General features: G+C 47.8%; 86 protein-coding genes, 2 tRNA genes and 6 pseudogenes (1 of these 94 running past the window's edge). 50 read left to right on the top strand and 44 right to left on the bottom strand.

The window, feature by feature from the left end:
* Positions 1-520 carry the 5' portion of a VCBS repeat-containing protein gene (locus tag BWI93_RS24540; protein WP_094816304.1) on the bottom strand. It extends 194 nt beyond the left edge of the window, so 520 of the gene's 714 nt are visible here — the first part of the coding sequence; the start codon lies at positions 518-520; its stop codon lies beyond the left edge, outside the window.
* A gap of 86 nt (positions 521-606) precedes the next feature.
* On the opposite strand from BWI93_RS24540, the gene BWI93_RS24535 reads away from it, so the two are divergent.
* The 3 genes from BWI93_RS24535 to BWI93_RS24525 all read left to right on the top strand — a co-directional run bounded on the left by BWI93_RS24535 (position 607) and on the right by BWI93_RS24525 (position 4,127).
* The gene (locus BWI93_RS24535; RefSeq protein WP_255158053.1) at positions 607-1,818 is read left to right on the top strand and encodes a glycerate kinase; all 1,212 of its coding nucleotides are present in this window, start codon (positions 607-609) and stop codon (positions 1,816-1,818) included.
* Positions 1,819-1,821: 3 nt separating this feature from the next.
* Positions 1,822-3,630 carry an excinuclease ABC subunit UvrC gene (gene uvrC, locus BWI93_RS24530; protein WP_094816303.1) on the top strand — a complete coding sequence of 603 codons (1,809 nt, stop codon included), beginning with the start codon at positions 1,822-1,824 and terminating at the stop codon, positions 3,628-3,630.
* A 134-nt stretch (positions 3,631-3,764) separates the two neighbouring features.
* The gene (locus BWI93_RS24525) at positions 3,765-4,127 is read left to right on the top strand and encodes a hypothetical protein (protein WP_094816302.1); all 363 of its coding nucleotides are present in this window, start codon (positions 3,765-3,767) and stop codon (positions 4,125-4,127) included.
* 111 nt (positions 4,128-4,238) lie between these two features.
* Here the strand turns inward: BWI93_RS24525 and BWI93_RS24520 are convergent, their stop codons facing one another.
* Positions 4,239-6,926, bottom strand: coding sequence for a TonB-dependent receptor (locus tag BWI93_RS24520; protein WP_233207757.1), 2,688 nt, complete (start codon positions 6,924-6,926; stop codon positions 4,239-4,241).
* A 386-nt stretch (positions 6,927-7,312) separates the two neighbouring features.
* Between BWI93_RS24520 and BWI93_RS24510 the strand changes: the two genes are divergently transcribed.
* A complete protein-coding gene (locus BWI93_RS24510; protein WP_176454326.1) occupies positions 7,313-8,329 on the top strand; it encodes a type IX secretion system membrane protein PorP/SprF in 1,017 nt (338 codons plus the stop codon).
* A gap of 56 nt (positions 8,330-8,385) precedes the next feature.
* Here the strand turns inward: BWI93_RS24510 and gldN are convergent, their stop codons facing one another.
* The 8 genes and pseudogenes from gldN to sucD form a co-directional block, all read right to left on the bottom strand.
* A complete protein-coding gene (gldN, locus tag BWI93_RS24505; RefSeq protein WP_158242689.1) occupies positions 8,386-9,462 on the bottom strand; it encodes a gliding motility protein GldN in 1,077 nt (358 codons plus the stop codon).
* A 20-nt stretch (positions 9,463-9,482) separates the two neighbouring features.
* Positions 9,483-11,057, bottom strand: coding sequence for a gliding motility protein GldM (gene gldM, locus BWI93_RS24500; RefSeq protein WP_094816298.1), 1,575 nt, complete (start codon positions 11,055-11,057; stop codon positions 9,483-9,485).
* Between the two features lie 63 nt (positions 11,058-11,120).
* Positions 11,121-11,941, bottom strand: a pseudogene (gene gldL / locus BWI93_RS24495) (gliding motility protein GldL).
* Positions 11,942-12,085: 144 nt separating this feature from the next.
* Positions 12,086-13,173 (bottom strand): annotated as a pseudogene (locus tag BWI93_RS24490) (SUMF1/EgtB/PvdO family nonheme iron enzyme).
* Positions 13,174-13,480: 307 nt separating this feature from the next.
* Positions 13,481-14,440, bottom strand: coding sequence for a type IX secretion system membrane protein PorP/SprF (locus BWI93_RS24485; RefSeq protein ID WP_094816297.1), 960 nt, complete (start codon positions 14,438-14,440; stop codon positions 13,481-13,483).
* Positions 14,441-14,602: 162 nt separating this feature from the next.
* The gene (locus BWI93_RS24480; protein WP_094816296.1) at positions 14,603-15,388 is read right to left on the bottom strand and encodes a uroporphyrinogen-III synthase; all 786 of its coding nucleotides are present in this window, start codon (positions 15,386-15,388) and stop codon (positions 14,603-14,605) included.
* Positions 15,389-15,505: 117 nt separating this feature from the next.
* Positions 15,506-16,651 carry a DUF4271 domain-containing protein gene (locus BWI93_RS24475; RefSeq protein WP_176454324.1) on the bottom strand — a complete coding sequence of 382 codons (1,146 nt, stop codon included), beginning with the start codon at positions 16,649-16,651 and terminating at the stop codon, positions 15,506-15,508.
* Positions 16,652-16,805: 154 nt separating this feature from the next.
* Positions 16,806-17,696: a succinate--CoA ligase subunit alpha gene (gene sucD / locus BWI93_RS24470; RefSeq protein WP_094816294.1), complete on the bottom strand. Its 891-nt coding sequence runs from the start codon at positions 17,694-17,696 to the stop codon at positions 16,806-16,808.
* Positions 17,697-17,944: 248 nt separating this feature from the next.
* Here sucD and BWI93_RS24465 point away from each other — a divergent pair, with 248 nt between their 5' ends.
* Positions 17,945-18,604: an oxidoreductase gene (locus BWI93_RS24465; RefSeq protein ID WP_094816293.1), complete on the top strand. Its 660-nt coding sequence runs from the start codon at positions 17,945-17,947 to the stop codon at positions 18,602-18,604.
* On the opposite strand, the gene BWI93_RS24460 is transcribed toward BWI93_RS24465, so the two are convergent.
* A complete protein-coding gene (locus BWI93_RS24460; RefSeq protein WP_094816292.1) occupies positions 18,605-19,822 on the bottom strand; it encodes a GlmU family protein in 1,218 nt (405 codons plus the stop codon).
* A gap of 235 nt (positions 19,823-20,057) precedes the next feature.
* On the opposite strand from BWI93_RS24460, the gene BWI93_RS27980 reads away from it, so the two are divergent.
* A complete protein-coding gene (locus BWI93_RS27980) occupies positions 20,058-20,219 on the top strand; it encodes a hypothetical protein (protein ID WP_158242757.1) in 162 nt (53 codons plus the stop codon).
* A gap of 74 nt (positions 20,220-20,293) precedes the next feature.
* Here BWI93_RS27980 and BWI93_RS24455 read toward each other — a convergent pair whose 3' ends face one another.
* Positions 20,294-21,523 carry an NADP-dependent isocitrate dehydrogenase gene (locus BWI93_RS24455; protein WP_094816291.1) on the bottom strand — a complete coding sequence of 410 codons (1,230 nt, stop codon included), beginning with the start codon at positions 21,521-21,523 and terminating at the stop codon, positions 20,294-20,296.
* 231 nt (positions 21,524-21,754) lie between these two features.
* On the opposite strand from BWI93_RS24455, the pseudogene ffh reads away from it, so the two are divergent.
* Positions 21,755-23,079: pseudogene (gene ffh, locus BWI93_RS24445) on the top strand (signal recognition particle protein).
* A 158-nt stretch (positions 23,080-23,237) separates the two neighbouring features.
* Here ffh and BWI93_RS24440 read toward each other — a convergent pair.
* Positions 23,238-23,693, bottom strand: a complete 456-nt coding sequence (locus tag BWI93_RS24440; protein WP_255158052.1) for a sterol desaturase family protein — start codon at positions 23,691-23,693, stop codon at positions 23,238-23,240.
* A 165-nt stretch (positions 23,694-23,858) separates the two neighbouring features.
* Here BWI93_RS24440 and BWI93_RS24435 point away from each other — a divergent pair, with 165 nt between their 5' ends.
* Complete coding sequence (locus tag BWI93_RS24435; RefSeq protein ID WP_233207847.1) at positions 23,859-24,563, top strand: helix-turn-helix domain-containing protein; 705 nt, start codon at positions 23,859-23,861, stop codon at positions 24,561-24,563.
* Positions 24,564-24,708: 145 nt separating this feature from the next.
* Positions 24,709-25,200: a dihydrofolate reductase gene (locus tag BWI93_RS24430; RefSeq protein ID WP_094816289.1), complete on the top strand. Its 492-nt coding sequence runs from the start codon at positions 24,709-24,711 to the stop codon at positions 25,198-25,200.
* A gap of 422 nt (positions 25,201-25,622) precedes the next feature.
* Here the strand turns inward: BWI93_RS24430 and secDF are convergent, their stop codons facing one another.
* The 3 genes from secDF to BWI93_RS24415 form a co-directional block, all read right to left on the bottom strand.
* Positions 25,623-28,700, bottom strand: coding sequence for a protein translocase subunit SecDF (gene secDF / locus BWI93_RS24425; RefSeq protein WP_094816288.1), 3,078 nt, complete (start codon positions 28,698-28,700; stop codon positions 25,623-25,625).
* Between the two features lie 110 nt (positions 28,701-28,810).
* Positions 28,811-29,167, bottom strand: coding sequence for a hypothetical protein (locus BWI93_RS24420; RefSeq protein ID WP_104709439.1), 357 nt, complete (start codon positions 29,165-29,167; stop codon positions 28,811-28,813).
* An 84-nt stretch (positions 29,168-29,251) separates the two neighbouring features.
* Entirely contained in the window at positions 29,252-30,157 is a 906-nt protein-coding gene (locus BWI93_RS24415) for a hypothetical protein (protein WP_176454323.1), read from the bottom strand.
* A 234-nt stretch (positions 30,158-30,391) separates the two neighbouring features.
* Here BWI93_RS24415 and nadC point away from each other — a divergent pair.
* Positions 30,392-31,242, top strand: a pseudogene (nadC, locus tag BWI93_RS24410) (carboxylating nicotinate-nucleotide diphosphorylase).
* Positions 31,243-31,363: 121 nt separating this feature from the next.
* A complete protein-coding gene (gene nadA / locus BWI93_RS24405; protein ID WP_094816285.1) occupies positions 31,364-32,350 on the top strand; it encodes a quinolinate synthase NadA in 987 nt (328 codons plus the stop codon).
* Between the two features lie 116 nt (positions 32,351-32,466).
* Here the strand turns inward: nadA and BWI93_RS24400 are convergent, their stop codons facing one another.
* The 4 genes from BWI93_RS24400 to BWI93_RS24385 all read right to left on the bottom strand — a co-directional run bounded on the left by BWI93_RS24400 (position 32,467) and on the right by BWI93_RS24385 (position 35,289).
* Positions 32,467-33,435, bottom strand: a complete 969-nt coding sequence (locus tag BWI93_RS24400) for a MoxR family ATPase (protein WP_176454322.1) — start codon at positions 33,433-33,435, stop codon at positions 32,467-32,469.
* Between the two features lie 126 nt (positions 33,436-33,561).
* Positions 33,562-34,401, bottom strand: a complete 840-nt coding sequence (gene prmC / locus BWI93_RS24395; RefSeq protein ID WP_094816283.1) for a peptide chain release factor N(5)-glutamine methyltransferase — start codon at positions 34,399-34,401, stop codon at positions 33,562-33,564.
* Between the two features lie 5 nt (positions 34,402-34,406).
* Positions 34,407-34,643 carry a DUF4834 domain-containing protein gene (locus tag BWI93_RS24390; protein WP_141217590.1) on the bottom strand — a complete coding sequence of 79 codons (237 nt, stop codon included), beginning with the start codon at positions 34,641-34,643 and terminating at the stop codon, positions 34,407-34,409.
* 13 nt (positions 34,644-34,656) lie between these two features.
* On the bottom strand, positions 34,657-35,289 hold the full coding sequence (locus BWI93_RS24385) for an NUDIX hydrolase N-terminal domain-containing protein (RefSeq protein ID WP_094816281.1): 633 nt from the start codon (positions 35,287-35,289) through the stop codon (positions 34,657-34,659).
* Between the two features lie 147 nt (positions 35,290-35,436).
* Between BWI93_RS24385 and BWI93_RS24380 the strand changes: the two genes are divergently transcribed.
* The 3 genes from BWI93_RS24380 to BWI93_RS24370 all read left to right on the top strand — a co-directional run bounded on the left by BWI93_RS24380 (position 35,437) and on the right by BWI93_RS24370 (position 38,878).
* Positions 35,437-36,960 (top strand): capsule assembly Wzi family protein, encoded by a 1,524-nt coding sequence (locus BWI93_RS24380; RefSeq protein ID WP_094816280.1) that lies wholly within the window; start codon positions 35,437-35,439, stop codon positions 36,958-36,960.
* A gap of 388 nt (positions 36,961-37,348) precedes the next feature.
* Positions 37,349-38,095, top strand: a complete 747-nt coding sequence (locus BWI93_RS24375) for a ferritin-like domain-containing protein (RefSeq protein WP_094816279.1) — start codon at positions 37,349-37,351, stop codon at positions 38,093-38,095.
* 24 nt (positions 38,096-38,119) lie between these two features.
* Positions 38,120-38,878, top strand: coding sequence for a ferritin-like domain-containing protein (locus BWI93_RS24370; protein WP_094816278.1), 759 nt, complete (start codon positions 38,120-38,122; stop codon positions 38,876-38,878).
* A 125-nt stretch (positions 38,879-39,003) separates the two neighbouring features.
* On the opposite strand, the gene BWI93_RS24365 is transcribed toward BWI93_RS24370, so the two are convergent.
* The gene (locus BWI93_RS24365) at positions 39,004-39,864 is read right to left on the bottom strand and encodes an alpha/beta fold hydrolase (protein ID WP_094816277.1); all 861 of its coding nucleotides are present in this window, start codon (positions 39,862-39,864) and stop codon (positions 39,004-39,006) included.
* 236 nt (positions 39,865-40,100) lie between these two features.
* Entirely contained in the window at positions 40,101-42,929 is a 2,829-nt protein-coding gene (gene carB / locus BWI93_RS24360; protein WP_094816276.1) for a carbamoyl-phosphate synthase large subunit, read from the bottom strand.
* A gap of 281 nt (positions 42,930-43,210) precedes the next feature.
* Between carB and BWI93_RS24355 the strand changes: the two genes are divergently transcribed.
* Together BWI93_RS24355 and BWI93_RS24350 are read left to right on the top strand one after the other, a co-directional pair.
* Positions 43,211-44,095: a hypothetical protein gene (locus BWI93_RS24355; RefSeq protein WP_094816275.1), complete on the top strand. Its 885-nt coding sequence runs from the start codon at positions 43,211-43,213 to the stop codon at positions 44,093-44,095.
* 46 nt (positions 44,096-44,141) lie between these two features.
* A complete protein-coding gene (locus tag BWI93_RS24350; protein WP_094816273.1) occupies positions 44,142-45,605 on the top strand; it encodes a hypothetical protein in 1,464 nt (487 codons plus the stop codon).
* Positions 45,606-45,657: 52 nt separating this feature from the next.
* Here the strand turns inward: BWI93_RS24350 and BWI93_RS24345 are convergent, their stop codons facing one another.
* From BWI93_RS24345 to BWI93_RS24335, 3 genes and pseudogenes are all read right to left on the bottom strand, one after another.
* Positions 45,658-46,650, bottom strand: a complete 993-nt coding sequence (locus BWI93_RS24345; protein ID WP_094816271.1) for a hypothetical protein — start codon at positions 46,648-46,650, stop codon at positions 45,658-45,660.
* A complete protein-coding gene (locus tag BWI93_RS24340) occupies positions 46,638-47,258 on the bottom strand; it encodes a hypothetical protein (RefSeq protein WP_094816269.1) in 621 nt (206 codons plus the stop codon). The genes BWI93_RS24345 and BWI93_RS24340 overlap by 13 nt, the downstream gene beginning before the upstream one ends.
* A 170-nt stretch (positions 47,259-47,428) precedes the next feature.
* Positions 47,429-48,438 (bottom strand): annotated as a pseudogene (locus BWI93_RS24335) (NAD(P)H-dependent glycerol-3-phosphate dehydrogenase).
* A gap of 312 nt (positions 48,439-48,750) precedes the next feature.
* Here BWI93_RS24335 and BWI93_RS24330 point away from each other — a divergent pair.
* From BWI93_RS24330 to BWI93_RS24320, 3 genes are all read left to right on the top strand, one after another.
* Positions 48,751-50,874, top strand: a complete 2,124-nt coding sequence (locus BWI93_RS24330; protein ID WP_094816267.1) for a SurA N-terminal domain-containing protein — start codon at positions 48,751-48,753, stop codon at positions 50,872-50,874.
* A gap of 141 nt (positions 50,875-51,015) precedes the next feature.
* Positions 51,016-52,108, top strand: a protein-coding gene (gene prfB, locus BWI93_RS24325) for a peptide chain release factor 2 (protein WP_141217589.1) whose coding sequence is annotated in 2 segments (ribosomal slippage) — positions 51,016-51,075 and positions 51,077-52,108 — 1,092 coding nt in all. Because the reading frame shifts where the segments join, the coding sequence is not laid out codon by codon here.
* A 93-nt stretch (positions 52,109-52,201) separates the two neighbouring features.
* A complete protein-coding gene (locus BWI93_RS24320) occupies positions 52,202-52,984 on the top strand; it encodes an alpha/beta fold hydrolase (protein WP_094816265.1) in 783 nt (260 codons plus the stop codon).
* Positions 52,985-53,433: 449 nt separating this feature from the next.
* Here the strand turns inward: BWI93_RS24320 and ruvB are convergent, their stop codons facing one another.
* The 3 genes from ruvB to BWI93_RS24305 all read right to left on the bottom strand — a co-directional run bounded on the left by ruvB (position 53,434) and on the right by BWI93_RS24305 (position 56,125).
* Positions 53,434-54,459, bottom strand: a complete 1,026-nt coding sequence (gene ruvB / locus BWI93_RS24315; RefSeq protein ID WP_094816263.1) for a Holliday junction branch migration DNA helicase RuvB — start codon at positions 54,457-54,459, stop codon at positions 53,434-53,436.
* A gap of 114 nt (positions 54,460-54,573) precedes the next feature.
* Positions 54,574-55,092: an HNH endonuclease gene (locus tag BWI93_RS24310; RefSeq protein WP_094816261.1), complete on the bottom strand. Its 519-nt coding sequence runs from the start codon at positions 55,090-55,092 to the stop codon at positions 54,574-54,576.
* Between the two features lie 103 nt (positions 55,093-55,195).
* Positions 55,196-56,125 (bottom strand): ATP-binding protein, encoded by a 930-nt coding sequence (locus BWI93_RS24305; RefSeq protein WP_176454321.1) that lies wholly within the window; start codon positions 56,123-56,125, stop codon positions 55,196-55,198.
* A 386-nt stretch (positions 56,126-56,511) separates the two neighbouring features.
* Here BWI93_RS24305 and BWI93_RS24300 point away from each other — a divergent pair, with 386 nt between their 5' ends.
* Together BWI93_RS24300 and BWI93_RS24295 are read left to right on the top strand one after the other, a co-directional pair.
* Positions 56,512-58,740: an ATP-binding protein gene (locus BWI93_RS24300; RefSeq protein ID WP_094816257.1), complete on the top strand. Its 2,229-nt coding sequence runs from the start codon at positions 56,512-56,514 to the stop codon at positions 58,738-58,740.
* A gap of 11 nt (positions 58,741-58,751) precedes the next feature.
* Positions 58,752-59,174 (top strand): response regulator, encoded by a 423-nt coding sequence (locus BWI93_RS24295; protein WP_094816255.1) that lies wholly within the window; start codon positions 58,752-58,754, stop codon positions 59,172-59,174.
* 419 nt (positions 59,175-59,593) lie between these two features.
* Here the strand turns inward: BWI93_RS24295 and BWI93_RS24290 are convergent.
* Both BWI93_RS24290 and BWI93_RS24285 read right to left on the bottom strand, forming a co-directional pair.
* Positions 59,594-59,678: transfer RNA gene (locus BWI93_RS24290), tRNA-Leu, on the bottom strand.
* Positions 59,679-59,719: 41 nt separating this feature from the next.
* A tRNA-Gly gene (locus BWI93_RS24285) sits at positions 59,720-59,792 on the bottom strand.
* 327 nt (positions 59,793-60,119) lie between these two features.
* On the opposite strand from BWI93_RS24285, the gene BWI93_RS24280 reads away from it, so the two are divergent.
* From BWI93_RS24280 to BWI93_RS24250, 7 genes are all read left to right on the top strand, one after another.
* Entirely contained in the window at positions 60,120-60,590 is a 471-nt protein-coding gene (locus BWI93_RS24280; protein WP_141217588.1) for a DUF4293 domain-containing protein, read from the top strand.
* Positions 60,591-60,799: 209 nt separating this feature from the next.
* A complete protein-coding gene (locus BWI93_RS24275; RefSeq protein WP_094816457.1) occupies positions 60,800-62,725 on the top strand; it encodes an ATP-dependent DNA helicase RecQ in 1,926 nt (641 codons plus the stop codon).
* On the top strand, positions 62,617-63,111 hold the full coding sequence (locus tag BWI93_RS24270; protein WP_369679216.1) for an HRDC domain-containing protein: 495 nt from the start codon (positions 62,617-62,619) through the stop codon (positions 63,109-63,111). The genes BWI93_RS24275 and BWI93_RS24270 overlap by 109 nt, the downstream gene beginning before the upstream one ends.
* A 137-nt stretch (positions 63,112-63,248) precedes the next feature.
* Complete coding sequence (gene purD, locus BWI93_RS24265; RefSeq protein ID WP_094816249.1) at positions 63,249-64,526, top strand: phosphoribosylamine--glycine ligase; 1,278 nt, start codon at positions 63,249-63,251, stop codon at positions 64,524-64,526.
* Positions 64,527-64,615: 89 nt separating this feature from the next.
* Positions 64,616-65,809 carry a regulatory iron-sulfur-containing complex subunit RicT gene (locus tag BWI93_RS24260; protein ID WP_094816247.1) on the top strand — a complete coding sequence of 398 codons (1,194 nt, stop codon included), beginning with the start codon at positions 64,616-64,618 and terminating at the stop codon, positions 65,807-65,809.
* A 43-nt stretch (positions 65,810-65,852) separates the two neighbouring features.
* Entirely contained in the window at positions 65,853-66,314 is a 462-nt protein-coding gene (locus BWI93_RS24255; RefSeq protein WP_094816245.1) for a gliding motility lipoprotein GldH, read from the top strand.
* Between the two features lie 76 nt (positions 66,315-66,390).
* Positions 66,391-67,014, top strand: coding sequence for an LON peptidase substrate-binding domain-containing protein (locus tag BWI93_RS24250; protein WP_094816243.1), 624 nt, complete (start codon positions 66,391-66,393; stop codon positions 67,012-67,014).
* Here BWI93_RS24250 and BWI93_RS24245 read toward each other — a convergent pair.
* Positions 66,986-68,188, bottom strand: a complete 1,203-nt coding sequence (locus BWI93_RS24245; RefSeq protein WP_094816241.1) for an AI-2E family transporter — start codon at positions 68,186-68,188, stop codon at positions 66,986-66,988. The two genes, BWI93_RS24250 and BWI93_RS24245, sit on opposite strands and share 29 nt — an antisense overlap.
* 145 nt (positions 68,189-68,333) lie before the next feature.
* On the opposite strand from BWI93_RS24245, the gene BWI93_RS24240 reads away from it, so the two are divergent.
* The 8 genes from BWI93_RS24240 to ftsZ all read left to right on the top strand — a co-directional run bounded on the left by BWI93_RS24240 (position 68,334) and on the right by ftsZ (position 78,509).
* Positions 68,334-69,140 (top strand): hypothetical protein, encoded by an 807-nt coding sequence (locus tag BWI93_RS24240; RefSeq protein WP_094816239.1) that lies wholly within the window; start codon positions 68,334-68,336, stop codon positions 69,138-69,140.
* Positions 69,141-69,250: 110 nt separating this feature from the next.
* A complete protein-coding gene (gene epsC / locus BWI93_RS24235; protein ID WP_141217586.1) occupies positions 69,251-70,051 on the top strand; it encodes a serine O-acetyltransferase EpsC in 801 nt (266 codons plus the stop codon).
* 130 nt (positions 70,052-70,181) lie between these two features.
* Positions 70,182-71,411 (top strand): FtsW/RodA/SpoVE family cell cycle protein, encoded by a 1,230-nt coding sequence (locus BWI93_RS24230; RefSeq protein ID WP_094816237.1) that lies wholly within the window; start codon positions 70,182-70,184, stop codon positions 71,409-71,411.
* Positions 71,412-71,523: 112 nt separating this feature from the next.
* Entirely contained in the window at positions 71,524-72,624 is a 1,101-nt protein-coding gene (gene murG / locus BWI93_RS24225) for an undecaprenyldiphospho-muramoylpentapeptide beta-N-acetylglucosaminyltransferase (RefSeq protein ID WP_094816453.1), read from the top strand.
* 119 nt (positions 72,625-72,743) lie between these two features.
* On the top strand, positions 72,744-74,153 hold the full coding sequence (murC, locus tag BWI93_RS24220; protein WP_094816234.1) for a UDP-N-acetylmuramate--L-alanine ligase: 1,410 nt from the start codon (positions 72,744-72,746) through the stop codon (positions 74,151-74,153).
* Positions 74,154-74,239: 86 nt separating this feature from the next.
* Complete coding sequence (locus tag BWI93_RS24215; protein WP_094816231.1) at positions 74,240-75,046, top strand: cell division protein FtsQ/DivIB; 807 nt, start codon at positions 74,240-74,242, stop codon at positions 75,044-75,046.
* Positions 75,047-75,300: 254 nt separating this feature from the next.
* Positions 75,301-76,857, top strand: a complete 1,557-nt coding sequence (gene ftsA, locus BWI93_RS24210; protein ID WP_094816229.1) for a cell division protein FtsA — start codon at positions 75,301-75,303, stop codon at positions 76,855-76,857.
* A gap of 134 nt (positions 76,858-76,991) precedes the next feature.
* The gene (gene ftsZ, locus BWI93_RS24205) at positions 76,992-78,509 is read left to right on the top strand and encodes a cell division protein FtsZ (protein WP_094816227.1); all 1,518 of its coding nucleotides are present in this window, start codon (positions 76,992-76,994) and stop codon (positions 78,507-78,509) included.
* An 80-nt stretch (positions 78,510-78,589) separates the two neighbouring features.
* Here ftsZ and BWI93_RS24200 read toward each other — a convergent pair whose 3' ends face one another.
* The 4 genes from BWI93_RS24200 to mutL form a co-directional block, all read right to left on the bottom strand.
* Positions 78,590-79,369 carry a porin family protein gene (locus tag BWI93_RS24200; RefSeq protein WP_233207845.1) on the bottom strand — a complete coding sequence of 260 codons (780 nt, stop codon included), beginning with the start codon at positions 79,367-79,369 and terminating at the stop codon, positions 78,590-78,592.
* 6 nt (positions 79,370-79,375) lie between these two features.
* Positions 79,376-80,098 carry a bifunctional demethylmenaquinone methyltransferase/2-methoxy-6-polyprenyl-1,4-benzoquinol methylase UbiE gene (gene ubiE / locus BWI93_RS24195; RefSeq protein ID WP_255158050.1) on the bottom strand — a complete coding sequence of 241 codons (723 nt, stop codon included), beginning with the start codon at positions 80,096-80,098 and terminating at the stop codon, positions 79,376-79,378.
* Positions 80,099-80,308: 210 nt separating this feature from the next.
* Positions 80,309-80,845 (bottom strand): hypothetical protein, encoded by a 537-nt coding sequence (locus BWI93_RS24190; protein WP_094816225.1) that lies wholly within the window; start codon positions 80,843-80,845, stop codon positions 80,309-80,311.
* Between the two features lie 181 nt (positions 80,846-81,026).
* On the bottom strand, positions 81,027-83,093 hold the full coding sequence (gene mutL / locus BWI93_RS24185; protein ID WP_094816223.1) for a DNA mismatch repair endonuclease MutL: 2,067 nt from the start codon (positions 83,091-83,093) through the stop codon (positions 81,027-81,029).
* Between the two features lie 217 nt (positions 83,094-83,310).
* Between mutL and BWI93_RS24180 the strand changes: the two genes are divergently transcribed.
* Complete coding sequence (locus BWI93_RS24180; RefSeq protein WP_176454320.1) at positions 83,311-86,337, top strand: glycoside hydrolase family 3 N-terminal domain-containing protein; 3,027 nt, start codon at positions 83,311-83,313, stop codon at positions 86,335-86,337.
* Between the two features lie 4 nt (positions 86,338-86,341).
* Entirely contained in the window at positions 86,342-87,061 is a 720-nt protein-coding gene (locus tag BWI93_RS24175; protein WP_094816219.1) for a phytanoyl-CoA dioxygenase family protein, read from the top strand.
* 58 nt (positions 87,062-87,119) lie between these two features.
* Here BWI93_RS24175 and BWI93_RS24170 read toward each other — a convergent pair whose 3' ends face one another.
* Complete coding sequence (locus BWI93_RS24170) at positions 87,120-90,695, bottom strand: DUF4450 domain-containing protein (RefSeq protein ID WP_094816217.1); 3,576 nt, start codon at positions 90,693-90,695, stop codon at positions 87,120-87,122.
* 204 nt (positions 90,696-90,899) lie between these two features.
* Between BWI93_RS24170 and BWI93_RS24165 the strand changes: the two genes are divergently transcribed.
* Positions 90,900-91,508, top strand: coding sequence for a hypothetical protein (locus BWI93_RS24165; protein ID WP_094816215.1), 609 nt, complete (start codon positions 90,900-90,902; stop codon positions 91,506-91,508).
* A 57-nt stretch (positions 91,509-91,565) separates the two neighbouring features.
* Here the strand turns inward: BWI93_RS24165 and tnpA are convergent, their stop codons facing one another.
* From tnpA to BWI93_RS24150, 3 genes are all read right to left on the bottom strand, one after another.
* A complete protein-coding gene (tnpA, locus tag BWI93_RS24160; RefSeq protein ID WP_094816213.1) occupies positions 91,566-92,012 on the bottom strand; it encodes an IS200/IS605 family transposase in 447 nt (148 codons plus the stop codon).
* 273 nt (positions 92,013-92,285) lie between these two features.
* Positions 92,286-93,701 (bottom strand): glycoside hydrolase family 125 protein, encoded by a 1,416-nt coding sequence (locus BWI93_RS24155; protein WP_094816211.1) that lies wholly within the window; start codon positions 93,699-93,701, stop codon positions 92,286-92,288.
* 96 nt (positions 93,702-93,797) lie between these two features.
* Positions 93,798-95,876, bottom strand: a complete 2,079-nt coding sequence (locus tag BWI93_RS24150) for an alpha-L-fucosidase (RefSeq protein ID WP_094816208.1) — start codon at positions 95,874-95,876, stop codon at positions 93,798-93,800.
* A gap of 205 nt (positions 95,877-96,081) precedes the next feature.
* Here BWI93_RS24150 and uvrA point away from each other — a divergent pair.
* Positions 96,082-98,930: pseudogene (uvrA, locus tag BWI93_RS24145) on the top strand (excinuclease ABC subunit UvrA).
* A gap of 123 nt (positions 98,931-99,053) precedes the next feature.
* On the opposite strand, the gene BWI93_RS24140 reads toward uvrA, so the two are convergent.
* Positions 99,054-99,443 carry a hypothetical protein gene (locus BWI93_RS24140; protein ID WP_141217585.1) on the bottom strand — a complete coding sequence of 130 codons (390 nt, stop codon included), beginning with the start codon at positions 99,441-99,443 and terminating at the stop codon, positions 99,054-99,056.
* Positions 99,444-100,020: 577 nt separating this feature from the next.
* Between BWI93_RS24140 and BWI93_RS24135 the strand changes: the two genes are divergently transcribed.
* Positions 100,021-100,809, top strand: coding sequence for an SDR family NAD(P)-dependent oxidoreductase (locus tag BWI93_RS24135; protein ID WP_176454319.1), 789 nt, complete (start codon positions 100,021-100,023; stop codon positions 100,807-100,809).
* Positions 100,810-101,147: 338 nt separating this feature from the next.
* Here the strand turns inward: BWI93_RS24135 and BWI93_RS24130 are convergent, their stop codons facing one another.
* Together BWI93_RS24130 and BWI93_RS24125 are read right to left on the bottom strand one after the other, a co-directional pair.
* Positions 101,148-101,675 (bottom strand): YfiT family bacillithiol transferase, encoded by a 528-nt coding sequence (locus BWI93_RS24130; RefSeq protein ID WP_094816202.1) that lies wholly within the window; start codon positions 101,673-101,675, stop codon positions 101,148-101,150.
* A gap of 168 nt (positions 101,676-101,843) precedes the next feature.
* Positions 101,844-102,074, bottom strand: a complete 231-nt coding sequence (locus tag BWI93_RS24125; protein WP_094816200.1) for a hypothetical protein — start codon at positions 102,072-102,074, stop codon at positions 101,844-101,846.
* A 254-nt stretch (positions 102,075-102,328) separates the two neighbouring features.
* On the opposite strand from BWI93_RS24125, the gene BWI93_RS24120 reads away from it, so the two are divergent.
* From BWI93_RS24120 to BWI93_RS24105, 4 genes are all read left to right on the top strand, one after another.
* A complete protein-coding gene (locus BWI93_RS24120; protein ID WP_094816198.1) occupies positions 102,329-103,933 on the top strand; it encodes a tetratricopeptide repeat protein in 1,605 nt (534 codons plus the stop codon).
* A 281-nt stretch (positions 103,934-104,214) separates the two neighbouring features.
* Positions 104,215-106,956, top strand: a complete 2,742-nt coding sequence (locus BWI93_RS24115; protein ID WP_094816447.1) for a TonB-dependent receptor — start codon at positions 104,215-104,217, stop codon at positions 106,954-106,956.
* 38 nt (positions 106,957-106,994) lie between these two features.
* Positions 106,995-108,251, top strand: coding sequence for a right-handed parallel beta-helix repeat-containing protein (locus tag BWI93_RS24110; protein ID WP_094816197.1), 1,257 nt, complete (start codon positions 106,995-106,997; stop codon positions 108,249-108,251).
* Between the two features lie 64 nt (positions 108,252-108,315).
* Positions 108,316-109,374: a phytase gene (locus BWI93_RS24105; RefSeq protein WP_094816195.1), complete on the top strand. Its 1,059-nt coding sequence runs from the start codon at positions 108,316-108,318 to the stop codon at positions 109,372-109,374.
* 43 nt (positions 109,375-109,417) lie between these two features.
* On the opposite strand, the gene BWI93_RS24100 is transcribed toward BWI93_RS24105, so the two are convergent.
* Positions 109,418-110,290, bottom strand: a complete 873-nt coding sequence (locus tag BWI93_RS24100) for an aldose 1-epimerase family protein (RefSeq protein ID WP_094816193.1) — start codon at positions 110,288-110,290, stop codon at positions 109,418-109,420.
* Positions 110,291-110,596: 306 nt separating this feature from the next.
* On the opposite strand from BWI93_RS24100, the gene BWI93_RS29190 reads away from it, so the two are divergent.
* The 5 genes from BWI93_RS29190 to rpsG all read left to right on the top strand — a co-directional run bounded on the left by BWI93_RS29190 (position 110,597) and on the right by rpsG (position 113,837).
* Positions 110,597-110,770 carry a hypothetical protein gene (locus tag BWI93_RS29190; RefSeq protein ID WP_255158049.1) on the top strand — a complete coding sequence of 58 codons (174 nt, stop codon included), beginning with the start codon at positions 110,597-110,599 and terminating at the stop codon, positions 110,768-110,770.
* 32 nt (positions 110,771-110,802) lie between these two features.
* Complete coding sequence (locus BWI93_RS29185) at positions 110,803-111,354, top strand: PQQ-binding-like beta-propeller repeat protein (protein ID WP_255158048.1); 552 nt, start codon at positions 110,803-110,805, stop codon at positions 111,352-111,354.
* A complete protein-coding gene (locus BWI93_RS29180) occupies positions 111,351-112,700 on the top strand; it encodes a PQQ-binding-like beta-propeller repeat protein (protein WP_255158047.1) in 1,350 nt (449 codons plus the stop codon). The genes BWI93_RS29185 and BWI93_RS29180 overlap by 4 nt, the downstream gene beginning before the upstream one ends.
* Before the next feature lie 138 nt (positions 112,701-112,838).
* On the top strand, positions 112,839-113,252 hold the full coding sequence (gene rpsL, locus BWI93_RS24090) for a 30S ribosomal protein S12 (RefSeq protein ID WP_094816445.1): 414 nt from the start codon (positions 112,839-112,841) through the stop codon (positions 113,250-113,252).
* Positions 113,253-113,369: 117 nt separating this feature from the next.
* A complete protein-coding gene (gene rpsG, locus BWI93_RS24085; protein ID WP_094816191.1) occupies positions 113,370-113,837 on the top strand; it encodes a 30S ribosomal protein S7 in 468 nt (155 codons plus the stop codon).
* Positions 113,838-114,265: 428 nt separating this feature from the next.
* On the opposite strand, the gene gldJ is transcribed toward rpsG, so the two are convergent.
* Positions 114,266-115,343 (bottom strand): gliding motility lipoprotein GldJ (gene gldJ, locus BWI93_RS24080; protein WP_141217584.1); only part of this gene is annotated, 1,078 nt, incomplete at its 5' end.

Genomic DNA, 115,343 nt, shown 5'->3' with positions numbered 1-115,343 from the left:
TGGGGACCCCCTGCTCGTTCAACGTTCCAGAATGGATGAACAATTCGTTCCGGGCATTCGCTCCAAAATGACAGACGTACAAGTCAAGCCAGCCGTCGGCGTTCACATCCGCCAGCGATACGCCCGCACTCCACTGCCCATTACCGCCAAGCCCTGCTGCTTTGGTTACGTCTTCAAACCGCCAGCCACCTCGGTTGAGATACAGGCGATTTTCACCGTTGCTGGAAGTAAAGAAAAGATCGGGCAAGCCATCATTATTCAAATCTCCGGCTCCTACGCCACCCGCTCCCAACAGGCGTTCGGCCAGACGCAGGAAGTTTTCCTGACGGGCCGAATCAGCGGGAAAATTCAGATACAAGCTATCCAGCCGGGGAAGTTGATCCCGAAAATCAAGCCCCGTAGCCGCGGTAGAAAGATGAACAAATACGGGATTTTCGGGAGCAACGTACGCCGGCTTCCGTTCCGAGCGTTGACAGCCCATAAGGAACACCAGCAAACATCCGAAAATCCAGTACTTCATGCGTAATTGGGGGAGAAAGGTTAGAAACGGCAATTTACCATTCGCCGCTCAATAAGACATAAAAAATCAGAGGTCATCCTTTAGAAATGCCGGAAACCGCTACCGGGGCCCGTACCTTCGTAGATGAACCTCTGCTTACGTATTTCATTCCACAGCGTATGAACATTTTACTCGCCCCTGATAAGTTTCGCGGTTCTTTAACGGCTACTGAAGTCTGTCAGGCGATGACGGAAGGCATTAAGGAAGCGTATCCTGAAGCCCAGATCGTAGCTCTTCCACTCTCGGATGGCGGGGAAGGCTTTCTGGAAACCCTGGTCGAAGCTACGCAGGGAACGTACCATGAAGTAAGCTGCCATGATCCGCTCATGCGACCGATTACGGCCCGCTGGGGGAAATCGGGTGATGGAACGACGGCTTTCATTGAAATGGCTACGGCGTCTGGACTAGCCTTACTACAACCCGAGGAGTATCAGGCTAGCCAGACCACCACTTACGGTACTGGTGAGCTAATGCAGGCCGCCATGGCTTCGGGTATCAAAAAGCTGGTACTGGGCATTGGCGGCTCGGCTACCACCGATGGCGGCATCGGTATGGCTCAGGCCCTGGGCTGGAACTTTTGCGATTCCGAGGGTCGGACACTGCCACCCGTGGGAGCTTCCTTATCCGGTATCCATAGCATTCACCCACCCGAACAGCCCGCGTATACAGGCGTGGAAATTGTTGTAGCTTCAGACGTTACAGCTGCACTTTTTGGTCCCGAAGGAGCGGCCTTCGTATACAGTCCGCAAAAGGGAGCCAGTCCCCAGGAAGTTGAAAATCTGGATGCCGGCTTGCAGCATCTTGCCGGGGTAGTTTCCCGTACCAACGTTGGCATAAGTTCTTTAGAAAAGAAGCCGGGAGCGGGTGCCGCGGGTGGTCTGGGCTTTGGATTGATGACTTTTTGCGGAGCCCACTTACGTCCCGGTGCGGAACTGGTGATGGAACTTGTGGGCCTGGATTTACTGTTACAAAAGGCTGAGCTAATCCTTACTGGCGAGGGAAAACTGGATACCCAAAGTCTCCAGGGTAAACTCATCGGGCGGCTTTGCGAGAAGGCCAAACCCCGAAAGATTCCCGTACTCGCTTTGTGTGGAACGCTGGCCGCTCCACCCACGGAATTACGGAAACTTGGCCTTAGTTATGCAACGTCCATCTTAACCGGACCCGTTGATTTACCCACGGCTTTGCATACGGCGTATGAACGATTGCGGGAAGCGAGTTTCTGGGCCATTCACTGGTATGTGACTCAAAAAAAATGAAGCATTATGGCATTTGATTATAAACAGGAATTAACGAGAATCCCGCACCAGCCGGGTGTATATCGCTATTTCGATGAGGAAGGAACCGTGATCTACGTGGGTAAAGCCAAAGATTTGCGGAACCGGGTAAGCAGTTATTTCCAGAATTCCCGTGATCACGACCGGAAAACCAAACGGCTGGTTTCATATATCCGCAAGATTGAGTTTACGATTGTTCCTACGGAATTCGACGCCCTGCTGCTCGAAAACTCCCTGATTAAGCAGTATCAGCCCCGCTTCAATATTCTGTTGCGGGATGATAAAATGTATCCCTTCATCTGTATTACCAACGAACGTTTTCCGCGTGTGATTACCATGCGGCGGGTGGATCGTAAGCTGGGCACGTTCTTCGGACCCTACGCCAACGTGAAGGCCATGCATAGTTTGCTGGAAATGTTCGGACAGTTGTATCCCATTCGTACCTGTAGCTATGCTCTTACGCAGCCCAATATTGACAATCGGAAGTTTAAAGTTTGTCTGGAGTACCACATTGGCCGTTGTAAAGGTCCCTGTGAGGGACTGGAAACGGAAGAGGCCTACAATCGCAAAATTGAGCAGATCAAGCAGATTCTAAAGGGTAATCTACAGATTCCCCGGCAGTTTCTTCAGGAACAGATGACCGATGCCGCCCAGCGACTGGACTTTGAGGAGGCTCAGGAGTGGAAAGAAAAACTGGAACTATTTGAGAACTTCCAGAGTCGGAGTACAGTCGTAAACCCCAACATTGGTAACGTAGACGTTTGTACCATCGTTTCGGATGAGACGACGGCTTTCCTCAATTTCATGCGGGTGGTTAGTGGTTTCATCAGTCAGACGCATACGTTCGAAGTCAAGAAGAAACTCGACGAAACCGACGAGGACATTATGACCATGTGGGCCTGGGAATTACGGACGCAATACGGTTCGGAAGCGAAGGAAATCATTACCAATCTGCCCTTATCGCTTGAACTAAAAGGACTGACCAACACCGTACCTCAGATCGGCGATAAGCGAAAGCTCATGGAAGTTTCGCTAAAAAATGTGCTGTTCTTCCGCAAAGAAAAGTCTGATCGGAAGGTAGCCGAAGACACCGCAGGCAATCCCAAGATGCGGGTACTGATGACGCTGAAAAATGATTTACAGCTCAAAACCATACCCCGGCACATTGAATGTTTCGATAACTCCAACATTCAGGGTACCAATCCGGTATCGGCTATGGTGTGTTTTATGGATGGGTTAGCTTCCAAGAAAGACTACCGCCACTTTATTCCCAAAACGGTAGAAGGGCCGAATGATTTTGCCACGATGAAAGAAGTGGTAGGTCGTCGCTATGCCCGTTTACTGGAAGAGGGCTTGTCCTTACCGGATCTGATTATCGTCGATGGTGGTAAGGGGCAATTATCGGCCGCGTGCGAGGCCCTGAAAGAGCTTAAACTTTACGGCCAAGTACCCATTGTAGGCATTGCCAAACGGCTGGAAGAAATTTATTTCCCCGAAGACCCAATCCCGCTTTACATCGACAAGCGTTCCGAAAGTCTCAAGCTCATTCAGCGACTCCGGGATGAGGCTCACCGCTTTGGTATCACCCATCACCGCGATCGCCGTAGCAAAGCCTTTTTGGTCAGTGAGCTGGAAGAAATCGAGGGAATTGGCAAGATAACGGCCGCCAAACTACTCAAGTATTTTAAAACCATGAAAGCCGTACGGGAGGCTTCGTTTGAAGAGATTGAAAAAGTGATGGGAAAAGACAAGGCTCAGAAAATCAGAAGCTACTTTGAAACGGCAAAAGCGTAAGTAGAAGGGCGTATCGACTCGAAAACAAGTAATCTAAAGCTTAAAGCTTTCGAAACTCATTTTTCGAATTGACTTTCGTCATATCTGGCGGAGATACCTGTGTGTAATTTTGGTGTATCAAATTGATAATCACTATGGTACGCACAGAAATCAACTCGCAATATCAGCACTCTTCCGCTACGCTCAGCCAACCCGCTGGCTCTTCGCTCTGGAACCGTTTTATGGCTTTCTGCGAAGGTCAGGAAGCTGAAAACCACTGGCTCTGGGCCGGAGCCACCATTGGTATCCAAGGCTGTATTTTAACGCCCCTACTGCTCTGGACGATCAGTCATTTCGGGCTCAATGATGCTTATTTGTTCGTCGCCGTAACCTCCATTTTCGGCGTCGTTGTTCCTAATCTTTCGGCATTATCGACCAAGGTTATTCTGCCAATCTTTTTAACCAGTCTGCTCGTTCACGTAACGATTATTCTCGGTACGCTTGCAACCTATTTATAATCCATTCCGTAGGTAAAAAATCCACCGCTGATTGGCGGTGGATTTTTTTATGACTTAAGAAAAAGCCCCTTCGCTGAGCAAAGGGGCTAACTAGTTTAGAGAAAAGCAGGATTAGTTGCGTTGTCCACCCGGACGACCTCCGCCCGGACGATTACCTCCCGGCGTACCATTTTGCGGCTGTTGGTTCTGGGGCTGACCGCCACCTTCTCCTTCGCCACCGCTCTTGATATCGTCGTTGTTTACACCCTTACCCCGACGGCGTTGCGGCTGATCGAAGCTCATCTTACCGATCCGGTAGCTGAACGTCACCCGTACCCCAGTGTTATAAAGCGTATTCACGCTCCGTTGACTAAAGGCCGGCGAATCGAAGCTGTTGCGTACCTTGAAACCATTGAAGTTGAGGAAGTTTTCCAATCCCAAACCCAAACTGGCCTTTTTATCCTTGAATTCTTTCCGTACACCCAAATTGTAGAAGGCCATTCCGCCCTGCGTTCCCTGTAGCTGAATCTGACGACCCCGAATAAAGCCAAAGCCCTGTACTGCCCAGCTATTTTTAAGGCTAATCGAGAGGTTGAAGCGACCACTTACGTTGAAACCTGAATTGGACGCCCGTAACGTAGTATTGCTACCGTTGCTCAGCATCGAGTACATAATGTCTGTACCACCGCCGACTGAAATCTTGGGTGTAATACTAACGTTTCCGAATACGTTAACTCCAACGACTTCCTGCTTTCCAATGTTACTCGAAGTAGTTACAATGGCATCGGCAGCCACACCTTCAAGCACTGAGTTCAGCACCGTTCCGTACGCAGTTCCTTCGAAGATTTGTTTGATGTCCCGCACATTGGAACGTACCTGCTCAATCGAATTACCGGTGTGACGGTAGAAACCCGTAAAGTTCAGGTACGTTTTGTTAATGGAAGTACTATAGGACATTTCCACATTGTCGGTCAACTCCGGACGCAGGTAGGGATTCCCTAAACTGACGTTAGCCGGATTGGCAATGTTTACGTTCGGGTTCAGGGACTGAATACCGGGCCGTTGCAAACGCAGGTTGTATCCCCACTTCAGTGTACCCGAACCAAGCGATTTAGAAATGTTAAAGCTGGGCACCAGGTTGTTATAATCCGGAATATCCAGTGAACTGAAGCCTACTTTGAAATCGGCATTGATAAACGTGCGTTCGTACCGGGCACCTGCCTTGAAGTACCATTTGTTTTTGGTGGAAAGCTGGTACGTTAAATAACCCGCCATTACATTCTGATCGTAATTCAGCTGGTTATTCGTCCGGGTCGTATCGGTGATGAAAGCTCCATTTTCGCCAGGGGCAACGAAGTATTTGTAATCACTTTGTACCTGACGGAAAATGCTCTTCCCTCCAAATTCCACAATTTGGGTTTTTCCGATCGGGGTTTGGTAATCGACCTGTATAGTCGTTTCCTGATTGTAGCTTTCGTTATCGTTTCGCTGACGGCTTCCAATGGTTCCTTCACCGTTCATCAATTCAGCCAGGTAATTATTCGTACGATTATTCCGGCTAAACTGACCCGAAATACTCAGTTCCTGCTGAGGCTTAAAGGTCTTGGTATAGTCAATATTGGCATCTACGGTATTAGAAAAATCCTTGGTATCAATATGTCGGGCATCAGTACTCGTCATTACACCACCCCGGTAGCGACCGGTTACCAGATCCTGCGTATTGTTTCCGTTTCGGGTTCCGAAGCTAATGTTTCCGTTTAATGAAGCCGTTTTGGAAATGTCGTAATCCATACCCAGCGAGTAGCGACCGAATAAATTCTGGTTCATCCCGGTCGACGTCTGATTCGTCAGCGTTTCAATACCTTCAACGATACTTGTCTGATCGTTGACATTTTTATTCTTCACGTTATAGCTGGCCCGGCCAAAACCATTGAGCGAAAAGCCAAGTTTTCCCCGACGGTAGTTTCCGTTCAGGCCCAAATTAGCTCCGCGGTTACCCACGCCCGAGTCAATGTTCAGGGTAAGTCCCTGAAGCGTATTTTTCTTCGTAATAATATTGATGATCCCACCGGAACCCTCCGCATCATATTTAGCCGAAGGTGACGTGATGACTTCAACGCTCTTAATCATTTCGGAAGGAATCAGCTTAAGTGCATCCGCTACACTTTGAGCGACAATCGTCGAAGGTTTGCCGTTGATCAGTACGCGTACGTTTGAACTTCCCCGCAATTGAACGTTTCCGTCCAGATCCACAGATAGCATGGGGACTTTCCGTAAGATGTCGCCCGCATCGCCCCCTTTCGCCGTAATATCTTTTTCTGCGTTATAGACCATGCGATCGACTTTCTCTTCAATCAATTCCCGCTGTCCAGTTACGGTTACTTCCTGAAGGGTACGGGTGGAACCTGAAAGCTTGATTACGCCGAGATCCAGGTCTTCTCCTTTTTTTACAGTTACATTGTCAACCGTTTTAGTCGTATAGCCAATGAAGGTGATCAACAGTTTGTAGTTTCCTTCCGCTACGCGATTCAGGGTAAATTTTCCCTTATCATCGGCCACCGTACCATCGACGGGTTTATTGGTTGCTTTATTATACAGGGCTACGCTGGCAAATTCTACGGCTTTTGTTAAAGCTGAATCCACCACAAATCCCGTAACCCTGGAATTACCCTTTGGATTTACGTCGGTATCAGTACCTGGGATAGCCGTCGGCTGGCCTCCTGGGGGAGCAGGAAACTGAGCAAAGGCCGTTCCGCAGGAAAGGATGGCAAAAAGGAAAAATAGATATTTAATCATGGCTCGTTTGAAGAACAGATTCATGCGTGTGGACCCCCAAATGGGAAAATAGGTTTGCGTTGTAACGAACTGGAAAGAGTAACCAGGTGCTAGAGATTCGTATAGATACTATTATTCAAAATTGAATGAAACATTCGAACTCAAGAGGGAAATTCGACGAAAGCGGTTTCTTTGGAGATCAAGGTTTTTGACTTATTTCAAGAAAGACCCTTGACTATCAAATCTTAACATATGTTTCAATTGTACAAAAGCAAAAAGTGTATCGACGTATGGCAAAAATGTATCGGCATCCGGGAAATGACTTAAAACTTTGACTTCGAAATACCGTATTACTATTTTATTTATTGGAAAGGTTTGTACTTCATCTTTGTATCTGGGCGTTTTCAAAAACGAAATCACCAATGGATGGAATGCGTATTCGTTACTTGCTAATTAGTTTTGTTCTTTCACTGCCCGTCGCCCAGGCTCAACAACGAGCTCAGTATAGTCAATACATGCTAAATCCGCTGGTGTTGAATCCCGCCGTTAGCGGGCTTGAGGATTTTATCGACGTTAAGGCGGGTTACCGTAATCAGTGGGCGGGTTGGCAGGGAGCACCTAAGACCTTTTATTTGACCGCTCACGGGGCCCTTAACAAGGCAGATCGCACCAGTACGTTGCCCGTTCGCGATCCTTATGGTCGCCCGTATCAACGAAGTCGTGTTTTCCCTTCACAGCCCGCCGCACCTTCCCATCATGGCGTGGGAGTTACCTTACTTCGCGATGAAACGGGACCTAGTTCACGTACTACGCTGCAAGTGAGCTATGCTTTACATTTACCAATTACGAACCGGATAAAAGTAGCCACCGGCGTCGGTATGGGTTTTACGCAACATACGCTGGATTTTGATTTGCTTCACGTACTTGAGCCGAATGACCCCGTCATTCAGCAGGGAAAGCTGAACACGTTTGTACCCGAACTAAATGCGGGTGTGCTTCTATACGATCCTAATTTTTACGTTGGATTTTCTGCCAGTCAGCTTTTTTTCAAAAAACTGGATTATGGACAAACTGGAACTGCTAATTACGAATGGCTGGGACGCCTGTATAACCATTATTTCCTGACGGCTGGCTATCGTTTCGAAGTAGATCCAGACTGGGCGATATTCCCTTCAGTACTGGTTAAATCCGTACGACCCCTGCCCCTTTCTTTCGACATCAACGCCAAGGTTGCATATCAGGATCGAATCTGGATGGGGCTTTCCTATCGGCATCAGGATGCAATTGTTGGTTTACTCGGCTTCAATGTTAACTACAAACTCAACATTGGCTATTCATATGATTTCACCCAGTCTTCGGTACGAATGGTATCTCGCGGAACGCATGAGATTGTCGTTGGGCTGATGTTCAATAACCGCCAACGTCTGGTTTGCCCCCGTATCTTCTAAACGTAAAAAGTCCGCCGGTTTCCCAGCGGACTTTTCCGTAAGCGTTTGACTCTATCCTAGTATTCCCACAAGTTGTGTTCCCACTCCATGAGTTTGTACTCCAACTGCTGAGCCTTAACCAGACCTTCTTTTTCGCCTCCATAAATCTGAGACAAGTAGGCATTTTTGGAATTTGATTGCTTCAGAATCCGAGAAGAGAACAACCGCAAATCAAAGGCATCCGCCATATTGAGGTGTTTCGCATTATTCTGATTGTTATACCAGATAAACTTCTTCGGATTACTACGGAAATATTGATCTACATCTCTGTACCGGAACGAAGCCACTTCACGATCCAGACCTGTAGACGTCTTAGCTGCGGGAATAATCAGTGTAATGGACTTCATATCGTAGTACTGGCGTGAACGACGCTTATCAAATACGTAGTCCTCTTTCAGTTCCAGTACGGTGATATCGGTAGGAAAATACTCGTAAGCTGAATTATCATCAGCGTATGAGGGCTGATCGAAACCACTGGTATCTTTTTTAGCACCCGTAGTACCTCCCCAGCCGTCATCTACGCCACCCGCTGCTGGAGCAGCAGGCTTCTTGGCATCTTTTTTCTTCGCACTATCGCCCCAGCCATCATCGCCAGCGGGAGCTGGATCACCAAATCCGGCCGCTTTTTCTTCATCCGAAAGCCCGGCACCCGTGCCTTCCATACGAAGGTTCGTCTGGAATTGTTCAGGGGTTAGTTCAGTAACCAGCGAATCATTTTTATACGCCTTCAGTACACCCGCTTTCATACCATCGATCAAATAGCGAGTAATCTCATTATTGGTCGAAAAGAAAGGCTGATTCTGGGTTTCCTGCAGGTCCATGCGACGCCAAAGCGTCGTTTTATACATAATATCTTCCTCATCAATGGGTCGCAAAGATTCAGAAGCACGGTTCCGTTCCGCCATTGCCGTCCGCTGATCGTTCATCGGAGCACGTTGCTCAGCTCCCAGTACCCGGGGTTGGGTATTGGTCGGAGCTGCCTGCAAGTTGGCTGGGGGAGCCTGCTCGGGCATCGGTGTTGGCTCCTGAGCATAGACCGATCCTGCCACTACCAGTGACAAGGTTAGTCCCGCAAATCCTCTCAATTTCGTCATGGCAAAATGTGTTTTTTCCATTAGTTCAACGGCACAGTAATAGGTTCGTTAATCGTAGTGCTTGAAACTTTTCCTTGGAAATTCTGACGTTGGTACCCTTTTACTTCAATTACGTAACGATCGCCTGCTTGAGCAGCAGCTGCCAAGGAAGCAATATTTCCCTGACTCACTGGACCAGCTACTCGTTTTGATCCACGGGCTAGTGAAATTTGTACATCATTCACCCGGAACTTGGCATCTTCAGGATTTGAAGCAGCGAAATCTTCATCCGCAATAGCCCGAACTTCCAATACCCGAAGCTGGCTGGCTGGAACACCTTTCCGTACATCCAACTTCTGTCCATTACCAAACGGAACTAATTGCGGAGCTGGTACACGACGAACATTAAATTTTTCAACGCCGAGCGTAGTACCCATGTTATTCACGTTCAGACTTACTTGGCGATTGTTGGGTACAATCGTTACTTTACCTTGGCTACCTGCAATCGTTTCAGCTCCTTCAGCACTGAAAGAAGGATTCCACATGGCTCCCATCTGCGGACTTACGAATTGCAAACGGTTGGCACAACCCAGATATAACGGAGGCAAAGAAGCCGATTGGATACTGTACGAAGGCTTCGCTACAAAATATTCACCCGTTACGGTAAACGTTTTCATAGCTCCCGTCGGATCCGGATAATTTACCGTGGCCGTATAGGATTTCTTAGCCAAACCGTCCGGACCATACGCACCACCCTGAGCCGTAAACTGAATCTGACCACGACCATCTTTCATGGGTACAGCCGCTCCGTTAAAGCTCATACGAGGCGTAATGGCACTAGAAGTAGCTGCTACGTACATCTCTGCTTCGTACTTCATGCCGGCTACAACCGTGCTGGATTTTGCCGAGATTACCGGAAAAATCTTGTCAAACTTGATCTCTTTCAAACCTACTTTGGCAGCCAGTTGATCGAGTACCGTGTTTTCGTAACGCAAAACTTCAGCCTGCTTCTGGCTCAGTACTGCCAAAGCAGCAGGAACCGGCGTTTGAGCGAAGTTCATTTCAGCAAAATCCTTATTGCGTTGCTCTGCACTTTTACTCGCGATCGGATCATCCTTCGCGTCTACAGCTAGCGGAGAAAACTGAGTACCTTTATCTGCATAGGCCTGTAAGTCCGTTACGTACTTGTTAAGCTGATTTTTGAGATTATAGGCTTTACCGCTTCCACCCGTTCCGACCATCAACATGGCCACCTGCTCTTCTTCTTTCGCGTTCTTCAGGTTACCCTGTTCGTCAAATCCACCGCTTTTGTCAATGATCTGCGATTTCAACGCATCTAGTTCATTGTACATTGCTGTAGAAAGTTTCCGAACCGCATCCGCTTTCTGAATAACATCTGCGTAAAGACTCCCACTTTCTGCTGCTTTATCTTTAATTCCTTTTACTGACTGTTGGTTTGTGATACTTGCGGTACTGTTAGCCGTTTCAAGGCTACGGTTCAACAAAATGAATTTATCAATCAAAGCCGAACTCACCTGCAAGGCCAGCATTGCTGTCAGTACCAGGTACATCATCCCGATCATTCGCTGCCGGGGTGTTTCATTGGCACCTGCCATATGTTTTTATTAGTTTTTCAGTGTCAGAAAAAAATGAGTAACCAGGGTTGGTTCATGAACTGGTTATTGTACGCCTTTCATAGCCGACAACATACCGCCGTAAATGTTATTGAGCGACTGTAAGTTGTTCGTCAGGCGTCCCATTTCACTCTTGAATTGCTGAGCATCTTTGGAAGCTTCCTGCATATTATCCATAGCGGAAGCCAGATTACCGTAGAAAGCATTCATCGCTTTCAGGTGTTTCTGGGTGTCCTGCAATTCCAGTTCGTATACCGCATTCAGAGCACCCATCGTTTGTGTAATCTGCTGGAACTTCACGCGGTATTCTTTCGCATCCATCGTTGCACTAGCCATATCAGACATGGCTGAGACAGCCGTTCCGTAGGTTTATTCATTTCCTGCAAAGAGCCCGCAGCGATTTTTACGTTTTTAGCGTATTCGTTCGTAGCTACGGTAGCGTCCGTAATCTGACCCAGTTTGCCAACGGTATCCGTCAGGCTACGTAAGCCGGTACCCAGACTATTGAATACGTCAGGTGATACCTTTGCATTCGCCAGCATATCGTCCATCTTGGCCATCAGACCCAGGTTAGGAGACGCAGCTACCGCAGGAGCGGCACTACGCGTAGGTAATTCACCTTTATAACTATCATCTAATTCAGGATATACTTTTTCCCACTGGTAATCAGCCGTAGGTGCTACGAATTGCTGTAAAGCAAACAGAAGGAAAATAACGGCTTCCGTACCCATACCGATGGTCAGCATTTCATCGGCACCGGGGCGGTGCTGAATTTTAAAAAGAGCCCCCAAGATTACAACAGCGGCCCCAACACTATAAACTACAGGAAGAATTTTGTCGAAGAAGACGTTACGTTTCGCCGCCATGAGTAAATAAAAAGGTTAAAACGTGAAAAGGACTGGATTAGATGATAAGGAATGTAATGATATGCCTGGGTTATCCGGAATGAATTCGTTGGTACATAAAAACACCTGTCAGGACAAACTGACCTAACAGGTGTTTGGAATTTTCTAACGGAACTCGCGTCCAGAAGACATACCTAAGTGTTGCATAACGCAACGGAAGCCAATATATGAACGACGAGCATCTTTGTATTCCCAGGAACGCGTACCTGTTTCCAGGAAGTAAGCTACATCTTTCCATGAACCTCCGCGAATCACTTTACGAGGTTCATCGTCATTAATATTATCTGAGTTCAAATCCCAGGTTACGACGGCGGCATTATCAGCCAGGCATCTAAACACCATTCGGCTACGTTACCGGCCATATTATATAAACCGTACTCATTGGGGTTGTACATATTGGCAGGAGCGGTGTATGCATAACCATCCGCATCGTAGTTTCCACGTTGAGGTTTGAAGTTAGCGAGCATACAACCTTTGCCATTGGCTACATAAGGGTTACCCCAGGGATATTTCGCACCGGATTTACCACCCCGGGCCGCCCATTCCCACTGCGATTCGGTAGGCAATTCGAAACGGGGCATAGCGGCCTGATTTTCATTCGTGCGGTAATCGTTCAATACCGACGTCCGCCAACGGCAGAAATCACGAGCGGCATCCCAGCTTACACCTACGACAGGATAACGGTCGAACGCCGGACTTGAATAATAATATTCCGTCATGGGGTCACCATTATGGTAAGTAAAGTCTTTCTTCCAAACTGTAGTATCCGGGTAAACTTTACTCATGATGTATTCTTCACCCAAAACCGAAACCGAATCCGTCAGCATAGCATTTACATACTGACGGTACTCATTATTGGTAATTTCGGTATCATCCATGAAAAACTGGCTGATCGTAACCCGTTTGTTGAAGTTTACCTGAGCCGTAGCCACATCCTCATCGGCCTGACCCATCAGGTAAGAACCCGAAGGAATCAGAACCATCCCATACGGAGTCGGTTGTTTCCAGCCTTTACGGGCGTCGGCAACAATTTCCCCGTTGTAGACACCTACTTCCCCTTTGCGACTTCCCTTTCCACCTTTGCCTCCGTTGCTGGCATTGTTACCTTTTTTACCGCAACTCTGTACCACCAACATGGGAACAAGAATCAGAAGACTCCAAATGAGGCGTTTACTCATATACCGCTCATTCATGATCATATAGTTGTTTTTCTTATCAATATCGTTTAGATACTACTTCTTTAACACAAGACTTGTTTATTGCTCGTAGTGATTACGCGGCAAAAAAACGATGAATACACAGCTATCGTATTTAACTCAGCCAGCAAAAATAAAAAAAATATGCTTGGTACTAAGTTCCGCTCGCTAAACTTACGAGAATCAAGGCTTAAACAGTCTTAGCAGATTGCTTTAAAGCGTAAGATAAAGCAGTATGCACGTGCAAATGCGATTTCTTCGGGCTTTGAAGATGTATAAATTTCATAGTCGGATAACTGTCATTTTAGAAACGGAAACGTGGAGTCCGTACGGGAATTCGCTTGTTGGGTTTGGGTGCTGGTAAGCCATAACTCAGTAGTATGGAATAAGATCCGGGTGATTTAGCACTTACTCCGCCTAAAATTATATCATACGAAGCTCCAATCCTAAATCTGTTCCAGTTCACTCCTGCAAAAACAGGTATACCATCTCCCTGCCGCCAACCTGCTCCAACCCAGACAAAGTTACGCCACATCGCTAACAACGAAGCTTCGATTGAAAACGTATTTATATCTGACTTAAAAATTGCAGAAGGATTGATTTCTACTTCTTCGTTTACATAATAACGGTAACCACCATTTACGAAAAAGGTTTGTTGAGCTGCGTTGATAGCTCCCTCCTGACCGAACGCATACCGAGCCCGGTTCAGGTGAATCATGGAGGCTCCTACGTAGTACGTCGGTGTGGAATAATGAGCACCTACGGCTAGGTCAGGATTGGATTCATTTACTTTTCCTGTACCAATCAATGGATCATCGGGGTCACGAGCCCGGAGTTTATCAAAATCAATCGTACGGATCAGCAAACCACCCTGAGCTCCGAAAGCTAACGTCCGTTCACCTCCCAGGGGTATACGATAAGCATAGGCTAACTGAACTTCCTGATTTCGTTGCGGTCCGGCCTGGTCGTTAAGCACATTTAAACCCACGGCTGATTTAATGCCAGGCAAGGGCAACTGAAAGGTAAACAGCTGCGTAGTAGGAGCTCCGCCATCGTCGGAAAAGCTGCTTTGATAGCCCAGGTACTGCTGCCGGTGAATCAACTGAAAACGCGTCATCCCTTCGTAGCCAACGGCAGCCGGGTTGAAAAACGACTGGTTGTACATGTACTGGCTAAACTGTGGATCCTGCTGAGCCCACAGCCCTCCCGAAGAAACCAACAATAAAATTATAAATAGGTATAGCGTTTTTGCATGGCGAGACAGACACGTTCACAGTCCTAAAACTAGAAAGTATTTCGGTAAATTCAGTACTCTCCGGCTGCATTTAGCCGGCATACTACCAAACGATGGAATTTTCAGATTGTTACAGGAATATAAAAAAAACCTCCGATCAGTAAAATCGGAGGTTTTTCAGGTCAAGTATTTTTATTTCAAGCCGTTTGCTTTTTTGATGTACAGGTCCAAAGCCCCGGTCATCGAAGGAGCATTGGGCATAGGAGCTTCAATATCCAAAATCAGATTAGCCTCAATTACAGCCTTGGCTGTAGTGGGCCCTAACGCAGCGATCCGGGTCTTGTTCTGTTTGAAATCCGGGAAATTATCGAACAGTGATTTCACCCCGGATGGACTGAAGAAACAGATAATGTCGTAGAAAACTTCTTCCAGATCCGATAAATCCGCTGATCCCGTTTCGTACATCACGGCTTCGGTCAGGTGAATATCATTGGACACCATGAAGCCGGGAATGTCATTCCGACGCTTGTCGGAACAGGGGAACAGAAATTTCTCCGTTTTGTGCTTTTTGATCAAATCCAGCAGATCAGCAGCCGTTTTCTGGCCAACGAAAATCTTACGCTTCCGGATTACAATGTATTTCTGCAGATAGTTAGCCGTTTGCTCAGTCACGCAGAAGTACTTCATTTCGGGCGGCATTTCCATTTTCGCTTCCTTGCAAATGCGGAAGAAATGATCCACAGCATTACGGCTCGTAAAGATAATAGCCGTGTGAGCCAGAATATCAATCTTCTGCTTGCGGAAGTCCTTGTAGGACACTCCGTTTACCTCAATGAAAGGCCGAAAGTCAACTTTGATGTCGTAATCCCGGGCTAAGTCAAAGTAGGGGGATTTCTCGTCGGCAGGACGAGCTTGCGTCACTAGAATGCTGGAAACTTTCGTGAGCCGTTCGTCCGTCTTGTTCGTCGTTTCACTCATTCAGATTCAAAAAATAAGTAGAAGATTCGATGGCAATAAAGCGTTTATTCAATAACATGAGAACTACCTTAATGTTTCCGACAGCTCCTGATTAAACACGTAGGAACGCATATCCATTCAAAGAGCAAACTTGAGCCCAATGATGAAAGGAACCAATTCAACGATGCAAAGGTAAGAAAATAAGTAGAGATTTTTAGCATCAGACAATTTATTAATGGAAAAGTACAATAACAATAAACGCCCAATGTAGAAGCCTGTAATAGGTATAACCAGTAACGTATCCCAGTGAAAAGTAAGAGATGGAAAGCTATTCAACATGAGTAACATAACGATTCCCAGGAAGGTATAAAAGATCGCTGATGCCTGAATAGACTTGAAAAAGTGGATATTAACAATCTTATCAAAACGGTAAATATGACCTAAGACATTGATCATTAAATACTTAAAGATAAAGACAATGAAGACTAAAATACCAATAATAAAGAAATACAGGAAGAGCTTGCCCAGACTTTCCTCGTACGAAAAGAAGTCCTGCGACTGGAATAAATCGATGCCTCGATGCCGAACTAGCTGGTAGAGGTAGGAGAGCAGAAAACTGATCAGGAGTAGAAATAACAGGTTGGCTACTTCAAATAATCCACGTGTTACCAGAGCTGCCCCTTCCCGCGTTTGGATGGTAAGTAAGTCCTTGATGCTCAAATACCGGATGAATCCCCGGGGGAAGACCCGGTACAGAGCCGCGTAGGCAACCAGCAGCAACAAAGCTGTTAGTACGTAAAAATTCTCGAACGGTGAGGTATCACGAGGGCGGGCCTGTAAAAACGATTCCGATACGTAAATGGGTTTCTGGCCCGCTACTACCTTATGTCCAATCTGTAAGGTCTTTTGTTCGATACCCGGTTGGGATCCGTACAGCGTTAGTAGCACGCGGTGATCAGGATACGCTTTGTACAGACTATCGAGCTTGAAAACGGTCCATTTACCAATGGGCAACTGTTTTTGCAACGAGCCATTGATGAATAAATAATTTTCCTGATTGGATCGATAAAGCAGGTAATAATGCCGGTTCTGGGCTAAATCAAGAATAACGCTATACGAACCATAATCCTGGTGAATTTCGCGAATGTAGGGAACGTACGCCTTGCTTCCTTCATCGTACACCCGCCAGTCATTGCGAAAATCGTGTACAAGGAAATAGCCTTCCTCAGGCCCCGTCGTCTGAGCAAACGTCGAACCCGCCAGAAAACACAGGAAGAAAAGCAAAAAACAGTGAAGCCTGTGGGTTAGAAAACTACCCACAGGCTTTCGTACGCTCGAAAAAGTGAAATCACTACCCACCACTCTCGCTTTCAGTACGTCCGTTTCGCTAGCATCGCTGTTTCACAAAACGGATTCATTACAGAATCGTATTCTTAACTTATGCGTTTACTTTCTGATCAGCCAGTGCTTTCAGCATCGTCTCGCCAATGACGGCAGGCGATTCCGCTACGTACAGACCGCATTCACGCATGATTCGCATTTTTGCTTCAGCCGTATCATCCGCACCACCAACGATGGCACCTGCGTGACCCATCCGGCGACCTTTCGGAGCCGTTTGACCCGCGATGAAACCAACTACGGGCTTTTTATTACCCGTTTCTTTGATCCAGTAAGCAGCTTCTGCTTCCATACCACCACCGATTTCACCGATCATAACGATGGCTTCGGTTTCGGGATCGTTCATCAACAACTCAACGGCTTCTTTCGTCGTCGTACCGATGATGGGGTCACCACCGATTCCGATGGCCGTTGTCTGGCCCAAACCTGCTTTCGTCAATTGATCGACGGCTTCGTACGTCAGCGTACCTGATTTTGATACCAGACCGATCGTTCCTTTTTTGAAGATAAAGCCAGGCATGATCCCTACTTTACATTCATCCGCCGTGATAACGCCGGGGCAGTTAGGTCCGATCAGACGCAGATCTTTGCCTTGTACGTATTCTTTTACGGCAACCATATCTTTCACGGGGATACCCTCCGTGATCGTTACGATTACTTTGATGCCTGCGTCAGCCGCTTCCATAATGGCGTCAGCTGCGAAAGCCGGGGGTACAAAGATGATGGATACGTCAGCACCCGTTTCTTTTACCGCATCAGCAACCGTGTTGAATACGGGACGGTCCAGGTGTTTCTGGCCTCCTTTGCCGGGCGTTACACCGCCAACAACCTGAGTACCATATTCAATCATTTGCTGGGCATGGAAGGTACCTTCCGAACCCGTAAAGCCTTGTACAATGATTTTTGAATCTTTGTTAACTAATACACTCATAGAGATGGGATTTGCAGTGGCCAGTTCGGAAAGAATGTGGCTGTTCCCCACAAGGAACAGAAAAATCCGGCGTAAAAGTAGAAAGCTAAGACCAGTTGGGCAATTTCCCCGGAAATAAATTTGGGTGAATAGGTATAGGTACACTAATTATTTTCCGGGAATAGGAATTTTATACCCTTGGTTCAATCTAAACCCAACGTAAGGTTTAGGCATTTTTTTCAGCATAAATTCCCCAAAATTTGTTAAGCATGGACCCGAAAACAGCCCTCCTTATCGGAGCCACCGGCCTGGTAGGCAACTATCTAATTTTTAAGCTTTTACAATCCGATCGATATGAAAAAGTTATTACGCTGGTACGCCGGCCAATGCATCTGAAACATCCTAAACTTGAGGAGCGGATCGTTGACTTCGATCAGCTCACCTCGCAGGAAGTGTCCGGTGCTGACGATGTTTTCTGCTGTTTAGGCACGACTATTCGTCAGGCAGGTTCGCAGGAAGCGTTTCGGAAAGTTGATTTTAAATATCCTGTAGAGGTGGGTAAACTGGCCCTTCAGGCCGGAGCAACGCAGTATTTACTGGTATCTTCTATCGGAGCGAACGCCCAGTCTTCGATTTTTTACAGCCGAACCAAAGGGCAGGTGGAGGCGGCCATTGGCGAAATAGGGTATCGTAGCTATACCGTTTTCCGCCCCGCTACCCTACTCGGTAAACGAAAGCAATTTCGTCTGGGTGAAGAGGTTGGAAAAGTACTCGACTTTGTACTTTCGCCCCTTACGCTGCTCATTCCGCCCTTACGCAAGTATAAAGGCATTCAGGCCAGCAAAGTGGCATCGGCCATGCTGAATATAGCTGGCCAGGACGTTCCCGGCCAGCATATTCTTGAATCCGATGCTTTGCAGCGATTTTGATTAGTCTTCGTCCAGATCTGGTACGTGTGGGATTTCGTTCTGTTCGAGAGCATAGACGGCTCTCCAGATGTCTTCTTCCTCTTCGGTAAACAGACGACCTCGGCGGTCCATCGTGTTACGAGCCACGTCTACGGCCTTCGAGAAGCGGTAGGGTTCAAATCCGGTATCAGCCCCGCCCCAACTAAAGGAAGGTATATGCTTGGGAGGAAAACCTGCTCCGAAGAGATTGACATTGATACCAACCACGGTTCCGGTATTGAACATGGTCGAAATGCCCGCCTTCGAGTAATCGCCCATGAACAGACCCACGAATTGCCGACCCGTATCTTCTAATTGTTTGGTGGTGTAGTCGTACAGCTTTACGTTGCCGTAATCATTCTTCAGATTCGAGTTATTAGTATTGGCTCCCAGGTTACACCATTCGGCGAGGTATGAATTCCCAAGAAAACCGTCGTGTCCTTTGTTGGAGTGGCCCATCAGAATACTCATACTGACTTCACCTCCTACCTTACAATGGGGACCAATGGTGGTACTCTTCCGCATTTTTCCACCCAGATTAATTACAGCTCCTTCCAGAGCCGCGAAAGGCCCCTGAATAATTACACCATCCTGAACCTGAACGTCTTTTCCCAGATAAATCGGACCATTTTCGGCATTCAGTATAGCCGAGTGAATTTGTACACCTTCTTCAATAAAGATTTGTTCTTCGTTGTAATATGCCGTGAATCGATCCGTAATCGGCTGGCTGGTACGACCCGCCGTGATCCGATCAAAATCCGTCTTGATTTGCTCGCCGTTGTGTACGACCAAATCCGGCAGTCGCTGAATGACGGTTACCTTATCCCAATAGTACTGTTTCTGAAAATTGGGGTTGTCGTGTACGAGATCTTCCAGGGCCAGATGTTTAGCCCGAACGGCCAGCAGGATAGGTCCCTGTAATAAAGCTTCACCGGGTTTGAGCTGTTCCAACGAGCGTACCAGCCGTTCGTTCGGACAAAGTCCACCGTGTAGATAAATCGTGTCCGAGCTTTTTTTGTAGGGATACTTTCCCTGCAAATACGGTTGAGTATAGTGGGTGGGTTTTACTCCTAACCAGTCAGTCCATTTTTCCGTGATGGTCCGAATACCGACCCGCAACTCAGCCATAGGCCGGGTGAATACCAGCGGTAACAAATGAGGGCGAATTTTCGGGCCGTCAAAGAGTACGTAATTGATCATAAGACAGAATCAGAGGATTTGCCGCCAAAGTAAAGCAAAAAATAATCGCAGGTACAGGCTTATTACTGGATTATACGAAGACAAAAAATAACTTAATTAATCTTTTTAGTACATTTTCCATTCGTTAAGGTGGTATGCATGAAATTTCACAAAACAATAAAGCTGAATTTGTGTCTTTAGCCGCTGAACGTAAGTACGTTTGCGTTCCATACAATCTAATCTACTACCTAAACTTATGAACATTCCAGAAGACGATTTCGAATTTTACGACGAACCCATGGATGAAAGTGGTGATACCATGGACCCAGCGGAAGAAATGGACGAGTTTACCGCTGAACAGGATGACGAAGATGAAGATACCGAAGACTTTGAAGAAGAAGAGTTAGACGATATGTAAACTTAGTTTTCCTTCAAGCAAAAAGGCACTTACCCTCGCGGATAAGTGCCTTTTTCTTGGGTCAGTCCCGACGATTACTTCGCCAGTTTCGCCTGTAAGCCTTTGTCGAGCTCGTCCAGGAATTCTTCCGTGTACAGGTAATGCTCGCCGTGGTTTACTTTGTTACCGTGGATAGTGATGGCCAAATCCTTGGTCATTTTACCCGCTTCTACGGTTTCTACGCAAACTTCTTCCAGAGCCGTAGCAAAACGGATCAGTTCTTCGTTACCGTCGAGCTTACCACGGAAGGCCAGACCACGCGTCCAGGCGTAGATCGAAGCAATCGGGTTCGTTGACGTACGGTTTCCTTTCTGGTGTTCGCGGTAGTGACGCGTTACGGTACCGTGAGCCGCCTCAGCTTCCATCACGGAGCCATCGGGCGTCAGCAGTACAGAAGTCATCAGACCGAGTGAGCCAAAGCCCTGAGCAACGGTATCCGACTGAACGTCGCCGTCGTAGTTCTTACAAGCCCATACGTAGCTGCCACTCCATTTCAGAGCTGCGGCTACCATGTCATCGATCAGACGGTGTTCGTACGTAATACCGGCTTCTTTGAATTTCTCAGCAAATTCTGCATCGAAAACCGCCTGGAATACGTCACGGAAACGACCATCGTATTTCTTCAGGATCGTGTTCTTCGTAGACAGGTATACGGGCCAGCCTTTTTGCAGACCTACCTGGAAGCAGGAACGGGCGAAACCAGCGATGGATTCATCGAGGTTGTACATACCCATGGCTACGCCAGCTCCGGGGAAGTTGAAAACATCGTATTCCTGTACCGTTCCGTCTTCACCTTCGAATTTCATCGTCAGTTTACCTTTACCAGGTACGATGAAATCCGTTGCCCGGTACTGATCACCGAACGCGTGACGGCCAACGATGATGGGAGACGTCCAGGTGGTTACCAGGCGAGGAACGTTCTGCATTACGATCGGCTCCCGGAATACCGTACCATCGAGGATGTTACGGATCGTTCCGTTGGGCGACTTCCACATTTGCTTGAGGTTGAATTCCTTCACGCGGTCCTCGTCGGGCGTAATCGTGGCACATTTGATACCAACACCGTATTGTTTAATGGCGTTAGCGGCATCTACCGTCACTTGATCATTCGTTTCGTCACGGTATTCGATACCTAAATCGTAGTATTTAATATCGACATCAACGTAGGGAAGAATCAGCTTTTCTTTGATAAACTTCCAGATGATTCGGGTCATTTCGTCCCCGTCGAGTTCGACGACTGGGTTCGCTACTTTAATTTTCTGCATGATTAGACGTCGGAAAGAGTCAGGTAATGAATTGAACCCCAAAGGTAAGCAGGACGGTGAAATCAAGCCAAAAAAAACCATTTATGGGATTTTATCTATTCAAATAGTCGTTTGTGAATGGTACCTTTGCCAAAAAAATTCGAAGTCATACGCTGAATATGAATTTTTTGAAGGTTTAGCCAAAGCCTTTTCCAATCTACAGACCTTACGCTTTAGTATTCTTTACTAACCATGTTTGATAATTTACAGGACAAGCTCAATAAAGCCATCCGTACCCTCAAAGGCAGCGGAAAGATTACCGATGTAAACGTGGCCTCCACGGTGAAGGAAATTCGCCGGGCTCTTACCGATGCGACGTTAACTTTAAAGTAGCCAAAGATATTACGGATCAGATCCGGGAAGAAGCCATTGGTCAGAAGATCATGATTGCGGTGGAGCCCGGCCAGATGCTGGTAAAAATTGTACACGACAAGCTGACCGAACTCATGGGTGGTCAGGCGGAAAGTGTCAACCTCAAAGGTTCTCCTGCGATCGTCCTGATTGCCGGTCTGCAAGGATCGGGTAAAACGACGTTTACGGGTAAACTGGCCCATAACATTAAGAAGCAAGGTCGGCAGGTGATTGTAGCCGCCTGTGACATCTATCGCCCGGCCGCTATTGCCCAGCTTCAAACCCTGGGTGAGCAGATCGGCGTTGAAGTTTACGCGGAACCTGATAATAAGAACGCCGTTGAAATTGCCCGCAACGCCGTTGAGTACGCGAAGAAAAACTCCAAGAACGTAGTCATCATTGATACCGCGGGTCGTCTGGCGATTGATGAGGCCATGATGCAGGAAGTAGAAAACGTGAAGAAGGCCATTGAGCCGACGGAAACGCTTTTCGTCGTGGATTCGATGACGGGTCAGGATGCAGTAAATACGGCCAAGACGTTCAACGATCGTCTGAACTTCGACGGAGTTGTACTGACCAAACTCGACGGGGATTCTCGCGGGGGTGCAGCCCTTTCGATTCGTCAGGTGGTGAGCAAGCCCATCAAGTACATGTCGACGGGTGAGAAAATGGAAGATCTCGACATTTTCTACCCCGATCGGATGGCCAGCCGGATTCTCGGTATGGGTGACGTTCTCTCGCTGGTTGAACGGGCTCAGCAGGCTTTCGACGAAGAAGAAGCGAACCGGATCAATAAACAGATTCGTCAGAACCAGTTCAACTTCGAGGATTTCTACTCGCAGCTTCAGCAAATCAAGAAGATGGGTAACATCAAGGATTTGATGGGCATGATTCCCGGTCTGGGGGGTGCGATTAAAGACGTAGACATCAGCAACGACTCGTTTAAACCCATTGAAGCCATCATCAGCTCCATGACGCTGAAAGAACGCAAAAACCCGGATCTGATCGACGGTTCACGCCGCCGCCGGATTGCGGCCGGTTCGGGCACGAGCATTCAGCAGGTAAACAACCTGATGAAACAGTTCGAGGAAATGCGGAAGATGATGAAAACGATGAATAAAGTACAGGACGGTAAAATCAAACTGCCGAATATGTTGAAGAAATAAGTTGCGTTTTCAATTTGCGGTTTTCTGTTTTCAGTTGTTTGGAATCCATGTTAAACTGTAATTACAAAGCTTGTTTCAGTTAAAAAGCGAGGGCCTTCCAGATTTTGGAAGGCCCTCGCTTTTTAACTGAAAACAGAAAACCGCAAACTGTAAACTATCTACATTTTCTCCTGCTCAAACTTCTTCGGAGCGTATAGAAAGCCGAAGGCCTGGGCACCTTGTTTGGTGTGTACTTTATGGTGGATATAATGGGCCCGCATGATTCGTTTCATGTAGCGGGAACGGGCTACAAACTTAATCTTCACTCGCCGGTGCACGATGATGTCGTGGAAGATGAAATAGAAAAGTCCGTATGCCGTTACGCCAATGCCTACCCACAATAAAAACCGCACGGAAGGCACTTCGCTACCGATTAGAATTAAAGAAATAGCTACCGTGGCAAACACTACGGCGAAATAATCGTTCTTCTCAAAAAAGCCAGCATGGGGATGATGATGGTCCTCATGCCAGGACCATAACCAGCCGTGCATAACGTACTTATGCGTCGACCAGGCTACTGCTTCCATTAGTAAAAACGTCCCTAGAACAATCAGGATATTCCAAACCCATTCCATTGGATAAAAGAGTGATGCTGTGAGTGGTAACGGCAAAATAGAGTAAAATGTTTGGAATTTTCCCGGAAGGAAAAGCATTTTATACGTATAAAAATAATTTCCTCTGAACCCTTTTTTCTTTTAGAGGATTGGTTAAATTTGGGAAACCCTCTAACTACGATGGTCATGAAGGATGGCTGGTCGGGAATGGCGGAAAAAACTGCCACCCGCAGTGTACGAGGCACGATGGATCTTCGAGCCTTGAAAGAACTGGTGAAGAAAGGAGAAAATGAGCGGCTGGAATTTAAGCTAAAAGCGAACCATCCTGAGAAGATTATCCGCGAGGTGGTGGCTTTTGCGAATACCCAGGGTGGCATTCTGTTAGTAGGCGTCGGTGATGATAAGTCGATACCGGGTTTGAAGTTCGCCGACGATGATGAATTCATTTTGTGCCGAGCCCTCGAAAAATATTGCTTTCCTGCAATTGAATATACCCTTGAACGTGTCTACGTAGAAAATGAACGCGAAGTGCTTGTGTTCCGCATTCCGCGTAGCCAGCAACGCCCTCACTACGTTAGCCTGGATCCAGCTCAGCAGGAAAAGAAGACGTACGTACGCGTTAATGATCGTTCCATTCAGGCCAGCAAAGAAGTACGGCAAATTTTGAAATGGGAGGATCGGGTGCAGGACGTAAAATTCAAATATGGTCACAAAGAAGAAGTACTGATGAAATACCTCGGTGATCATCCGGGCATTACAGTACAGCTTTTCTCGCAAATCGCTCATATTCCCATGTGGATGGCTTCCAAAACCTTGATTACGCTGACCTTAGCCAATGTACTACGGATTCGTCCCGATGAAAATGCGGATCAGTTCATTATGGCGGCGTAAGTACCAAAGGAACGTCAATGCATATATCATTTAAACTGCCGACTCTTGTGAGTCGGCAGTTTCATTTTAGAGCGAAAAATAACAAGTATAGAGACTCTTGTTATTTTTGGCGATCAATCGTCTTTTCCAGTAACGAACTGCCCACATGAAAATTACTCTCGTAGCCGCCATGGATGAGCATCGCCTCATCGGTAATCATGGAATTCTCCCCTGGCCTTTTTTACCCAATGATCACGCCCACGTAGAACGACTGATTGCGGGTAAGAAAACCATCATGGGCAGGAAAAGCTACGATACGCCGGACCGCATTTGGTCGAAAGCCGGGAATATCGTTGTAACCAGCCAGCCCAATTATCAGGTTGATCCTGGGTTTCTGGTGATGAACAGTATTGACGAAGCTCTGGACTATTACAAAAATGAAGAAGAAGTGATGGTACTGGGCGGTGCTCAGATTTACTCGGAAACGCTTCCCAAAGCCCATGTGCTGGAACTTACTCTCATTCATGGCCAATTCAAAGGAGACGCGTATTTTCCTGAATTTAGCACGGATGTCTTCGAACTAATCCACCGTCAGGATCATCCGCAAGACGATAAACATTCCGTTGCCTACTCTTTTCTTACCTATCAGCGTAGATAACTCAATAAAAATTTTGACTTTTTCTGTAAAATCAAAATACTATTTGCCTTTTCAATAAACTTACCTAATATTTACAATCAATTCATGTCATTTGAACCAATGATTTCATTTGGCATGGATACCAATTCCTTCCGGTACCGCCCGTAATGGCTTTCTTGCCGCATCGCTATTACGCCCAATAGAGTAGTAAGAATCCCTGCATACGTACACGCTATTGACAAGTTTCTATTTGTCAGAGCGAATGGTTTTGTCTCTAATCAACCCGAGCTAAACAAGCGTATTACCCGATTACGATTTGTTCATGTAAAGCAAACAGGCCTACCGATGTTCGGCAGGCCTGTTTTATGCATAACTCGTAAGATAGTCAATCGTTGATTGGAAGCATGGCTTCTGTTACGGCTTAACTACCCACAAATCGCTTCTTAAAGTTTCGGCTTGATGATCCGATCTTTCTTCTCCTTTTTAGCTTTTTCAGCCGCAGCTTGTGGTTCTTCACCTTCGATCAGGAAATCTTCGGGTGAAGGAACTGCAAATTTATCCGCAGGCTTATTCACTTTAGCTACTTCCAGAGCTGCTCCTTTTTGCTCCTGATCTTTCGTCAGGAAGTCAACCACGATTGGCGTAGCTACGAACAGCGAAGAGTACGTACCTACGATGACCCCGATCAACATGGCGAACGAGAAACCACGAATCGTTTCACCGCCGAAGAAGAACAGTACGATCAGTACCAGCATCGTTGAAAGACCCGTTACGGCCGTACGGCTTAGCGTCGAGTTCAAGGCGTTGTTGATAATCGTCGGAATACTTTCGTTTTTCGCACTACCCTCCCGCAGGTATTCCCGAACGCGGTCAAAGACGACGACCGTATCGTTCATCGAATAACCCATGATCGTCAGCAAGGCACCTACGAAGGACTGATCTACATCGAGTGAGAAGGGCAGAATGCCGTTGAAAATCGAGAAGATAGCCAGGATAATCAGTACGTCGTGCGATACCGCCACCATTGCTCCGTAACCGAACGCCAGTTTCTTAAAGCGAAGCAGGATGTAACCAAACACAACCGCAATACCCGCCAGAATGGAGTACAGCGACGAGAAAATCATGTCATTCGCGATCGTAGGTCCTACTTTCGACGAACTCAGAATTTCAGCTTTACCGATTTTGCTCACGCCCTGAATAATCTTGTTCTGAGCTTCGCGATCGGCTTCTACCGTCGTTTGGTCTACCAGGTAATCCGTCGTGATTTGTACCTGATCACCACCGATACCGCTACCACCGTAGGTTTTTACTTCAGGTGAGCCGTCCAAAGGTCCTTCCAGAGCCGTACGAACATCGTCGGTACTGATGCTCTTGTCAAAACGTACAACGTAGGTACGACCACCTTTGAAATCAACGCCCAATCCGAATCCTTTGATTACTACCGAAAGGATACCGGCCGCAATGATTACGGAAGAAATGGTATAATACAGACGACGTTTCGATACGAAATCGAAGTCCGAATCTTTGAACCAGTTTTTGGTCAGACCCGAAACAAAGTTGATTTTCCAGCCTTTTTCTACCCAGATATCCATTAACGCCCGGCTTACGAAGAATACCGCAAATAGCGAAGTGAAAATACCGATGACCAGCGTTACGGCGAAGCCCAGGATCAGACCCGTTCCGAAGAACAACAGGATCAGACCAGACAGCAGCGTAGTAGCATTGGAGTCAATGATCGAAGAAGTCGCATTTTTGAAACCGTCACTCACGGCCAGCTTCATCGGCTTTCCTAGAGCTAACTCTTCCTTGATCCGTTCAAAGACCAGTACGTTCGCATCCACGGCCATACCAATCGAAAGTACGATACCGGCGATACCAGGCAAGGTCAATACTGAACCCAGTGACGCCATGATACCCATCAGGAAGAACAAGTTGATCAGCAGGGCGATGTCGGCAATGAAACCAGAGCGGTTATAGTACGCCAGCATAAACATCAGTACGACGAACAGACCTACTACCGAAGACAGAATACCCGCGTTAACTGCTTCTGAACCCAGCGTTGAACCTACGACGGCTTCTTCTACGATCGTCGTCGGAGCGGGCAGTTTACCTGCTTTCAGTACCGTGGCTAAATCTTTGCCTTCTTCAAGCGTAAAGTTTCCGGAGATACTAGAGTTACCATTCGGAATTTCACCGTTTACTACCGGAGCTGATTGTACATAACCATCCAGCAAAATGGCAATCCGGCGACCGATGTTTGCAGCCGTCAGGTTTCTCCACTTACGGGCACCTTCGGGATTCATTTGCATGGAAACGTCCACGCGACCGCTCTGATCGTAATCTTGTGAAGCGTTTATGATTACTGAACCATCCAGGGGAACTTCACCGTTCGGACCGCGTTTTACCGCGATCAAAGCCATGATGTCTTTGTTATTGATCGTACGAGGCTTGGCTTCGTAGGCAAAGTTCAGGTCTGAAGGCAGTAAAGTACGAACGTCGTTACGAGCCAGCAGAGCATTTACCCGAGGCGTATCTTTTACGGCTACACCCAGTCCATCCTGCATTGGGATGAACAGTTTCGTCAGAGCAGCACCTGCGTTAGTCGATTGCGTAGTGTCGCTTTTGGCAGCACCTGAATCTTTTTTCGTCAGAGCAGACGCCAGACCACCGTTTGCTTTAGCAGCTGTATCTACGGAAGCCTGTTGCGTAGCGGGGCTTTTCAGAGCCGCACTTTGCTCACGTTCTTCTTCCAAGAGAATATTACCAATACCATCCAGAGCCGGAGCGTATTCCTGCAATTCGTATACTTCGCAGAATTCCAGTTTCGCAGAACCCGTCAACAGTTTACGTACCCGAGCCGGATCATCCACACCCGCTAATTCCACCTGAATACGGCCAGAGTTCGGGATACGCTGAATGTTCGGGTTCGATACGCCGAATTTATCCACCCGCTGCTGAATAACGCGGAAGGCACGCTCTACGGCACCATCTACCTCGGTTTTGATCATTTTCACCACATCCGCATCGGAAGTCTGGAAGTTGATCGTAGCCCGGTTCGTAGCATTCGCAAAAACATCCGCCAGTTTCTTATCGGGATTCAGGCTTTTGAAGTTACGAGCAAAGGCATCGACAAAGTTCGACTGTGAGTTACCCTGCTCTTTCTGCGTAACGGCCAGAGCCTCCAGGAACTTGGGATCGCGGCTGTTACCGGACAGCGACTTGATGATGTCTACCGGAGATACTTCCAGAATCACGTGCATACCGCCCTGAAGGTCAAGACCCAGGTTCAGTTCACGCTCGGTTACCTGTTGCAGGGTACTTCCCAGCCATACATCTTCTTTCCACAAAGAATCCGTATACCGTTGTTTTTTTGCTTTGTCTACTTCGCCCGTGCGGGGATCCGTAGCGTATTCGATCGCTTTTTTCTTGTAATCCTGCGATACGAACGTGAAAGAGAGGTAGTAGAGGCATAACGCGGCAAAAATCCCCGTTAGAGCCACTATAACACCACGATTTTGCATGGATAAATTGGCTTTGGGTTACGAGCACTTACGCCCACAACCAGAGTACATAAGAAAACAATTGGAAAAGGATACTATTGAAACTAGGATTGAGAATCCGGATAAAGAGACTAGGGAGCGTTCGGTGAAATCACGTGCTCAAAGAGCACCTCATGATAAGGAAGTCGGAACTGAGGGATTCCAACCGACGTAGGTTGCTGCTTGCTGACTTCGAAGCAGTACACCGAGGGCGGTAGCAGGTAAAAGTCCTGCGTAAATGAAAAATCGGCCACCGAGACCGTCGCCATCGGGGAGAGTGCCTGAACGGTTGCTTTGGGTGTACCCGAAGTCTGATCTGACTTTTCAGTAGGAGCTTTAGGCAGGGGCAATGCTTTCGCCGATACGCCTTTCACTGCTACCGAAGCAATCAGTAACACACTTGCCAGAAACAAGCTGAATAACCGTGCTATGGAACGTGGACTTTTCATTTGCGGGGACGAAAATAGCAATTTTTTGGAAAGACAAGGACTCTCCAACCGATTACTTAGGAAAATGTTTAGAAATAGTCCGCTTCAAACGGTAGCCTCACGTTTTCTGCGAATCCCCAGTTCATTTCGTACCCGCATCCCCTGAGCCCGCAGCTTATCGCGTAGATTCAGCCACTCCCGCTTACTTAAGCCATCCGCGATGAAGGAATGGGTTTTAAAATCCTTCCGAATGACTTTTATAGCGTGAAGGCCTTTCCCTTTGTGTTCATAAGCTACTTCCCGCAGTTCCTCCAAGAGGAATACTTTCTGATAACCAGGCCACAGACGATTTCTGATGACAAGTTCCGTTTCAGATATACCCACATAGTATAGGCAATGAGCGGCCATACGCCAGAAAAAAAAGATTATTGTAACGTAACCCAGCATAAGCGAAGGTTCTCTGTTAACGGGATTTTGAAGCGAAAGGGCTAGTGAAACATTAATTACTAAAAACATATAAAACAGCATAGCCCGCCATACACTCCCCCGATAATAAGCAGCCTTATTCGTGCTGTATTCCAGAACGGTTACCCGAGGCAGACTGATTCTTTCCTGCTGTTGCAGTACGATCTGTTCCAGAAAGAGCTTCATCAACCAGCTATTCTGGTACATGTGATCGAAAAAGACGCGTTTGACATTTCCCTTGAATAACATCTGTACGCCCTCACCCGTGGCCCATAGGAGTTTGGAGTGGTGCTTTCCGGTTAATTCCAGTCGTTCCAGATCTTTCCAGTAAAAGACTTCGGTACCGTTATAGATTAGTTTTTCAGTATCCAGAACGATCCTCGGAGCCTGTTCCCAGAATGACCAGGCTCCGTAGAAGAAAGAAATAATAAACACTACCCCAAAAATCATGAATGCCTGTTCACCCGTAGTGGTTTTTCGCAAGCCATAATGACTAAAAAAAGAATAGGAGAAGAATATTCCTGCACCAATGCAGAGCAATGCCATAGCTACGAGAGCACCCCAGAAATAAAGCCAGTGACGCTTGGATTGAACAGTTAATAAAGGTCCTTTGTTAATCATATATTTTCCGAAAAATGGTTTGAATAGAGGCTTTCCAATATACGCAATCCCATTAAAAGGACCAACCCTTCTGGTGGGTTGCACGAAGTTCAAGACCATTCACCCAAGGAAATGTATTATTTTCGCTTACTAAACCAGCCTCTGGGAAGCTCTTTTTATATGTACGGACAAGACATTCACGAATTCATACGCCTGGCTTTGCAGGAAGACGTAGGCGACGGCGATCATACCTCCTTAGCGACCATTCCGCCCTTTGCCATGGGCCGGGCCCGTTTACTAGTGAAAGACACGGGCATCCTCGCCGGGGTCGCAGTGGCACAACTTATTTTCGCCGAAGTAGACCCGGAACTGAAAGTAGAGGTATTGCTTCAGGATGGTACGCCGATTCAGAAGGGAGACATCGCTCTGACCGTTGAAGGTAGTTCGCAATCGATTCTGAAAGCGGAACGCTTGGTACTGAACTGCATGCAACGAATGAGTGGCATTGCGACCTACACCCGTAGTCTGGCTGACCGGATTGCGGATTTGCCCTGCAAATTGCTGGATACACGGAAAACCACGCCCAATTTCCGCATTTGCGAAAATGGGCCACGCGGATCGGCGGAGCCGTTAATCACCGCTATGCTTTGTACGACATGATTCTCATTAAAGACAATCACGTGGATTATGCCGGTGGAATCGAAGCTGCTCTTACGAAAGCGAACGTGTACCTGAAAGAAACCGGAAGAGACCTGCAAATTGAGATTGAAGTACGCAATCTGGCGGAACTGGACGAAGTATTACGAGTCGGTGAAACGCAGTCACTCCACCGCATCATGCTGGATAATTTTAGCTTTGATGACATGCGGGAAGCCGTTCGCCGCGTGAATAAAAAATACCCTACGGAAGCCTCGGGTGGCATCAATGAGCAAACCATCCGTACCTACGCCGAATGTGGCGTTGATTTCGTATCAGTGGGTGCCCTAACCCATCAGGTAAAGAGTTTAGACCTTAGTTTAAAGGCCTGGTAACAACGAGAAAATAAGTTGAGTTTGGTGTTTGGGGTTTAGCGTTTTGAGTAAATGATCTTTGATGCTAAACCCAAAACGCTAAACTCCAAACCCAAAGAAATGTATGCCTGCTGTATTCCCCATGAGCACTGAAGAGGAAGTCAAACGTATTGGCTATATCAGTCGCTCTGTACCCAAGAATGTTGATTTAAAGGCCGAGATTCTTCGCATGAAAAAGGAGAAGAATGCGGTTATTCTGGCTCACTATTACGTGGATGGCGAAATTCAGGATCTAGCCGATTTCGTAGGCGACAGTCTGGGTCTAGCTCAGGCTGCCGAACAGACCACGGCGGATATGATCGTTTTTTGCGGCGTTCACTTCATGGGCGAAACCGCTAAAATTCTGAATCCAAACAAGAAGGTAGTCATTCCGGATTTCAATGCGGGCTGCTCATTGGCCGACTCTGCTCCGAAAGAAGATTTTGCGGCATTTAAAGCTCAACATCCGGATGCTGTTGTAGTAAGCTATATCAATTGCACGGCGGACATTAAGGCGATGACGGACATTATCTGTACTTCATCAAATGCCTTGAAAGTCGTCGAATCCATCCCCGCAGATCGCCAGATCATTTTTGCTCCTGATGCTAACCTGGGTCGTTTCGTAGCCAAGAAAACGGGGCGGGATCTGATTTTATGGGATGGAGCCTGTATCGTTCACATTGACATTTCGCGGGAAAAACTGGCCAAACTACGGGCCGAACACCCGAATGCCTTACTGGTAGCCCACCCCGAATGTAAGGAAGATATTTTGATGGAGGCCGACTATGTGGGTAGTACTACGGGTCTGCTGGCGTATGTGCAAACGTCTCCAAACAAGGAATTCATCGTAGCAACGGAAGCCGGAATTATGCACAAAATGAAGCTGGCTAATCCGGATAAATTGATCATTCCGGCTCCGGCCAATGAACAGAATTTCTGTGCCTGCTCCGAATGTCCGTACATGAAAATGAATACCGTTGAAAAACTGTACAACTGCATGTACTACGAAATGCCGGAAATCCACGTGCCGGAAGAAACGCGGGTGAAAGCATTGAAAGCCGTAAAAGCAATGCTGGAAATTAGTAAGTAGATATTTAGTTACTAGTTGTTGGTTGATCGTTGTTAGGGTTACCGTTTGGGATTTTCAGAGTGAATTTGACTCCCATTAAAAACCAGTAACTAACAACCATTAACCAACAACCCCATCTATCGTCCGATTGCTACGCGTCGTAAGATAGAATCGATTACCTGTAGACTGGTAATGCCGTCGGCTTCGGCTTCGTAGTTGAGCAGTACCCGGTGATTCAGGACGTCGGGGGCTATTTCCTTGATGTCTTCGGGTAATACGTAATCCCGTTCGTCAAAATACGCCAGTACCTTGGCCCCAAGGTTCAGGGCGATACTGGCCCTTGGCGAGGCTCCAAACTGAATATAGCGGGCCTCTTCCTTCAAGCCGTACGTCAGCGGACGGCGTGTCGCAAATACCAGCTCGATGATGTAGTGTTCGAGCGTTTCAGAAATGGCAATCTGATTGATTTCTTTCCGAATTTCAAAGATTTCGTCCCGATTCAGGATCGGTTTCACTTCGTACACGGCCTCCATATTCGTCATCCGACGCATGACCTCCAGCTCATCCACCTTGTCTAGATAATCCACGAAAACTTTCATCATGAACCGGTCTACCTGAGCTTCCGGCAAGGGATAGGTTCCCTCCTGCTCGACCGGGTTTTGCGTAGCCATCACAAAAAAAGGCTTATCGAGTGGAAACGTCTGGTCACCAATCGTGACCTGTTTTTCCTGCATGGCTTCCAGTAAAGCCGATTGTACCTTGGCTGGGGCCCGGTTTACCTCATCGGCCAGAATCAGGTTAGCGAAGACGGGTCCTTTCCGTACCCGGAAATCGTCCATCTTCCGGTCAAAAATCATGGTTCCGACTAAATCTGCGGGAAGCAGATCCGGCGTAAACTGAATTCGGTGAAAGTCCAGATCCAGTACTTTTGCCAGCGTATTGATCGTAAGGGTTTTTGCCAGACCCGGAACCCCTTCCAGTAAGACATGCCCTCCCGTAAACAAGCCAATCAGTAAACGATTGAGCAGCCGTTCCTGTCCAACGACGACTTTGCTCATTTCGGTAAACATCTGTTTGATTTTTCGGGCGTGCTGTAGATCAGCCATAATATGCATGTTACGGAAACCGAGCTAGTTGCTAGTTCCGGAAAAACAGTTTTTTGTTCATAAGTGGTTCGTTAGAACCGGGGATCGAAAATAGGGCGGAATCCGTAGAAGGACAATCTTCATTCATTATTTACGGGCCAGAATCATCCGATCCCGTCCCGAAAGATCCGTTCTGATCTCCACGTGGTCAAATCCAGCTTTACTAAATTCTGCCGCTGTCTCTGGCCCCAGAGCCTGATTGATTTCAACCGCACAAAAGCCATTTTCCAGCAAATGCGTGCTGGCGTACTGAGCAATGGCCCGGTAAAAAATCAGGGGATCGTGGTCCGCTACAAACAGGGCCAGATGAGGCTCGTGGTCCAGTACATGGGGAAGCATGGTGGCGGCTTCGGCCTGTTTCACGTACGGCGGATTGGATACGATGGCGGCGTATCGCTGAGAGGGGAGGTCCTGAAGAATCAGGGCATTTTTCTGAATAAACTCGACGGTTACCCCCAAACGCTGGGCATTGTTTCGGGCTACGGTCAACGCTTCCGCTGAAACATCCAGAGCCGTTACCCGGGCATCCGGGCGTTCGGCAGCCAGCGTGAGGGCAATGCAGCCGCTTCCGGTACCGATGTCCAGTACTAGTGGAGCATCTGCTGCTTTTAATTCCTGTAACACCCATTGTACCAGTTCTTCGGTTTCGGGTCTGGGGATGAGTACCGCCGGGGTTACTGCAAACGTACGGCCGTAAAAATCAGCTTCTCCCAACACGTACTGTACGGGTTCCTGATTTTTCAATCGTTCCAGGAGAGGCGTTACCTCAGCCACCTCTGCGGGCAAGGGAGTATTGAGGGCGACAGCCGTTCGATTAAGCCCATACCGGTTTTCCAACACCAGGTACGCAATGGCTTTGGCTTCGTTGGAATCGTATACGCTGGCAAGAGTTTCGGAAATGTGTCGGAAGAGTACTTGGGCAGTCATGATTTTTACTCCTTCACTTCCTCATAATCAATATAATCGCCTCCCTTGTAGCCTTCTTTCTGGGGTGGAGCATAATCTACATTTACTTTCCCTTCACGTTGACGACTTTGGGCTTTCTCCTGACGGAACTCCCGCTCTACCCGCGAGAACTGATCTTTTAAAAACAGACGAAATACCCAGCGAACGATTCGTGGAAAAATAAAGCCAATGGCCATTACAATCAATAATATCTTGAAGATCATAGGGTTCTAAAGCTTAATCACACAACACAGGAGCGTCCGGATTTGTTGCAAAGTTAAACAGCATTTCGAGTTGCGAGGCTGTTACCCGGTCCTCTGATAACGGAAGCTCGGGGATTTCCGTTCGATGCACCCAGCGAACCTGCCCAATATCGTGACCATCGGCAGTAATCTCACCACCAACGGCTTCACAGCGGATGAAAAACTTGTACACGTACCAGGGTTGGGGTGGATGCGGGTGCTGCCGCTTATCAAGTACCGCCAGCAAACGTACCGGTCGCACCAGTAATCCGGTTTCTTCCTGGGTTTCCTTCACAGCTACTTCTGTAGGGGTATACCCGATGTCGGCCCAGCCACCCGGCAACGTCCAGCGAAGATTATCGATTTTCTCCTGAACCATCAGTACTTCATCCTCACCCCGAAAAATTACGGCCCGGATGTCTACTTTGGGCGTTGGATATTCACCCGTACCGCTGGCAAACAAAGGAGCAATTTTTTCGACGGGTTCGTCCGTCAGCGTGTGAAGCAATTCTATGCTAATCGTTCGTATTTCTTCGAAACGCTCTAAGTCGTAGGCATTGGGTGAATAGGTTAGGCCCGCCTGAGCAAGGGCATTTAACCGTTTGGCAATTTCCAGAAGCTGACTCATGAAGGTCGATCAGTCGATGAATCACAAAAATAGCGGCCACTTCCCAAAGACTTCACGTAAAATTTATAAACAACTCATCTACGATCCTGGTTTGTACTGTTACTTTTACCGCTCCTGTCCAGTACCACACCTGTTTGTCGCTAATTCATGCCTCTTTGCCGGCCTACGTTACGGTTTTCTTTCGGAGCTTACGGTCTGATCCTGCTGGTGTGGCTGCTTTCCAGTACGGCCTGGGGTCAGCTTGCCAAGCCCTATACCCTGCAAGCCGAAGCCAGCGGACTCGTATCTGGTGCAGAGCAATCTCCTTTCTGGCTCCGGGCGAATCAATACGGACTGATTCCACTCGAAGCACCAGCGGGCCTGGTCCGGGCAGGCCTTTCGGTTGACTTCGCTACCCCACTTCCCGATTCCATCCAACGCAATCGTCGAAAGCTGGATTGGGGCCTGGGCGTCGAAGGAGCACTGGTCAGTGGTACCCAACAAAAATTTGTACTACCCGAAGCCTACCTGAAGCTCCGTTACGGAAAGATAGAACTCTGGGGAGGGCGTCGCCGGGAATTCATTGGTATTACGGATACTACACTCACTTCAGGTTCCATTGCCTGGTCCAATAATGCTCTGCCCATTCCCAAAATTCAGATCGGTACGGCGGGATTTATTCCACTAAAGTTTCTTCGCAATTTCGTTGCCTTACGCGGTACGCTGGCTCACGGCTGGTTTAATGTTCCGTATATCCAGGGAGCTTATCTCCATTACAAATCCCTGCATGGCCGTTTTGGAAAGCCTTCGGGCCGGGTTGCGGTGTACGTGGGAATCAATCACATGGTTCAGTGGGGAGGTCATGCCGATTATCTGCGTTCGTCACCTTTCGCAGTAAACGGTCATCTGACTACCAATCCGGGAGATTTTATTCGTGGTATTCTATTAGGTCAGCTTTCCAGCGAACGTAATAATGACCGCTTTACGGGTTTTGACGGCGAAAATCGCGTGGGTAATCACTTAGGGAACTATGACTTTGCCGTATCGATAAAAGGCAATGGCCAGTCTTTCCTGTGGTACCATCAACATCTATTTGAAGACCTGTCGGGCCTTTTATTCCTAAATGGATTTGATGGTCTGCATGGCTTTAGCTGGTCACTTCCTACCAGTTCCCGGCGTGTAAAACTTAACAAACTCCTTTTTGAATATCTGACTACTACCAATCAGGCGGGTTCAACCTTCGACATCACGGCCCGATTTCAGGGAGGCGATAATTACTTCAACCATTCCCAATACATACAGGGCTGGTCGTATTATGACCGGGCGATTGGAACACCCTTACTCCCCGTTCGTTCAGAACTATTGAATGGAACGCTAACGAACGTACAGTTTTTCTTCCCGAATAATCGGGTCAATGCTTTTCATTTAGCGGGTCAGGGAAGTTTATTCGAAAAACTTAATTTTCAGGCTCGTCTCACGTACAGTCTCAACAGAGGGACTTTCTCATTACCTTTTCCGCGTACGCTTCCTCAATTCTCCTCGTTACTGGCTCTTTCTACGCATCCGGACTGGCTAAAAGGCTTCTCAGTAGCGACGCGAATTGCCTATGACGCAGGTGATTTATATCCGTCCACATTTGGGGCTTTTCTGTCCGTATCAAAAACCTGGTCGGGAATAAAGCAAGGAAAATAATTCCCAGTCCCCTAAAATTAGCGGTACGCGTTGTGGATTGATGTTTGGTATGATATTTTATAAGGTTTGTTACCGTTAGATTTTGCCCAATCCCTTTAACCTGTTTGTATGTTATTAGCCGCCCCTATTAACTTCTCTAGCATCTTTTCGGATGTAAATTCATTGTACCTGTTCGCAGCTAATCACTACTTTCTTTCCGATTTATAAAAATATTGACAAAAATCAATTTTCTTTAAAACCGCAATCTGTGCTTTCGCGTACGTATCAATAACATTATCATTTGTTAATATATTTGCTTTCCTTTTCCTTTCTTTACCGCTTTCATTGCATTGATCCGTTTTTCAACCCAAGCTGAACTTATTTACTAATCCTTTTTCAATAATAATTTATGAATCCTTCTTCTATTACCTCTGCTCAACCGGAAGGAAATCCTTCGGAGCGTAAAGCAGCTGTGGGTCGTCGTACGTTCCTCAAGTCGGCGGGCTTCACTTCTGCGGCAGCTGTTGGCTTATTCGCAGCGGCCTGTACGGATCACAACGGTGAACCTCCTGCTGGTGTCTTTGATTTGGGCCAGGGTGATTTAGGGGCCCTGAACTATGCCTATGCTTTGGAACAGCTGGAAGCAGCTTTCTATACTAAAGTAGTTGCCAGTGAAGCAGTTATGGGAAGATTTACGATGCAAGAGCGTACCATCTTCACGGATCTCAAGCTTCACGAAACAGCTCACCGTGACTTCTTCAAACTGGCCATCACGGCAGCGGTAAACGGTGATACGTCAAAAGTGTTACCAACGCTCGAAGTAAACCTTCCAGACGATCTGTTTGCCACGAAAGAGAAAGTACTAACGCTGGCGAAGACGTTTGAAGACCTCGGGGTTGCTGCTTACAACGGAGCTGGTAAATACATCGAAAACGTTGATTACTTACTCTTAGCAGGGAAAATTGTGTCGGTTGAAGCTCGTCACGCTGCCATCATCAGCAATTTGATAGCTCCTAAAACTGCCGCTTTTGCCAGCGATATGGAAGTAGATCCAGCATCTGGACTGGACAAGGCATTACTGCCTTCGCAGGTTTTGAAAATCGTTACGGACGGTGGCTTCATCAAAACTGCTTTTACTGCTAAATATCTTCCTTAGTAAGTTCTCAAACTTTCGATTGCTATGAATCTATTCGATATCTTTTCGAACATTGAAAAAGTTGACGCAGAAGCTGCAGATCGCTTTTCTTTCTATAATCGTCGCCACGTACTGAAATTTGGAGCAAAAGCTACGGCTCTGGCCGCTCTGCCTACTTTTTTCAGTTCAGTAGTTAATAAGGCATACGCTGCTTTGCCTAACGCGACGGAAGTACTCAAGTATGCCTTGACGCTGGAATACCTCGAAGACGCTTTTTACAAAAAGGGTCTGGCTACATCAGGTCTTATTCCGAGTATGGACCGGGCTATTTTTGCTCAGATCAGCAAACATGAAGACGCTCACGTGAAATTGTTGCAGGGTGCATTGGCACAACTCAACGTTACGGTTGCGATGCCTACGTTTGACTTCGGTCCTGCCTTCGATAACTACCAGAATTTCCTGGTGTACTCGCAGTCGTTTGAAGATTTAGGCGTTCGGGCTTACAAAGGTCAGGCTGGCGTTCTTAAACAAACGGATTACCTGACGGTAGCACTGCAAATTCACTCAGTTGAAGCTCGTCACGCGGCTATGGTACGTGCCCTTCGCGGTGACAAAGGCTGGATTCAGGGAAATAGCAGCGGTAATGCAGTGAAAGAAGTATACGCTGGTGAAGAGGTAGTGAAACAGGCGGGTGTATACATTGGCGGCTTACCCGGTCAAACGGATAATTCTGCTTCCGAAGCTTTCGACGAACCGCTCGATGAAAAAGCAGTATTAGCCCTGGCTGGACTGTTCATCAAGTAATAAAAGTTGTCCTGAAAACTCCGGCTGGATCATCTGGCCGGAGTTTTTTCGTTTTTATAAATTAGTAGCGTAAACGAAAAGGGGACTCATTTTCATGAGTCCCCTTTTTTGGTTGATTGGTTTCCTTACCAGGTTGTACCACTGGGCACCGTACTGGAAGTTACCACTGGAACGGCCAGGAAGTCGAGCAAATCCTGATTCAGGCGAGGCCACTCCGTGTAGAAGAATCCGTGCGGAGCTCCTTCGTACGGAATCAGCTGCGATCCGGAAATATTTTCGGCCAGCAGTTGGCCCGAAATTTCGTAGGGTACCACCTGATCGCTGGTACCGTGAATGATCAGAGTTGGTACCTGGATACTAGCCAGATCAGCCCGTAAGTCGGCCTGGCTAAAGGTCAGAATATTGTCAACGGTTGCTTTGGGTGAAGCCTGCATGGCCAGTCCGTGGAACCAATCAGCCAGTTTGCTACTGACCGGATTGTTCAACAGACTTACACCAAAGAATTTCTTCGAGAAGTCTTCGATAAAGGCTGCCCGATCCTGTAAGGAGTTTTCGATCATTTCATCGAACATACTCTTATCGATTCCATCCGGAAAATCATCCGTCTTCATCATATGAGGAGCCGCGGCTCCGAGCAGTACCAGTTTCGATACCCGGGCTCCCTGATAGCGGGACATGTAGCGGATGGCTTCGCCACCACCCTGAGAAAAGCCTACGATGGTAACATCCTGCAGATCCAGAGCTTCAAATACAGCGTTCAGATCATCCGCCAGCGTATCATAATCGTAACCTTCCCAGGGCTTGTCGGACATGCCAAAGCCCCGGCGGTCGATCAGAATACAGCGATAATGATTTCCTAACTGATTTACCTGATACTCAAACATTTTGTGGTTTAGCGGCCAGCCGTGCAGGAATACAACGGGCTGTCCTTGTCCCCAATCTTCGAAAAAGATTTGAACGTCGGGGGCGGTTTCTACATAAGGCATACAAGTGAGCGTTTTAACCGATCAGACGGTTGTGGATAAAAAGGTATCGCTCTATTGTATTAAAATCCCGTACCCAATTGACTAAAGGTAACATTGTAGCCGAACGGCCCCATTCCTAATCAATTCCTGCGTTTATGTGCTAGTTTTTTCCTCTTAATACCTTATAAATCAATAGGTTTATACGTAAAAAGCCCCGCTCAAAAGTGAGCGGGGCTGGATAAGTACTTCTGTAAAATCTAACGACTCAAATACAGATTCCGTTCGCTGTAAATCTGCTGGAATACTTCGTCCGTAAGATCTTCAATGAAATAGATGGCTTCACCCGTCGATTTCATTTCAGGTCCCAGCTCCTTATTTACACCGGGGAATTTGTTGAAAGAGAATACCGGAATTTTAATCGCGTATCCGTTTTTCACGGGGTTGAAATTAAAGTCCGTTACTTTCTTGTCACCCAGCATTACCTTGGTTGCGTAGTTTACGTAAGGCTCCTGGTACGCCTTACAGATGAACGGTACCGTACGGGAAGCCCGGGGGTTTGCCTCGATTACGTACACTTTTTCATCCTTGATGGCGAACTGAATATTGAGCAGACCTTTCGTCCGTAGAGCTACGGCAATTTTCTTGGTATACTCTTCAATTTGCTGGAGTACGTTTTCGCTCAAATCGAACGTCGGTAGTACCGCGTGCGAATCACCCGAGTGAATACCGGCTGGTTCGATGTGCTCCATAATACCGATGATGTGCACATTTTCTCCGTCACAGATCGAATCCGATTCCGCTTCGATGGCATTTTCTAAGAAGTGATCGAGCAGGATTTTGTTACCCGGAATATCACGTAATGTGTTTACAACGTGTTGCTCCAGTTCTTCTTCGTTGATGACAATCTTCATGGATTGTCCACCCAGTACGTAGCTCGGACGAACCAGCAAGGGATAACCCAGCGTACGAGCTACTTCTACGGCGTGATCGGCCGTTTCAACCGTATCGAATTTGGGGTACGGTACACCCAGATCACGTAACAGACTGGAGAAGGCTCCGCGGTCTTCCGCTAAATCGAGTGCTTCGTAGCTGGTGCCAATGATTTTGATACCGTACTTGGACAGTTTCTCAGCCAGTTTCAGAGCCGTCTGACCGCCCAACTGTACGATTACCCCTTCGGGTTTTTCGTGTTGGATGATGTCGTATACGTGCTCCCAGAATACGGGTTCGAAGTACAGTTTATCGGCGATATCCGGATCCGTCGAAACCGTTTCAGGATTCGAGTTGATCATGATCGTTTCGTAACCCGCTTCTTTCGCAGCCAGTACGCCATGGACGCAGGAGTAGTCGAACTCGATACCCTGACCGATCCGGTTGGGTCCTGAGCCCAGAATGACTACTTTTTTCTTCGGCGTTACGATCGACTCATCATCCGAAGTTTCTGAACCACTGGTAAATGTCGAGTAGAAATATGGTGTTTTCGCTTCAAATTCAGCCGCACACGTATCTACGCATTTGAATATCCGCTTGATGCCCAGCTCATTTCGCTTTTCGTATACCTGACTTTCCAGGCAATCGATCATGTGAGCAATCTGACGGTCGGCAAAGCCTTTCACTTTGGCTTCTTCCAGTAAATCTTTCGTAATGGAGTCGAGTGTATGTTTTTCGATCTCCTTTTCCAGACGAACCAAATCCTCAACCTGGTACAAGAACCAGCGATCGATTTTGGTCAGCTGCTGAATTTTCTTGAAAGAAATACCCAGTCGGAAGGCGTCGTAAATGTGAAAGAGACGGTTCCAGGAAGGATTCGCCAGTGATTGCAGGATGGCTTCCTGATCGGTCAGTTCCTTGCCATCCGCTCCCATGCCATTCCGCTTGATTTCCAGCGATTGACAGGCTTTTTGCAGAGCTTCCTGGAAGTTACGACCGATACCCATGGCTTCCCCAACGGATTTCATCTGCAGACCCAGGCGACGGTCCGACCCTTTGAATTTGTCGAAGTTCCAGCGGGGCACCTTTACAATAACGTAGTCAATGGCAGGCTCGAAGAAGGCCGACGTGCTGCCCGTAACCGGGTTGATCAGCTCGTGCAGACGGTAGCCAATGGCCATTTTCGCCGCAATTTTCGCAATCGGGTAACCCGTAGCTTTAGAAGCCAGAGCCGACGAACGCGATACGCGGGGGTTGATTTCAATGGCGATGATATCGTCGTTCGCAGGGTTTACGGAGAACTGTACGTTACAGCCACCCGCGAACTTACCGATGCCATTCATCATCATGATGGCCATATCCCGCATTTTCTGGTACAGGGTATCCGGCAACGTCATGGCAGGAGCCACCGTTACCGAGTCGCCCGTATGTACGCCCATCGGATCGAAGTTTTCGATCGAACATACGATGATGAAGTTTCCATCACCGTCGCGTAACAACTCCAGCTCGTATTCTTTCCAGCCCACAATTGACTGCTCGACGAGTACTTCGTGTACGGGCGACGCGTGCAGACCACGGTTGAGCATTTCGTCAAAATCCTTCGGATCATTCACGAAGCCACCGCCTGTACCACCCAGCGTATAAGAGGGACGGATTACCAGCGGGAAACCTACTTCCTGAGCAATTTCTTTTCCTTCCAGGAAAGAGCGAGCCGTGCGGCCTTTACAAACGCCCACACCCAGTTCCAGCATTTTCAGCCGGAATTTTTCCCGATCCTCCGTCGTCTCGATGGCGTTGATATCCACACCGATAATCTCCACGCCGTACTTCTTCCAGATACCGGCTTTGTCGCAGTCGATAGCTAAATTTAACGCCGTCTGGCCTCCCATAGTCGGCAAAACGGCGTCAACCTTGTGTTTCTGAAGAATCTCGATAATGGACTTTCGTTCCAATGGCTTGAGATACACATGATCAGCACTGAGGGGGTCTGTCATGATCGTAGCCGGATTGGAGTTGATCAGAATAACCTCGATACCCTCTTCGCGGAGGGAGCGAGCCGCCTGGGAGCCAGAATAATCGAACTCGCAGGCCTGACCGATGACAATGGGGCCGGAGCCAATAATCAGAACGGATTTGATGTCGGGATTTTTGGGCATTGTTTCAGGTATCAGTTAGCAGTTCGCTGATTTTGTAGAGCCTGAATTTCAAGGTCTTACTAAAACAGACAAACGAATAACGATCAAGGTCCCGGAAAGGGCCGGGCAAAATTCGTGCAAAATTAGGGGATCGGAAGCAAACGAAAGAACTTGCACCCAAAATTTCTAAAAAGTTTCTTGATTGCCGGAGGCTTTGGAGGGAATACCCTTTCTTTGTGATAGGGACTTTACAAACTTTTTCTGGTAAGGTTCGTTCTCGTATTAACCAGTTGCAGTTCTTTATGCCTTCTCGCCTACCCGTAGATGTCGCTATTAATGTATACGGCAAACCTTATCAAACCGCAGTTACGCTTCTTTCCCTGCTAAAGCATTCAGGGCAATGGATTGATAAGATTTATTTCATTGAAGAACGGAAACAACCTCAAGGCACTGACTTTTCCTTTTTGTACCCGCTCTTAGGTGATAAACTCATTCGGTATCGGCCCTGGTTCTGGTTATGGACCAATCCATTCAAGAAAGAATGGCTCATGAAACTTCCCTTCATTCGGCGTGCCATCCGGTATCAGTACGCCTGGGAAAAGTCTGATAAGAAATTTCTGTTGGTTACGCATAATGATGTGCTCTATGAAAAAGATCTGGTGGGCGTTTATCTCTCCGAAATCGGCGATCACATTGGCGTAGGTAAAGTAGGACAATGCTGGAATTGCCCCGCCTATTTTGCGAACAAGTGTAACAGTGAAAAATACTGGGATTACCGGCCTTCAAAAGAGGAGGTGCAGGAATTAGTTCGTCAGCACCCCGGAGCCCGGACGGTCCATTTTGACTATGAAATGAATCGTCGTAGCTCCTGGCCTATTCCCGAATGTCGCCTGAATGAATACACGGCTCTGTTGAATCTGGACCTGGCCCGTCCACTCACGACGCCCCAGGGTCCGGCGACTGCTTTCGGTAATATTGACGGACTGGATACCGCCACTGGCTGGTTCTGGTCGATCAGTAATGCGGGGTATCGTGTCAAGCACGTAGACTTTGATCCGTACGCTACTCACGACTGGACGGGTGGTATGAACAGTGGCCATGCAGCCCTGTTTGATCATCAATTGTACGAAAAAGGCGAACTCATTGCGAAAGAGTACCTGATTCAGGAGTACGGCCTTGATCTGTAGTTTCACTTCTCACTATATAAAACGATTTATTCCTCGGAACCCGCTTATGAAGACTTTTTCCTATGTTAAAACCGCACTGGTTTTAGTAGTCGCCAGCGGCCTCTTAACCAGTTGTAGCGATCTGGGTTTTCTACTCTCGCCTAAGAAAAACAATGCTGTTGATGAACGCGGACGTGGCGATGGAACCGGAGGTGGGAATCCCAATCCTCCCGTTATAAAGCCCGCATCCATGGTATACCTTACCAGCGAAAGCATGAAAGTAGGGTTTAGTATGGACTACGGTGGAGCCATCACTTATCTGTCGCCTGCCAATAGCTCTACCAGCATAATTAATAACTTTGACCTGGGTCGTCAATTACAGTATGCGTATTATTCGTATCCCCTGGAAACGTACAAACCTAATGGTGTTTCTCCACATCCCGCCTGGGCAGGTATGGGCTGGGATCCAATTCAGACTGGAGACGTTTATGGCAATGGTTCCCGGGTGATCGAGCGTCGGGTAGAGGGCAATAAACTTTACTTTAAAACCATTCCCATGCAATGGGCCTTCAATAATGTCCCCTGTGAGTGTACCGTCGAGACGTATGTTGAGCTAAAAGGGAATGTACTGGAAATGCGGAATGTATTACAGATGAATCGGACGGACAGCTATTCGCTCGTAAGCCGAGGTCAGGATATAGCAGGTGGATTTCTAACTTCCGATTTCACCCGTGGCAAGGCCTACTGGGGTTTAGCACCTTTTACTAACGCACCGCTAACTGACATTGACTTAGCATCACCACCCTTTACCAATGGTACGACCAACAGTATTGAAATGTACTTACCCGAAAACTGGACGTATATTTATAATGACAAGGGTGTTGGACTTGGTATGTGGGTTCCATCGGTTACTTATTTTTCTACGGAGATGATCGGTCGGCCTAATGTAGGTGATGAATTCAGTGGCAACACAGGAAGGATCGGAGCTCACATGAACGAGGTCTTAGATCGTAATCTTCGCTATGAGAGCAAATTTGCGTATATCTTAGGTACTGTCGAACAAACGCGTCAATACGCCACCGAGCATAAGAGCGAACAGATCAAGCCTGACTTTAACTTTGCTAAAGACCGACAACACTGGAATTATTTCAATGAGATCGTCGAAGCTCCTTTTAATGGAGAATGGAATATTGATTTAGATAATAGCTTGGCTAGTTTGTGGAGCCCTGATTTTGTATGGGATACCCGAAAAGATAAGAAACTATATATCCAGATGGCTTATGACGGTAGTGGAGAAAAAATGACAATCGTAGGATTTCGTCAAAATTCTTCTCGCTTAGTCGATTATACTCACCTAGAAACAACTCTTAAACTGATTCCGGATGGGCAGTATCATACCTATGAATTGAACGCAGGAGATATACCGGAATGGCAAGGTATGATTCGTAAAATCATTGTCAGCGTACCGAAAGAAAATCAGAAAGGGAAGCGACTAAAGATTAAAACTATTTCGACAAATAAACCTTCCTAATTAAAAAAGGCTTCCTCAGAGGAAGCCTTTTTTAATTGCCTCGGACATACCTTTAAGGCTTTGTCCATTTTTGAGCAAGCCACTTTATAGTATCCTTGCGGAATAGACCTAATTCGTAGGTTCCTGCGGGCATGGTTTCTACTAATACAATCGCTTTCCCACCTTGAGCGAATACATGGCCTGTCGTTGCAAAATTACCAAATCCATTAGAAGTGGCCCGGAAGGGTGCTAAAAAGGTATGATTTACTGAATCTTTTATGACCAGATACGTACTTGCTTCATTTAAATTTATTCCAGACGTTTCTGCTACAAAAGCTTCCGTTCCACTATACATCTGGCCTGGATAATACTGGTACCGTATCGAATCTGGGGATGTTATTTGAGTAGCCTTTTTCAGTCTATTCCGTAGTTCAGCAGGGAAACGATACATACCGTTTTTAATAAGCTCGGGATAAAATCGTTTTGTAATCTTATTGTCACTTTCGTATACACTCATAAATTTATCGTTTTCCTGCCAGTTCACGGCTTCAGCTTCCATAAAGTGTTTACGATACATCAGGGTAGGCCAGTATATATACCAAACTAAAGCCGAATAGATTACCGTCATGATAACCAGAGAAGCTATCAGGTATTTTTTCCAATGATAATTAGCAATCAAAAAGACAACTAAAACATAAGCTCCAACCACTGCGTACGTAGCATAAATCTGATACCTACCGATAACGGATAGTCCCAGCCAGGAACGTGACAAGGAAACTAATCCAGCCGTGAAAATTAGAAAAGCCAATAAAGCCCAGACTGGAAAAACGTTCATCTGACGGGTCCGTACAAAATAGATAAGTGATCCTACGGCAATACCAACAATGAATAAGCCAACCAGCATTGCTTTCCCAGTATTGGTAACGGAAATATTGGCTCCCAGAAAAACAAATACGTACTGAATTAATCTTACTGGATTAGCTAAACTTTCTCCGTAATGCGAAGGACTAGTTTGGTTAAAACCAATAAAGTAACTGGCGGCGGCAATGCCTATCAAAAAAGCCATATAGCTACTTCCTTTTTACGTTGCTGCATCAATAAGAGTAGTATCCCTGGAAACCAGACAAGCAAACCATTTCCGCTGGTAAAAATCGCCAGAATAGCACTTATACAAGCAGTAATAAAACAGGACTTTTTATCAAATTGTAAAAGATGCAGGGACAGTAGCACCCAGAAAATAACCAGCGTATGCTGTACTACACAAATCAGCCAAAGACTATCTTCCCAATAGACGGGCTGAAATAACAGGAATGTTACAGGAACGAAAAACCAGAGAGATAAAGATGACCGTCTGAAGTATCTGTAAAGAATATAAGCAGAACCAAGTATGCTTAAGTTTCCTATCAATAAAACCGTTTTGACGTTGATTTCCCCCTGGATTAAATAAGTAAGTAGCATTAATAACCGGGGCACGACAATTCGGTGTTCGGCATGTACGGAGAAAGCATCCTTCCAGAAGTGTAGCCAGCTGACTTCCGGTAATTTATACGTGTATAGAAAATACATCAGGATCGAATCATCGGCCCAGGGTAGATTGACGGCTACCTGATTAATTACTATATAAAAAAAGACAATGGGAATACAGGCAATGAAGAAGGGTAAAGCTTTACGCATTGATTCGGCGGTTTCATTGAATTCATGATCCTTCTTTGTTAAGTAAACGAATTGTTAAAAGAAGGATCAAGAGGGGAAGAATAAGCAGACCCAAAAATACAGCGGAAGAGGCAAAATATATATTCTTTTTAGAACTATACTTTGCCTCTTCCGCTGTATCTTTTAAACTACTACCGCAGCAGATTTTTCAGAATTTCAATTTCAACGGCCGGAGATGAACGTTCATATAAAATGGAATAGACCGCATTCACGATAGGCATGTCTACTTCAAATTGGCGATTAATTTCGTAGATGGACTTAACGGCATAGTACCCTTCAGCCACCATATTCATTTCCATCTGGGCAGATTTAACACTGTATCCCCGACCAATCATGCTTCCAAACGTACGGTTTCGGCTGAATTGGGAATAGGAGGTTACCAACAAGTCTCCCAGATACGCAGAACCCATCAAATCACGATAGTACGGATAAATGACGTCCAGAAAACGCTTGATTTCCTGCATGGCATTCGAGACCAGCACGGCCTGAAAATTGTCACCATATCCAATACCATGACAGATTCCGCAGGCCAGAGCAATAATGTTTTTCATGACCGCACAGTATTCAACCCCGTACAAATCCGTTAACGGGTGCGTACTGACGAAACGGCAATTCATCAAATCCGCAAAAGTCGTAGCCCGCTGCAGATCGGGTGAGGCAATCGTTAAATAGGACTGCTTTTCCAGAGCTACTTCCTCGGCATGGCAGGGACCGGCAATCACGCAGAACTGATCCTGCGAAACGCCGTACGTTTTTCCAGCCAGTCGGTGACCAGCAGATTTTCACCCGGAATCATCCCCTTGATTGCCGAGACAACCGTTTTACCCGTAAAATCTTCCGGTTTTAATTCGGACAAAGCTTCTACTATAAAAGCAGCAGGTACGGCCAGAATAATGACTTCACTTCCTTTCACGGCGTCATGCAACCGCGTAAACGGTTTGACCCGTTTAGGGTGCAGTACTACGCCACTCAGATAGCGGGGATTGCTGTGAAATTTACGGATGTGTTGAGCGTCTTCGCGGTTACGCAACCACCAACGAATTTTTACTTCGTTTTCGGAAAGAATACGAATGATGGCGGTTGCCCAGCTCCCTCCGCCAATGACTGCCACAGACGTAGGCGTTTTACTAGCTTCGTTCAAGGTGTAAAATCAAAAAAGTTGCCTAGAAGGTAGCGAAGCCGCTGCTTTAGTTCAGGTCACTCCGCCCCTATTTCAGGTAAGGAATGACTTGATTTTTTACGCCTTTTCTACGCAACGCTTCTCAGAAATATCGTTTCGGTCGGGTGAAAATACAGCATGTATGTTGAATCTCTCCCATTCATTCCTGAAAAACCCGATGGGTCTCCGGCCTTACTTCGTAAATACAGGAATTAGTTTCCTGAAAAGCAGTCAGGATACGTTTGGGAATCACTAGAAAAAAACGTTAATTTGCGGTTCTAATAAAATGGTCGTATGGCTTTAGTTAACAAAATCAGAGAACGTTCAGGAATTGCAATTACCATTATTGCCATTGCCCTCATTCTATTTATTGTGGGCGGTGACCTCCTCGGATCGCGGGGACTTTTTGGTGGGAAAACTCAAAAAGTAGGCGAAATTGCCGGAAACAGTATTCTGGCCCAGGATTTCCAGAAAAAATTGGACCAGGCCCGCGTCGAGTACGAAGCTCAGTCAGGTCAGTCAGCCAATGATCAGGTGCTGGCCCAGCTCCGCGAGAAAGTCTGGAATGATCTGTTAATCGATTATGCGTACCAAAAAGAATTTGATGCCTTAGGACTGACGCTTTCCGATGAGGAAAAAACGGATATGTTCTTCGGTAAATATATTGACCCCGCTGTACGGCAGAGTTTCACGGATCCCCAAACGGGTATCTTCGACAAAAACCGCGTTCGTCAGCAACGGGAGCAAATCATGAAAATGCCCGCTGGTTCGATTCAGCAACTGGGCTGGCAGGCTTTCGTACGCGACATTCAGCGTCAACACCTGATGTCACGGTACGTGAACCTGATCCGTATGTCGAGCTATGTTACAACGGCTGAAGCGAAGAAAGATTACGAAGGACAAACGGCAAAAGTGGACGCTAAATACCTGTACGTACCCTTCTACTCCATTGCGGACTCTACCATTAAAGTGACCGATTCAGAGTTGAAAGACTACCTGAATGCTCACAAAGATGAATACAAAGGAGCCAATACGCGGAGCCTCGATTACGTAGCTTTCGGTGTTGTACCGTCAAAAGCAGATAGCGTAGCTTTGAAAAACACGCTGACTCAGCTGGCGAAAGATATGGCCAAGTCACCTAACGACTCGTCTTTCGCCCGGATGAACTCCGATGTACCGCATCCGTTGTACTGGAGCCTGCGTGACATGGACGATCAATTGAAAGAAGCCGTAAAAGGATTTTTCCCCGGTCAGATTGCGGGTCCTTTCCGTACCGACAATACCTATACCATTTATAAGTATACGGGTATGAAACGCGATTCGCTGTATACGGTTAAAGCTAGCCATATCCTGATTCGTCCTACGAATGAATCAGACTCAGCGAAAGCTTCTGCTCGGGTACGGGCTGAAAACATCCTGAAAGAACTGAAAGGTGGAGCGGATTTTGCCGCTATGGCTGCCCAGAATGGTTCAGATGGTACGGCTCAACGCGGTGGCGATCTGGGTTATTTCCAGAACAATGGCTCTATGGTGAAACCGTTTGAAACGGCCGTGTTCGGCTTCAACGGTACGGGTCTGCTTCCTAGCGTAGTTGAAACGGATTTTGGTTACCACATCATCAAAGTAACTGAAGCGAAGAACAACATGCAGTACCGCATTGTAGCTGTTTCGAAACAACTCGGGCCCAGCCAGGCTACCCGCGATGAGGTATACCGCAAAGCAGATGCGTTTGCTGCTGCTAATAAGTCGCTCGAAGATATAGAAGCGGCTACGAAGAAAGATAAATCGCTGGTATTGTTGAAAGCAAACCGTATTCCCGAAGGATCGACGAACCTGAACATGATGCAGAATGCTCAACCCGTCGTTCGTTGGGCGTTTGACGACAAAACGGACGTAGGTGATGTATCGCAGGTATTCGAAGTAAACGACGCCTACATTGTAGCTGCTCTGACGGGCAAAACTTCGGAAGATGAAGTGAAAGTAGATGATTTCCGCGATGAGCTGACGGCCAAAGTGCGAAACGAACGCAAAGCCGAAGAAATCATGAAGAAACTCGGTGGACTGGCTGGTGCCGGTACGCTGGAGTCTATCGCTCAGAAATACGGAGCCGGTGCCCTGGTAGAATCAGCCAACGATCTGACCCTGACCAGCGGTCTGCTGACTTCAGCAGGTGCCGATCCTACGGCTCTGGGTAAAGCATTTGGTATGAAACCCGGTCAGAAATCGAAGCCTTTCAAAGGTGAAGGTGGTGTATTCATCATGGAAACCCTGAAGAAAACGCCTGCTCCGGCAATCGCTGATTACGCTCAGTACAAAAACACCGCATTACAGATGGAGCTGCAACGTTCCGGTTACTTCGTGAACGAAGCCATTCGCGATAACGCGAAGGTGAAAGATTACCGGGCGAAATTCTTCTAGGAACAACCTTACGGATTTTAAAGTTAATAATCCGTATGTCGGATAACGAAAACCCGGCTTAGGCCGGGTTTTCGCTTTTATAAGAAAAACGATTATCATCAACCATAGCTTTTCGTCGGCAACGACGAACTTCCTAAGCATATGACACAAGACAAGTTGAAAGACTTGAAGGCCAGCATAGAGGCCTTGAGGGGGTACCTTTGACTACGATGGCAAAAAGTACCAAATTGAAGAATTAGAACAGAAAACACTCGATCCAGAATTCTGGAATGATCGCGACCGGGCGGAGAAAATCCTGCGGGAGATTCGGGGCCTTAAATTCTGGACGGAAGGTTTCGACCAGCTCAATCAACACTTGGGCGATACGGAAACCATGATGGAATTTCAGGAACTCGGCGAAGCCAGCGAAGCAGACGTGGAAGCCGAAGCAGCGAAGCTGGAAGCGAAGCTGGCCGAAATTGAATTCCGTAAAATGATGTCCGATGAAGGCGACAATATGGACGCTGTACTGGAAATCAACGCCGGAGCCGGTGGTACCGAATCGCAGGATTGGGCGAATATGTTGCTTCGCATGTATACAATGTGGGCTCAGAAAAACGGATTCAAGATCAATGTTGTTAACGTAGCCGATGGCGATGTTGCGGGTGTTAAATCAGCTACGCTCGAAATTCTGGGTGAGTATGCCTACGGCAATCTGAAAGCCGAAATTGGTGTGCACCGACTCGTACGGATTTCACCCTTTGATTCCAACGCCCGTCGCCATACTTCTTTTGCATCGGTATTTGCGTACCCGCTGGTAGACGACACCATTGAAATTGAAATCAATCCGGCGGACATTGATTGGGATACCTTCCGAAGTGGTGGAGCGGGTGGACAGAACGTGAACAAGGTGGAAACGGCCGTTCGTCTGAAACACAAACCTTCCGGGATTATCATCGAATGTCAGCAGGAACGTAGCCAGTTGCAGAATAAAGAAGTTGCCTTACGATTATTGAAATCGCGATTGTACCAGATGGAGCTGGAAAAACGTCTGGCTGCCAAAGCTGAATTGGATGCTACCAAACGTAAGATTGAATGGGGCAGTCAGATTCGTAGTTACGTACTGGACGATCGCCGGGTGAAAGATCACCGTACGGGTCACCAGACTTCCAATACCGACGCCGTTCTGGATGGGGAAATCAACGACTTCATCAAGGCGTATCTCATGTCGGACGTAAGTGAAGAACAGAGTTAATGAAAAGGGTACCAACAGGGTACCCTTTCTTATGCATTGATCATGCTCTTTTTTCGGGAGAATGCTTAGCGGCTTTTTTTATAGCCATCCACTATGTCACTGATTACCTATCATCGCTGGGGAAATGGGCCTGAGGTCTTGATTGCTTTTCATGGGATTGGGCAAAGTCATCAGGTTTACCAAAGCTGGGCCGAACAGCTGGGTACTCTTTATACCCTTTATGCTTTTGATCTTCCCTATCATGGAGCTAATGCAAGAACTTCTTCCGAAGCTTTTTCCAAAGCGGAATGGCAGGCTCAGTTCAACGATTTTCTGGATGATCAGTCGATCGAAAATTTCAGTATAGTCGGTTTTAGTATGGGGGGGCGTTTTGCCCTGGCTACGCTGGAAGGATTTGCCGCTCGTATACGTCACGTATTTTTGCTGGCTCCGGATGGCATTCGTGAAAACCCTTATTATAGATTAGCGGTGCATAACCCGTTAAGTCGTTTGATTTTCAAATACACGGTCTTCCATGTTTCCTGGCTCATGAAGCTGGCCGAATGGTTAGGGAAAGTCAAGCTGATTCATCCCAGTACCATGCGATTCGCTTTGTGGATGCTGGATTCTCCGGAAAAACGGACGCGGGTGTATCATTCCTGGATTGCCTTTCGTCACTTGCGTTTCTCGCAGGCATCGCTTGTGAATCTGCTCAATCAGCACGCGATACCGGTTCAATTTTTCATGGGTACGTTTGACCGCATGATGCCTCCTCCACTCGTTAGCCCTTTGTGCAAACAAGTGCCAACGGCAAGTCGGGTTGTATTACGATGCGGGCACAACCACCTGATTCAACATACAGCCGAATACTTACAACGCAAAAAGCTCCAGGCCTAGCCTGGAGCTTTGTATATATGCAAACAGAGTAGTTAACTTAAGAAGCGACGTCCGTCTTGATTTGATGAATAACTTTTCCAAACGTAGTCTGAATTCCTTCAATAGCTCCCATCACTAGGCACAGCGGAATCAGAATTGGTGAAAAAACTACCCATTGTAAGAGGCGGTAATGATTGAGCTTTTTCATTCTTGTATTGGTAGTTTTAGGTGGTTTCGGTGGTAAAAGCGATGCTTTATGCCTATAAATTTACAAAAAAACTTTTAGAAATTACGAGTAAATAATCTTCGTATTATCTAATTTTTTATGAATTATAGACAAGATGATCAAATTTAACTATTTATTGAATAAAACAAAAATTTCTTGAATTAATTCAATACACATTACTTTTTTCTTTTTCTACCACTTTCTTAGCTCAATACAATCTTTTTCTCACCACTTTCAATGTCTGTTAGAATAACTCCCCCGCCCGGTATTTAGGAATAATACCTAAATGGCTGTATGATTTTTCAGTAGCTTCTCTTCCACGAGACGTGCGTTTCAGATACCCTTCCTGAATCAAAAAGGGCTCATATACCTCCTCAATCGTCTCCGCTTCTTCGCCTACGGCTGTCGCAATGGTTGACAAACCTACGGGCCCGCCTTTGAACTTCTCGATAATGGTACTCAAAATTCGGTTATCCATATCATCGAGCCCGTTATGGTCAACGTCGAGGGCCGACAAAGCCATTTCGGCGATGGCTACCGTAATGGTTCCCCCCCCTTTTACCTGGGCAAAATCCCGCGTTCGACGTAACAGGTTATTGGCAATCCGTGGCGTCCCCCGACTCCGCCGGGCTATTTCGAAGGCAGCCGTGTCTTCTACGGGTGTCTTCAGAATAGCACACGAACGCTTGATAATTGAGGTCAGTAGTTTCGCATCGTAATACTCCAGCCGGGCGTTGATCCCAAATCGAGCCCGTAATGGTGAAGTCAGCAAACCCGCCCGCGTTGTGGCTCCAATCAAAGTAAAGGGGTTGAGTCCAATCTGAACGGTACGGGCGTTAGGCCCGGAATCCAGTAAAATGTCAATTTTATAATCTTCCATCGCCGAATACAGGTATTCTTCGACAATGGGATTCAGCCGGTGAATCTCATCAATAAACAGTACGTCGTGGGGCTGAAGATTAGTTAACAGCCCGGCCAGGTCGCTGGGCTTATCCAGAACAGGTCCGGATGTAATTTTAATACCGGCCCCTAACTCATTGGCAATAATGTTGGAAAGTGTTGTTTTCCCCAATCCCGGAGGACCGTGCAAGAGCACATGGTCAAGGGGTTCTGCCCGCATTTTAGCGGCAGAAACAAATATTTTCAGATTTTCAAGAATCTTCTCCTGCCCGGTGAAGTCACTAAAGCTCAAAGGCCGTAACGCCCGCTCCATCTCCCGGTCATCTCTCGTAAGCGTTTCTTTTTCGCCTTTCAAATAATCTTCCCGCATGCTCTGGTTCCTGTTTGATCGTCCACTTTCAAAAATACAAGTTTCGGCAACGAAAACCACCTACTACGACATACAGGAAGAAGGAAATACGGAATTTAAAAAAACGTAAGGCCTTTAGTCCGTCACCTTTCTTTCCTTACGGTTTAGAAAAGGCAGCCAGGTTTCATCAATCATACCCGAAAAATCCCGGATAAACATAATGAACGATGGCTTGAAGGGCCGCTGCCGCAGGGGCATTCCTGCTTCTTCGGGTGTAAAATCACCTTTCCGGGAATTACAGCGTTTGCAGGCCGTAGTGAGGTTGTCCCAGCTTGACTTACCACTTCTGGATTTCGGTAATACATGGTCGAGCGTCAGATCGTCGCTGGTTCCGCAGTATTGACAACGATGTCCATCCCGGCGGAAAATGTTTTGTCGCGTCAGCATTACGCCCCGATACGGCAAATACACGTACTTGTGCAGGCGAATGACCGTCGGCATGGGAAAAGACTGTGAAATGCTCCGTAGATTTTCCGTCTGAGATTCTGAAACCAGATCAGCCTTTTTGAGGTAGACGAGTAAAAAAGCTTTGGCGACTGAGCAAATCGTCAAGGCTGAGTAATCCTGATTCAGCACTAATACTTTTCTGCCCATGGTTTTGCGAGGGTTTTGACGCTAAGCAAGTTAGCTTTTTCTCAACAATAACGGAGCATTTGCAGAAAAATAATATACGCCTCTAAAAAGTAGTCTGGCGAGCCTAATTCAGCTGAACTTTCGAGGCTTCGGGCAGCGTAAGTGTAATGGTCGTACCCTCGCCTATCTGCGTTTGGGCCTGTATATTGCCCCGATGGCTTTCAACGATTTTCTGACTAATCGCCAGCCCCGCACCGCAGCCCGCTGTATTACGATTGAGTTGTTTGAAGAGCTGGAAAACGTCCGTTTGGTAAGCGGGGTCAAATCCCAGTCCGTTATCCTGCACGCGAATCTGTACCATGTTCTGTTCCGTTTCGGAAGTCTCTATCGCAATTTGCAGAGGCCGTTCCGGACTGCTGAATTTGACGGCGTTATCCAGCAACTGGTAAAACAAAGCCTGTAACGTGTCTGAGTGGCCCCAAACCACCGGTAATTTGGTAGCGGTCAGGATTTGGGCCGAAAGCCCGTTTTCTTCCTGAACTTTATGCCAGGATTTATTTAACACTTCGTTCAGATTGACGGGCCGCAACGTACGTCGCGTAGCGTGAGCGAAAGAAATATACAGTTGAATGGCGTCAAGCAGTTGCATGGCCTGATAACTGAGATCATTCGTGACCTGTAACAGCATCCGGCTATCGGGCGTAATCACATTTTGTGTATTTCCCCGAATCATATCAATATACAGTAAAATCTTCCGTAAAGGCTCCCGCAAATCGTGCGAGACAACTTTGCTCATCAGCGACCACTCTTCACTCAGTACGGATTTGGGAATTTCAACACGTTCGGCATACGTAAAGCGAATACTTTGCTCTTCCCGCGTGATTTCACACGTAATATCAATTTTTACTCCGTTCTGCGTTATCAATAAACCCCTGGCCGTCGGAGCAGATTGCTCGATCGCCTGCTCAATCCATTGAGCCGTTTCGGGGGTAAAGACGTTACGAATCGATTTTCCTACTAACGAAGCAGCCGAATAAGTAGTAAACTGAAGCAAGTGAAAACTACAGTCTACAAACGTTCCGTCTAAGGATACACTAAAGAAGCCAAGTGGCTTCCTGATCTCTGAAGAGTATATACGGCTGGAATTCATGTATGTGGCCGAGCCAACTACGCGTTTATATAGAAGTGGGTGACGGATATGTAGCCCGCAATATATCCGTTTTTCTACTGAATTATCTACTGAATCAGTGTTTTTAATAGACAAGGCGTGTGATCTTTTCTCTGTACTTCATACTAAGCAGATTCGGGCAACTCATTCCCAAAGGCTTGCCTTCTTCGTAACATTTCTGTTAATTTTGAAAACTCTAGCTTGTCAAATTCGTTACTTAAAAAGCCTTCTTCCGTTTTTAGAAAAGTGATTTGTTTATCCATTCTGAATAGATGCAAGAAATAGATATTCAAGCTTGTGACCGCGAACCCATCCGGCATTTAGGCAAAATTCAGGCCCATGGGTATTTACTTGCGGTAGATACTCAAACGTTCCAAATTCGTCAGTGCAGCAGTAATCTTTCTGCTTTCTATCCAGATACGTTATCACACGTGATTGGTCTCCCCCTGGAAGAACTGCAACTGGGCGATTTGTCAGGACGAGAAGTAACTCAGCTGATTCAGTTTGCGTTGAAACAAAGTTCACTGGAAACGTTAAATCCGTTCAGCGTTCGGTTACAGGAACGCGACTATCACCTGATTATTCAGCGGCAGGACGATATTTATCTGCTGGAATTTGAACCAAAAGACGAAGCTCTTTTTCCAAGCACGTTGCAAAACCTGGTAAGCCGGGTCATGACTAATCTTCAGCAGAGCAAGACGATCCAGGAGTTGCTGGAAAAAGTTGCTGCCGAGATCAGACTCATCACCCGGTATGATCGCGTAATGATTTATCGTTTCGATGAAGAATGGAACGGTGAGGTTGTCGCCGAAGCCAAGGATGCAAGCCTGGATCCCTTTCTGGGACTTCATTACCCCGCCTCTGATATTCCAAGTCAGGCCCGCGAACTCTATAAAATCAATCTGGTTCGTACGATTGTTGACGCAACAGAGCGGGCTGTATCGATTTATCCCACTACGGATAATCAGAGCGGAAATCCGCTGGATCTGACGCATTCGGTACTGCGGGCCGTATCGCCCGTTCACATCGAATACCTGAAAAATATGGGTGTTCGGTCCAGTATGAGCTTTTCCCTGCTGTACAAAGGAGAACTGTGGGGGCTAATTTCCTGTCACCATTACCAGGGACCGCGACTGGTTGACTATACCGCTCGTATGTCGGGAAAAGTCATCAGCCAGCTTCTTTCTGCGGCATTGGAGTTTCGCAAGGATGAAGAAGATCTGACCCTCGTCAATAAACTCTGGCGAAGCGAACAGACCCTGTTTGAACAAATGCAACGGGACTGGAACGTCGTACAGGGCCTAACCAAGATGGAAACCACCGCAATGGACATTACCTCGGCGGCGGGAATGGCTCTGTTGTACGAAGGGAAGCTGTATACGCTGGGTACTACGCCCAACGAAGCTTTTATCCGGCAATTGATTGAATGGCTGAAACACACGAAGATTGATACCATTTTCCACACGCATCAGCTGCCCCGACTTTTTGGTCCAGCCGAAGCAAATCGGGCAGAAGCTTCGGGCGTGATGGCTGTTGTGATTTCCCGGCAATTGGAAGAATACGTCATCTGGTTCAAGCCGGAAGTCATTCAACAGGTATCCTGGGGAGGTAATCCGGACGAAAAACCCGTAGTAGCCGAACCTGGTGGTCAGCTCCGCCTGAGTCCCCGTAAGAGTTTTGCCAAGTGGACTCAGATTGTACGCAGTACTTCTGAACTTTGGCGGCCCGCGGAGATCAATACAGCCCTGAAATTACGGGAAGACATTTTACAGATTCTTTCCCAACGGGCGAATCAGATTCGTATCCTGAACGAACAGCTCAAGCTGGCTTATGAGGAATTGGATACATTCAGTTATACGGTGTCCCATGACCTGCGAACGCCCTTGGCTTCCATCAAGACCTACGCAGAAGTACTTCTGATTGATTACTCGGATCGACTGGATGAGGAAATGTTACCCCTCTTTGAGAAAATTGTGTCCGCCAGTAATCGGATGGGAGACTTGATTCGGGAAATTCTTCATTACGCCCGAAGTGGACGAACAGAATTATCCGCTGAGCCTATTGAAATGCAGGAATTGCTCCATTCATTGAAAGATGAATTGCTTGTTAGCGAAAAAGGCACCCCCATTACCATTGAAATTCAAGAAACACCTTCCTTAAAAGGTGATAAAACGATGATTACGCAGGTATTCAGCAATTTGCTGTCTAACGCTATCAAGTATACACGTCCGGTAGCGAAGCCTCATATTGTCGTAAAGGGAGTAAAAAATGCCGATGAAATTATCTATTCAGTAACGGATAATGGAATTGGCATTGATATGAAACAAGGTGGTAAGGTTTTTGATTTATTCAAGCGGTTGGATAACGCCAGAAACTTTGAAGGGCATGGAGTAGGATTAGCCATTGTCAAACGGATCATGCAGCGTCACCACGGCAGAGTATGGTTTTACAGCGAACCCTTTAAAGAAACAACTTTTTACATAGCAGTCCCCATTCATTAATTAGCCCGGCCATGATAGATGTATTATATGTAGAAGATAACCCGGACGACGTTGATATTTTCAAGCGTGTAGTCGGCAAGATCGAGCAGCCGCCCAGTTATAAAGTATTAAACACCGGTACCGAAGCCGTAGACTACGTACTTCGTAGAGGTACGTATCACAATAAAGATACGTCAACGCCTAAAATGTTGCTGTTGGATTTAAATTTACCCGGCAACAATGGTTTCGAGGTATTACAGCAAATTCGTTCGCATACGCAGGGGCGTACATTACCGATCGTAGTATATAGCACGTCAGATAATCCAAAAGATATGCGGGAAGCTTTTGATTTAGGAGCGAATGCTTACCTGATTAAACCCGGTGGTTATCGGGAAGTAAGCGAAATGCTTCGTCGAGCTATTGATTTCTGGGTAGCTCAACAAGGTCATCAATAGAAGAAGCCGGACGCTAGTGTTCGGCTTTTCTGTTACTACCTTAATTAATTGGATAGGCTTATACTGATCCCAGTGATACATGCGGTGTTTTTTATGAAGGCTCTGAACTACTTACCTATTGTAGCATCACTTTTCTTACTTACAGGTACTTTACTTGTAATGTCTACACTCCTGTACATTTTCATTAAATGATATCATCCTCTTGGCGTTAACATTACTTATGTGGTTAAAATAAAAGCAGACTGTTTGCTCTTGTAAAACTTTTCTCTTCCCAGTAAAAACGCACTAACAGAAATGTCTCTGTAATCTATTAATAGATGGTTTTGCGTGACCAATTTTCTATTGGCAAATTTAAAAATCATACGAGCATCTAAAAGAGAAAACCCCTTGTAAGTTAGATACTTACAAGGGGTTTATTGTACCCGAGACGGGACTCGAACCCGTACAGGCATCACTGCCCAAAGGATTTTAAGTCCTTCGTGTCTACCATTCCACCACCCGGGCCTCCTACAAAAAAGGCTCCGACTTGCGGAGCCTTTTTGTCGAGCGAAAGACGGGGTTCGAACCCGCGACCTCGACCTTGGCAAGGTCGCGCTCTACCAGCTGAGCTACTTTCGCTTGTTAATTTGCCGTTTCCCTTACCGTTGGGACTGCAAACATACGAGCTAAAAAGGGGGTTTGTCAAGAGACGAGTCAAAAAAATCTTAAAAATTTTGTCTAAGGAATCAATATTCTAATCCATTCAGCCAATAAGACTCTCTAAATCAAAACTTTATCTTTATCTACTTTTTTGAACATTTTTCTATTTTTTTCTAGCTGCCTCCCTTGTGTGGTTTTCTATAGCCAGGCTTTACCTTTACATCTCGCTCCTGTAACTACCTGCCAGGATTGGTTACAGGGTTTTTGTCCGTTACTTTTGCTTTGTACATTTTATTTGATTTTTCTATGCTTCAGCGTCCTCAAACACTTTTTCTCGCATTAATCGTATTGTCGATGGCTTTGTATCTGGTCTTTCCTATCTGGCAAAAGTCAGTGGGCACCGAGACGGCCGTACTGGATGCCTATTCTCTCACATACACCAAAGGTGAAGCTACCACCGAAACAAGCACGCTGTACCTGGCGGGTTTAGCTCTGGTCTCTGCCGGATTAGCTCTGGTTTCTTTATTACAATATACCAACCGCCTGCGACAGATGATGTTGAACCTGATCAATACGCTCGTGATGGTGGCTTTACTGGGGTTATCTACGTACCTGTCCCACATACAGGCCAATGCTCAATTTGCACCACAGACTTCAGGTAGCTTCAAAGTAGGCTTTTTCGTTCTAGCCGTGGCTTTGCTGTCGAATGTAGCGGCAAACCGTTTCATCCGCATCGATGAAAAGAAAGTGAAAGATGCTTTTGAGCGGCTTCGGTAACTTAAAAAGTTCGCTTTTGCTTAGCGGAATAGCTACTTTTCGCGACGGTACAGCTTTTCCCGCAGGTGATTTGTATTTTTTGCCAGCAAATATTTTTGGTTCTGTACTGACTTTTTTTATTAATTTCAATTCTGATTCTGTCGCCAGACAAGATTTCCCCCTAATAGCATCTAACCATCGATTGATGTTGAAGAAAAGTATAAATGGCCATGCTCGCTGATCCGTCATTGAAGGATACCCTCAAGGCAAAATTGAAAGAGGTTTTCGGCTTCACTCAGTTTCGGGGTGAACAGGAAGACATTATCTGTAACCTTCTCGCAGGAAATCACACGTTCGTGATTATGCCTACCGGAGCCGGTAAGTCTATGTGCTACCAGCTTCCCGCCGTCGTAAGCGACGGCACAGCCGTGGTAATTTCCCCGTTGATTGCCCTGATGAAAAACCAGGTTGATCAACTGAATGCCGTTGGGGTGAATGCTCAGTTTTTAAACTCGACCCTTAGTAAATCAGAAATGACGCAAGTCAAGAAAGATGTACTGAATGGAGAAGTTAAATTATTATACGTCGCTCCTGAGTCGTTAACGAAAGAGGAAAACCTGGCATTCCTGCAAAAAGCAAAAATTTCATTCGTAGCCATTGATGAGGCCCACTGTATTTCGGAATGGGGCCATGATTTCCGTCCGGAATACCGTCGGATCCGTAGCATTGTGGAAACCATCAATCCGAGCTTACCACTGATTGCCCTTACCGCAACGGCCACACCGAAAGTACAGCAGGACATCATCAAGAACCTGCAAATGGAAGATGCGTCGGTTTACAAATCATCGTTTAACCGGAAGAACCTGTACTATGAGATTCGTCCGAAAACGAAAGATGTAAATCGTCAGTTGATTAAATACATCAAAAGTCAGACTGGCAAATCAGGCATTATCTATTGCCTGAGCCGTAAGACAGTTGAAGAAATAGCTGAGTTACTGAACGTAAATGGCGTTAAGGCCCTCCCCTATCACGCGGGTCTGGATCCGGCGACGCGTATGGGTAATCAGGACGCTTTTCTGAATGAAGAGGCCGAAGTGATCGTTGCAACGATTGCTTTTGGAATGGGTATCGATAAGCCCGACGTTCGTTTTGTGCTTCATTACGACGCTCCCAAATCACTGGAAGGGTATTATCAGGAAACGGGCCGGGCAGGCCGGGATGGGCTGGAAGGCAATTGTGTGATGTTTTACAGCTACGATGATATTGTCAAGCTGGATAAATTCAACAAGGACAAGCCCGTAACCGAACGCGATAATGCCAAGGCTTTGTTGATGGAGATGGTTAGCTATTCTAACCTGGGCGTATGTCGCCGTCGTCAGTTGCTGGGTTATTTCGGTGAGTACTTCGCCAAGGACTGCGGTTTTTGCGATAACTGTCTTAAGCCTACGCAGAAATTCAAAATGCAGGAGGAGGCCGAATGGATCCTCAAGGCTGTTCAGCAAACCGGAAACCGTTTCGATTGCCACCACATCGCAGACATTCTGTTAGGCATAGAAAATCCCTATGTACTGAGTCACAGCCACAACAAACTTGATGTATTCGGAAAGGGCAAGTACAAGGTGGGCTACGAAGCTGATACCGACGACGACGAACCCGAAGAGGAGGAAGACGAGGACGGTAATGTTATCACAAAGCCCAAGCCCAAGACCGTCGATAAAAAAGACGATGGCCTGCAGACGCCTGAATTCTGGCACTCGGTCATTAAACAGCTAACGATTTACGGTTTCCTGGATAAGGATATTGAGAATTACGGCACCCTGAAGCTGTCTGAAAAAGGGGCTCAGTTTCTGGAAGCTCCCTTCTCTTCTTCGTTTTCCAAGGATCACGATTATACCCAGCAGGGCGAAGACAAAGAAGAAGAAAAGGACGAGGTAAGCACGTCGGCCAAAGCTTACGACGAAGCCTTGTTTGAAATGCTGAAGAACCTTCGGAAGAAAATTGCGAAGGAAAAAATATCCCCCCCTACGTCATCTTCCAGGATCCGTCCATGGAAGAAATGGCAACCACTTATCCTTCCACCATTCAGGAGCTGGCTCAAATTACCGGCGTTGGAATGGGTAAAGCGGTCAAATTCGGGAAACAGTTCATTGAGCTGATCACCCGTTACGTAGAGGAAAATGAAATCGAAACGGCGACGGAAGTAGTCGTAAAAACGACGACGAACAAGTCGAAGGTTAAGATTTTTATCATTCAGCAAATTGACCGTAAGATTGATCTGGAGGAAATTGCCGAAGCCAAAAGTCTGGGCATGACGGAGCTCATTGAAGAAATTGAGCACATCTGTTATTCCGGTACTAAACTCAATCTGGATTATTACATCAATCAGGTGCTGGATGATGATCGTCAGGATGAAATCTACGAATATTTCATGCGAGCGGAAACTGATTCCATGGCCGTTGCCTTAAAAGAACTGGGCAACGAGTACTCGGAAGAAGAGCTTCGGCTGATGCGGATCAAGTTCCATAGTGAATTAGGTCACTAAGCCACGAGTCAGGGTAACTGTACCAGGGTTGGTGCAGTTACCCGCTTTTTTATTCGTACCTTTTTTCAATTATTTTCACTGTATACGCCCGTAAGGAGTTTAGGCTTCAGCCTGAGTGGGTATTTAAGAATTATCCGATGAATATTCTCATCGTAGGGTCTGGCGGCCGGGAACATGCGTTTGCCTGGAAAATTGCTCAGAGCCCTCTATGTCAACAGTTATTTGTAGCTCCCGGTAATGCCGGCACCGCTCAGCTGGCAACGAATTTACCGATTGGAGTCAATGACTTTGACGCAATTGCTACCGCTGTTCTTGAAAACCATATTTCACTCGTCATCGTCGGACCGGAGGAACCGCTGGTTCGTGGTATTCGGGATTATTTCGAAAGTCGCGAAGACCTGAAGAAAGTTTTGTTACTGGGACCGGATAGCCGTGGAGCTCAGTTAGAAGGATCGAAAGATTTTTCTAAAAACTTTATGGTTAAGCACCACATTCCTACGGCTGCTTCGCGTACGTTCGTGAAAGAAACCCTGGAGGACGGCCTGGAGTACATTACGCAGCAAGCCTTTCCGCTGGTACTGAAAGCCGACGGTCTGGCCGCAGGTAAGGGTGTAATCATTGCCGCTGACGTAGCCGAAGCTCAGCAAACCCTCCGGGAAATGCTGGTAGACGCGAAATTCGGGGATGCTTCTCAAAAAGTAGTAATTGAAGAGTACTTACACGGAATCGAATTATCGGTATTTGTGTTAACCGACGGGGTGAATTACCACATTTTGCCCGAAGCCAAAGATTACAAACGTATTGGCGAAGGCGATAGCGGACCCAATACGGGCGGCATGGGAGCGGTTTCACCCGTACCTTTTGCCGACGATGCTTTTCAAAAGAAAGTAGAAGAGCGAATTGTACGCCCAACACTTAACGGTTTGAAAGCGGAAGGCATTCGCTACGTTGGTTTTATTTTCATTGGCTTGATGAACGTAAAGGGCGATCCTTACGTCATTGAGTACAACTGCCGGATGGGTGACCCGGAAACAGAAGTTGTACTGCCCCGTATTGATTCAGACTTGCTGATGCTGCTCAAAGCCGCGGCTGAAGGCAAACTGAAATACGTAAATTTTGCTGTATCCAATAAGATGGCCGTTACTACCGTTGTGGTAGCCGGTGGCTATCCGGGAGAGTATGCCAAGGGTGACGTAATTCAATTGCCCGGTAAGCAGAATTATACGACCATTTTCCACGCCGGAACGAAACATTCCGAAACCGGAGAAGTGGTCACCAATGGAGGACGCGTCCTGGCCGTTACGGCTCTGGGGACGTCCATCCAAGAAGCCCGCCAGCGTTCACAAACGGCGGCAGCCGCTGTCCAGTACGAAGGCAAGTACTTCCGACGGGACATCGGCCTGGACCTTTTATAATTTTGGATGGTAGAATCATCGAATGAGTGACAGGCTCGTTATGAGCTGCGTTCAGGCTTCTATCATTCAAAAATTCTACATACAAAAAAATGGGATGTGCATCATGTGCAACGGGTGGCTGTGGAAGCATTCGTTCGAAAGATAAAGCAGGTGCCTCCGTATCCGGTTGTAAGAACAACGGAGCCTGCGGTACGGGTGGCTGTAATAAAATGAATGTGTTCGACTGGTTGTCGGATATGGAAGCTCCGGGATTAGGAATCCCGGTTCACCAGCGGAGTAATCTGGTGGAGGTAAAATTCAAAGGAGGCCGGAAGGAATATTTCCGTAATACGGCTCAACTTGAACTCTATACGGGCGATCCAGTAGTGGTAGAAATGCAGAGTGGTCATCACCTGGGTTTTGTCTCCTTACAAGGTGAGCTGGTACGGTTGCAAGTCGTGAAACGCGGGGTGAAAGATCCCGAAATTCGGCAGGTATACCGGAAAGCGACGGCCAAGGATCTGGAAAAACATGAGCAGACCATTGCCCGGGATTTACCGACGATGTACCGGGCTCGCGAAATCGTGAAGGAGTTGAAACTCAACATGAAACTATCAGACGTTGAGTTTCAGTCTGACGGCACCAAGGCAACCTTTTATTACTCTTCGGATGAACGCGTAGATTTCCGGGAGCTGATTAAGGTGCTGGCTAGTGAGTTTAAGGTCCGTATTGAGATGAAGCAGATCAGTCTGCGGCAGGAAGCAGCCCGTATCGGTGGTATTGGCGTCTGTGGTCGCGAATTGTGCTGCTCCACCTGGTTGACGGATTTCAAAAACGTAACCACTTCAGCAGCCCGTTACCAGAATCTTTCGCTGAATCCGGTGAAGCTATCCGGTCAGTGTGGTCGCTTGAAGTGTTGCCTGAATTACGAGCTGGAAACGTACATCGACGCCTTACGGGATATTCCAAGCCTGGAAGGTCCGCTGAAAGTACAGAAAGGCGATGCGAACCTGATTAAAACGGATATTTTCCGTAAGATCATGTGGTTTAGTTTCCGTGGCGATGACAACTGGTATCCGGTTGCCATTCCGCAGGTACTGAAAATTGTGGAAATGAATAAGCGGGGTGTCATTCCTCCTTCGTTCGAAGAACTGGAGATCATGCCCGTCATCGAAGCAAAAAACTCAGGCATTAATAGTGACCTGGTACGTATGGATAAGAAGTTTCAATCGCAAAATCGTCCTGCGTCAAAGAATAAGAAAAAACGGTCGGGCGGAGGCTCAAACCGTCCCCCTTCTAAATGATTTCGTTCCCGGAGGTCTCAATACCTCCGGGATTTTCATTCCTATGCGACTCTTTCTCTTTCTATGTTTTCTGGTTAGCCTAACGGCCTGTGATACGAATGCGGTATTCAAGGATAATATGGAACTGCCGGATGCCAAATGGCCGGTCAAAACCGTTCCTAGCTTTTCCTTTGAAATCAGCGATACTACCCGAACGTACAATCTGTATTATAACCTGCGAAATACGAAGTCGTACCCGTATTACAACCTTTACGTTACCCGTACGCTGTTAGGGCCGGATGGCAAAACCATCGAACGAAAACTGGATGAGCTCATTTTAGCCAATGCTACCACGGGTAAACCAACCGGTAACGGCCTGGGCGACATCTACGATCATAAATTTCTGGTCGTAAAAAATTACCGTTTCGCCAAAGCAGGTACTTACACCTTCAAAGTGGAACAGTACATGCGTCAGGATCCATTACCGGAAATTCAGACGGTAGGTCTTACCGTTGAACGGAATTAGCTCTTCTCCAAAGCGGAGCTAGCGTTGTATTTGGATAGTTCAGGCGAGTCTTTCCACCCCACTTCGATACAGATCTATGGATTTCCTGCCTTTGTTTCCGCTCAACCTGGTAGCTTTTCCGGGGGAAAAATTGAACCTCCACATTTTCGAGCCCCGCTATATTCAGCTGATTACGGAGTGTTTGGAAGCAGATACACCCTTTGGTATTCCTGTATATATGCCAAATCAGCAGATGGATTTTGGTACTTCCCTACGCGTACTTGAAGTATCCCAACGTTACGATGATGGCCGGATGGACATACGGACGGAAGGGCTGCAAATTTTTCGTCTGCTGAGTTTTATCAACCCCGTAGAAAGAAAGTTATACGCCGGCGGCCAGATAGCCTACCAGGAGCATGAATCCAGTACCGAACTGCTGCCGGGCTTACTGGACCATCTCAAAAAACTGTATCAGCATTTACAAACAAACGTAGAGTTTAACGAGCGATCCGAGAACTTTTCGTACCAGATCGCTCATAAAATTGGCTTGTCGCTTGAGGAGGAATACGAGTTATTACAAATTCCACAAGAACTGGAACGGCAACGTTTTATCTCCCGCCATTTGAATCGAATTATGCCCGTTATTCAGGAACTGGAAAAAACGAAAGAGCGAATTCGTCTCAACGGGCATTTCAGGAATTTTGATCCCTTAAACTTCTAGCTTCGGTCTGATTCTGAGGCTGTTCTTCGTTGGCCAAAGCTTCTTCCACTTTCCGTTTTCGTTTGGTTAGCGTATCAAGCTTGGGCAACTTACTACTTGATTTTACAACCGCTCCCTTACTGTACTCGGGATCGCCGAGCAGGAACCCGTACGGTTTAAGTCCATCGACATTATCACAAATCACTTTCACAATAGCAGTCACGGGCAGGGCCAGTACCAGTCCTGATATTCCCCACAACTGTCCACCCAGAATCAACACAACCATCGCCGCTAGCGGGTTAACGCTTACCTTTGAGCCGACAACATAAGGTGTAATGAAGTTCCCTTCCAGAATCTGAACGAAACTGAATACGCCGATTACTCCGACGGCATACATGGGTGAATCTTTCGTAACCAGAGCGTAAATGGTAGGTAACAGCGACCCAATCAGAATACCGATGTAGGGTACCAGCAGTAAGACTGCTGCCAGCGTTCCGAAAAACCAGGCGTAGTCGATACCCAGAATCAGTAATCCGGTTGTATTCAAGCAGGCTACAATGCCAATTACCAATACCAACCCCGCCAAATAACCCTGTACAACGACGTAAATTTTACTCAGCACGTCATCCAGACGCGAACGTTTGGTTTTCGAAAACAGCTTATAAACAAAGCTTCGGAAAAAGTCCCGGTACAAGAGGATGAAGAATACAAATAAGGGAATCAACGACAAGTCAGCCAGTGTAGACGTGGTAGACGACAGGAAAGTAGTAATGTAACTGCCGCTATTGTGTAAAACGTCGTTGGTAATGCGTTTGATTTCCGTGTTCTGACGGGTTTTATCCAGGCCCAACTGATCATTGGCCATTTCCTGAGCCCGATCCAGAACGGCATTCATTTTATTCTGAAATTTGGGAAAATCGTCGGAGAAATTAGCCATTTGCATGGATACAACCCAGCCAATGCCTACCAAAACGCCGATCAGAACGACCAGACAAACGAAGATGGCAGCTACTCGCGGAAATTTCCACCGCTCCAGTTTCCGGCACAGGGGAAATAGTAACATCGCCAGTAGAAGCGAAAAAAGTAGCAAGGTTACCACTCCCTGCAGAGCGTATAAGCCGTAAATGATGAGCAATACGCAAATGAGTATCGCGGCCAGTCGGACGGGATAGGGCAAAGTAGGTTCTGGAGTCATGGGGCGGGGATTTCCTTGTAAATAAATGGTTGACGGAATGACGATGGATTCGTGACTTTTGGGGTGTACTATTCAACTTGATTAGAACGAATTTTACGGAATGCTTACTAAACTATTCCTTTTGCTATTTGAAATACAAACCAGTTTGTGTTCTTGCCAGCCCGACATTTATCGTCAGGGCTTTCACCGGGCCAAACCTCAGTACCGGATTGAGAAAACGGGACAAATGCCTACCGTAGCCAATGAAAATTCGGGTTTGGCGACGGCTTCGGCAACACCTACCTTCTGGACGCACAATGACTCGGGTGGCAGACCAGAACTCTACGAAATCGACGTCTCCGGCCATTTGCTTACTACCTGGTCGCTGCCACAACTTATGAACAAGGACTGGGAGGAACTTAGTCGGGACGATCGGGGTCATCTGTACATTGGCGATATCGGCAATAATACGAACACCCGGCAGGATTTATGCATTTATCAGGTCTCGCTATCCAGCGATTCATCGGCTTCTTTACCTAAGAAAATAACATACCATTACGAGGATCAGCGAGCGTTTCCTCCTGAACGTTCACGCAAGAATTTTGACTGTGAAGCGTTCTTCTATGCTCAGGACAGTCTCTTTTTGTTTTCAAAAAACTGGGGTCATAAAACAGCCACTTTGTATACTATTCCGGCCCGGGAAGGACACCATACGGCCATTCGAAAAGATAGTATTCGTTTGAACGGCATGATTACCGCTGCTGACATCAGTCCTGACCGGCAAAGCTTTGCCCTATTGACGTACGGAAAAGTCTTTTTCTTTGGGATTGAGCACGGGCAGATTAACTTTAAGCATCCAATTTCTTGCCTGAAAGTGGGTCGTGGACAGGTAGAAGGGCTCGTTTTTATCAGCAATACGGAGCTACTGCTCACCAATGAAAAAGGAAAAATATATAAAATAAGCAGACGCTAGGGAACCTATTCCTCCGTTTGGGCAATAGTAGAGACAGCTCTAAACGTATTATTAAGTATACGTTTGCCTGAACTACGGATTGCATACCGATCTTATAAACCACTCGTTGCATGTTGCCACGCCCCTTTCTGGAAAGTTTGTATGAAGCCCATACGACTACGGAATATTTTCCAGCGACTTCTTCCGTAGCTCGTTTGGTTACTAGACTGGTTCTGCTTTTATTTCCCGAACAAACCAAGAAACACTACGATTCCGTAGAGAAACTCGGAGCCGCATTCGATCGGATTGAACAGGATTTAGGTGAGCTTTTACAGTCCATGCAAAGGCATCTACCTCAGGACGCTACGCAGATTGCCTCGCAGTTTGTCAACCAGATTCCTGAGATCTATCACTTACTCCGTAGCGATGTAGCGGCCATCATGGCGGGCGACCCGGCTGCTACTTCCGAGTACGAAGTGGTACGAGCCTACCCGGGTTTCTATGCAGTTGCTTTTTATCGGATTGCTCACGCTTTTTATGATCTGGGTATTCCGCTGTTACCCCGGGTACTGACGGAGTTTGCTCATTCCCGTACGGGCATTGATATTCATCCCGCCGCTGAAATTGACGAACATCTTTTCATCGACCACGGCACGGGTATTGTTATTGGAGAAACCACCAGTATTGGCAAACACGTAAAACTCTATCAGGGCGTTACCTTGGGAGCTTTAAGTGTGAATAAAGAACTGGCTTCGCAAAAGCGGCATCCAACGGTAGAAGATCACGTCGTCATTTATTCCGGAGCGACTATTCTAGGGGGTGAAACCGTCATTGGTCATCATAGCATTGTCGGCGGGAACGTGTGGCTCGTACACAGCATTCGGCCTTATACCAAGATCTATCATCAGGAGCAGGTTTTAATTAAAGAATAGCCGAAGTCCTGATAATGACGATGCTCCGAAAAAAAGTCGGAGCATTTTTTATTGATTTTATTTTGTATTTCCAAATGTAAATAATTTACATTTGTAAACGTAATTATCGTTCATCCTTCCTTTTTTCTTTATGACCCTCGAACGACTCCGTACCTTTTTTCGTCTGGAAGGTGATCGTACCATCTGGAATATTGTCTTAGCTCTGCTTGCCATTGGTTTGATTGTGGTTTTTTCGGCTCGGGGTACGTATCAATTCCACGATTTGCCTGATACAGGGTCGTTCTTGTTTAAACACATTCGGGACTTAACTTTTTGTCTCTTCATCATCATCGTTTGTCACCGACTGCCTTTTAAGAGTTATGCCAGTTTATCCCGGTATTTGCTCATGCTGTCGGTACTGCTGCTGATTCTGGTTCAGGTACTAGGCGTAGAAAGTGGCGGAGCGAAACGGGCTTTACCGATTCCATTCTTTTCCGGTTTTATGCCTTCTGATTTGGCCAAGTTTGCATTGATTGCGAACCTGGCTGCCATGTTGGCGAAACGGCTCAAGGCTAATTACAGTGATCCACTGGTTTTCGTACCGCCCATTTTCTGGTGCGGTTTTCTGGGTTTTCTGCTGGCTTTAAACTCCGGAAGTGCGGCTTTACTACTAATGGCTCCGTGCTGGTTACTGATGTTTATTGGTCAGGTGCCCATTCGCTATCTGGTATATCTGACGCTGGCAGGCTCGCTGGCCTTTGCAATTGCGTATGCCTTTGGGTCACGGGGAACCACTTGGGAAGGCCGTTTTAGCCGTCCGACCAACGTTATTTCACAAGTCATTCAGAAAGTACGTCCCCCCGAGCGGCTAACGCCGGAAGATCGTCGGATTGATTCGCAGGAAGAGTACAGTTTAGTAGCCGTAGCTTCCGGAGACTGGATTGGTCGGGGCCCCGGAAATAGTTTACAGCGAAATTTCATGACCCAGGCTTATTCCGATTTTGCCTACGCTATTCTGATTGAAGAGTGGGGTTTCGTTGGAGGCGTCTTTACCCTGGTTCTATACCTTTGGTTGCTATACCGTAGTGTTCGTTTCGTAGCCTTCCGGCGACTGAAAAAGGCTGAAATTCAGAGTGGTCAGGCTTTTGGTTATTTCCTGGCAGCAGGACTGGCTTTTAGTCTGGTACTGCAAGCCTTGGTTCACATGGCGGTTTCGGTACAACTCATTCCCGTAACGGGTCAGACGCTTCCGCTCATCAGTTGGGGTGGTTCTTCACTCCTCTTTACGGGAGTTTCGATTGGAGCCATTTTAAGCGTTAGTCGGGAAGCCGCTGAAACTCAACCTGCTGAACCGCGGGAAGAAGCTGCCATGGCTGCATAATTTTTATTGACTTCTCAGCCGCCACGTTGTTTTTTTGCGAAATTATTTTCCAGAATCTGGGAAAGAAATCGCTGAATACGGATTCTATTACGTTAAAAAGCTTTTAAACGACGTGTCAAAACGCATTATCATAAGCGGCGGTGGAACGGGCGGACATATTTTTCCGGCTATTGCCATTGCCAATGCTCTCAAGGCGAAAGATCCTCAAACGGAGATTCTTTTTGTCGGGGCAAACGGCCGTATGGAAATGGAAAAAGTCCCTCAGGCGGGTTATCCCATTTTCGGACTCGATATTGCGGGTATCAATCGATCCAATCTTTTAGCGAATCTTAGTTTTCCCGTCAAACTAACGAAAAGCCTCTGGGCCGCTCGGAAAGTAATTCGGGATTTCAAACCCGACGCAGCCGTCGGTGTCGGTGGATACGCCAGCGGTCCACTGTTGCTTATGGCCGGGATGAACGGCGTACCGTATCTCATTCAGGAACAAAATTCCTACGCTGGCATTACCAATAAGTTTTTAGCTCAGAATGCCCGGAAAATCTGCGTAGCCTATCCGGATATGCAGGCGTTTTTTCCCACCGAAAAAGTAGTCATGACGGGCAATCCCGTCCGGAGTGACATCGGAAGTGTTTCAGCAACTGATCCCAACGTTTGGGAATATTTTAAAGGCTTATCGCCCGATGTACCTACGTTACTCGTTATTGGAGGTAGTCAGGGAGCCCGTACCATCAACGAAAGTATCGATGCCGGACTCGAACAACTGCTTGCATCGGGTTATCAGATTATCTGGCAAACCGGTAAGCTATACATCGACAAGGCTCGTCAACGGGTAGCTGCCCTGCATTCGAATCGGATCTGGGTATCGGATTTCATCAACCAGATGCCTTATGCCTACGCAGCAGCCAGTGTGGTGATTTCCCGAGCCGGTGCTTTATCGATTTCAGAACTGTGTCTGGTGGGTAAGCCCTCCATCTTTGTACCGCTACCTACGGCGGCTGAAGACCATCAAACCAAGAATGCATTGGCTCTGGTACGCGAAGAGGCCGGATTACTGGTAAAAGATACCGAAGCCCGGGAAAAGCTGATCCCGACTACGCTGGAATTATTCAAGAGTAAGGAAGTACAGCATAGCATGGGCCAACAAATCAGGCAACTCGCTAAGCCTCAGGCCGCTCAACAGATTGCCGAGGAAGTCTGGAAGCTGACGCAATAATCATATTTATTATTTTTTTCTTTTGATTATCAGTAGTTTATACGTTTAGTCACGGATTTCCGAAAACAAAACGCAACGCTTGTAGTCTCTTTTTAAAAGCTTTCTATTCTGTTTATTGCATGGTACCAGTCAAACCCATTCGTTCGTATAAGTCTGTTTATTTCCTGGGTATTGGAGGAATAGGAATGAGTGCCATTGCTCGTTGGTTTCACGTCAACGGGTACGCAGTGGCGGGTTATGATAAAACGGCTACCACGCTAACCAATGCGTTACAGGCCGAAGGAATTGCGATTCATTTTACCGATGCTCTGGAAGAGATTCCAGAAGCCTATCAGAACCCTGAAGAAACGCTAGTCGTACTGACTCCAGCTATTCCGAAAGACCATACGGAATGGGCTTATTTTCGGGAAAAAGGGTTTCGCATTCTGAAACGCTCGCAGGTACTGGGTTTACTCACGGAAGAAATGTTTCTGATTGCCGTAGCGGGTACGCACGGCAAAACGACCACTTCGTCTATGGTTGCTCATATCCTTAAACACAGTGGACGGAATGTAGCGGCCTTTCTGGGCGGTATTACGCAGAACTATCAAACGAATTTTCTGCTGAACGAGCCCGCCGAAAACCTGCGTGAAGTATTATGTGTGGTAGAAGCCGACGAATTTGACCGTAGTTTTCTGACTCTGCATCCCGACCTGGCTATTGTCACTTCGACCGATGCCGATCACCTGGATATCTATGGTTCGGGCGACGAAGTACTCAAGTCATTCGGGGATTTTGTTAGTCAGATTAGGACGGAAGGCGTACTGTTTCTTAAAAATGGTTTGTCTTTAAACAATCAGACCAGAGCTGAAGTTCGTACGTATGGTTTTGAGTCAGGGATGTATCACGTTGAAAACTGCCGCATTGCTGACGCCCGTTTTAAATTTGATCTGGTTTATCCGGGTGGATTTTGCGAGGATATTACGCTGGTAGTCCCTGGTTTTCATAATGCTGAAAATGCGGTTGCGGCCTTTGCAGTTTGTCTGCAGGCAGGTCTTTCACCGCAGGAAATTCGGGCCGGATTGAATTCGTATCGAGGCGTAAAACGTCGGTTTGAATATCATCTGGAACTTCCGGAAACGGTCTATATTGATGACTATGCCCATCACCCAACGGAGATCGAGGCTTTTCTCAAATCGGTAAAAGCGTTGTATCCGAATCGGCATGTAACGGCTATTTTCCAGCCTCACCTGTTCACGCGAACCCGCGATTTTCAGGAAGGTTTTGCCGAATCGCTGTCGCTGGCAGATCGGGCTATTGTACTTGATATTTATCCAGCCCGCGAGTTACCGATTCCCGGTATTACTGCTGCTGTGATTTTCGATAAGGTCACTAGTGAAGACAAAATTCAGTGTACAAAGGATGAAGTACTGAATTTGGTGAACGGCCTGCCACTCGATATCGTCGTAACCATTGGAGCCGGTGACATTGATACGTTGATCACTCCATTGCGGGAGTTAGTCCAAGTGAAAGTAGGAAGGAAACTATAGTTTTCTTTGTGAAATAGATTAGGAAAAATCAGTATAGACTTTCCTAATTACCATAGAATAAATTTTGAAACTCAGGCCCTAAGGACTTGGAGAAGTTTTCTATCTTTCGGTTAAGAAACTGGGTAAAGGTCGTCCTGGGAGTCCTGGTAGTCGGCCTTTTGGTAGCTTTTGCCGAGAACTGGTACGCTTCCCAGCCCTGTGAAAAAGTAACGATTACGCTCAATGAAGGCAGCAAGGAAACGCCTTTGTTGTCGTCACAGGACATTAAGAATCTGCTATCGGAATTCGGCAGAAAGCCTCTGGAAGGAAAGTCGTTTGAAACGATTGATCTGAGCTTTCTGGAAAGTCGGGTGAAGTCGAGTCCCCTGGTAAAAGATTGTCAGATTGCCCGGAATTTACGGGGTTGGCTGGAAGTACATGTACAGACCCATCGTCCCATTGCCCGGCTTATTCAAACCGATTTACCTGATAACGGGTTAGATCGATATTTAAACGAAGAAGGTCGGTTTATGCCGCTTTCGGAGCGGTATACGGCTCGGGTAATGCTGCTTTCGGGTCCGTATTTTGAACGGAAAAATCATCTGAGAGCCCGACAGGATACGTCTTTATTTCATTTAATTGAGGCGATTCAAACGGACTCGCTCTGGCGGGCTCAGCTCGAATGGATGGAAGTAGATGCGGCGGGAAATATTATCCTCTGGCCTCAGGTAGGCGATACGGCTATCGAATACGGTCCGGCCATTGCCCGCGATGTAAAGTTTCAGAAGATAAACTTATTCTTCCGGGAAATTTTACCCTTGAGGGGTTGGAAAAGTTTTTCGAAAGTAAGCGTTCGTTATAAAAACCAGTTGGTTTGCACGAAAACGGATACCTTACTGGCTCTTCGTCCGTAAAGGTTTTTTTAAAAGGAAGAATGTCAGCTTACAAGGCATCCTATACTCAAGTTTTACATGAACGAGCTAGAGCTTAAATTATCCGGAAAGCAGTCATACTGAGAATTTTAAGTGAAAAACACAAAAAAATATCCTAGTCAAAATCCTATTTTTTTCATTACTTTAAACCACAATAGGATTCCTGTAATTAACCGCCATAATTACTAGACTAAATTGATGAGCAATAACACCAATCAACCCTAAAGCTGTGCCGTATGGAGAAAAAGATTGTTTGCGGGATTGATGTAGGAACGACCAAAGTCTGCGTCGTGATCGGTCAACAGGATCACGACGAAAAACTGGACGTGCGTGGCGTTAGTCGGGTTGAATTTAAAGATAAGAAATTTAAAAATCTTGTCACCAAAGGAGCTATTCTCAACCCTGATTTTGTCAGCAAATTCATTAAAAAAGCATTGGCAGAAGCCATTGAACAGGCAGGCGTTACCCCAAATCAGTATTTTATCAGTGTAGCCAGTCATCAGGTTGCCTGTATACCAAAAATTAGTGACATCTCGCGGGATTACGTATCTGAGGGTGATGAAGTACGTCACGATGACTTACAACGCTTATTAGGTAGCGTAGGCCGTACGAAAATTGACGGTTCTGCCATATTACACGTATTACCTCAGGAGTATAGCGTTGACGGAGATTCTGAAGAACATTATCATATAGTGGGCGTTACCGGAACTCACCTACGGGGGAAGTTTCAGGTGATAACCATGCCTTTGAAGCCTTTAAGTACTCTTCTGAAAAGCTTGGATTGGGCTGGTCTTAGTAACATTCCACCCAAGCATGTGTATTTGGCTTCATTAGCTTCAACAATGGCCGTACTAAGTGACGAAGAAAAAGAGCACGGAGCCATACTGGTTGATATTGGAGCAGGAAAAACGGATGTGGTAATCGTACAGGGTGAGCTGGTACGCTACGTGGCTTCATTCCCCGTGGGCGGAAAAGCCATCACCAAGGACATTGAAATTGGTTGTGACGTATCCGAAAACGTAGCTGAAGACCTGAAACTCCGTTTTGGTACGGCTACGCACAAGGAAGTTCGCCTGAATGAAGTAGTAGCCGTACCGAACGTACTGGAAAGTCTACCCCCGAAAAATGTATCACTGAAAAACGTAGCCGTTATTATTGAGGCTCGCGTGAAAGATATTGCTACGTTCGTAGCAGCTGTGGTACGCCACGCCGGGTATGAGCGGAAAATCAAGACGGGTATTGTACTGACGGGTGGTGGAGCTCGCCTGGATAGTATTCAGGAGGTATTCCGATCCGTAACGGGCATGCACGTGCAGGTAGGTCGTCCGAATCAGGGTTTCAATAAACAGAAACCAGAAACGACGAACAACCTTTCGTACGCAACGGCGTTGGGCCTGGTCCGTTTAGGCTTCCGTTCACTCGATCCCCGCGATGAGCTGTACGAATCGCTCGTATCGGTACCTTCGCCTATTCAGGCACCCGTACCCACGCGTCCGCATACGTATACGACCAGTCAACATCACAGTCCGATGCCGAGCAATGGATCGAACGGTAGTAATGGTAGCTATACCAATGGCAACAACGGCCATACCCCCCGACCACCCGAACCTCCCCGGAATCCGGAAACGAAAGAGCCAACCAAAGAACCTGAACCACAGACTGAGCCTGAGCAGGAATGGAAATGGTGGCGATTACGCATGGATTTAAACTCCTGGTACAAAGCCATCTTCCGAGATGAATTTGAATCACGAAATGGTCAACGTCCCGACGGTTGGGAACCCAAAACTGTATAATGGAAATCAAACGGTCTCGGCCGTTTGATTTTCTGTTTATCCCCCGAATTGACTAACTTGTCTTTTTAGTTTTACCTCCGGACTAAACTCATTGCGTGAAGGCAACAAGCCTTTATGTAACCAACCTCAATAGTATGCTTCTTGATCATAATTATTCCTTTAGCTCCGTCAAGCACTTCCGCTCGTACATTAAAGTATTCGGTGTAGGCGGTGGAGGTTGTAATGCCGTCCGTCACATGTTTAACCAAACCATTGAGGACGTAGACTTCATCGTTTGTAACACGGATCGCCAGTCCCTTGACGAAAGCCCCATTGATTACAAGATTCAGTTAGGCAACCAGACCGTCAACCAGAAAGGGATTGGAGCAGGAATGGACGCGGCTCAGGGTCGGGCTGCTGCCGAAGAAAGTGAAGCAGAAATCCGGAAAGTCCTTGAAGACAATACGGAAATGCTGTTCATCACGGCCGGTATGGGCGGAGGAACGGGTACGGGTGCGGCTCCAGTTATCGCCCGTATTGCCAATGACCTGAACATTCTGACCGTAGCAATTGTCACGGCTCCTTTTGATGACGAAGGCGAAGATAAAATTGCACAGGCCCGCGAAGGGATCCGGGAATTACAGAAATACTGCGATACGGTTGTCGTTATTCTAAACGAAAAACTGCTGGAGCTTTATCCGGACATGACCGTCGACGAGGCTTACGCCAAAGCCGACGATGTCCTGGCCAATGCCGCCCGCTGTATTTCCGAGATCGTTACCAAGTCCGGTAAGATCAACTCCGATATGAATGACGTCAAGACCATCCTGAAAGGTGCTGGACAGGCCGTAATTGGCTTGTACACGGCTGAAGGCGATGATCGTGCCGTCACCTGCGTTGAAGAAGCTTTGAGCTCACCCTTGCTCGATAATCGTGATATTAAAGGTGCCAAGCGTATCCTGATTACCATCTCGTACAGCAAGGATTGCCCGATGCGAATGATGGAACAGAAAGCCATCACCAAGTTCATCGAAGACCGGATCGGTGGCAAGGCTCGCTTACTCAAAATTAGCCCCATCCCAGACGATAGCCTGGGCAAAGCCATGCGATTTACGATTATTGCCGCAGGTTTTGATCTGCCCGGTAACTCCGTATATCAACGTCCGATGGATGAGCCCGTAAGTCAGGCTCCGAAGTTGCCCTCGTATCAGAACCAGCCGGTTGCGGCTCCCGTAGTAGCCCCTCCCGTTCCCGTGGTTGAAGCGGCCCCTTCGCCAGTAGCTAATTACGGATTCAACGAATATCGTCGCGATACCCCAGAGCCTTCGGCTTCATTTACACCGGAAACTTCATTTACGCCCGAAGTTTCGTCCGTAATACCGGAAGCAGTGGTAGAAACGCCGATCATGGCTCCTTCGTTTACGGCTCCTGCTCCTACGCTGAATGAGGAAGATAAGGTTAAACACATTGAGCAGGAAATCTGGCGGGAAGAAGATCTCAGTTCGTCCAATGCCCGAATGATTCAGGAGTTTGTCCATAAGCTCAACCACCCCGATCAGGGTTGGGAAGCGGATCTGGAAACGCCCGCGTATATTCGTCAGAATATTCCTTTAGCTGATTTAATGGTCATTCTGAATGGCGAGAAAGTCAATCATTACAATCTGAACGACTAAACTTGCTATACCATAAAAAGCCCGGCAGACTTCTATCTGCCGGGCTTTTTATGGTATAGACAATAGGTAGACAGTTCCCTTTATTCAAACATCAGATAAATGGTTACCGTGTGTGAAGTCAATCGACTGATTCCCCGGTTCGCTACCGAGTTATTAGGTTGGATCATATTTGCGATTCCGTGCGAAAAGTGCAACTCTGGGGTAAACTTGAAGTACTCGAAAAACCGTTCAAGACCGACCCCGTATTCCACACTAAAATCGGCCGAGCGGGTCGCCAGCTGTCCTACGCCCCGGTTAATGTTCTGTTTTCTCCGTACGTTCGCTTCTAGTCCGGCCCGGAAACCAGCCACGGCGTACATCCGCGTATTACCCCGCCGCTCGGATTTATACTTGAGCATGAAGGGAAATTCTACCCAGGTCGACTCGCGAGTCAATCGTTGTTCAGTACCGTTGGTGTACGTTAAATCTACGGGACGACTGTAAATCGAAAGCGTTAGCGGTGAAAATCGGAAATCCAGCCGTGGACTCAGGTACACGTTCATCAAAAAACCCATCCGGAAACCCATGGAATTCGGTGAATGCATCGAACGGACCGAATCCTGCGTATTGTATTGGTCAGAGTGTTTGACCTGAAAACGCGTATTGGGTAGGCCAAAGAAAAACCCGTAATGAACCGTTTTATCATCGTAAAACTCCAGGTGTTTTCGCTGATAAATCGTATTCTGAGCTTTTACGGCGGGTATACCCAACACCATAAAAATAAAAATCAGGCCCGTAAGCGTTGAGCGTTGAAAAGAAGAAGAGCCGGAAATACGATCCGCGGAAGTCTGTACTTTAATAGCTCGAAACGCAATCGCCATAAATGATTATTTCTTTCCTATATAAATAGAACTGATACCAAAGGTCAAAGAGATAGCCCGGGTTTGGCGAAAACCAGATTGTTCGTATATCGCCAGAAAATCCTTACCATCCGGAAATGCCTGAACGGATTCGGGCAAATAACTATACGCCGCCCGGTCTTTTGAAAAGAACTCTCCAATCGTTGGCGTAATGTACTTAAAATAAAAGTTGTACAGATGCTTGAAAAGAAAACCTTTCGGCTTGGAAAACTCCAGTACAACACAGGTTCCGCCCGGCTTCAGGACCCGGTTCATGTCGGATAGACCTTTACCCAGATTCTCGAAATTCCGTACGCCGAAAGAAACGATCACTGCATCAAAAGAATTGTCCGGGAAGGGCAGCTTTTCTGAATCCCCCAGTTGTAATTCGATGATGTCGTCGTGACCCAGCTTTTTGATTTTCTCCCGACCGTGAGCCAGCATACCCGCTGAAATATCTACGCCTACGATTTTCTTCGGCTTCAGCGAAAGAGCCTCCAAGGCAAAATCGCCCGTACCCGTAGCAATATCAAGAATGGTCTGGGGCTTTTCGGGCTTCAATAAACGAATGGCTTTTTTCCGCCAGAGAATGTCAATCCCCAGGCTCAGAAAGTGATTCAGGAAGTCATATCGGTGCGAAATGTTATCGAACATTTTGGCAACCTGCTCCTTTTTGCTGCTGTCCTGCTCTTCTTTATAAGGTACGACCACGTCTGCTAGAATTTAAATGACCTGAAAATCACAGGCTTGCTGTATACTGTTATACGCTGGTTTGCCCGGGAAAGTTCGGCAAAGGTACGCGACTTCGCACGAATCATTTTTACGGAAAACAAAAAAACAGCGACTCCAAAGAAGCCGCTGTTTCCGAGCAAACGTTTTCGGAAGACCATCGTACAAAACGATCAGCCGTACCGAAACGTTTTATTTGATTTCCACATCAAAATCGACATTCGCGTCGTCATCGCCGGGAATGGGAGAGCCATCCTTCACGCCAGGCTGATGCCGAAGCTGTACTTTCAATTTGCCCTTCACTGCCGTAGCCGAAGTTTTAATCTCTCCGACTAAACCAATGGGTCGGTTATTGCGATCTTTATCCGTAGTAGTAACGGTTAGCGAGCCAGTCGGACTAGGCGTCATCACGACCAGGTGCTCGTCACTTTCTTCCCGAATTTCTTCTGTTACATCCTCCACGGGCGATTTGGATTCGTCCAGAAAGCGAACCGAATACGTATACGCCTGATTTTTAGCCAGCACGATGGAATCAATTACCGGAGCTTGTCCGCCTTCTCCATCGACATCTTTCCAGGTATACACTTTTGAGCTACCATTAGCCGTCAGCGTTAATTGCACTGTTGTGATTAATTCATTCTCGTCCGGTTCCGGATCATTTTCTTTCTTACAGGAGGAGAGAGCAACTAGAGCAAGGAGCGGCACATACAGCCAGAATTTCTTTTGCATAAAACGTTGAAGTTTGCGAATGGAAATACTTTCCTTTCGTTAAACGTGGAACAAATTCTTCACAAAAGTAACATACTTTGCAACATTGTTGCATAAACGGTATAAACTTTTGTTGCTGATTATAAAAAAAGCTCAGGCCATCAACAGACCTGAGCTACGAATGACTGGTACCAACGTATGATTACCGTAATAAACCCGCAAGTTTTTCGAGTCCCAGAATAGTGAAGGTCGGATCGCCTCCGGGTGTGTACGAAGGGTTACTTGAAGCAAATAACTGATCGACCAGGGCACTCATTTCCTCCGCAGATAAACGCGTCAGGTAGCGAGCCGCCGAACGCTTGGCAAACGAACGGGCCAAAGCCTCAGGCCGATCCAGTTTTAGCTCGGCGTAATGTTGGCGAAACTGAGCCAGTAAGCCTTCGAACAAATCCTCTTCATTTTCGTCCATCACTTCGGCGGGTATACCGTACAGGATGAACGCATCTTTTCCAATTTCAGCGAAATCGAAGCCTAAAGCCCGTATTTCCTGTTGAATTTCGATCACCAACTGAAAATCAATCGGGTTCAGGGAAACCGTTTTCGGAAATAATAATTGCTGGGAAGCGGCATTACGCTTTTCCAGGGAACCCCGGTATTTATCGTAAAGAATGCGTTCGTAAGCCGCCTTTTGATCAATCACCATAAGCCCCGATTTCACCTGCGAGAGTACATAGCGATTATGCACCTGAAACAGCATCCGTTCATAATCCAGTAAGGGAGCTTTAGCCGCTGGGCGGGGGGTGGCTTTCGAACTGAACGTTTGCTCGTGGGCAGGCTCTTGCGGAATTTCTTCAATAGGTTCCGTAGGTGACTCCTCCATCGGCAACCGGTTGGCCTTACTTTGAAAGGTAATACTGGCCCCGACCGAAATCGATTCTTCTTCCGGACCGACTTCAGGCATGGGTGGCGTGAAAGGCTTTACGCTGGGAATAATATCGGGAGGAATGGCAAAGATACTGTGACGCTCCTCCTGGGCCGGACCTTCCAGTCCCTCGAACAACTTTTCCCAGCTACTGATATTTCGTTTGGGAACTGCGGTTCGGGAAGCCTGCGAAGCATAGGATTCGCGACTGGGAGTAGCAGATTCCTCGTCGGTAACTTTTCGGTTTTCGTGAACGGAGGCGTCGAAGTGACTGGCGTAGTCTTTCTGCTGAAACGACAGCGATTGAGCGGGATTGAGCAGATTGACGTCCATCTCAAAGTCGATGGCCGGAGCTAGTCCGTATACACCCGTCGCCCGTTTCACCGCCGCCCGTACAATGGCGTATACGGAGCGTTCGTCATCAAACTTAATTTCCGTTTTGGTCGGATGGACGTTGATGTCGATATGAGCCGGATCGATCTCAATATTGAGTACGTAAAAGGGATGATTGCCTTCGGGAATAAGCCCTTCAAAACCACTCAGTACGGCGTGATGCAGGTACGGATGGCGAATGAATCGCTGATTGACGAAAAAGAATTGCTCCCCCCGTACTTTCTTGGCGAATTCCGGTTTCCCAATGAAACCTGATACTTTCACAAATGGGGTTTCCTCCCGCGTATCCGCGAGTTGCTCCCGGTAATTTTTCCCGAATAAATCGACAATCCGGCGGGACATTTTGCCCCCCGGCAAATTATATACTTCCGTTTCGCCGTGGTGTAATGTAAAGCCCACTTCGGGATACGAGAGAGCAACCCGCTGAAATTCGTCCAGAATATGACGCATTTCTACGGGATTGGATTTCAGAAAGTTCCGACGAGCCGGAACGTTGAAAAATAAGTTTTTTACGCAGATGTTCGTGCCAACGGGCGTCTGGCAAGGCTCGTGCGTTTTCAGTTCGGAAGCGTCAATTTTCAGGTGCGTACCCAGTTCATCTGATTCCCGGCGGGTCCGTAATTCAACCTGAGCTACCGCCGCAATGGAAGCCATCGCCTCACCCCGGAAACCCATGGTACGGATTTTAAACAAATCTTCTGCCGTACGGATTTTAGAGGTAGCATGACGTTCAAAACACATTCGGGCGTCAGTTTCAGACATGCCGATGCCATTGTCAATGACCTGAATCAGCGTACGACCTGCGTCTTTGACCAGCAACTGAATTTGCGTAGCCCGTGCATCGATGGAATTTTCAAGCAACTCCTTCACTACCGATGCGGGTCGCTGTACGACCTCGCCCGCCGCAATCTGGTTCGCAATAGAATCGGGCAGGAGTTGAATTATATCTTGCATGAAAAAGGATCGGCGTTTTTAATGGGTCTTTCGATAGCAATCGATTATTCCGAAAAAGAATCTGAATGAATTCCCAATCGGGTGTGTTGGATACAGAAGAAACGCGAATTTCGTCCAAATCCCTCGGAAAAGCGAACCGAATTTTTGAAATATCTATGTTTTGAACTCATACTTTAGAGATATTTTCGCGTTCTCGTAGTACGTATTGATGATCAGGATGTTGAAGAATAAGTTAGTTTATCTGGGATTATGTGCTCTGTGGGCTCTGACGGCTTGGAAATCCCCGAAATCTATTGAACGTTTTAGTGCGGACAGTAAACCGGTCTCTTCCCTTCTACTGGCTCAACCGAGCCTGGACTCTGCCCGGGTCTCGGCGGCTCAGTTGTGGGTAGACAGTACGCTTTCAAGTATGACGCTGGACGAAAAAATCGGCCAGTTTTTTGTCATTGGTACGTACTCCAATCGGTATGAATCGTATTATGCGACGATCGACCGGCTCATTAAAACGTACCACGTGGGTGGAGTTATTTTCTTCCAGGGTGATCCGTATTCACAGGCGGAACTGAGCAACCGGTATCAGAGTCTGTCACGTATCCCGCTCATCGTTTCATTGGACGCCGAAAATGGCTTAGGGATGCGGCTGGCTTTGGGTACGTCCTTTCCGCACCAGATGACGCTGGGAGCCATCCAGAATAATCAGTTGATCTACGAAATGGGCCGGGAAATTGGCCGTCAGTGCAAACGCATTGGTGTGCAGATGAATTTTGCCCCGGTCGTAGATGTTAACTCCAATCCGCTCAATCCGATTATTGGGTACCGTTCGTTCGGCGAAGATCCCGTAAACGTAGCCGAAAAAGGAAAAGCCTACGCCCGAGGCTTACAGGAAGCGGGCGTACTAGCCTGTGCCAAGCATTTTCCCGGCCACGGCGATACCCATACCGATTCACACCGCACCTTACCCAAAATCACGCACGATCTGGCCCGGCTCAACCAGTTTGAGCTGCCGCCCTTTCGGGCTTTGATCGAAGACAGTGTGGCGAGTATTCTGGTCGCTCACCTGGAAGTACCGGCTTACGAATCCCGCCCCATTGCGTCTACTCTTTCGGCCCCCATCGTTACGAATTTGCTAAAAAATCAGCTCAAATTCAATGGTCTGGTGGTGACGGATGCCATGAACATGCGGGGTGTGACGAAGGGAAAACCCGCTCCGGAGGCCAACCTACAGGCCTTACTGGCGGGTAATGACCTGTTACTGCAACCCGAAAGCGTGGGAGCTTCCGTACAAAAAATCAAGCAGGCCATCGAAAGCGGCCAGATTAGCGAAGAGGAAATTAACCGCCGCGTCCAGAAAATTCTGTATGCGAAACATCGGGTCGGACTGGTGCCGTATCAGGCGGTTCCGGTGAGTAAGACGCTGGTTAAAGAATTGAAAACGCCGCAGTCGGAAGCCCTGCGGCAACAATTGTACGAAAATGCGGTAACGGTCGTCAAGAATGATCAGTCACTAATTCCGTTCGTCCAACTAGATACCCTGAAACTGAGTGCCATTGCCATTGGCGAAAGCGATGGTAACGTTTTCCAGAACACCTTACGCAAGTACGCCAACGTAACGTGTTACGCCAACGGTACTAAAACCGACGAGCGTTTTTTTGCGGAAATGCTGGGCAAGGTTGATTCCAGTCAGGTGGTTATTGTGAGTCTGCACGAAATGCGGCAGAAGGTAGCTCAGAACTACGGGGTTTCCTGGGCGTCGGTAGAATTCATCAAGCAGTTGGTGAAGCGGGGTAACCGCGTGGTAGTTTGTGCCTTTGGCAATCCGTATAGCCTCAAATATTTCCCGACAGTACCGACGTTAGTATGCGGTTACGAAGGCGATCCCTATGCTCAAACGGCCGTGGCGGAAGTACTCTTCGGAGCCATTCCGGCTCTGGGTAAATTGCCCGTATCCGTCGAAGGTTTGTTTCCAGTAGGACACGGCTTGCCTACCCAAGCCATTGGCCGACTGAGTTACGGTCAGCCCGAAACGGTGGGAATGAATTCAGGCAAACTGCAACGCATTGATGCCATTATGGATGAGTCGATCCGGAAGGGAGCTTTCCCCGGTGGACAGGTACTCGTCGCTCACAAAGGCCGCGTAGTCTGGCAGAAAAACTACGGAAAACTTACCTACAACCTCACTCCGTTCGAGCCCGTTCGGGATACCACTCTGTACGACCTGGCCTCGGTAACGAAAGTAGCCGCTACGCTACAGGCCGTAATGTTACTCAACGAAAACGGGCTTCTGGATCTCAATCAGAAAGTATCGTATTACCTGCCTGAACTGATAGGAACGTCGAAAGAACACCTGGTCATTCGCGACGTACTGATGCATCAGTCGGGCCTGCTGGCGTATCAGCCCTTCTGGGAACGCACGAAACCCCAAGGCATTTTCAGTCCCGATTTCGATTTACGGGTAGACACCCTGAACTATACGTTACTGGTGGCCCGCGACCTGTGGACCAAACCTGCTACCATTGATTCCGTCTGGAAATGGGTGGTGAATAGTCCGATGACCGGGCAACGTGATCGTCGGGGTCAGTACAAGTTTATCTATTCCGATCTGGGCCTGATTATGTTGCGTCGCCTCGTCGAGCAGGTTTCCAATCAGCCGCTGGAAGAGTTGGTACAGGATGCCTTTTACGAACCACTGGGCATGTACAATACGCTCTTCAGTCCACTCTGGAATGGGGTAAGCGACTGGAAAATTGCTCCAACGGAAGACGACCGGGTCTTTCGGGAAGTCCTGCTTCGCGGCACCGTTCACGACCAGAATGCGGCTATTCAGGGCGGTGTATCAGGTCACGCGGGTTTATTCAGTACAGCCAACGATCTGGCGATTCTGATGCAGATGAATCTACAGAACGGGTATTACGGCGGACGGCGGTATTTCTTGCCCTCTACCGTTCCTATGTTTTCACACAATTATACGCTCCGTAGCCATCGGGGACTGGGTTGGGATCGGCAACCTGATGCCAATGGCAATGCGTACATCTCTTCTTTTGCTTCACCCCGGGCTTTTGGCCATTCGGGTTTCACGGGAACGCTGGTCTGGGCTGATCCGGCGACTGATCTGGTGTTGATTTTTCTTTCCAACCGCGTCCATCCCAACGCGAACAACAATCTGATTACCAGCCTGCGAATCCGGCGTAGAGTGATGGATGCGGCGTATGAGGCGATTGAAACGTCTATTATTTCGCAGAAGTAAACCAATGGAATACACCTCGCTGAAACAGCAACTGGTAAATAAGGGATACGCCATTACCAAGCCTCTTTTCAACGCCGCGGAAATCGAAGCGATTCTGCGGCACGTATCGGAAGTAGATCCGGCGAAACCAACGTTCCGCAAAACGGCTGATCTGTTTGCCATCCGGCAGTTTCTAAAGGAAATACCTGACTTACAGCCTCTGTTGTTCAAGCCCGCTTTCAATGCTTTAGTACAGGAACTATTGGGCAAAAATGCTTTCCTCGTCAAGTCCATCTATTTTGATAAACCCGAACAGTCGAACTGGTTTGTTGCCTATCATCAGGACTTAACCATTTCTGTGGATCAGAAAATAGATCGGGAAGGCTTCGGTCCCTGGACGGTGAAGCAAAATCAGTTTGCCGTACAGCCTCCGCTGGCCATCCTGGAAAACAACCTGACGATTCGTATTCACCTGGATGATACGACTGAATCGAATGGAGCCCTGAAAGTAATTCCGGGATCGCATCGCAGAGGTGTGTACCGACCCGAAGCCATTGACTGGCAGCAGGAAATGGAAGAAATCTGTCCGGTAACATCGGGGGCCGTGATGCTTATGAAACCGCTCTTACTGCACGCGTCCAATCGTACTACCAATCAGCAGCGACGCCGGGTGATTCATCTGGAATTCAGTAATGAAGCCTTACCCGAACCTCTGCAATGGTCGGAACAGTGTTTCCCGTTCTGATTCAACTACTCTTCAAACGGTTATAAACGTTTGAGAAACGAACCGTACGCTGCACCTATCAGGGCCGTACCAAAGTTACACTCATCAATCCAATCACTACATCGTTAGCTAAGGCCGTAAGTTTGAGTTCTTTCAACGTTTTGGAAGGATTGAGCGGCAAGTCCAGTACCGTAGCCGCTCCGCCTTCGATTTCCTTGCCGTTGTACTTGTCGAGTTTTTCACCGTAGACGACTTCGCCCGTTTTCAGGTGTACGCGGGGTGGATGTACGGCCCCGGTTGAGAAGGCAAAGCCATCGTCCAGATAGTCTTTTTCGATGGGCCACCAGTTTTCAGGATTGCGTAGTACTAGTCGCTCCGCAGTACCGTCCGTATAACTGATTTCCAGCAAACCATTTTCAATCCGGCTCTGCATGGGATTGGTCGAACCCGCCAGAAGCAGGTACGCATGCGAAGCCCGGCCGGTGACAGGCAGTCGAGCCTCCGTTGGATAATTGTCCCAGCGGGAAACGAAAAGTATGTTCTTCCCCGCCGCTGGCGACTGAAACCGAATTCTCTGCGGCAAGGTAAGCGTGTGTTGGTGCTGAGCGAGGTGCTGACGTAAACCCGCGTCGTCGATCTCTGCCATCAACAGCGGGTGCGTCCATTCGCCAATGCCCTGCGTGGGCAGTTGCAGCGTAGGCGTTTGCGGTCGGGGCGACAGGTACTGATTCCTGAAAATCTGCGTTACCCGGTCGTTGAAGTACGGTGTGAGCGATACCAGCTCCTGAGAAGATTCCGGCAAGGCAGCCTCCCAGTTAGTCAGCGTCAGGGAGAAACGCTCGCCTGAATTGGTTTGAATCGTTATCGGATTGGTACCGGGACGAAGCTGGCCTATCGGAATCCGGATTGGTTCAGACAATCCTCTGGGTTCCAGTTTTACTTCCGCGGATATACCCCGAACGGTGTACTGCAGCTCCATAGCTTGATCCGTGTAGTTTTTTAACTGAAAGGTTGTTTGTTCCGACTGAGTCACGAGTGATAGCCGTTCCTGTACCTCAAAACAAACGGGATGCCACCAGGTCAGCTGACCCTGTTTTAACTGGACGAAGGCCGTTCGCGAACCGGGCTTGGAAGCCATCGTTGCACGCAGGGTATGTCCCTTCGTCTGTACATTCTGCCAGACTCCCTGCGGGTCAAAAATCTTTTGAATGAGAGTTCCGGGAAATAGAATGGTCTGGGCGGTACCCTGAGCGTAGGTATCGCGTAATGGAATGGACTTAAAATCATTTCCCGTCCACTCTACCCGTATTTCATACGAATCCTGGGCGGGACTGTTGATTTCGATTACGGGCTGACCAATGGCGTCGGGTACCATTTTCCAGGCTACTTTCTTTCCGTTGATGGTGATTTGTTTAATCCCGTCCCGTAAGGCGTTTACCCGTACACACAAATCCAGTTTTTTCGAAAACCGGGGTTTCAGGGTGTATACGTCCGTCAGGCCGTTTCGCTTGAAGTCGTACGATAAATCCGGGATTTCCAGGGATGCGTACGGCCAGGCTTTGGGTAAGCCCGGACGAATCAGGAGCCGGTTATTCAAGGCATCCGGTACGATACCGAACAAGCCTTCCACAAGTGTTCGGGAATTGATACCGACCGGGTCCCCAAAATCCCGATAGGCTTCCCCACGATTGGCATCGTAATGGGAAATCTGAACAAAGTTTCCGGGACTTCCCCCCAGATACATCGATGCCAGCAATTCGCTTTTCCAGAGTTTGAAGGCTTCTTCCGTACGCCCGATCTCCCAGTTCGCCAGAGCCGTATGAGCCGATTCGGCCAGGGCTACGTTGTTGATGGACCATTCATACGGCATCCAGTTGCTGGTTGAAATCGTGTAAAAACCTTCGTCGCTGAGCCCTTTGGCCCGTACTGGAATGTGCGGAATCTGGGTATCGATGTAGCGTAAGTTCTGGTAGGCCTGAAAAGCATCGGGCACGTCGGAATCGATAGCGTGGTAGATCGTCCATAAGGCCGGAACATCGTGGCGTTTTTTCAGACCCATGGCATCCTGAAATTCCGCATACACACCCTTTTCGGGAATCCACAGAACGCGGTTGATCGCCCGATGAATGGTTTCGGCTTCCCGTTCGTAGGGTTTCGCATCTTCGCCCAATAGCTTCGCCAGCGTGGCGGCCATCCGATTCGCCCGGTAGTTGTACGCCGAGGTATGCGTAACGGCTCCGCCGCTGTATTGCAGGGCGTCACTGGCCCAAATGGCCGCGTAGGCATCGTAGAGACCGTCACCATCGGGATCGAAGTTGCGTTTTTCCCAGGCCAGATGCCGCTGGATGACGGGCCATAGCTCCCGGGCGAGGATCAGGTCACCCGTCCAGTTCAGGTGCCAGAGCAGAGCGTCGATGTACACCAGATTCATGTCGTAATGGTGCGGACGAATGGATTTTCCCTCCGGATCACGACTGATATAGCCGCTTGTAAACACCGCATTCCCCAGTTTCTCCTGCTGGCGAGCCAGATGATTGGCCGTATCCGGTACGCTCGGTCCGGAAGCGGGTGCAGTCATTTGCGATTGAGCGTAGGCCCGAAAATGCGTTCGTGCCCGGTCGTGCCAGCCCAGCGGATCGGCCGTATACGCTCCCCGCCAGCCATTCAGGCGAATCCGCCAGCCGATGGCTCCGTGCAAATACGAAGGCGTTTCCCAGAGGGCATCCGAAGCGATACTGAGGGCACCGCCAACGGTATTGAGGTAATGATCAGGCGTTTTGACCTGAATGCGATTCGCTACTTTTTTTCGGGCGATCTCGGCTTCGGCAAAAAGAGTCGCGGCATTTGCATATACCAGTTCTGCTTTACTTTCCGGATTCTGCAAAGCAAAGTACAGCGGCTCGTTTCCTTTTACCCGACCCGTCAGTACGGGTGAGGCCGCCGCCTGGGATTGAGCCAGTTGCAACGGAGACTCTTGTTGCGTAGCATCGGATAGTTGAACCGTAGAAGCCGCCGGCACGAAGCCGAGTAGAGTCTGTTCTTTTTTGAGTTTGGCTGTTTCAGTAGAAGTAGATTGTACGGGCAGTCCGGAACCGTACCGGAGGGCGAAGGTATTTTTCTGAATGGTGAAGCGATTATCGGTACAATATTCCGGCTTCAGGTAAAAGCTTGATTCCGGATCGGGACCCATATCGCCGTTGCGACTGAATTTTTTCCCGCTGGCTCCGCCGAAAGTCCAGCCTAGTTCCAGATCATCCGATACGTTCTTGAACTGAGCCTTGACGATGATTCCTTCTGCGTCGGCTAAGGGCAAGATGATTAGTTCGAGCGTTCCCGTTCCTAAAAGTGCATCCTTGATTTCATACAACATCGAGCCGGGTCGGTACCGGGCCGTAATGGTGTCTGCGTCATTCAGCCATTTACTGACCGAGTCTTTCACCAGGCCAAATTTCAGGTTACCGCCCATCCCCGGCATATACAGAGCAAACTCAGGTAGATCGCCTGCTTCGGCCCGAAAAGCCGTGTTGGTTCCGTATAGAGCTCGGGTAAACCTTCGCTTGCCATTGACTATGACGAAATCTTTACCGTCGGGGCGGTACCGTAAGGCCCGTTGCTCGCCGTGCCAGGAACGATCGGGCAGGGAAACGGGGTACAATTCCTGAGCCTGAAGCTCATATACGAAGATGAAATGGGTTAAGAAAAAAATCCCCCTATCAAAAGTATATGGGGGATTGACTTACTTTGCTGAGTCATTCTACGTACGTTTTCGTTTCGAATGATCGCTTTCCTCCGAATTATTGCCTGTACTGTATACCAACTTTGTAACCCCATACCGTTAAGCTTTTACAAATTATCCCGTATGCTTCTTCGTTCGTACGCCAGTCGTTTCTTCTGTTACGTGAGCCTGTTATGGGTAGGACTGTTTTTTCAGGGTTGTGTCCCCGACTTTCTGTTTTCTGATCCGGAGTGGGTGGTGATTGAAGCGTTTAGTCATGAACCGATTTTTAAACGCAAAACGGGCATTTTGATCAGCCCTCGGGAAGTGGCGGCCACCGTTACTTTCGACAGTACCTGTATTTATGATTTACAGAGTGTCGATCAGCATGACTGGAATAAGGTGATTGGGCTGGGCTTTGTCGGATCCAAAAATCAGGATTTAGGTTCAGCACCGCATCAGGTAGACGGGGCTCGGGTAGCCTGGCGGTGGAATCCGGAAACGCAGAAAATTGATCTGGGTTGTTATGCGTACGTGGACGGCCAACGCACGGCCTTCAAAGTCGGCGAAACGTCCATTAATCAACCCACTCGACTGAGTATTAAAATTGATTACGGTCGAAAGGAATATCGGGTCATGGACGGTGAGCCCGTACGATTCAATCACAACAAGAAGTTTGCTTACAAAACGGGATTGTACTTTGGTGGGAATCAGCCCGCTCCGCATACGATTCGGGTGCGGATTAAGTATTAAATCTTGCCCGATTCCCCGGGTTGTACCCGGGGCTAAGGATGTTGAACTCCTCCGGAGTTATAACAAGTATCTTTCGTCGAATGCAATGCCGTGTTCCTGGAGTAAGTCCCGGAGTTCATCGGGAAAGGTCTTCAAGCGGTGGTGCTCCTCCTGATTCTTCACGTAGGCGATCAACACCTCTTTCTCTTTTTGCGAATACGTAAATGCTCCGTATCCAACCTGCCAGCCCCGGAAGTCTCTAAACAGGTTTTGCTCTTTGATGTACTCCGAACTAGCCAGCTTGAGACTTTTAACCAAATCAGCCAGAGCTACAGAAGGGTGGATGTGCGTTAGGATATGTACATGGTCCTCTACTCCATTGATTCGGTATAAACGACATTTCTTCCGTTGAAGAATGCCCCAGAAATAGCGGAATAGCAACGGTCGATTCTCCTGCGTCAGCGTCGGTTCACGATGTTTGGTACTGAAGACAATCTGATATAAAATCTGGGTAAAGGTGCTCATATACAGAAGAATGATCCATAAGAGCAATGTTAAGAGGGTTAAAAGCTGTTTCAATTACCATTCGGTAAATACCCAACTCCGAAGGAGTTCAATTTGAATAGCCCCGGGTTACACCCGGGGAGGAGTACACCAACGAAACCGGGTATTAGTTCCCCGCATTTCATACGGGGTTAATCACGTTAAACCCCTTCGGGTTGGGAAATCCCAACCCCGAAGGGGTTTAACGTGATTAACCATGGGTACCACCCATGGCCCAACCCGACCCAGGAAAGGCTACAAAACTCCCTTCAAAATCGCTGGCCGCTCATTCGCCACTTTCAGTACCAATTCACCGAAGAGCGTATTTGACCAGGCAAACCATTTACGGGTGAAGTTATTCGCGTCGTCTTTGTTGAACGATTCGTGCATGAAGCCCGTACCCGCGTGCGTCATCTTCTGTTGCTTCAGCTGAGCCCGGATTTCCGCGTCGCTTTGGGAAGTCAACGCCCGCATGGTAACCGCAATCGGCCAGATGCTGTCCACCAGCGTGTGCGGACTACCGATTCCCTCGCCCGCTTTTCCTTTCGAGAAATACGGGTTGGAATCGCTCAAAATTAGTTTTCGTGTATTCTGATAAATCGGGTCTTTCACCGATACAGAATCCAGGTACGGCAGAGCCAGCAGACTCGGTACATTGGCATCGTCCATAAACAGAGCATTGCCAAAGCCGTCTACTTCAAACGGAAATACTTTACCGAACTTCGGGTGCTCTACAATGGCGTATTTCTTCAACGCCTGCTCCACTTCCGTCGCCAGCGTTTTACACTCCGTTGCTAGAGCCGAGTCACCAATTTTCTGACTGATTTCCGCTGCTTGTTTCAAAATCGCTACAGCAAAGAAATTCGATGGTACCAGGAACGGATAAATCGTGGCATCATCCGAAGGACGGAAGATACTCGTGATCAACCCTACGGGTTTGGTCGGGTTGCCGTAGCCATTGCCGGGAACGGTATCCGTAGCCCAGGCCGTTTTACGGGTGAAGGTATACGGACCGCGATTTTCTTTCCGCTGCTGTTCACGGAACGTCTGGATAATCATCCGGATGGACTGTTTCCAATCCGCATCAAACGGACTCGTATCGCCCGTCGTTTTCCAGTACCCATACGCCAGCCGAACCGGGTAGCACAGGGAATCGATTTCCCACTTCCGTTCGTGCAGTTCGGGCTTCATCTTCGTGTTATCCGAATACCACTCGCTGTGGCCAGGACCGTTGTAGAAGGCATTCGCATACGGATCAATCAGGATACACTTAGTCTGGCGACGAACCACCCCTTCGATCAGTTTCCGCAGCGGCTCATCGTCTTTTACCAGCGAGAGATACGGCCATACCTGAGCCGTACTGTCGCGTAGCCACATCGCATCGATATCGCCCGTAATCACGAAGGTATCGGGTTTGCCGCCTTTTTCGCTGTAATGAACCGTGGTATCGAGGGTATTGGGGAAGCAGTTGCCAAACAGCCAGGCCAGCTCCTCATCCCCGATCATTTTCTGTACTCGCTGGATGGTGGCTTCGACGGCTTTGCTGGTAAAATTGCGTTTGTTGGCCGCAATCCGTACTTCCGGGAAAGCAGCCGCTGCCTTACCCGTAAACGGAAGCATCATCCCCGCACCTGCCAGGGCCGACTGTTGAATAAAATCTCTACGATTCATGTGTTTCTTGACTATTTTTCAGTGTAGCGTTTTCAGTTGATATAGTGCGGAAACTTCGATTTTAACTCGAAGCCGCAACGGATTTGTCCGGATGACTTATTTGGTAATCACGCCCAGCTCGGCCACGCGAGCCCAGGTTTCCTTTCCATTCGTAGACTCTACGGCTACAAACCGCAGGAATTGTCCCGACACCGTTTGCTTAAAGCGTACGCGTTGTTCGAGCGGATTATTCTGAATGTTGTCGAATTGTCCCTCCGCAACAGGTTGTCCCCAGTTTTCTCCATCCGTTGATACGTACACCCGGTATTTGTAAACCGTACCGCTGCGGTGATCCGAAGCGTCGGGAGTGTACGTAAAGCCTTTCAGTCCGAGCGTTTCGCCTAAATCAAGCGTGAGCGTATGCGGATAGGAAGCATCTTTGGCCGAAGTCCATACCGTCGTTGGATCTCCATCGATAGCCTTATCCGCTTTCTGATCAATGTTCCATTTGGTGGAAGGCATATCAAAATCCACCGTCGTTACCGGACCGCTCTGGGCCTCGCCGAACGCCCGTGCTTTCACCGTAGCTGCCTGGGGTAACGCAAACGCTTCACTATACAAGGGCGAAGTCGCTTTCGGCTCCGACCCATCCAGCGTATACCGAATTTCCCGAACGGATACGGGCGAACTGATCGTCACGGTTCCTTTCTGATCCCGGCGAACGACCGGAGCGAGTAATTGCTCAGGTTCCGTATAGACACCCAATTCGCTGATCGTCACCGCCACGGGCGATTTCGTAATCCGAACGCGGATTTTTTCCGTAGTATGATACTTCGGCAAACGTACCAGCCGCAAGGCTCCCACGCTGGTTCCCTGGTGGATTTCTTTCCAATCCCCGTTTTCCCAGACGTCCAGAGCAAACTCCTCGATTCGCTGGCCTAAAGCAATGGCCTCCCGAATACTCAGCACATTAAACGAAACGGGCTTCGACCAGCTCAGGACCAGTTCCGGCGTCGTTACGTCGTCCTTACTGGCCCAATACGTCTGGCGATTGTTGTCGAGCATGGTTTTTACCGCAAAGCCCCGGCCACCCGTAGCCGTTACCTGAGCCGTATTGGCCCAGTTTTTGCTAAAAGTCTTCTTCAGAATTTCACCGAAACTTTTCAGAATGGCCACGTCGTCTCCGTGTAACTGACCGCGTTTATCAGGCGAGAGACCCAGATCAAACGCGGCTCCGCGACCCACACTTTTGTAGTACAGCTCCAGCAACTGCTGCGGAGATTTAGACTTCCCATCCTGACTCGCGTGATAAAACCAGCCCGGTCGCAGGGGTACGTCACACTCCGCCGGAATCCATTTCTCTCCGTTTCGTGTACCCGTCGGAGCGTCGTAGTCATTGGCGTTGCCGGGTACGCCTTTGCTTTTCCCATCCGCCGCCGTAGGCGTAAAAGTTGCCCAGGAAGTTTCGTTGGCGAAACCCTTTTCATTGCCTACCCAGCGGACGTCCCAGCCTATATCACTGAAAATGTTGGCATTGGGTTGTAGTTTCCGGGTAATCTGCCAGGTGTTGTCCCAGTCGTAATACGTCAGATTATTGATTTTCCGGGATTCGCGGGCCCCACCGTAGTAGCCATCGCCGCCGTTGGCACCATCATGCCAGGACATAAACAACTCACCGTATTGCGTGTACAATTCCTTGAGCTGGGCCTGATAAATGGGCAGGTATTTATCGGTTCCATAGGCTGCACTGTTACGGTCCCAGGGCGAGCAGTACAGGCCAATTTTCATACCGTTTTTCCGGCAGGCGTCCACCATTTCCTTCACCATATCGCCTTTTCCGTTGCGGAAGGGACTTTTACTGATGTTGTAGTCAGTGGTTTTGGTCGGCCAGAGGCAGAAACCATCGTGGTGTTTGGCGACGAATACAATGCCCCGAAATCCGCCTGCTTTGGCCGATTTTACGATTTGTTCCGCACTAAAATTCGAGGGATTAAACGTCTTCGGATCGGCATCACCGTACCCCCACTCCTTGTCTTCAAACGTTGTAGGCGTAAAGTGTACAATGCAGTACATTTCTGTATCGTGCCACTTCAACTGGCGAGCGGAAGGTAAGGCTCCGTAGGGCTTGGGGGCTTGTTGAGCAAGACTAGACAGACTTAAAAAGCAGCCCAAAATGGGTACAAAGAGGTGTTTCATAGTAGCCTATAGATGCAGCGGTTCTGTTCGTTAACGGCTTATCCTTACGTAGCTAAGCGAAAAAACAGCGACTTAGACTCGTTTAGATAATAAAAAATTTTAAGAACCTACGAAGGTATTCGTTTCATGGCATCGGTTTCTTTTTATCCACTGAAAAAAAAGTCAAAAGCGGTAACTTTACTTGTTTTTACGTTGTTACAAACTCATGGCAGAAACGAAGCTTCCCACCATATCCACCGAGCCCGCCGGTCAGGAACTCATTGAAATTTTAGGTGCCCGTGAGCACAATCTCAAAAACGTTGATTTAACCATTCCCCGCAACAAGCTGGTCGTCATTACTGGCATCAGCGGTTCGGGAAAATCGTCGCTGGCGTTTGATACCATCTACGCAGAAGGGCAGCGACGCTACATGGAAAGCTTTTCGGCCTATGCCCGGGGCTTCATTGGTTCAATGGAACGGCCGGATGTCGATAAAATTGAAGGTCTTTCGCCCGTCATTTCCATTGAGCAGAAAACGACGTCCAAGAACCCCCGTTCTACGGTAGGAACCACTACCGAAATCTATGACTTTTTGCGTTTGCTTTACGCCCGGGCGAGTGAGGCCTACAGCTACGTAACGGGTGATAAAATGGTTCAGTTTTCGCAGGATCAGGTCATTGATCAGATTTTGAAGGATTACGACAACCGGAAAACGATTTTACTCGCTCCGATTGTACGGGGCCGGAAAGGACATTACCGCGAACTCTTCGTACAGATCGCCAAACAAGGCTATACGAAAGTGCGGGTCGATGGTGAGATTCAGGACATTGTTCCGAAGATGCAGCTCGACCGCTTCAAAATTCACGACATTGAAGTAGTAATCGATCGGCTCATTCCTAAAAACGACGATCGTTTCCGCCTGAGTCAGTCCGTCGGGAAAGCCCTGCAAATGGGTAAAGGCCTAATGCTGTTGCAGGACGATCAGGACCAGACCCGCTGGTTTTCCAAAAACCTGATGGACCCCGTGTCAGGAATCAGTTACGACGAGCCCGCCCCCAATGCGTTTTCGTTCAACTCGCCCTACGGCTGGTGCCCCACCTGTCAAGGTTTGGGTGTCATTGAAGAGATTACGATTGATTCCATTATTCCGGATAAGAAATTGAGTATCAGCCGGGGGGCCATCGCTCCCATTGGCGAGTACCGCGAACTCTGGATTTTCAAGCAACTGGAAGTTCTGCTCAAACCCTTCAAGGTGAGTCTGACGACGCCGATTGAAAAGTTTCCGCCCGAAGCGATGGAAATGATGATGTACGGCTCGGACGAACCCGTTCCGGTACCGTCGAAAAAATACGAGGGTACGGAGTGGAATACCAAGTACGAAGGCATCATCAACTTCCTGAAACGTCAACAGGAAAGCGGATCGGATAAGATTCAGGACTGGCTGAAGGATTTCATGGTCATCAAAGCCTGTCCGGAATGTCAGGGGGCCCGTCTGAAAAAAGAAGCCCTTTGGTTCAAGATTGACAATAAGAATATTGCCGAGCTGGCGAACATGCAGATTTCGGAGCTGGCTTCCTGGACGATTGGTCTGGAAGATCGCCTGAGCGATCGGCAACGGGTGATTGGAAAAGAAGTACTGAAAGAAATCCGGAAGCGGATTGGCTTTCTGCTCAATATTGGTCTGGATTATCTGACGCTCAATCGGCCCCTGCGGAGTCTGTCGGGTGGTGAAGCCCAGCGGATTCGTCTGGCTACCCAGATTGGTACGCAGCTGGTCGGCGTTCTGTATATCATGGACGAACCGAGCATCGGTCTGCACCAGCGTGATAACGTCAAACTGATTCAGTCGCTCAAAGATTTACGGGATTTGGGTAATACGGTACTGGTCGTTGAGCACGATAAAGACATGATGCTCGAATCGGATTTTCTGGTGGACATTGGTCCGGGAGCGGGTCGTCACGGCGGTTCGGTCGTGGGTCACGGGACACCCCAGCAATTTCTCGAAAACCGATCGACGACTTCCGATTACCTCAGCGGTCGTCGTACCATTCAGATTCCCGCCGAACGTCGCAAAGGCAATGGCAAAACGCTGAAAATTGCGGGAGCCAATGGCAACAACCTGAAAAACGTAACCCTGAAGCTGCCGCTCGGCACCATGGTTTCGATTACGGGGGTATCGGGTTCGGGCAAGAGCACGCTCATTCATGAAACCTTGTTCCCGATTCTGAATCACCACTTTTATCGCTCCAAACGCGAGCCGATGCCTTACAAGGCCGTCGAAGGTCTGGAGCATCTGGATAAAGTGATTGAAGTCGATCAGTCACCGATTGGTCGGACGCGCGTTCGAACCCGGCAACTTACACGGGGATGTTCAGCGACATCCGTACCCTGTTTTCAGAATTACCCGAAGCAAAAATTCGCGGGTACAAGGCGGGTCGTTTCAGCTTCAACGTCAAGGGCGGTCGCTGCGAAGGGTGCGAAGGAGCCGGGATGAAGAAAATTGAAATGGAGTTTTTACCAGATGTGTACGTCCCCTGCGAAGTGTGTAAAGGCAAACGCTTCAACCGCGAAACGCTGGAGGTACGCTTCAAGGGAAAATCCATTTCGGACGTGCTGGATATGACCGTCGAGCAGGCCGTTGATTTTTTTGAAAATCAGCCTAAAATTCTACGCAAAGTACAGACGTTGAAAGAAGTAGGCCTGGGTTACCTGACGCTCGGCCAGCAGGCGACGACGCTGTCGGGTGGCGAAGCCCAGCGAGTGAAACTGGCCGAAGAGCTCTCGAAAAAAGATACGGGCAAGACGCTGTATATCCTCGACGAACCAACCACGGGTTTGCATTTCCAGGATATTGAACACCTGTTGAACGTTCTGCAAAAGCTCGTGGACAAGGGTAATACGGTACTCATCATCGAGCATAATCTTGACGTGATTAAAGTCTCCGACTGGGTAATTGACCTGGGTCCTGAAGGCGGTAACGGCGGTGGCAAGATCATTGCCGAAGGTACACCCGAAGTGGTTGCCCAGGTAAAAGGCAGCCACACGGCGAAGTTTTTGAAGATGGAGTTGGCTTAATCACTTCTATTGCATCAAAAAAAGCTCTTCATACCGAAGAGCTTTTTTTTGATAATGCTTTGCTCACTTTCTGAAAAAGTTAAGAAGCATCTGCGTGGATAAAATCGTATCTCCTGAACGTTATTAGGATCGTTTTCTCTGCACCCGTAACCCATCAAACAGACGGATGAATTCCTGACAGGCTTGTTTGGAAGACAACTTCACTTCGCCATAAGCCCGGCGAAAGCTTGGGTCGTGTTGCGAGGTAATGGCTGTTCCTTTTTGCAGAAAAAACTGTACGGCATACACTCCATCCTGCTTTTTCCAGTCCATTAACGTCGTTTCATCCAGAGGAATGATCCACTGGTTAATCTGCACCGCATACTGCTTTTCGGGCAATTGGATATTTGCCGTATCGGAGGCTTGCCTGAGCAAGGTTTGCATACGAATCACACTTTCCGGGGTTTTACTCTGAGCCAGGCTTTCAACCGTTGCCAGACTCACCATAAGTAAGAGACAGGTGAGGAGTTTCATGTTTGTTAAGTCGTTCGTTTGTTCGCAGATGCCAGACTCTCTGACAGGGTTGCATGAGGGATTTCTTTACGTATTTATTTCAAGTGACTAACGAAATAGACCAAATTCTTCCCAGCCAGTAAATCTGTTTAACCTTATCCTTCATTAACTAGGGTACTCTCTTCCTGTAGTTTACAAAAGGATTCCATAATTTAAAAACATCCTACCTTCATTCTCATCCGGAAGTGTATCACAAGCGAATACGTCTAATCGACTTTTCAAAAGTTTTATTCTAGTTCCGCTACTTTTAAATAACTTCTTTGCGGTTAAACTCAAAACCAATTGATCCCTTTTAAACCACTAATGCATTTGCCGGGATAGATTTTAGTATAACCTGCTCACTAAACCTGTCGTTTAAAGAGAGAAATAAAACACTTATCAATAATCAATTTTAATTCATAAAACAAGCCATGTTCATTACTAATATCTCAATACTCAACGGTATATACGCTGTCTTTTATTTTATCTTATTGTCTTTCATTGTATTCCCTATGTCGAGTTATTTTTTATGTTTGCTACTGAAAACAATCATAAAATTATGAACAAAAAAGTAGCGATTATCACTGGAGGTACCGCCGGCATAGGCAGAGAAGTTTGCCTGTTAGTAGCAAGCAAAGGCGTAAAAGTCGTGGTGGCGGGTCGTAATACGGAACGCGGAGCTGAGGTAGTAAAACAAATCCATAGCTCTGGAGGCGAGGCATTCTTTGTGTCAACCGATGTAGGTCTGGAAAAAGATGTAAAAAATCTAGTCGACAGCACGTTGCAGGCCTACGGAAGAGTCGATTTCCTGTTCAACAATGCCGGTACAGAAGGAGTATTAGGTCCGTTGGAAATCAATACCGAGGAAGTAATTGACGAAGTTCTTTCAGCGAATATAAAAGGCGTCATCCTGTGTATCAAGCATGTTTTGCCTGAAATGGTAAAGCAGGGAAGCGGTGTAGTGGTAAACACCGCCTCGTTTGTAGGCACTACCATGCCTTTACCCGTGGCAGTGGTTTACGGAGCCAGTAAATCGGCGGTGTTGAGCATTACACAATCCGTTGCAGCCTCGTGTGCAGACAAGAACGTTCAGGTATATGCGGTATGTCCCTGGGTGACGGATACGCCTATGGCTGATCGTCTTAATGGCCATGACGTCGAAGCTAAAGCCGCCTTTGGAGCAAGTATTAATCCAAGCGGTGCGATCGTACCTGCTTCGGAAATTGCAGATGCGGTACTGGGACTTTTCACGGGAGCGAATGGTATTAAAAGCGGTGAAGCAATTCTGGTAGATAAGGGTGGCGTTACTAACCAGATTATACCTATGTCAATTGCCGATCGTATCTAATCCCTTATACTACCTCTCGGTTTGCTGATAAAAACTTTATTTATAGCTAAAAGCGTATTGAACTAAGGTTTCCTTTATTTATTTAAAACAAATTATTTCCTACAACCAGAGCGTATTAAAAGCAAGAATTTGAATTCGTATTAAATCTACTTTTTTTATGAATATTAAAGGGACAAATTTGATATGAATATATACCATCATTGATCTCAGGTATCAAAACACCATACGTCACCTAACGTATGGTGTTCTTAACCGTTCACATGCGATCCTGGTAGGGAATTCTTCAATACTCTTCCTATACGATACAAAGGTTTTTAATGTTGAAAAGTTTTTGTATTTCACCAACCCATCCGCTCCCGCAGACTTGTAATATGAGCCAGATGATGCCGACTATGCCAGTCGTAGTTACCTAACTGGTAGTCCAGCGTCACGGATTGTTGTGAACCCGGATGGAAAAAAGTTTTCTGGTAATCGGCTTCCTGCATGGCCCGGAAGACATTCGTCCAGCGAACGTGTAGATGTTGTAGTAAATTCAGCGATTCCTGAATGGGCGTATGAAAGGTATCGCCCAGCTCCGCCCAGCGGGCTTCTTCGTAAGGTTTAATCGTCGGATTAGCTTCCGTCAGGGCAAGTTTCGTACGGATATACCCGTTCATGTGACTATCGGCTACGTGATGTACGACCTGACGGATGGTCCATCCCCCTTCACGATAGGGAATCTCCAGTAAATCTTCGGATAATCCTTCGACGGCTTGTTGATATTGACCCGGAATCAGAGCCAGATTGTTGATCAGTTGCGTACGCTGTTCGGGCGTGTAGGGGCCTTCGTAAGTAAAAGGACCGATGGGATAACGTAATTCGTCCATGGAAGTCAGATGGATTACTAGGTTTCAGGGGTAAACCTACGGGCTTCCGGGTCATTCTTCCTACTCCTGGGGGTAAAAAAGTAAAACGTACCGATGCTTCCGGGGCAAATCAGTACGTTTCGTTTTCATGGCATTCCAACGAGAAACACTCAGGTAATTGTTCATCCATCAGTTTTGATGTAAAAAATCCGTAAAATAAATCAGCTCTACTTCAAAGAACAGAGCCGTACCCTCCCGTACCGGATCAGACGTAATGGCGATGCACGGGTAATGTTCCGGCTTGGGAATGGGCAGCCATTCCGGGACCGAACACCCTGGGCTTTCTTCCTCGTGCTGAAGACTGGTCGCTAAGATGTGGCGGAGGTAATCTTCCTTGGTACGAACCAAAATCTTTTGCATACGCGTTCGTGTTTGGATAAAGGCGGAACCAGATGTTTTGTTTTTTTATTCAAATCCTGAACCAAAAGTGAGCAATATTCCAATATAAAACAAATTAAATAGACAAATTCTTTATTATTTATTCAAAAATCCTGAGTTGCTCTCTTTTCATTACCAGCTTCCTGATTTACCTGCTACTAGGTTGTTAACAATTTCATAATGCGATCAGCGTTTGAAAAAGCCCTAACTTCCAGGTTCAAACGAGCTGAAATCTGATGATTCTGACTGTATTTCGAGCCTGCCTGCTACTGATTTTCTGGACTTTACTTCCCCATACGGGCGAAAGCCTGCCGCCCCAACCCAGCAATTCCGATTCGCTGGTTTACCGTACCAAGCAACAATACGCCTTAGCCCTCGAATCCAATCAGCCCCTGATTGCGGCTAAAGCTCTGCAAACGTTGGGCCGTCTGTTTTTTCATGCCGGACAGTATCCGCAAGCCCTGGAATATTACTCGGAAGCAGCTAAGAAATTTGAACAACTTGGCGAGCAAACCCTACTGGCAGAAACCCACAACGCCCTGGGCGAGCTGTACTATTACAGCAAGCAGCCCAATCAGGCCCGGCAGGAGTACGAACAGGCTCTGGCTCTATTCCGAAAGACCTCGCACGCTTCGGGAGTAGCCCAAACCTACGGCAACATCGGCCATCTGTACGAAAAACGGCAACGGTATGACAGTGCCTTTTACTTTCAGCGAAAAGCTTTGCAGCAGTACGTAGCCGCCAACAATCAGGAAGGAACAGCGAAAATCTACGAAAACATGGGTAGCATTTTTGAAGATCTGGCCCGGTACGATTCGGCCCAGGTATACTTCCAGCGAGCCCTGAAGGTTAATCTGCAAACGAAAGATTCGCTACTGCGTATTGAAATTCTTAATAATCTGGGTGATGTGTTACGAAAAACCGGTCACCCGAAAGCAAGCCTCATGTACAGTCGGCAGGCGTACGAGCTAGCCCTGACAACCCACGAACGGCATTTCCTCAGCGGCACCAGCAACGACATCGGTAAGGCCTATCAACTGATGGGGCAGCATGACAGTGCCTACCACTACGTCGCTCTGAGCCGGGCGTTTGAAGCGGAGATTTATTCGCAGGAAAGCAGTCAGCAACTGGTACTGACGCAGGCCCTTTTCGATACGGAAAAAAAGAACCGGGAAATCGAGAAGCTGACCGACGAACGGCAATTCAACCAGCTCGTAACGGCAGCGGCTGTACTGGTATTACTCCTGCTGGTGGGCATCGTCACCCTGGCCTACAATCGGCAGAAGCTAAAGGTTCGCAACGAACAAACCCTGAGCCGACAGAATCAGCTGGTCTACGAAACCCAGCACGAACTCATGCTTTCGGAACTACGCAATAAGCAACTGGAAGAAGAACAATTAAAGCATGAATTAGCGACGCGTTCGAAAGAATTATCGACTCATATTCTACACATTATTCAGAAAAATGAATCCTTAGAACAGCTAAAAACCAGTCTTGAAAAATTAATCAAGGACGATAAACGAGATCATAAAAAGCAAATCAAGAAAATTGTTCAGCAGATCAATGACAGTTTTAGTCATGATCAATACTGGCTGGAGTTTAGCAGTACGTTTGAACAGGTTCATCACTCTTTTTTTGAAAAATTACGAACGTATTCGGATCAATTATCGACCTCGGATCTACGATTGATTGCATTATTAAAAATGAATTTGACCTCCGCCGACATTTCAACCTTACTGGGCATTTCGCCGGATAGCCTTCGGGTGACGCGATACCGGTTACGTAAAAAACTCAATCTGGAGTCGGGCGAGAGCCTGACGGCCTTCGTTCAGTCTCTTTAAGTGGCTTAACAGTTTGGTAATATTGGCGTAATAGAAACTTAATGGCGGTTTTGTAACGCATTAAACTACTGAATTTCAATAAATTATGCTCACTTTGTTAACACTGTTGCTTTTGTGCTAACGGCCTGATATTCTGCCTTGACTTCAGCCCTTGCTCCATTGCTTGACTATGGATTTTTCATCGTCCACCTTCGTATCGCCAACCGAAAAACGGGTCTTTCAGGCTTCGTATTCTCCGGTTGGTTTTCGCTTCGTTATTCAGCAGGCATTCGATGGGACAGATGTATCGTTTTCTACTTTTTATTACGCTTTGTTCGTTTTCTTCCTGGGCAGGAACGATTCGGGGAAAGGTTACGGAACTGGCTTCCGGCGAACCCGTAACCGGAGCCGTTGTTCGCTTAGTAAATACTTCTTTTCATGACGTATCGGGCCTGGATGGAAGTTATACACTTAAAAATATCCCCGCCGGAACGTATCAGCTTACCATTAGTTTTATTACCTACCAAACCATTACCAAAGAAATTCGTATTTCTGAAAATGAAACGCTCACTTTCGATACCGTTTTAACACCTTCGGAAAAACAGAATTTACAGGAAGTAATCGTTCGAACGGGACGCGAAGGAGCGAGCGACCAAACGGCCCGTCATCTCGAACGCTCCGCGGATCAGGTGCTGAATATCGTCTCCGGGCGAGCCATTCAACTCTCCCCCGACCTCACGGTTGCGAATGTCATCCAGCGGGTTTCGGGCGTATCGGTGGAGCGGAACAGCAACGGCGACGGGCAATACGCCATTGTCCGGGGCATGGACAAGCGGTATAACTATACGCTGGTGAATGGCGTGAAGATTCCGAGTCCGGATAACCGCTACCGCTACGTACCCCTCGATATTTTTCCTTCGGATCTGCTCGACCGTCTGGAAGTATACAAAGCCCTCACACCGAGTATGGAAGGTGATGCGATTGGCGGGGCCGTCAATCTGGTTATGAAAGACGCTCCCAGCCAGCGGGTGCTGACGGCCCATATTTCGACGGGTTACAGCGAGTTATTCATGAATCGACCCTTCCTGAGTTACGACTGGAAATCGGTAAACCTGAAATCGCCCTATGAATTAAAAGGCAATCAGTACAACGCCACTGCCGCAGACTTTTCAAAAGTTACCTCGACGTATACCAGGCAGTCACCGCCGCCGAATTTGCTGGGCGGGTTCTCCTGGGGAGATCGGTTTCTGAATCAAAAGCTCGGCATCATCATCGCCGGAAGTTATCAGAATACGTATCGGGGCAGTAACAGCTTGTTCTTCGATTCCGAAACGGTGGATACGCAACGCGGCGTGACGCTCACCAAGCTGAACGAGCGGCAGTATTCCGAACAACAGCAGCGGTACGGTTTGCATACCAAGGTGGACTATCGCCTGAATGGGCGGAATAAGGTTTCGCTTTATACGGCCCTGATTCATTTAACAAACAGTCAGATTCGGAATGTAAAATCCACGCAGTTAACCATTGGCGGTTACGATCCGGAAGCGGGTAATGCCACGCTTGGCTATTCGACCCGAAGCCGGGTTACGCGTCAACAGATTTTCACAAATACCCTACAGGGAAAACATCAGTTGAGTGACTCGTTCGACATCGACTGGTCCGCCGTATACTCCACCGCCCAAAATCAACAGCCCGATCAAACGCAGATTCCTTTACTGGGTGAACGGAAAAATTTTACGGAAAGACGCACGACCGTGCAGGATGCCTACCGCCGCTGGGAACATAACTCGGATACGGATCTGGCGGGGTATCTCAACCTTACGTATCGCTCCCGTTTCGGAAATACGCCCGTCGAGTGGAAAGCGGGCGGTTTATACCGCACGAAAGACCGTAGTAATTTTTACAATAACTACCAGCTTCGTCCCAGCAACTTGCTGGGCGTGTACGAAGAAGATTTCACATCCTACGACCAGATCAACTGGACCATTCAGAACCCCCGTGGCTCCGTAGGCAGTGCCTTAACTTATGATGCTTCCGAAAACACAACTTCTGGTTATGTACAGGCGAAAGTAACGCCCCTGAACTGGGAAATTCTGGGGGGAGTACGGGTGGAACATACCAATCAGGGTTACGAATTAAAAAACCAGATCGGCGAAGACCGTCCGACGGGAAATCAGGTGTACACGGACGTACTTCCCAGTCTGCATGTGAAGTACAAGTCGAACGCCCAAACGAACTGGCGGGCTTCGTACTTCCGCTCCCTCAACCGTCCGGGCTATTTCGAAATTGTTCCCTATAACGTGGTTCTGGAAGAATATCAGGAACGCGGAAATCCGGATTTGAAACGGGCCATTGCCGACAACATCGACGTGCGGTACGAGCATTTCCCGAATGCAACGGATCAGTTCATGGTGGGCCTGTTTTACAAGTACATCCAAAACCCTATCGAGTATACGCTTCAGCGGGATCCGGTTCGTGGCCAGTCGATCATTTATACGCCGGGTAACTTTGGCAATGCTCATAATACCGGGCTTGAACTGGATTACATCCGGTATTTCCGCCAGTTTGGTATCAAGGCGAACTATACCTATACGCTTTCCCGGATTACCTCGGCCAAATTCATGCGTATTCGAAATGAAAACGGCGATTTAGAACCCCGGTACGTCGATCAGACGCGTCCGCTCTACGGCCAGTCGGCTCACATTGCCAACCTGACCGTCCTGTACAAAAATCGCGGATGGGATGCTCAGCTGGCGGGAAGCTACACGGGTGAGCGAATCAATACCGTTTCGCAATTCCTGGATAATGATCTCTGGCAAAAGGGCTTTCTGCAAATGGATGCTTCGCTCGAAAAAGCCATTGGATCGAAACTGGTGCTGTTCGCTAAAGCAAATAACCTGCTCAACACGCCGCTGGAAGTGTACATTAAAAACACCGAAGCGGTTAATCAGGGCCTGCCGCATCAAACCGAAGCGGGCAAAACCCTCATCCGGCGGGACTACTATCAACGCAGCTATTTACTCGGATTACGCTTCAAACTCTAGCATTCAGTCTTTCCAAAATCTTTCAAATCAAAACCATCATGAACAAGCTGTTTGTTGCCGCTGGCCTCGCCATGGCTCTGTTAACCAGTTGTAGTAAAAATTCAGAAGACACGCAGGTAACGCCCGCTCCTACGGAAACCAGCGTAACGGGTAACGTAGAAGGAATCTGGAAAAAAGGGAACACCTATAAAGTGACGGGTCACCTGCAAGTTCCCGAAGGCAAATCCCTGACGATTGAAGAAGGCGTTACTGTTTTGATGAGCGATTCCATCGTGAAACCCGAGATTCTCATTCGGGGTAATCTGTACAGCTTAGGTACCGCCGAAAATCCAGTGAAATTCACCGTTCCCGATGCCTGGAAAACCTCCGCCAATCTATTCGGTAACCTCTGGGGCGGACTTATCGCCGGTCCTGCGAGCACGGAACTGGTACTGAAAAATACAATTCTGGAATACGGTGGAGCCGTGACTACCGAAGAGTCGCCTTCGGTGAAAGCCCAGTTGTACAAAGCGGCAGCGGGCGAACACGTCCCCGTACTGTATACGTCGAACACGGCCTCCAAAGTGGTCGTCACGAATAGCATCATTCGTAACTTCAACGAAGACGGCTTTTACCTGGAAGGTGGTAAGGTACTCATCACCAACAACACGTTCCACACGACGGGCGTTTCGGGCGGCGAAGCCATCAACATCAAATCGGGTGTACAGGCAGAAATCGCGTTTAACCTGATTTACAGTCCCAACACCAATGCCCTGAAACTTTCCAACGGGGGCGATAAAACACCGCAAGCATACGTAATCGCCTACAACAACACCATCGTGAACGCGGGCTGGAGACGACCCACGATTAAAGGCGGTTCAATCTGGCTGGAAAAAACGGTTCGGGCCGACGTGTACAATAACCTGCTTGTGAATGACCGTTTCGGCATCAAACGCGACAAAGGGGCTCCGGAAGATACGCGTTCGGTGATTGCCAACAATTACTACTACGGCTACACGCAAACGGGTGTCGATCAATTCCAGCCTTCGACGGAAATTGTAAAAGGTACGAACGACATTCTGGGTACCAAAGCGGGGGATAACGATCCGAAGCTCGTGAACTATCCGCTCTCCACGGCTAGCCTGAATGCCGCGTACACGACCTCCTGGGATTTCCACCTGCAGGCGGGTTCTCCGGCCCTGGGTAAAGGCAAAACGGACTTTACCCGTTTGTACAAAAGCGGTCTAAGCGTCAACGGCGTTACCTATACATCCCCCGAACCGGCTTCTTACATCGGAGCCTTCGGTACGAAGTAAGTTTTTACCAGTCCCCAGGTTAGCCTCGTCTTTCCTGGGGACTTTTTGTATCCATTCATCGCGTATGTTTCTGAAAACGAGTAGTCTACTAGTAGCGAGTCTGGCCTTGCTGGCGAGCTGTCAACGGCCCAAAACCTCCCGTCAGGCGGTAAAGCCCTTATATGTAACGGAAAAAGTAGCCCACGATTCCGATGATCCGGCGGTATGGATTAACCCGCAGGACCCGGCGAAAAGTCTGATCATTGGTACGGACAAAGACGCCGATGGTGGCCTGTACGTATTCAATCTTCAGGGAAAAATTCAGCAGAAAGTTGGCGGTCTGCAACGTCCCAATAATGTTGACATTGAGTATGGATTGATGCTGAACGAAAAGGCTACGGATATTGCCGTCACCACCGAACGCATGACGCACAAGCTGCGGATTTTTTCCTTACCGGAAATGAAGCCCTTAGATAACGGCGGCATTCCCGTTTTCGAAGGCGAAACCCAGCCCGATTACCGCGATCTGATGGGTATTTCGATGTACAAAAACAAGCAGGGCGTGATCTACGCCATTGTGGGCCGAAAAACGGGTCCGACGACGGGCGGGTATCTCTGGCAGTATCGCCTTGACGACGACGGAACGGGGCACATCAAAGCCACCCTGGTCCGGAAATTCGGAACGTACAGTGGACTGAAAGAAATCGAATCCATCGCCGTGGACGATAAGCTGGGTTACGTGTACTATTCCGACGAAGGCAAGGGCGTTCGCCAGTACTATGCGGATCCGGAAAAAGGCAATGAAGAACTGGCTTTGTTTGCGACCGAGAATTTCAAACAGGATCACGAAGGCATTTCGATTTACGAGCTAACGGACAGTACGGGTTACATCCTCGTGTCCGATCAGGGAGCGAATCGTTTCCAGATTTTCAGCCGGGAAGGAACGCCGGAACGCCCCTTCGAGCACAAACTCCTGAAAACCATTGACGTGCGGGCCATGGAAAGCGATGGGTCGGACATGGTTTCGGTTCCACTCAACCAGGATTTCAAACACGGTCTGTTCGTGGTCATGAGTACAGATCGAACGTTTCATCTGTACCGCTGGGAGGACATCGCGGGACCAGAGTTGAAGCTTCGTCCGTAAAACAAGATGCCGACCTCAGGGTCGGCATCTTTTGGTTTCTGCGTTAGGAAACGGTTACGCTCCAGGTTCGTTTGCATTCTTCCCCGGCCGCCAGTCGGGTAATCCCTTCCTTCGTGGCCAGTTGCTGATCGTGATCGACGCTGTCGGCAATACCGCACCAGGGTTCGATACAGATAAAGGGAGCCTGCGGAGCTGCCCAGATACCCAGGTAGGGGAACTCGCCAAAGTCAAACGACAACTGATAGGGCGTATGATCAGACTTCAAGATTACCGACGTCGATTTCAGATGTTTGAAAACCAGAGCATCCTGAGCAAACAGTTCGTGCGATAAGGCAATCCGATTGGTGTTCTCGGCTACTGGCGTAGGTTCCCGATCAATCAGTCCACCCTCAGCCAACGGCCAGCGGTTGAAATCTTCGGTTTCGTTGAATTCCAGGTAATAGTCGGTGTACTGCGTTTCGGGCGTGAGTGGTACGCGGAAAGCCGGGTGTCCTCCTACTGAGAACAACATTTCTTTTGAGTCGTGGTTACTTACCTGATACTGTACACTGAGTTCATTTTCCAGCAACGTATACTTGATTCGTAAGCGAAACTCAAAAGGGTAAACGGCCTGCGTATCAGCGTTGCTTTTCAGCAAAAAGGTTAGCGAATGTTCGCTTTCCTGTTCCAGTTCAAAGTCCATATCCCGGGCAAACCCGTGCCGACTTAGCGTATACGACTTTCCGTCGTAGAGATACTGATTGTCTTTCAATGCTCCTACAATCGGGAATAAGATGGGAGAATGCTTGGCCCAGTAGGCCGGATCGCCGCTCCACAGATATTCCAGATGCGTAGACTTATTATATATGCTTACCAGCTCGGCCCCTTTCTGCCGAACGGATACTTTCACTGATTCATTTTCCAGGAAAAAAGTCATCGATTTTATGTTTAGATCCGTAGTCGCGTTAAACTTCCGAAGTTTACAGGCAAAAATCCTTTCCACAAGCGGTAAGGGCTTTTTATTCGGGGAATGGTAGTCTTTGTGAGGGGATGATTCCACTTGGGTTTCGGATGAAATGAGCGTTTGCGATGTCCCACTTGCTTTCTACCAGATTATGGGTGAACGCATCTATACACCCTCGTTTTTTAATAGAGGCTCTCAAACTTTAAATCATCAAACTATTTTTCAAAATACGCGTATCTTCGAAGTCACTTATCAAATTATCACCGCCTCTACACGCGTATGAATCGCTTTCCTCGCTGGTTGCTGTTGCTCGGCCTGGCTATTCCTTTTTTAACCATACCGACCCTGGTACTGACTATTCGGAATGGAACACCTACGGCGGTCACGCTGACGCTTCCCGGTATTCGTCCCTCACCCAGATTACGCCCGAAAACGTCTCCAAGCTTCAATTAGCCTGGGAATACCATACGGGACAGCCCGGACAGATGCAATGCCAGCCCATTGCCATTAACGGTACGCTTTACTTCACTACAGCGAATATCAATGTCGTGGCGGTAGCTGGGGCGACGGGTAAAGAACGTTGGCGAACCGATCTTTCGGACTACTGGAAGGGAGAAAATGCCTGGGCGGGAACCAACCGGGGTGTTACGTATTGGAAAGAGGGTGAGGACCAACGCATTTTTGTTTCTGCCGGACCGAATCTGTTTTGTCTGGATGCCCGTACTGGCAAACCCGTAGAAAGCTTTGGCTCGCAGGGCAAGATTGACTTGCAGGAAGATCTGGACTACGATCAAAAATCATTCTTTATCGTTTCCAATACACCCGGTATTATTTACAAGGATGTGATCATCATGGGGATGCGGCTGTCGGAAGGATTAGACGCGGCTCCTGGTCACGTACGGGCGTATGATGTACGTACGGGCAAACGTCGCTGGATTTTCCATACCATTCCTAAACCCGGTGAATTCGGCTACGATACCTGGCAAGACAAGCGAAACTTCCCTTCATTGGGGGCGTTAACAACTGGGCGGGCATGAGTCTGGACGAAAAGCGGGGGATCGTTTACGTCCCTACCGGCTCGGCTACCTACGATTTTTACGGGGGATACCGGAAAGGGAAAAACCTCTTTGCCAACTGCATCCTTGCTTTGGATGCCGCAACGGGTAAACGCATCTGGCATTACCAAACGGTGCACCATGATCTCTGGGATCGGGACTTGCCAGCCAATCCAAACTTGGTAACCTTCCAGAAGGACGGTCAGCTCGTAGAAGCCGTAGCTCAGATTACCAAGCACGGGTTTGTGTTTGTACTGGATCGGGCTACGGGAAAACCCGTTTATCCCATTCCGGAGAAGTCGGTACCAATGGCCTCCGAACTGGCGGGTGAACAGACCTGGCCTACGCAGCCCATGCCCAGCTGGCCCGAACCCTTCATGCGACAGGCGTTTCACGAAAAAGACATCATTGATCTTTCGAAAGAACATCATTCGGAAATTCTGGAACGTTTTCGTACGCTCAAAAACGGAGCGAATACGATGTGGGAGCCACCGAGTCTGAAGGGAGCGGTCCTGTTTCCTGGCTTCGATGGCGGGGGTGAATGGGGGGGAGCGGCTTTCGATCCGGAAAGTCAGTATCTCTACGTGAATGCCAACGAAATGCCCTGGACGGTCACCATGGTGGAAAATAAACCCACGGGCAACGTCGGACAACAACTCTACGCCAGCAACTGTGCCAACTGCCACGGGCTGGATCGTAAGGGCAATGGCTCGATTCCAGCGATTGATCAGGTCGAGGCGAAGTACAAACCCAGCGATCTGGCGACTTTACTAAAAACGGGACGGGGCGGTATGCCTTCGTTTAATCACCTCTCCGAAAGCAATCGAAGCGAATTAGTGGCTTTCCTTCTGAAGAAAGGCTCCGAGAAGAAGGAAGTGGAAGCAAAAACCTCGGCTTTGACCCCACCTTATCTAATGACGGGATACAGTCGCTTTACTACGAAAGATGGTTATCCGGGCATCAAACCGCCCTGGGGCACCCTGAATGCCATTGATCTCAATACGGGAAAGATTGCCTGGAAAGTACCGCTGGGTGAGTACGCGGCTTTAAAAGCGAAGGGTATACCTGCTACGGGGACGGAAAACTACGGAGGCCCTGCGGTTACGGCGGGTGGCGTACTCTTCATTGCGGCTACGAAAGACGAGAAATTCCGGGCCTTCGACAAAAAGACAGGCCGACTGCTGTGGGAAACCTCCCTTCCCGCTGCCGGTTATGCGACGCCCTGCGTCTATCAGGTCGATGGCAAACAGTATGTAGTCATTGCGGCAGGCGGCAATAAAGTGGGTACTAAACCCGGTGACAGTTATCTGGCTTTTGCCTTACCTTGATGGGGTAATCGCTTGGTACTCTGGCTACTTTATGCCTGATTGGAACTAAAAAAACGTGTTTTGGTTTGTCTTTGTTCTGAAAAGTGGCTACTTTTGCAGTCCGTTTTTCAAGACGAACCATTTTTTATTTTTTATATCATGCCTACTATTTCACAATTAGTACGTAAGGGTCGTGAGCGAGTGACTTGGAAATCAAAGTCTCCTGCTTTGGACGCTTGCCCTCAAAAACGCGGTGTGTGTACGCGGGTGTACACCACGACGCCGAAGAAGCCTAACTCTGCTCTTCGTAAAGTAGCTCGTGTACGTTTGTCACATGGTAAAGAGGTGAACGCCTATATCCCAGGTGAAGGACACAACCTTCAGGAACACTCGATCGTATTGATCCGTGGTGGCCGGGTGAAAGACCTTCCAGGGGTACGTTACCACATTATCCGTGGTGCATTGGATACTGCTGGTGTTAAAGGTCGTATGCAAGCTCGTTCGAAATACGGTGCCAAACGCCCGAAACCCGGACAAGCAGCTGCCGCTCCCGCAAAAGGTAAGAAGAAGTAATTTTCTTCGCATCATTCAGTCGGAACGGCTGAGTGCTTAAATTCATCGAGAATGCAGTAAGCCACTGTTACGGGCAGAAGCGACGCGTTCTCACCACCATTCAAACGTAACTTAGTCATGCGTAAGGCAAAACCAAAAAAACGCTACGTATTACCGGACCCTAAATTCAAGGAGACGCTCGTAACGAAATTTGTTAACAACCTCATGTACGAGGGCAAGAAATCTACCGCGTATTCCATCTTCTACGGTGCTCTGGATTTAGTAGAGAACCGCACCAAAGAAAGTGGTCTGGAGATTTTCAAAAAAGCGTTGAACAACGTAATGCCTACAGTAGAAGTGAAAAGCCGCCGGGTCGGTGGTGCTACTTTCCAGGTTCCTACTGAAGTTCGTCCCGATCGTAAACAGTCCGTAGGCATGAAATGGCTGATTAAATACGCTCGTGGCCGTAACGAAAAGACCATGGTAGAACGTCTGGCTGGCGAAATCGTTGCTGCTTCCAAAGGCGAAGGTGCCGCTGTGAAGAAGAAAGACGATACGCACCGGATGGCAGAAGCCAACAAGGCTTTCTCTCACTTCCGCGTTTAGTACGGAGGAAATATATTTCCAGAAAAGAGCTGCAAACTCCGGTTTGCGGCTCTTTTTGGTTTCAGGAGGTTAAAGTGGGTTTAATAATTGTTTGAAAAGGTTTAAAGTTTGAGTTGACATTAAAGGTCTGATGGTAGACCTTAGCTTACGCTTTACAAAGCCTAATACATAATCACAAACCAACTCCGAAGGAGTTCAATTTAAATAGCCCAGGGGCAACAACCCTGGGAAGATTGTACAAACCCGACAAAAATTAAACGCTAAATCTATCCGCCTCTTACTCCAGCCAATCCATAGGGTATCGTCTTTAAACTTCAAACTAATTCAACCCTTACTTAAACCTTTTCAAAATCCCTCTCCCCAAACCCCACAAAAAAAAGCCACCCAGGCGGGCAGCTTCTTTTCAACTAAACTGGAAATTAAACTTATTATCGTTTGCGACCCGAAGCGATCATCGAGCAACGGAAACCAATGGTAGCCGTAGCCGAATCCTGATCCATGTAGCGACGGGTACCCGGAGCCAGCCAGTAAGCGATGTCCGCCCAGGAGCCTCCTTTGTACACCCGCGTACGGTTATCGAGCAGCGAGTTGTTATCTTTTTTACCGTAGTTCTTTTCGTCATCCAGATAGCCATCGCGACGAACAGGGTTCAGGTCATTAAACGTCTGGAACGTGGTTGGACGGTACACATCCCATACCCACTCGTTGACGTTACCGGCCATATTATACAAACCAAAGTCATTCGGAGGATACGAGTAGACTTCATCCGTAATGATAGCACCGTCATTGGTTTTACCCGCAATACCGGCATAATCCCCGCGACCACGTTTGTAGTTGGCTAGCATCGTACCTTTCTTCCGGCCTGAGCTTTTTCGCATCGAAGAACCATCCCAGGGATAAATCCGCTGATTCGATTGGTTTTCATCCAGGTACTGCGTTCCGATCAGAGCTTTAGCCGCATACTCCCATTCGGCTTCCGTTGGCAGACGGTAGTTGGGTAGTACGTAACCCGTTTCGATAGCGGCACGACCCCCTGAGTATTGTTTGGAAGCTGCTTCTGCCGTAGCATCCGTTGCCGCCTCTTCACCTTTTTTCTTACGTCCGGCTTTTTTACCACCGCTGGTTGCTTTGCGAGCCAGATCGTTATTAACGGCTCCCGTACGCCAGGCCGAGTAATCCTGAGCCTGTACCCACGATACGCCTACGACTGGATACATCCGGAAACCGGGGTACCGTAGGTATTGATCTACGTAGGTATCATTGAATGCCATTTCACCCGCCCAAACTGTGGTATCGGGCAGAGCCGATTCGTAAAACTCCTGCGAAGAATCTTTCTGAACCGCGTAAAGGTATTCCAAGTAGTGAACGTTGGCAATTTCGGTTTCATCCATAAAAAAGGATTGTACCGTTACCGTACGCTCTACGTTATCGTGCACCCCTGCCACATCTTCTTCCAGCGAGCCCATCACAAAACGACCGCCTTCGATATACACCAGGTTCGGTCCG

The organism is Siphonobacter sp. BAB-5385, assembly GCF_002261125.1.
In the GTDB taxonomy this organism is placed as follows: Bacteria; Bacteroidota; Bacteroidia; order Cytophagales; family Spirosomataceae; genus Siphonobacter.
Note: the sequence above shows the minus strand (reverse complement) of the source record. Positions and strands in the feature narration are given on the sequence as shown.

What these genes read in the sequence shown, in the direction of transcription:
- BWI93_RS24435 (WP_233207847.1), top strand. Translation starts at nt 23,859, where the DNA reads ATGAAGGATGGCTGGTCGGGAATGGCGGAAAAAACTGCCACCCGCAGT.
- BWI93_RS24300 (WP_094816257.1), top strand. Translation starts at nt 56,512, where the DNA reads ATGCAAGAAATAGATATTCAAGCTTGTGACCGCGAACCCATCCGGCAT.
- BWI93_RS24255 (WP_094816245.1), top strand. Translation starts at nt 65,853, where the DNA reads ATGCGACTCTTTCTCTTTCTATGTTTTCTGGTTAGCCTAACGGCCTGT.
- BWI93_RS24280 (WP_141217588.1), top strand. Translation starts at nt 60,120, where the DNA reads ATGCTTCAGCGTCCTCAAACACTTTTTCTCGCATTAATCGTATTGTCG.
- murC (WP_094816234.1), top strand. Translation starts at nt 72,744, where the DNA reads ATGGTACCAGTCAAACCCATTCGTTCGTATAAGTCTGTTTATTTCCTG.
- BWI93_RS24320 (WP_094816265.1), top strand. Translation starts at nt 52,202, where the DNA reads ATGTCACTGATTACCTATCATCGCTGGGGAAATGGGCCTGAGGTCTTG.
- BWI93_RS24370 (WP_094816278.1), top strand. Translation starts at nt 38,120, where the DNA reads ATGAATCTATTCGATATCTTTTCGAACATTGAAAAAGTTGACGCAGAA.
- BWI93_RS24415 (WP_176454323.1), bottom strand. Translation starts at nt 30,157, where the DNA reads ATGGCATTGCTCTGCATTGGTGCAGGAATATTCTTCTCCTATTCTTTT.
- BWI93_RS24345 (WP_094816271.1), bottom strand. Translation starts at nt 46,650, where the DNA reads ATGGCTTTTTTGATAGGCATTGCCGCCGCCAGTTACTTTATTGGTTTT.
- BWI93_RS24385 (WP_094816281.1), bottom strand. Translation starts at nt 35,289, where the DNA reads ATGAGTCAGCTTCTGGAAATTGCCAAACGGTTAAATGCCCTTGCTCAG.
- BWI93_RS24400 (WP_176454322.1), bottom strand. Translation starts at nt 33,435, where the DNA reads ATGGCTGATCTACAGCACGCCCGAAAAATCAAACAGATGTTTACCGAA.
- BWI93_RS24190 (WP_094816225.1), bottom strand. Translation starts at nt 80,845, where the DNA reads ATGCAAAAGAAATTCTGGCTGTATGTGCCGCTCCTTGCTCTAGTTGCT.
- BWI93_RS24465 (WP_094816293.1), top strand. Translation starts at nt 17,945, where the DNA reads ATGGACCCGAAAACAGCCCTCCTTATCGGAGCCACCGGCCTGGTAGGC.
- BWI93_RS24295 (WP_094816255.1), top strand. Translation starts at nt 58,752, where the DNA reads ATGATAGATGTATTATATGTAGAAGATAACCCGGACGACGTTGATATT.
- BWI93_RS24520 (WP_233207757.1), bottom strand. Translation starts at nt 6,926, where the DNA reads ATGAATCTGTTCTTCAAACGAGCCATGATTAAATATCTATTTTTCCTT.
- BWI93_RS24110 (WP_094816197.1), top strand. Translation starts at nt 106,995, where the DNA reads ATGAACAAGCTGTTTGTTGCCGCTGGCCTCGCCATGGCTCTGTTAACC.
- BWI93_RS24270 (WP_369679216.1), top strand. Translation starts at nt 62,617, where the DNA reads ATGGAAGAAATGGCAACCACTTATCCTTCCACCATTCAGGAGCTGGCT.
- BWI93_RS24180 (WP_176454320.1), top strand. Translation starts at nt 83,311, where the DNA reads ATGTTGAAGAATAAGTTAGTTTATCTGGGATTATGTGCTCTGTGGGCT.
- BWI93_RS24390 (WP_141217590.1), bottom strand. Translation starts at nt 34,643, where the DNA reads ATGATCTTCAAGATATTATTGATTGTAATGGCCATTGGCTTTATTTTT.
- BWI93_RS24510 (WP_176454326.1), top strand. Translation starts at nt 7,313, where the DNA reads ATGCGTATTCGTTACTTGCTAATTAGTTTTGTTCTTTCACTGCCCGTC.
- epsC (WP_141217586.1), top strand. Translation starts at nt 69,251, where the DNA reads ATGTTGCCACGCCCCTTTCTGGAAAGTTTGTATGAAGCCCATACGACT.
- BWI93_RS29180 (WP_255158047.1), top strand. Translation starts at nt 111,351, where the DNA reads ATGAGTCTGGACGAAAAGCGGGGGATCGTTTACGTCCCTACCGGCTCG.
- BWI93_RS24460 (WP_094816292.1), bottom strand. Translation starts at nt 19,822, where the DNA reads ATGATCAATTACGTACTCTTTGACGGCCCGAAAATTCGCCCTCATTTG.
- BWI93_RS24535 (WP_255158053.1), top strand. Translation starts at nt 607, where the DNA reads ATGCCGGAAACCGCTACCGGGGCCCGTACCTTCGTAGATGAACCTCTG.
- purD (WP_094816249.1), top strand. Translation starts at nt 63,249, where the DNA reads ATGAATATTCTCATCGTAGGGTCTGGCGGCCGGGAACATGCGTTTGCC.
- rpsG (WP_094816191.1), top strand. Translation starts at nt 113,370, where the DNA reads ATGCGTAAGGCAAAACCAAAAAAACGCTACGTATTACCGGACCCTAAA.
- BWI93_RS24420 (WP_104709439.1), bottom strand. Translation starts at nt 29,167, where the DNA reads ATGAAAAGTCCACGTTCCATAGCACGGTTATTCAGCTTGTTTCTGGCA.
- gldN (WP_158242689.1), bottom strand. Translation starts at nt 9,462, where the DNA reads ATGACGAAATTGAGAGGATTTGCGGGACTAACCTTGTCACTGGTAGTG.
- BWI93_RS29185 (WP_255158048.1), top strand. Translation starts at nt 110,803, where the DNA reads ATGCAATGCCAGCCCATTGCCATTAACGGTACGCTTTACTTCACTACA.
- BWI93_RS24125 (WP_094816200.1), bottom strand. Translation starts at nt 102,074, where the DNA reads ATGCAAAAGATTTTGGTTCGTACCAAGGAAGATTACCTCCGCCACATC.
- mutL (WP_094816223.1), bottom strand. Translation starts at nt 83,093, where the DNA reads ATGCAAGATATAATTCAACTCCTGCCCGATTCTATTGCGAACCAGATT.
- gldM (WP_094816298.1), bottom strand. Translation starts at nt 11,057, where the DNA reads ATGGCAGGTGCCAATGAAACACCCCGGCAGCGAATGATCGGGATGATG.
- BWI93_RS24480 (WP_094816296.1), bottom strand. Translation starts at nt 15,388, where the DNA reads ATGAGTGAAACGACGAACAAGACGGACGAACGGCTCACGAAAGTTTCC.
- sucD (WP_094816294.1), bottom strand. Translation starts at nt 17,696, where the DNA reads ATGAGTGTATTAGTTAACAAAGATTCAAAAATCATTGTACAAGGCTTT.
- BWI93_RS24250 (WP_094816243.1), top strand. Translation starts at nt 66,391, where the DNA reads ATGGATTTCCTGCCTTTGTTTCCGCTCAACCTGGTAGCTTTTCCGGGG.
- BWI93_RS24165 (WP_094816215.1), top strand. Translation starts at nt 90,900, where the DNA reads ATGCTTCTTCGTTCGTACGCCAGTCGTTTCTTCTGTTACGTGAGCCTG.
- BWI93_RS24105 (WP_094816195.1), top strand. Translation starts at nt 108,316, where the DNA reads ATGTTTCTGAAAACGAGTAGTCTACTAGTAGCGAGTCTGGCCTTGCTG.
- BWI93_RS24525 (WP_094816302.1), top strand. Translation starts at nt 3,765, where the DNA reads ATGGTACGCACAGAAATCAACTCGCAATATCAGCACTCTTCCGCTACG.
- ftsA (WP_094816229.1), top strand. Translation starts at nt 75,301, where the DNA reads ATGGAGAAAAAGATTGTTTGCGGGATTGATGTAGGAACGACCAAAGTC.
- BWI93_RS24120 (WP_094816198.1), top strand. Translation starts at nt 102,329, where the DNA reads ATGATTCTGACTGTATTTCGAGCCTGCCTGCTACTGATTTTCTGGACT.
- secDF (WP_094816288.1), bottom strand. Translation starts at nt 28,700, where the DNA reads ATGCAAAATCGTGGTGTTATAGTGGCTCTAACGGGGATTTTTGCCGCG.
- BWI93_RS24340 (WP_094816269.1), bottom strand. Translation starts at nt 47,258, where the DNA reads ATGCGTAAAGCTTTACCCTTCTTCATTGCCTGTATTCCCATTGTCTTT.
- BWI93_RS24380 (WP_094816280.1), top strand. Translation starts at nt 35,437, where the DNA reads ATGCCTCTTTGCCGGCCTACGTTACGGTTTTCTTTCGGAGCTTACGGT.
- BWI93_RS24150 (WP_094816208.1), bottom strand. Translation starts at nt 95,876, where the DNA reads ATGAAACACCTCTTTGTACCCATTTTGGGCTGCTTTTTAAGTCTGTCT.
- BWI93_RS24355 (WP_094816275.1), top strand. Translation starts at nt 43,211, where the DNA reads ATGCCTTCTCGCCTACCCGTAGATGTCGCTATTAATGTATACGGCAAA.
- BWI93_RS24135 (WP_176454319.1), top strand. Translation starts at nt 100,021, where the DNA reads ATGAACAAAAAAGTAGCGATTATCACTGGAGGTACCGCCGGCATAGGC.
- BWI93_RS27980 (WP_158242757.1), top strand. Translation starts at nt 20,058, where the DNA reads ATGAACATTCCAGAAGACGATTTCGAATTTTACGACGAACCCATGGAT.
- prmC (WP_094816283.1), bottom strand. Translation starts at nt 34,401, where the DNA reads ATGACTGCCCAAGTACTCTTCCGACACATTTCCGAAACTCTTGCCAGC.
- BWI93_RS24100 (WP_094816193.1), bottom strand. Translation starts at nt 110,290, where the DNA reads ATGACTTTTTTCCTGGAAAATGAATCAGTGAAAGTATCCGTTCGGCAG.
- BWI93_RS24375 (WP_094816279.1), top strand. Translation starts at nt 37,349, where the DNA reads ATGAATCCTTCTTCTATTACCTCTGCTCAACCGGAAGGAAATCCTTCG.
- BWI93_RS24430 (WP_094816289.1), top strand. Translation starts at nt 24,709, where the DNA reads ATGAAAATTACTCTCGTAGCCGCCATGGATGAGCATCGCCTCATCGGT.
- rpsL (WP_094816445.1), top strand. Translation starts at nt 112,839, where the DNA reads ATGCCTACTATTTCACAATTAGTACGTAAGGGTCGTGAGCGAGTGACT.
- BWI93_RS24140 (WP_141217585.1), bottom strand. Translation starts at nt 99,443, where the DNA reads ATGAAACTCCTCACCTGTCTCTTACTTATGGTGAGTCTGGCAACGGTT.
- BWI93_RS24155 (WP_094816211.1), bottom strand. Translation starts at nt 93,701, where the DNA reads ATGAATCGTAGAGATTTTATTCAACAGTCGGCCCTGGCAGGTGCGGGG.
- BWI93_RS24330 (WP_094816267.1), top strand. Translation starts at nt 48,751, where the DNA reads ATGGCTTTAGTTAACAAAATCAGAGAACGTTCAGGAATTGCAATTACC.
- BWI93_RS24200 (WP_233207845.1), bottom strand. Translation starts at nt 79,369, where the DNA reads ATGGCGATTGCGTTTCGAGCTATTAAAGTACAGACTTCCGCGGATCGT.
- nadA (WP_094816285.1), top strand. Translation starts at nt 31,364, where the DNA reads ATGAGCACTGAAGAGGAAGTCAAACGTATTGGCTATATCAGTCGCTCT.
- BWI93_RS24115 (WP_094816447.1), top strand. Translation starts at nt 104,215, where the DNA reads ATGTATCGTTTTCTACTTTTTATTACGCTTTGTTCGTTTTCTTCCTGG.
- BWI93_RS24365 (WP_094816277.1), bottom strand. Translation starts at nt 39,864, where the DNA reads ATGCCTTATGTAGAAACCGCCCCCGACGTTCAAATCTTTTTCGAAGAT.
- BWI93_RS24230 (WP_094816237.1), top strand. Translation starts at nt 70,182, where the DNA reads ATGACCCTCGAACGACTCCGTACCTTTTTTCGTCTGGAAGGTGATCGT.
- BWI93_RS29190 (WP_255158049.1), top strand. Translation starts at nt 110,597, where the DNA reads ATGAATCGCTTTCCTCGCTGGTTGCTGTTGCTCGGCCTGGCTATTCCT.
- BWI93_RS24130 (WP_094816202.1), bottom strand. Translation starts at nt 101,675, where the DNA reads ATGGACGAATTACGTTATCCCATCGGTCCTTTTACTTACGAAGGCCCC.
- BWI93_RS24310 (WP_094816261.1), bottom strand. Translation starts at nt 55,092, where the DNA reads ATGGGCAGAAAAGTATTAGTGCTGAATCAGGATTACTCAGCCTTGACG.
- BWI93_RS24440 (WP_255158052.1), bottom strand. Translation starts at nt 23,693, where the DNA reads ATGGAATGGGTTTGGAATATCCTGATTGTTCTAGGGACGTTTTTACTA.
- ftsZ (WP_094816227.1), top strand. Translation starts at nt 76,992, where the DNA reads ATGCTTCTTGATCATAATTATTCCTTTAGCTCCGTCAAGCACTTCCGC.
- BWI93_RS24455 (WP_094816291.1), bottom strand. Translation starts at nt 21,523, where the DNA reads ATGCAGAAAATTAAAGTAGCGAACCCAGTCGTCGAACTCGACGGGGAC.
- ruvB (WP_094816263.1), bottom strand. Translation starts at nt 54,459, where the DNA reads ATGCGGGAAGATTATTTGAAAGGCGAAAAAGAAACGCTTACGAGAGAT.
- BWI93_RS24350 (WP_094816273.1), top strand. Translation starts at nt 44,142, where the DNA reads ATGAAGACTTTTTCCTATGTTAAAACCGCACTGGTTTTAGTAGTCGCC.
- BWI93_RS24260 (WP_094816247.1), top strand. Translation starts at nt 64,616, where the DNA reads ATGGGATGTGCATCATGTGCAACGGGTGGCTGTGGAAGCATTCGTTCG.
- carB (WP_094816276.1), bottom strand. Translation starts at nt 42,929, where the DNA reads ATGCCCAAAAATCCCGACATCAAATCCGTTCTGATTATTGGCTCCGGC.
- BWI93_RS24275 (WP_094816457.1), top strand. Translation starts at nt 60,800, where the DNA reads ATGCTCGCTGATCCGTCATTGAAGGATACCCTCAAGGCAAAATTGAAA.
- BWI93_RS24245 (WP_094816241.1), bottom strand. Translation starts at nt 68,188, where the DNA reads ATGACTCCAGAACCTACTTTGCCCTATCCCGTCCGACTGGCCGCGATA.
- tnpA (WP_094816213.1), bottom strand. Translation starts at nt 92,012, where the DNA reads ATGAGCACCTTTACCCAGATTTTATATCAGATTGTCTTCAGTACCAAA.
- BWI93_RS24175 (WP_094816219.1), top strand. Translation starts at nt 86,342, where the DNA reads ATGGAATACACCTCGCTGAAACAGCAACTGGTAAATAAGGGATACGCC.